Raw genomic sequence first — 113322 nt, forward strand, 5'->3', positions numbered from 1 at the left:
TGTATTGACCTAGTGATTTCCTGCTCAGGTGTTATCGTTGAAAGGAAACACAGATGAGCACCCTGATGGAAGACGACATCAAGCGTTGGACGGCCAAAAGAAAGACGGCCCTGGTCCTGGACATCATTCAAGGCAAGACCACGGTCTCAGAGGCCAGCCGGGCCTATGACCTCAACCCTTCTGAGGTTGAACAGTGGGTCGATGAAGGCAAGCGCGGCATGGAGAACGCGCTGCGCAGCAAGCCCCTGGAAATCAAAGAGCAGTACGAACGCCAGCTCAGTGATTTGCAGCAGGCCTATGGCGAGGCCATGTTGGAGCTGCGTGCTAGAAAAAAGCTGGCCTCCCTGCTGGGCAACGAGGACGAGAAATGATCCTCAGCCTTCAGCAGGGATTGGCTGAAGACGGGGTTGCGGTCAGCTTGGTCAAGCTTTGCCAGTGGTTCCAGATTCCACGACGCACGGTGTATTACCGCAGCATCAAGTCGGCCCCAAAGGTCCAGGAACACTTGGTTCAGCCCATCAAGGCCATGATCGAAGAGAACCCGTCCTTTGGTTATCGGACGGTGGCGCATCTGCTTGGCTTCAACAAGAACACCGTGCAGCGCATCTTCCAGATCAAGGGCTGGCAGGTGCGCAAGCGCCCGGTAGGCTTCAGGCCAAGAATCCAGGCGCTGCCGTCGGTGGCCAAGGCCCCAGATCAACGCTGGGCGACTGATCTGTGCCGGGTGTGGACGGGGCGCGATGGGTGGGCCTCACTGGCCCTGGTGATCGACTGCTACAGCCGTGAATTGCTGGGTTGGCACCTGAGCCGCAGCGGCCGATCCAAGACGGCTGAATCGGCGCTGGAGCAAGCCCTGATTGCGCGTTATGGGTGCCTGGGCAAGGTCAAGCATCCATTCCTGTTGAGGTCCGATAACGGCCTGGTTTTTACCAGTCGAAGCTACACGGCCCTGGTCAAAAGCTACGGGCTGCAGCAGGAGTTCATTACCCCCTACAGCCCCGAGCAAAATGGGATGGTCGAGCGTGTGATTCGCACGCTCAAAGACCAATGCGTTCATCGCCACAGGTTCGAAACCCTGCAGCACGCCAGCCGCGTGATTGCAGATTGGATCGGTTGGTACAACCATCGGCGCCCTCACCAGGCGCTGAAAATGAAGACCCCCGCTGAGGCATATGCGTTAGCGGCCTGACCTGTGCAGAAAGTGCTGGGTCAATACAAATCGTTCTGGCGTGACCACACCCTCTTAACCAAGGAGGATGGTCCTCGACCCCACATTCCAAGGAGTTCTCCATGTTTGAATCAAAAAATGTGCCTGCCTGGGAACGCGCTGTTAGCAGCTTCATGGGTTTGACAGCCCTGGGCTCTGCCGCCATGAGCTGGGGTTCGCCCCTGGCCATGAGGGCCGGCATCATGGGCGCCCTGCTGTCCATGACCGGCCTGGTCGGCTTCTGCCTAATGTGCGCCATGGTCGGCCGCAAACTCCACAAGGGCCGCTGAACTTGGAAGCCGCCGCTGAGCGTTCGAACCTCATCGTGGCCGCTTGGACAGGTGACCCGGCCGCCATTACGCGGCTGCTGGCGGTCTGCCAGGCCGACGCACGCCGATACGCCCGGCGCCACTGCCAGGCCTGCGACGTGGACGATGCGGTCCAGGAGTCGCTGCTGGTGATCTCGCGCAAGGTCAAGGGCCTGAAGGCGGCAGCCGCCTTCTCTTCCTGGCTCTTCACCGTCATCCGGCGCGAGTGCCGCAAGCTGGAGCGGATGATGTTCCGCATCGAGAGCTTGATGAGGAGGAGTTTGGTTGCGCAATTGACGCGCTCTAACGCTCTCCATATTAGGGGTAGCTCTGCACCAAAGCATCAATAGGCTCTGCTGTGCCCATCTCAAAACCACCAGCAGGAACCTGAACAAATTCGATCCCAATTTGATCAATGATCGATGTCGGCGTTTCCACCTGGGCAAAGCCAACAACAGGCAGCACATTGAGTAATGTAGATAATCCTAGAATGTGTCATTGAATTTTTCATGCACATCCTTAGAAATTAAACCACTACCTGCTCAAGTGCTGACAGTCATGCCTTATTTGCTCGGATAGGTCAGGTCAGCACGACGGTTTTGGGACCAGGAGGCTTCATCGTGACCTGCAGCACGGGGCTTCTCTTTGCCCCAGCTCACAGCCTCCAATTGCTCTGCCTTGACGCCGTACACCTGGAGCGCCTTCACGACAGCTTCCGCACGCTTCTGTCCCAAGGCCAAGTTGTATTCCGCACCACCTCGTTCGTCCGTATTGCCTTCCACACGGATCTTCAAGCTTGAATTCTTGGCAAGGTACTTACCGTGCCGTTCTACGACTCCCTGGGCGCCTTTGTTCACACTGTATTCATCAAAGCCGAAGAAGACACTTCGGTCCTTTGAGATGGGACTGTTGGGATCCATGTAGTCCGGGACCACTACTTTAGCAACGGTCGACTGCGCAACAGCGGGTGTCGGCTGGGCCGGTGCTGGGCTGCTTGCAACCGGTGTCGGTGCAACTTCCGCTTTTGGCTTTGGTGAACTGCCGCAAGCAGACAAGAGCAGCGCGACTGCGCCAATGCATGCGAGGTTTTGATAAATCTTCATTGAAATCTAGATAGTTATTTATGGGGTACAGATTTTTAGGCTGCTAGTCCCAGAGAGGGGTAGCCCCTACATACTAGCATTTGCACAAATGCGTAGAACAGCGGCGCATGCCACCAATCCCCGCCACCAAGGGCTATCCCTAGGAATTTTCGGAATGTCTTTGCAAAAAAAGACGGCTTCATCATCTGCATTTGTGCAAATTCAGTTCACAATTGAACGCAAAAGCAACTCGAGATGATGCGAGCACTTTGTAGCCCATCATCCTCTCTCCTGCCCTCAGGCTGCTCACATAGACGTTGCAGTCACGGGCAAAGTGCGTAAAGCTGTGTGGCCATGTTGGGCACGCCAAGAAAAAATGCCCCCGCAGGGGCATTGAAAGACTATCCAGATATGAAGAACCCTGTCTCAAAGGGCAGGCTGAGCTTACATTTGTTTGAATGTAAAATTCAGAGTGTATACCCTGACAGTCTGGTGTTAAACGAGAGATGGTTCAGGCCAATCGTCTCCTTCCAGATCAGGTATCGACAAGATGGCTGACGGTGCTCCGATATGCAGAGTCGAGAAGGCATGAAAGTGCCGCCATGTGCGAAGGCCTGTGCTTCCACGAGACGGTGGTTTTGGCACGATACGGCACCCTGACCCGCAGTCGCAAGACAGTGGGCCAACGGTCCAAGCTCTACAACTGGCATGCCCCCGATGTGGAATGCATCTCCAGACGCTCACACTGCTCAAGTGAAGACAGGCGATCGAGCGCATCATCGGCCACCTCAAGAGCGATCACCGGTGGAACCGCTACCAACTCAATTGGACACAGGGAGACAGTCTTCACGCGGTGCTGTACGCAGCGGGCTACAAACTGCGCTGGCTGCGGAGGATGATCGCCAAGAAGGGTATCACCCCATTTTTTGCCTATTGAAGGCCGTGAAATGCACCCGATTTATTTTGAACCGACTGTGTTGTTTCTTCGATTTACGGCCCAACCCCTTGCATTTCGGTAGCGCTCTGTCTGAGGTATGAATTTTTCAAGGGCGATCAATTGTCTGGCAGTTGTGACTATTCTTCTGGTTGATTAAAAGTAATGATCCGCAAGATCAATTATTTTGATAATCAAAGCGATTTTTGACCTCCATTTGGAAGTGACCAGGCAATCCCCGAAAATCACCGCGACATGCTCTTCCAAACCGAATCAAAAGGCTCGCTCGCAGGAATTATTAATAAATCTAACTGACATTTATCAATTGGATGCATTAATTATAATTTTGCTCATTTGGTGAATACATTTTTTAAAACACCCCTTAGCAGATAATTGGTGATGACAACCGAGCCAAAAGCAATGTATGGCATCTTTATCCCAAGTAGCGGCCCTCTCCGACCTCCTCAATCGTCCGTCCTTCACGAATGTGGTAAATGCGCTTGAATGTCGGAATAATCTTCTCGTCATGCGTGACTACAATCACGGCAGCCTGGGACTGAACCGCCATACGGTTGAGAATGCGTATGACCGCCAATGCCCGCTCGCTGTCGAGCGGCGCAGTCGGCTCATCGGCGAGTATCACGGGTGGCCTATTGGCCAACGCTCTGGCGATCGACACCCGCTGCTGTTCACCTCCCGAAAGCTGAGACGGCTCGGCCTTTGCGCGGTGCACCACGTCCAACTCTTTAAGCAACTCCAACGCCCGTGCACGCGCCTGCGCGTTGGACATGCCAGCCAGCATTGGGAGCAAGGCTACATTGTCAGTCACATCCAAGAAGGGAATGAGATACGGTGCCTGAAAGACAAAGCCAATGTTGTCGCGGCGCAAGCTGCGAAGGTCTTTGGTCACCCAGGCATTGTCGTAGAGCGCTTTGCCACCCAACACCATGCGCCCAGAAGTTGGTTCGATGATAGCGCCCAGGCATTTGAGCAAAGTGCTTTTGCCAGAGCCAGATGGCCCCACTAGACCAACGACTTCGCCGGGTCCGACTACCATGTCCACGCTCTTGAGTGCTTCGACAGCAGTGTCTCCATCGCCATAGACCTTGCGCAATCCCTCGACAACAATGCCTCCGCGCTCGCTTTGCGGCTGATCGAAGCTCTGCATCCTCAACCTCCAATCGCTTCGGCAGGATCAACCTTGATGGCGATGCGAATCGCCAGCGTGCTTGCCAGTGCGCAGATAAACATCACAATCGCAAGCCCGAGTAGCGCATCGCTTTGCAGTAATAGCACGTATTTTGGGAACACTGGCGCCCACAGTGTGGCGGTGAGCTTTCCTACAAAAAAGCCGATAAACCCCAAGCCCATGGCCTGCTGAAGAATCATGGAGGCAATAGTCGCGTTACTAGTGCCAATGAGTTTCAAAACGCCAATCTCACGAAGCTTTCCCATCGTCATGGTGTAGATGATGAAGGCTACGATTGCGGCACTCACAATGGCGAGAATGACTAAAAACATGCCGATCTGCTTAGCCGATGTAGAAATGAGCTTGGCGACCAAGATGTCTTCCATGCCCGCCCGGTCGTAGGCTTCGAGGTGTTTCCAACGCCGTATCGGTTCGGCAACCTGTTCCGGCGAGAACCCTTCGCGCACCTGAACAAGCACCGCGTTGACACTGTGGCTGCTGGTCTGGCTAGCTATAGCCGCCTCTAACAACCCAGGGGCACCTGGACGATTGAAGGCCGAATTGGCAGCGGTGCGCGCACGGTCGTTGATGATAGCGTCGTTGTCTTTCAGAAACTGCGCCTCTTGGGCATCCTTCAAGGGAATAAACACCATGGGGTCACCGCCCGAGGACACCATGCGCTGGGTCAGGCCCACCACGTCGTATTCATGGCGCCGGATGCGGATGCGGTCGCCCAAGGCAAAGCCGGTTTTCACGTCGGCCACCGCTTCATAGTGGCTGCGGGTCATCGGACGACCGGCTACAAGATGCGTCGGACTGCCCGGCTTTCCTGGCTCAATGCCAACTACCATGGCCCTAGCCTCATCATCGCCTCTTTGAACCTGCATGTTCAGATACGTTACGTTGGCTGCAAGCGCGACACCAAGCATGCCCTCAATGCCGTGGACCGCATCGTCCTTGATGCTTGAAGACTCGGCATAGGGCCCTTGGGTATCCTTTTGAACCACCCACAGATCAGCGCCACTGTTGGTCAACAATGCCTCCGCATCGTCCACCATACCGCGATACACACCGGCCATGGACAAGGTAACGCCAATGAGAAGTCCCAAACCCATGCCAGTCAGCACAAACTTCGGCCCAGAGTGCAGTATGTCGCGACCTGCCAAGCTGATCATGGTGTCTCTCCCGAGGCGGCCACAGACTTGACGATGGAGTCCACCACTTGCACGCGCGCCCCAACAGTCAAAGGCTTTTGGCTGTAGACAACAATCTCGTTTGATGCTTTGAGTCCACTCAATACTTGGACTTGGCCATCCAAACTGGCTGCGCCAACCTTGACAGGCGTAAATGCCAGTTCATCGGACTCCATGCGCCATACGCCTGTGAATCCGCCCCGATGCTTAATACTGGCTGCTGGAATGATGAGGGATTTCGGTGTGGCCGGCAGTTGAATGGTCGCCTCCACCATCTCCCCTACTGATAAGCCGATGGGCACGTTATCAAATGACAATTGGACGATGCGCTCTTCGGTCACGCTGTCGCTCAACAGTTCAACGCGGGCCACGGTAGCTGAGTGGGTGAACTGCGGCTGGGAGCGCAACACGACGCTGGCCCTCAAGCCACGCTCGAGGCCTCCTGCTCGACCTTGGTCAACACGCAGCTTCACCCAAAGACTGGCCGGATCGATCACCCGCAGCACAGGTTGCCCGGCCACGACCGTCGAACCAGGCTCCGCATCGCGGGCGGTAACCACCCCATCGGATGGCGCGATCAATCGAACATTGGTTCGTTGCTGCACCAAGGCCGCACGATCCGCCTTCGTGCGAATCAAGTCCTGCTCCGCACCGGCCGCGTTAGCTCGGGCCGCATCGACGGCAGCATCAGCGGACGCCTTGACTTGGGCAAAGCTCTCCAACGCCCCGGAGCTGATGAAGCTCTTGTTCGCAAGGTCCTGATTGCGGCGCATGTTGGCGGTCGCTAATTCTCGCTTAGCGACGGCATCCGCTTGTTGGGCTGCTGCAGCCAATTGCGCGCTTTTGGCCCGTTCGATCGCGGCGTCCAGCGAGGACAACCGCTGATCGATGTCCACCGGGTCCATTTCCGCTACGAGCTGCCCGGCCTTAACTGCGTCACCTACATCGACCCTCACGCTCAACACACGTCCCGCCACGGTCGGGCCAATCATCCAGTTGCGGCGAGCTTCCACGGTGCCGATGCCAAAGAGCTCTGGAGAGAAACTGCCCTCCTTGACCTGCGCCACAGTCACCTTGATGGGAGCAAGCGGGCCAGAGCGCATCATCACGAATAAGAACAAGCCGACAAGTAGAACTGCCAAGGCGCTCAAAAAAAGGCGGCGGTTGAGTGAAGATGAGGATTTCACGGGCAATCCATTCAAATTGTTGTGCGTGAAGACGACCGTCGAATCAACATAGCTTTTTGCGAGCAGATGACATCTATGGGCAGCGAATATGAGCTCTTTGGCATCGCCTGTGATCCAGGTCCCTAATGTTGGGTGCAGCAGGAAGGTTTTTTTACACTCTATTGCCACGCCATCTTCTCGAACGAATGCATATTTCCCATTCGTCAAGACTAGCATTGGCACATGGGGGGTGAGCGGCTACTTGTTCGAGGGGCACGCGTAAATTACGCCCGCACGCTCATGTCGTAATGAATCAAGCAACCCCGGGCGTTGAGAGATCCCAAGCTTTCAATGCTTCAGCGGCATACATCAAAGCAGGACCGCCGCCCATGTATACGCAAACCGAGAGCATCTCTTCCAGCTCTGCACGACTTGCGCCCAAACGTCGCAGAGCTTTGACGTGGAAACCAATACAACCCGAACATCGTTGACTGATGCCAATGGCCAGTGCGATCAACTCTTTGTGTTTGGCACTGATTGAGCCCTCCGCCATTGAGGACTGGGCCAACTGGGCAAATCCCCGCATCGCCTCTGATTGGCTTTTGCGAAAAGGGCCAAGGCATTCGTTGATGTCTTGCATCAAGCCGGCGTGATCAAAAGTGCTCATGGCATATCTCCGAGAGTCAAGTTAGTGTGGTTCGGAAGTCCAGTCATCATTCCGATGAGCCTGGGCGTGCAAAGCGATCCAACAATTCGAATCCATCCGCGCCAGGAGAGAAGCCATCTCGAAGCATCTGCATTTCAACTTCGAGTACCACTTGCTCAATGGCCTCCAACCCCAACGCTGGGAGGCTGCTTGCCATCAAATGACATCGAAGGACCAGTAGTCCACGCAGTTCCTCCAGCTCGCGACGGTGTCGGGTAGCAGCGGCATCGGTCGCAGTTACCCCAAATAGCACTGGGTCGCGATCGAGAACACGTTGTAGTTGTCCAGCTTGGACCAAAGAGATCCCTAGCGCCCTGGACAGACGTGCAATTCGCTCGTTCAGGCCAGCCAACGTCACACCGAAACGCTGCCCTTCATCTGGTAATAAGGGTGAGGACGTCATTAGGTGCTTTCGGCCTTGTCAGGGAAGGCATGGATTGATGGGTAGGCGCTATGCACAGTTCAATTTATATTTTTATAATATATAAAAATACAGATTGATGCCATGCCCCTAGGTCAACCAGCTGAAAATTCCGGTACGCCTGAGACCCAGGCAGAGGACAAGCCATACGTTGGAACTGACCTCTCTCCGCTGCAAGCTCGTGCAGTGCAAGCCAGTGCCCTACTGAAAGCGATGGCGCATCCAGATCGCTTGATCTTGCTGTGTCGCCTGAGTGAGGGAGAGTTCTGTGTTGGAGAGTTGGAGGATGCCTTGGGCATCCGCCAACCCAGCTTGTCGCAACAACTTGGAGTTCTCAGGCAAGAGGGACTGGTGGATGCACGACGCCAAGGCAAACACGTCTACTACAGCCTCAAAAGCGTGGAGGCTGCTGAGGTGATGGCTGTGTTGCACAAACGCCTTTGCAGCGACCTCATTCCCCCGGTACCCGGGTGAAGACACACCGAGCCCTATCAGTCATTCATTGAGCCATCGAGAGGTTCCTGCGTTGTTTGCGGAGCCATCAGAGGCCGAATCCACACCACTCAGAAATCAGCGATGTCAATCATCAAATCAACCGTCTGGCGCCCCAGTGCTGCCTTGATGCGCAAGCTTCGCTTCCCCGCCAAGATGGGTCTGATCTCAGGTGCATTTTTACTGCCTGCGGCTTGGTTGCTGTTTGCTTATGGCAGCACCAAGAATGCTGAGCTTGAGTTTGTTGCTAACGAACGACTGGGGGTTAGCTATAGCCAGGCTCTGGCTCCTGTGGTCAACGCCGCCAGTGTCTGGCGGTACCGGGCCCGCAATGCAGCAGCTGGACAAGGCAACGGTGAGCAGGCACAGGCTCAAATACAGTACCAGGAGGCCCTGCAGAAACTGCGGTCCCTGGACACCGAGCTTGGCGTGCAGTTGGGCAGCACAGCGGCCCTGCGCAAGGTGCTCGATTACAGCCAAGCCGCGGAGCGGGCGAACAGCACGCCAGATGCCGTCTTTGAAGCCATGAACAAGCTCTCCGGGGCGCTCAGTGACTTGCAGGATCAGGTCACTGATGGATCTGGGCTGGCACTAGATTCTGATTTGGCGACCTTTTATCTGATGAGTGCCACGCTGATGCAGCCCGCGGGCTTGTTGCGCGATACGGTCGAGTTGCGCGGCCTGGGTCGGGCCGCCCTGGCCAGTGGCCAGCTCAAACCCGAGGCGGCCGCCAGGCTGCATGCGCTGCTGGGTGTGCTGGCCCACGAGCGTCAGCTGCTCTCCGACAACCTCGACAAGGTGCGTGCTGCGGCGCCGTCAGTCGCAGGCCGCCTGAAGACCGATGCGGCGGCTGCATTGCAGCGCCTGGAAAGCGCCGCGCGCAGCAGCTTCCCGCCAGGCCAGGTCGATGTGACGGGTGACGCCGAGGCCTTCCGGGTGGTGGCCACCGAGGCCCTGCAGGCCCAGTCCGATCAGGTGCGACAGAACCTCGCGGTGCTCGACGACATGTTGGCGCAGCGCCAGGCGGCCTTGCGCCTGCACGTGGGCATGACAGCGGTGATCACCCTGTTGAGCCTGCTGGTGGCCCTGTACTTTTTCATGGGTTTCTACCGTTCGATGAGCGGCGGTTTCAAGCTGTTGCGCAAGTTCCTGCTCAGCATCTCGATGGGCGATTTGCGAACCACGGTCGACACCAAGGGGCGCGACGAGGTCGCTGACCTGATGCGCGAGCTGGGGAACATGCAGACCGCACTGACCGATACCGTGCGCCAGGTGCAGCAGGCCAGTGACCAGGTGGTGCAGGCCAGCACCGAGATCGCGCAAGGCACAGCCGACCTGTCGGCCCGCACCGAGCAGGCGGCGGCCGCTCTTGAGCAATCGTCGGCAGCGCTGGAGCAGACCACCTCGACCATCCAGATGACGGCAGAGTCGGTGCACCGGGCCTCCGAGATCGCCCAGGAGAACGCCAGCACCGCCGAGCACGGTGGACGCGTCATGGGCTCGGTGGTGCAGACCATGGAGCGCATCCAAGCCTCGTCGCAGAAAATCAGCGACATCATCGGTGTGATCGATGGCATTGCCTTCCAGACCAACATCCTGGCTCTGAATGCCGCCGTCGAGGCGGCCCGGGCTGGCGAGCAGGGCCGAGGTTTTGCCGTCGTGGCGGGCGAGGTGCGCAGCCTGGCCCAGCGCAGCGCGGTGGCGGCCAAAGAGATCAAGAGCCTGATCGCCGGCAGCACCGAAGAGGTCAGCTCAGGCTCGGACGTGGTGCGCCAGGCCGGCCAGACCATGCAGGAGATCGTGGCCAGCGCCGAAAACGTCAAGTCGCTGCTCGACGAGGTGGCCAATGGCGCGCGCGAGCAAAGCCTGGGCGTGAACCAGATCGGCGCTGCCGTGCAGGAGCTGGACCGCAACACCCAGGCCAACGCCGCCCTGGTGGAGGAAGCCGCGGCTGCTGCAGGTTCCCAACGCCTAGCTACCGTCAATATGGCCGCAGCCGTCGATGAATTTCGGCTACCGGGTGAGCACACCTCGGTCATTGTCGATGGAGTCGATATCGACGCGGTCATCGAAGCTCATCGTCGATGGAAAGTCACGCTGCGTCAGGCCATTGAAGACCGCAGCCAGGTCGATACCTCCACCCTGTCGCGAGACGACTGCTGTTCACTTGGCAGGTGGATCTATGGCGATGGTCAACGCTTGGCCCAGCGACCCACATTCAACACACTCGTCGCTAAGCATGCTCAGTTTCACCGGGTTGCAGGCCAAGTCGGCGACTTGATCAACCAACGACGCATGCGCCAAGCAGAGGATGCCCTGGCGCCAGGCACACCGTTCTCGAATGCAACAGCAGACGTCGCCAAGACGTTATCTACGGCGAAGCGATTGGGATTTTGAGTGCGAGTCGGCTGTCAAATACACCTCTGTACGATCTGCACATCTCGTGTGGAAGGATCAATGACTACTGTGCAGCCAGTTTCAAGATCGTTAGCTCAACGCCTTGAGCAACTGTAGGAGACAGTGATGCGAAAATTCATTGAGCAAGTGCTCTTTGCAGGTACTCTAGGTGCTATCGCCATGATGCCGTTCGGGCTCGCTTTTCGTGCTGTCGGACTTCGCATTGGGCATTACGGTCCCAAATTTGCAGAGCTGTACCTAGCGGCACCTGGACCATGGGCTAACTTCGCACAGCATATTGTTCTTGGCTGGGTGTCTGCGGCACCACTTGCCCTGGTACACCTCCACCGCAGATCACTTTCCACCACGACATTGTTGGGTGCTATCTACGGAGCGCTTTACTATGTGACGGTGAACTCATTGGCCTTGCCGGTCTTTTTCGGAGACCCACTTCCTTGGACCCTGGGTGTGGCCGTGGTGCTGCCGAGCCTTTGCATTCATGTTGTTTTTGGAATGGCCGTAGCGCTCACGGTGAGAAGTGTCCAGCGTAAGCAACGCCGCCGCGAACGGCATGCGAACTTTCAATAGTTCCATACCTCCAAGTTCCGTCCAGCTCCGTTTACTTACCAGGATGGCAATCGTTCCAAAATGGAACACCCGCAGCGTCGAAATGTCACATGAGGAAGACCGAATTCATGCGGGCTTCCGTCCAGTGAAAAGGCTTTTAGAAATTGCCCATGTTCATCCGACGCAGCATGACATCTGGGGTCCTCTCGATGTCCCCAGCAAGCATCACGTCAGCGCCCCCGGGGGGGGGCGAACATGGAAATTTCTAGAGCAAATCTTGCTGCTAACCGCTTTGTGAGGTGGCCTTTCAAACCCTACCGCATGCCAGCACTGCAGAGGTCATCCATACGACGAACCTCACCCGGGACGCGAACATCTTTGGGTCAACCCAATGCTCGCTTCGACCATGCAAACCACAAGTGTCGCCGCGATAATTATGCGAATGGGCTGTCAAGTCTTGCTTTGAACAGGCCCGACTGGCAGTTCCCTTGATCGGGCTACTTCAGAACGCAGCTGAAGTACTGCCTCTTGATAAAGCTGGGCGACAGGTCCCTGACCAGCAGCCTTGCGCTTAGCAAATTCCAACGCGAGTTCGGCGCAACCAAACTCACGCATCAAAATGCAAGCCGTCGAATCGAGTGCGAGGTCTGTCAAGGCCAGCTTCTGTGTTTGTGCCATGGAATCACCAGATGAGAACCTGGAACTGTATGTGTCGGCCCTAGCAAACTTGACGGTGAATCAGGGCTGGCCAGAATGTAACGTATCTCGCTCAGAACCCTATCAGCAAAAACCAGCCCTTTATGGTGAGAGTTTTGTTGGGCATGAGGCGCTCCTCCGTCGACAAGCCTGCCTGAGTTGGGGCGTCGGGTAGAGCGCCACAAACTCAAGCAGCTTGAACGCTGTCACTGTTGGTTTCGATCGAGTCTTTCGATGCCCAAGGCCTTCAGCATGTACTTTTCGTAGACGGGTTCAGAACTACCGTTCTTCATTTTGTACATGAAATACTTCTCGAAGGCGATCTTGGCCAAGTGCACCCATTTGCCCTTCTTGAACCAGTTGACGTTGCGCGGCGGTATTTGCGGCAATGCAACGAAAGCGGCCCCAGTGTCCCCCATGTCGGCTAAACAAATAGCGTTCCAGCTTCCCTTTGTATTCGCAGCCTGGCCCGAAAGGTCGGCGGCAATGTTGTGCACAATGGCCGTGACCATGGTCTCGATCATGTAACCGGTCTTTGGTGCTCCTGTAGGCACCGGGGTGACCTCGACCGGAGGGATGGCCACGCATACGCCCGCCGAGAAGATGTTGCGGTACTTTTTGCTGCGTTGGTACTCGTCGATCAATACAAAGCCACGCGGGTTGCACAGCCCCTCTACGGCCGCCACGGCATCAACGCCCTTGAAGGCCGGCAGCATCATGCTGAACGCAAACGGCAGTTCATGCTCTTTCTTGATCTGACCGGCCTCGTCCAGCTCGGTGACGAACATGCGGCCGGCCTCGACCCGGGTGACCTTGGCGTTGGTGATCCACTTGATGTCGTTGTTGCGCAGTTCGCTTTCGAGCATCGACTTGGAGTCACCCACGCCGCCCAGCCCCATGTGCCCGATGTAGGGCTCACTAGTGACATAGGTCATGGGCACCTTGTGGCGCTGGCGCCGCTTGCGCAGGTCGCGATTCAGGATGAATGCGAATTCATAGGCTGGCCCGAAACACGAGGCCCCTGGCATAGCTCCAACCACCACCGGTCCCGGTGCTTCCAGAAACCGCTGGTAGTCGGCCCAGGTTTGCTCAGCGTGGTCGATGCTGCAGATGGAGCGGGTATGGCCCTCCGGGCCGGAGCCGGGTACCTCGTCGAAGGAGAGCTTCGGCCCCGTGGTGATGATCAGGTAGTCATAGGCCAGACTGGATCCATCGGCCAGGGTCAGGCTGTTGCCCTCGGCATCGATGCGGGTGACCCGCTGGGCTACGAAGTCGATGCCCTTCTTTTCGAGGTGAGGGCGAATGGAAAAGGTGATGGCTTCACGCTCACGCCAACCCACGGCTACCCAGGGGTTGGAGGGTACGAACTGAAAATAGTCCAGCGCGTTGACCACCGTGATGCGGTGATCGGATGAAAGTTTTTCACGCAGCTCATAGGCAGCGGGCATGCCGCCTGTACCTGCGCCAAGAATCACGATATGGGCCATGGTTTGTCTCCTGCTAGGGTTTGCACATGTTTGTGCGATTGATGGGACCCAGCTCTGCGGTGGCTATCCCTTATTTTCAATTAACTGCTCAAATACCTATTTACTCAATTATTCAAATTTATGATTCGAAAATGGCACCCGCAGGTGCCTTCAGTCCAGGGGTCAGCCGAAGGCCGGCGCAGCGGGTTTGTTGACCGGCTTGCCGGCCGCAGCCCAGGCATCAAAGCCACCCGCAATCGACTTGACATGGACATAGCCCATGTCCAGCAGCGAGGCGGCGGCCAGTGCAGCACGGCCACTGGTTTTGCAATACAGCACGATCTGCAGGTCGCGGCGTTGCAACGATGGGTCGGCAGCCAGCTTGAACTCCAGCATGCCGCGCGAAAAATGCACGGCACCCGGAATGTGGCCGGCGGCAAATTCGTCTGCCTCACGCACGTCTATCAACACATCAGCGTCACGCAAGGCCTGATCGGCCGCGTCGATGTTGACTTCGGTGATACGGGCCTTGGCGGCCTGAACAAGATCCAAGGGGGTTTTCATAGGAAGCTCCGTTGAGAAAAGCAGGCAGGGTTCACTTGAGGCGCCGACCGTCGGCATCCAGCACTTCCACCGTGATCGGAATGGCAGCCCGAACGCTTTGCGTGACGGTGCAGAAGGATTCGAACTGGTCCAGCACCCGATCGAGGTGCTGCAGCTGTGACTGAGGGACGCCGAGCTGCAACGTGGCCTGCATGCGCAACACGCGCAGGTGGCCATCGGGTGAGCGGCCGATCTCGGCTTGCACACGGCATTGAATGGGCTCAGGCGCCTGCTTGAACTTGCGCAAGGCAAACAGCAGTGAATCGCTCAGGCAGTTGCCGACGGCCGCCGCCAGCAACTGCGCCGGCGTGGGGCCGGCGCCCTGCCCCAGGGGCGGAGGTTCGTCGCCCAGCAGCGACGGTAGGGCAGGCCCGAAATGGATCTGGAACTGGTAATCGCTTTGCTGCCGCAGTTCGACGGTGGTCAAGGTGTTTTCAGACATGGACGCGTCCCATAAGTTGATGCAGGGTCTAACCGCGCACGATTTGCCGTTGGAGCCGAAATGCCACAGTGCTTGCGCTTCGGCCATTGATCAGATGTTGATAGCCTTGCGCTTGCAACCATTGTTGAGCACTTGCTGAGCGCATACCTGATTGGCAGTAAAGCACCAGGGGACGCGCCTTGTCAGGCAATCGATCAGGAGCTGCCTCAGCGAGCTCTGGCAGCGGTAGATTTAAAGCTCCTTCAACATGTGCAGATCTAAATTCAGTTGGACTACGCACATCAACCACAAGCGCGTCTTCTGGCCAGAGATCTGTCGAAGCTTGATCACTCAATCCAAGAATTTTTGATAACCAACTCATGCCACTACTCTCCCATTTGTTGAAGATCGGGACCTTGAACCAGCTTTGCATTGATGCGTGCCAAACTTGATTCATCAAGACGTCCAAGCAAGGCGTCAAGACGCAAACTGTTTTGAAGCACTTCGACCCGGCCTTGAATCAGGAGCAACGCGGCTGCTGTTCGATCGTTTTCAGCATTCAACAGGTCCAGGGTCGTGCGGTCACCCACGCTGCGGCCGAGACGAGTTGCATCAAGGCGGGAATTGGCTGCGCTCAACGCCGCAGCCAAGGCTTGGAGCCTTTCTTGAGCTTTATCAAGCGCCAACCAAACTGACCTGATTTGTTGCCCCACCTGTAAGCGGCCCTGTTCCAGGGCAGCACGAGCCTGATCCACAGCCAATAAGGCCTCTCGCTGACGAGCATTTCGGCCGCCGGTGTCGATTGGCATCCTGAACTGCAGGCCGATCATCTGCTGGCGACTATCGTTGCTCGCGGGCCCAAAGTCACCGCTCCCGGTCAAGTGTTGCCGGGTAGCTTGAGCGACGAGGTCAAGAGAGGCTGAAGCACCAGCGCCCAGACCTCGCACTTCTGCCTCGGCAACGGCAACTCGTGTCTGCAAAAGTTCTAGGGCAGGGTAATTTCTCAATGCAAGCACGCGCACCTCTTCCTCGTTACCAGGCAACGGCGAGAGCACGTCGGCAGCTGGCTGGGCAAGTGGTAAAGACAATGAAGGAAGTCCGGACGCCTCCTGCAGCGCCGACATCGCCAATTGCAGTGCGTTGTCCGCATCAATCACCTGAGCCTTCAGGGCTTTCGCACGTGCCTGCGCCTCATGGATATCGGTCACAGGTGCGTCGCCCAACTTGAAGCGATCTTCTGCCTCGGTTAGCGAACGCATGACTGCATGCTGCTGCCGTCGCAACAAGTTGAGGCGTTGAGCACATAGCACAACGTCAAAATAGCGCTGGCTGGTGTTGAGTATCAAGGCTTGCCGTGTGATTTGTGATTGCCACTCTGCAGCGCCTGCGCCTTGCAGTAGTTGATCGCTCCGTGCGCTGAGCTCACCGCTGATCAGCGGTTGGCGCAAGCCAAGCCCCCAGCTGGTGGTGTTGCCGTTGCTAACTGAAGTGGCGAAGGAAACTCCGTTAGATTGTCCGAATCCGGGGGCAGCAAAAGAGGCTCCATTCACGGCGGAACTAGCGTTCATGCGGCCAGCACTACCCAATACCTCAAGACCTGGGCGCCACAACGCTTTTGCTTGGATTCGACGTGCATCCGCAGTGGCCTTCTGAGCCTGGGCCATTGCCGCCTCGGGATCGTTCTGGCTGGCGGCGCGCCAGACCTCCAGCAGATCGGCAGCCGGTGTGGACAGCGAGGCCATCAGCGCCACCGCTGCCAGCAGGGTCTTGGCAGTTCTCATGGCTCAGCAGCCGCCCGGCACACCCAGCTTGCGCAGGATGCTTTCCATCAGGCACCAGTGGGTGATGGCGCTTTGCAGCAGGTTGAGGCCCACAAAGGCGGTGAAGGCCAGCCACCAGGGGCTGAGGAACAAGGGGCTGCCAGGCACCCCCAGGGCCAATGACAACAGGATGAAGGTGCCGGCAACCAGGCGCACGATTTGCCACGATTTCATGAGAAAGCTCCTTGAGGTTCAGGTTGAAGAGGACGCGGCGAAACGCCGCCGGTAGGCCGCGTAGTACAGCGTGGGGATGAGGACCAGCGTCAGCAGGGTAGAGACACCGATGCCGAAGATCAGCGAGATGGCCAGGCCGTTGAAGATGGGGTCGTCGAGGATGAAAAACGCGCCCAGCATCGCGGCCAGCCCGGTCAACAAAATGGGCTGGGCTCGGGTGACGGCCGAGTGGACGATGGCCTGCTTGAAGGGCATGCCCTCGTTCACCTGCAGGTGGATGAAGTCGACCAGCAGGATGGAGTTGCGCACGATGATGCCAGCCAGCGCGATCATGCCGATCATGCTGGTGGCGGTGTACTGGGCACCCAGCAGCGCGTGCCCCGGCATCACGCCGATGATGGTGAGTGGGATCGGCGCCATGATGATCAAGGGCGTGAGGTAGGAGCCGAACTGGGCTACCACCAGCAGGTAGATCAGGATCAGGCCCACGCCATAGGCAGCCCCCATGTCGCGGAAAGTTTCGTAGGTGATCTGCCACTCGCCATCCCATTTGAGGGCGTAGTCGCGCTGCGACTCGGCGGGGGCCTGGATGAAGTACTCCTGCAAGGCCCCGCCGCCCGGCGGCACCAGGGCCTGAATGTCACCACGCATCTTGAACAGGCCATACAGCGGGCTGTCGATGCGGCCGGCCATGTCGCCGATGACAAAGTTCACGGGCTGCAAATCCTTGTGATAGACCGGCTGCTCGCGCAGGCTGTCACTGAGGCGGACCAGCTCGCGGATGGCCACAGGGCGGCCCGAGGGGCCGCGCACCTGCAGCTGCAGCAAGGCGTCCAGATCGCCCTGCCGCTCTGGGGGCAGGCGCAGCAACACCGGCGTGGGGTACTTGCTGGCGTCGTGCAGGTAGGTGGCGGCCTCACCGCTGAGGCCCGCGCGCAGGGTGGCCACGATAGCGGCCTGCGGGACGCCTGCGGCGGCGGCCTTTTGACGATCGATCAGCACCAGCTTGCGCGGGGCTGCGGCGATGGAGGAGTCGTCCACATCGACCACCGAATCGGTCTTCTCGAAGATGGCGCGCACCTGCCGGGCCAGGCTGAGCCGGCCTTCGGCCGTGGGGCCGTAGATCTCGGCCACCAGCGGGGCCAGCACCGGTGGACCCGGGGGCACTTCCACCACCTTGACCTTGGCGCCGAATTGCTGGCCGATCTGTTGCAGTGCCGGGCGCAGGCGGGTGGCCATGGCGTGGCTTTGCTCGCTGCGGTGGTGCTTGTCGACCAGGTTGACCTGCAGGTCACCCAGCTCGCTGCTGGCGCGCAGGTCGTACTGGCGCACCAGGCCATTGAAATTGATCGGGGCCGCCGTGCCTGCGTAAGCCTGGTAGTCGGTGACCTCAGGCTGCTGGGCCAGGAAGGCCCCCAGCTCGTGCAACACGGCCGCCGTCTGCTCAACCGGTGTGCCCGCGGGCAGGTCGACCACGACCTGGAACTCGGACTTGTTGTCAAAGGGCAGCATCTTGAGCACCACCAGGCCAGCGACCGGCAAGGCCACCGACAGGGCAATCAGACCGGCCACCGCCAGGCCCAGCAGGCGGCGGTTGCGTGCGCCCCGCTGATCGTCGAGCAAGGGAGTGAAGACGCGATGAAAGCCCTGCTCCAGGCGCGAGGCGAGGCCGGTGGCGGAGCCCTGCGCACTGGCTGCCCCGCTGCTTGAGGCATGGGGCTTCATCCACAGGCGCGACAACCACGGCGTGACGATGAAGGCGATCAGCAGCGACAGCAGCATGCCCATGCTGGCATTGATGGGGATGGGGCTCATGTAGGGGCCCATCAGGCCGCTGACAAAGGCCATGGGCAGCAGCGCGGCGATCACGGTGAAGGTGGCCAGGATGGTGGGGCCGCCCACTTCGTCCACCGCACCGGGGATGAGTTCGGCCAGGGTCTTGCCCGGGTGCAGCAACTGGTGGCGGTGGATGTTCTCGACCACCACGATGGCGTCATCGACCAGAATGCCGATGGAGAAGATGAGCGCGAACAACGACACCCGGTTGAGGGTGAAGCCCCAGGCCCATGAGGCGAACAGCGTGACGGTGAGGGTGAGGATCACGGCGCTGCCGACGATGGCCGCCTCGCGACGGCCCAGCGCGATGAACACCAGAGCGACCACCGAGGCGGTAGCGAAGAGCAGCTTCTGGATGAGCTTTTGGGCCTTGTCGTTGGCGGTGGCGCCGTAGTTGCGGGTTTCAGCCACCTGCACGGCCTCGGGGATGAGGGTGTTGCGCAGCTGGGCCACGCGAGCCATGACGCCGTTGGCCACGTCGATGGCGTTTTCGCCAGGCTTCTTGGTGATGGCGAGCGTGACGGCGGGGTATTCGCTGCCGACCGCCTTGGCGTCAGTGCCCTGCCCTGTGCCCAAGCCGTGCCAGACCAGGCTGGTGGCCGCCGGCGCACCATCGCGCACTTCAGCCACATCGCGCAAGAACACAGGCCGGCCTTCTCGCACCGCCACCACCAGATCGGCCACTTCACGGGCACTGCCCAGATAAGGACCGGCTTCGAGCGCCAGGGCCTGGTTGGCCTGCAACAGATCACCCAAAGGGGCCCCTTGGTTGGCCCCTTGCAGGGCGCGACGCAGGTCGTCCACGGTGACCCCTCGGGCGGCCAGGCGCGCCACGTCCAGTTGCACCTGCACGGCATGCCCCGGGCCCCCCAGGGGGCGTACCTCGCGGGTGCCGGGCACGCGCTTGAGCTCCAGCTCCAGGCTGTGGGCCACGCGCTCCAGATCGTAGGCACCGATGGCGGGGTCAGGGCTGTACAGGGTCAGGCTGACGATGGGCACATCGTCGATGCCTTTGGGCTTGATCAGGGGTTCGAGCACGCCCAGGCCTGGCGGCAGCCAGTCGCTGTGGCTGCGCACGGTGTCGTGCAGGCGCACCAAGGCCTCGGTGCGCGACACGCCCACCTTGAATTGCACGGTGGCCACGACCAAGCCGGGGCGCGACACCGAGGTGACATGCTCGACGCCGGCCATCTGGGCCAGCACCTGCTCGGCCGGCGTGGCCACCATCTGCTCGACATCGGCCACGCTGGCCCCCGGGAAGGGAATCAGCACGTTGGCCATGGTGACGTTGATCTGGGGTTCTTCCTCGCGCGGCGTGACCAACACGGCGAACAGGCCCAGCAACAGGGCCACCAGGGCAAGAAGGGGGGTGATCTGAGCGCTTTGGAACAGCGCCGCGGTGCGGCCCGCCAGACCCAGGCGGGGGGTGTCATGCTGGGGGTGTTTCATGTCAGCGCACCTGAGCCGCTGCCTGGGGATCGAGCGCCACGGATTCGCCCTCGCGCAGGCCTGACAACACTTCCACCTGATCGCCACGGGCTTCGCCCAGGCGCACCTGGCGCAAGTGTGGGCGTCCGTCTGGCGTCATCGCATACACAACCCACAACTCAGCCCGCCGCAAAATCGCAGCACTCGGAACGAAGAGCCTCGGAGTTGCCTCTTTGGGCGTGCGTCCGGGCAACGAGATTCGCGCAAAACTTCCTGGAGCCAACGATGCCTGCATTTCTGGCGGCAAAGCAGCGCGTACGATTCGAGTGTGACTGCCTGCATCAAGCGCCGGAAGCAATTGCCACTTGCTGACTTGGAAATCTGGAAGGCCATCGATCCCAATGGTTAACGATGCATCAGACTTCAACGCCGAACTCACAGACTCAGGAACATTGGAGCTGATCCGCAACGTACTGGGATCGTAGATGGTTAACAAGGGTTTACCGGGCTGAGCCAAATCCCCAAGTGACACGGGAACCTCACTGACGACTCCTGCATAAGGCGCAGACAGAGTGTAGTAAGTGGTCTGAGTCGTCGCTGCGCCGACTTGAGCTGCAAGAGCGCGAACTTGAGCTTGAGCCGTTTCTAGAGCTACTCGAGTGCGTTCAACAGCGGCTTGACTGATGTACTGCTTTTCAAACAACGCTTGTTGCCGCTTGAGGTCCCGATCTGCCAACGCGGCTTGAGCTCGAGCAGCCTCAAGTTGGGCGTGGTTTGACTCGACCCCCGATTGAGCGGTCCTAGCATCCAGACGGATCAGTACCTGACCGGCCTTGACACGATCACCTGCCTTGACGGCCAAGCTCACAATCGCGCCAGGAACTTGGGCAGCCACCATAGTTTGACGGCCAGCTTCAACAACAGCATCCAGTGTTGTGCTTTGCGCATTGCCAACGATGACCTGAACGGGTGCAACACGCAAAGCAGAGGCCGTCACAGCTTCTGCCGCAACCGCTGAAGCTGTGAGTGCGAAGGAGAAGGTTGCGCAGACGAAAAGACGATGTCTCATGAGTTGGAGCCTCTTGTAACGGTCTAGCCTTGCTATTTGCCTTGGCTATTATTTAGCTATTTAGTAAAATAAGCAAATGATACAATACTCCAGCATCAAATGCACAGTTGATGTGCTCAACAGGATCTGAACAAGATGGAACACATGCCGCAAGAGGCGTTAGAAGAGGTTGCTGCCTACTTTCAGGTGTTGTCCGAACCTACTCGCCTACAACTGTTGAATCTGCTGCGGGGAGGAGAGCGCAACGTGGGCGACCTTGCCCAAGCATGTGGTTTCACAGCAGCAAATATCTCTCGACACCTCAGCCACTTGACCAAGCAAGGGTTGGTCAACCGCGAAGCGCGGGGCACCAGCGTCTACTACCGCATCGCTGATGAGTCGGTGTACGAACTTTGCGAGTTCGTGTGCGGAAATATTGCTCGGTCTTATGAACGAGCTCAAAAGCGTCAGCACATCTTTGTGGCTCGGCAATAGGATGAAAAACCTGCTCAGTGCCGTATCAACGAGACCGGTGATGATTGAGACACTGTGACCTTAACCACTGTGCGAAGCAAACACCTATCAGAGACTCAATCGATTGAAGTACCTGCAGGCAACAACGGCGATGTCAAAGCCGCCGAAGATTTCTACTTCTGAACGCTGCTAAAACTGGTATGGAGCCAAACCTGCCAGTGCTACTTTTTAAGCTGTTATTGGATGGGGATTCACATGCGCGTCAATTTGCCGGTCTCGCAGCACGAGTACGTGTTCGATGACGATCAACTGCTGGTGTCCACCACCGATACGCGGGGCGTCATCACCCACTGCAACCCGGCCTTTGTGCTGGTCAGCGGCTTCACCTACGACGAACTGATCGGTCAGCCCCACAACCTGATCCGCCACCCGGACATGCCGTCGGCGGCCTTCAAGGACATGTGGGCCACGATTGGCCGGGGGCGCCCCTGGACAGGGCTGGTGAAAAACCGACGCCAGAACGGTGACCATTACTGGGTGTATGCCAATGTGACCCCGGTGATGTCCAATGGCAAACCCACCGGCTACATGTCGGTGCGTATCAAACCCACCCGCGAGCAGGTACAGGAGGCCGAGCGCCTTTATGAGCAACTGCGCCGCGACGAGGAGCAAGGCCGTGCCACGGTGCTGTTGCGCAGCGGCAAGGTGATCAGCCGAGACTGGGGTTCCCGCCTGCTGCGCCTGACCCGCCTGGACTTGCCCAGCACCCTGGGGCTGTGGTTGTTTTTGATGGCCTGCGGGGTCATGCTGCCCGATCTCACGGAGGTGTCGGCAGGCATGGCAATGGGCATCCGTCTGGCCGTGATGCTGCTGGGCGGCGCTGGGGTGGTGGCCTGGTTCCATGCGCGGGTCAGCCGCAGCCTGGATGAGGCGGTACGCTTTGCGGGCGATCTGTCGGGCTGCAATCTGTCCACTTCGGTGGCGGTCAATTATCCCGAGCCCTTGGGAGGGTTGATGCAGCGCTTGCAGCAGATCCAGGTCAACCTCAAGGCCGTGGTGGGTGATGTGCGCTTTGAGGTTGCGGGCTTCACTCAGGCCGCCAGTGAAATTGCCCAGGGGGCTGACGACTTGTCCGGCCGCACCGAGACCCAGGCCAGCAGCCTGCAGGAGACAGCCGCTTCCATGGAGGAGATTTCCAGCACCGTGCGTCAGACGGCCGACACCTCGGGCAAGGTGTCGCATGAAAGCGAGCAAAGTCTGGCCCTGGCGGAGCGGGGCGGGGTGGCCATGCGTGAGGCTGCCGAGGCCATTGGCACCATCGAGCGTTCATCGACCAAGATGAGCGAGATCATCGGTGTGATCGAAGGCATTGCGTTTCAGACCAACATCCTGGCGCTCAACGCAGCGGTCGAGGCCGCCCGTGCGGGTGAGCAGGGGCGGGGCTTTGCCGTGGTGGCCTCTGAGGTGCGGGCCCTGGCCCAGCGCAGTGCCACGGCCGCCAAGGAGATCCGGGAACTGATCGGGAACTCGGCCCAGCAAGTGGGGGACGGGGCCCGCCAGGTGCAGGGCGTGGGCCACACCATCGACGAGGTGGTGGCCTCGGTGTCGCGGGTCAGTACCCTGGTGGGGCAGATCAGTGCGGCGGCCCGCGAGCAGTCGACCGGCCTGTCCCAGATCAACGAGGCCGTGACCCAACTCGATGTGACCACGCAGCAGAATGCCGCCTTGGTGGAAGAGTCTGCGGCGGCGGCCCAGACCCTGAGCCAGAGTGCGCGCTCTTTGCAGCGCTCGGTCAGCGTGTTCCGGCTCAACTGAGGCTGGCCGGCCCTGCCGCCGGCTTCATTGGCGTGCCGTGCGGGTGTTGGCTGGCAAAGCCTGGGGGTGGCTGGTGCGGAATGGGTTGATGTCCAGGCCCCCGCGCCGCGTGTAGCGGGCGTACACCGACAGCTTGATCGGTTGCAGGTGTGTATTGAATCTGATTCCTGGGGTTGCACCTAGATGCCTGCGGGGCCCGATTGCAGTGTGCGTCCAGTTGACCCAACTTGACCAGCCGCGCGCAACTCATTTGGACTGCAGGTGTGCTCCGATGGAGGCCATTCACTCAACGAAGTTAAGGCAGGCCAGCCGCTGCAGCACGTCGCGCAGGTAGGCCCAGGGATCGCGCCCATTGAGTCGTGCTGACAGCACCAAGCACGTCACCATTGCGTTCACTGCTTCATACCCAAGAGTCGACGCTGGAAATCTAGGGAAAAGATGTACGGCTCTGCACCTCAACCGCAGAGGGACTGGCTTTTCTGACTCCGGTGGCAGAGAAGCCAGTGGTCTTGGGATTTCCGAGAGCAAGCTCGCTGGAATCCAGTGTGGATGCAGCCTTCTAAACGTTCCCAATTGCACCAAAAACACTGGGGCACTGATGAGGTCATCCGGTCTTGAAAGCCTGTCGAACAAGCTAGGCCCCGGCCTGCGGGTGACTCATTCCAGAGACGCAAGGCGCACTGGTGGTAGGCCGCTGCAGGAAACCTCCTGCGGCGCGCTCGGTTGACGTGCGAGCCAAATGCCCCCGCAATCCCGTATCCAGTGACCGTTATCTTTTGCAATCTTTCTCGTGAGGGCTTTGTTACAAACGCGCCCGGCTGCTGGACAGCGTCGATGACGTCCAAGCCCTAAGCGGGTGCGAAAGCTGCACCCTTTGACACGATTGAAAGACAACGATGAATCGTAGCCTTCATCCGGGCTGCCGCCTGGCTCCCGGTTGCCAACATTTGGGCAGGAGGCCGCAACTTCCGTCCCGTGGCCATGTTGGTGCTACTCGCGGGCCTGGCCCTCGGTGTACAGGCTGCGCCCTATGCCTATCTCACCACCTCGGGGGCGAACGTGTCCGCCTTTGACTTGGCAACCAACACGGTGGAGCGGACGTTGACTTTGCCAGGATCTGCCGGCACAGGCGTGGCTGTCAACCGGCAGGGCACTCGGGTGTACCTGGCCGGAGTTCCGAGCCGTGGCATCCAGATCCCCTCGTTGCATGTGATCGACGCCACCACCAACACGGTTCTGCCCTCGATTGCATTGAATGGCCCCTCGGGCGCCCAGTGGAGTGGCGTCGCAGTCAACCCTGCTGGCGATCGTATCTACGTGGCCCAACCGACAGGTCGCTACATCGCCGTTGTGGACCCTGGCACCAGCCAGGTTCTGACGACAATTGCCGTCTCAGGCAGTCCTGCCAACCTGGCGCTTAACGCTTCAGGAACACGCCTGTACGTGGCCAATGCGAGCAGCGGCGCTGGGGACAGCGTACTGGTCCTAGACACTCAGACTTACGCCACGATCGCGACAGTGCCGGTCACTTCAGGCCCGTCGGATCTAAGCTTCAACCCCCAAGGCACTCGCCTGTACGTGACCCATCCTCAGTTCAACACGGTCTCAGTGGTTGATACCACCACCAACACCCTTGTGACCTCCCTGTCCATGGGCTTTTCTCCGACAGCGCTGGTGGTGAGCCGTGACGGAAGCAAGGTTTACGTGAGCGATTACACCTATGCCAGTGCCTCAGTCGCGGTCATCGACGCAACCACCAACACCGTGGTGCGCAGCATCCCGGTGGGCCGCCGTTCCACTGGGATTGGTATCTCGCCGGATGGCCGGCGGGTGCTGGTGAGCAACTTCATTTCAGGGAATGTGTCTTTGATTGACACGGCCAGTCGCCTGGCCGGTCAGCAGGGGACGGTTACCCGCGAGAACCTGGCCGTGATGATCAGTCGTGTGCGTCGCAAGATCGCTCTGAAATTGGGGGCGGACGACGTGATCAAGGCCAGCCGCGGCTATGGCTACAGGCTCAGTCGGTCAGTGGTGGTCATCTCACATTAAGAGTCTCTGCGCTATCAGCTCGGAGGAGTCTGCGTCAACGGATTCCGACCAACGAGTTGGAGCATCCGCGCACCGTTGATGAGGACTTGGGGCGTCGCACGGTCATTCGCTGTCTTTCTTGATGGTGCGGGTATGCACCGAGCGGACCTTTGGCAAGTAGTGATGGATGGCAGCCTCAACAGCCTGCGCCTGAGACTTGGTCACCTCAAGCACCATGCGGATACCCAGTTCATCAAGCACCTTGAGAACACGCCCGAACTGCACGGTTTCTTTGCCTTTTTCCAGATCGCGCAGGAACACATGGCTCACGTCCGGAACATCGTCCTGACGGATGCCGTCGACCCCTCGCATCGCACGAATGGAAACACCAACGCTTTCAACTGACTCTACCGCTAATCGCAACGCTTATTTCGATTTTATCGATGCCGGATGCGATGCACGAGGCAGTCGAAGCGTACGATTAGTTTTCAGCACATCTGGGAGGCTTTAGGGTTGAAACGAATCAAACACTTCGATTTCCGCCCTTCCAGAAGCCTTGAAATGCAAGCCAATCGCCGGCGCGCGCTCTCTAGACTTGGCTCCAAAACGAGGTCTTGCGCCCATGTTGCTGGCGAAGGGTAGCCTCGAATTCAGCGTGCGAAGGCACCAAGCGCTGGGCCTCGGCAGCCTTCAATGCCAACTCACGCAGTCGCTTCAAGTACCTCGCCCCGTGTCCATAAGCCTTGTTGTATCCCCGCTCCAAGATCGCGGTCAGCAACGCCCTATAGACCAAAGACTCAGGAACCGCCCTGCCATGCTGGCTAAATGCCCGCGCAATCGACAACATCCTGTCGTAGTCCTGGCCATCCAAAGCCGTTGCGCGCTGAATGACCATGGTCTCCGCAGCGTCGACTTCATCCAAAGCCAGAAGGACTGCTGCCCCTGCGGCCACCGCTTTTGCTTGCTGAGCGATCTCAGAGGCAAGACTCCGCGCCTGCTGTTTGTCTTCATCTGAAACGTGCTTGAGCCAATTTTTCAACTCGAAGACATTCGGATTGGCTTCGAACAGACCCTGTCGGAGTGGAATGCTGTCTTCCAGACGGCCGAGATTTTCCAGGGCATCGGCCTTCATTGCCTTTCGCGTCGACTCCATGTGGCCCCAGTCGCCTTCAAGCCACTTCAATGCCCCCTGTGGATTGCCCACATCCAGAAAGGCCTGTGCGAAGGACTGCAACTGCAGCGCATTGGGATCCGGACTGTAAGCGAGCACAGCGCGGATTTTTATCTCGGGGTCACGGAGTGCTTCTGACAACAGCGATAACGCTGCGGAAAGCTTGAACACCTGAGTGGCCTTGGGACTTCCGGCTTTGAGATGGCAGGCAACCTGCCCCATTGAATTTTCGAACTTGGCTGCAAGGACGCGTAAACCCTGCTCATCCAAAACAAGGTCTGCCTGCCGGAGCAACTCCTCCCGACCTCCGTATTGGTCCGCCAGGAACAACTTGGCCATCCGTGTTGCTAGCTGGTCCGAATCCAGTCCACTTTGGGCAGCGGCTTTCAACCAATGGCGGCAAGCAGATCGCATCGCCATGCCAATATCCCCGCCGGAATCGTCAGCATGCTCAAACCAATGCTGATCCAGTTCAATGAACCGCCCAAACAGATCCATGGCGACTGCCGAGTCTCTTGGCTGCACCTCAGCCGCGACTTCGTCCAACCACGTTGCTAATTTTTGCCCGTAGGCCGAGACCTCGGCATACCCGTGGTATGTGGAGGAGCGCCGCCAAGCGTTCAGGGTCTTTAAGAACTCAGCGCTCAACGCGCCAAGGTTGCTACTCATCTGAATGGAATTGCCCCCATATGACTGGACACGGTCTATTCGCAATTAAGCGCCTGGCCGTTTGACTGGCTCAGGCACTGGCGATGTTGCCTCAATTCACGCGGTGAGCGCATTTTCAGGCCCGAATGGGGATGCACCTCATTGAAGTGCTCGAACGCCGCTGGCAACTGGGCCAGAACCCGTGTGGCATCGCTAAGGTCCATTCTGCTCACGTAATCGCGCCGGAAGGTCTTCACGAAACTCTCTGCCATGCCGTTGCTTTGTGGGCTGCATACCGGCGTGTTGACGGGCTTCAAACCCAGTGAACGAGCAATTCGACGCGTGTCTTGGGAGATGTAGGCTCCACCGTTGTCCGTTAAAAACTCCAACTGATGATCCTCGGGAATGGCCTCCACTGCGCCAAAGCGCTTTTCCACAGCTTCGATAAGCATCTCTTGAACTGGCACCCCCAGCAGCCCCCTGCCTGACCAGGCGCGCCATGGAATTGCACCCGTATGACCGGACACGGTCTATTCGCAATTGAGCGCCTGGCCGTTTGACCTCTACTGACTCCGTATGCCTATTCGTATTCACAGTCCTACTCCTATCTTCAAAGATAAGCGATGGACCGTGTCCTGTCATTCAGGGGGCCGTTTCAGAAATTTGGTCCTAATGTCGCACGACGAGCATGGATAGAATTTGACCATCTCGTTCACAACACCGGGTACCACCATGGCAATAGCATCGCAAACCTTGTCTCAGCTGCAGGCTGCTGGCTCAGCAGTAAACACTGCAGCTCTTGCTTTGCAACAGGAGCTGCAGGCTCATTCCCAAGCGCTCATGGATCAGATGGCACTACAGCCCTTTGGCCCTGAGGCAGACGGGGCATACCAGCAGATGAAGCAGGTAGCACGTCTAGTGCACGAGATGAATTCCCTGGAGCAGCAACTCAAAGCGATCTATCTAGACGCGGCACAAAGAAGCCAACCAGATATTCCGGTGATGCCCGCCCTGCCCTCTGCGAGTCGCCAACGGCGTCTTGCCCGCAAGACGGATATCGCAACATATGAACCCGTTGAAGATGCGAAAGTTGTGGAAGTCAAGACCGCGAAATCCGAAGGGCGCCAAAAGAATTTGAAGCCCGCCGATGCGCCAAAGGCTCAGAAATCCAAATTAAGCAACACCGATCGACTGCATGCTGCATTCAAGAAACTGCTGGGCAAGAAAGCCAAGGCCGTCGGACACGCTGAGCTGAGTGGTCTCAGCGGTTTGCCTCGGGGCTCCATCGGTGCCTCAATCAAAAAGCTGATAGAAGCACAAAAGCTCGCCGTTGATGCGGATGGCGTTTACCGGTTGATTTGAGCCTCACTGTTCCGGTAGTTTTCCTGAGGCGACCTTGGCATTGTGCACTCGGGCTTTCAGCGCTCACGATAAATGTGATCATGTCCCGCATCTCTTGCCGGAGATCGTGATGGATCTGACAATTCCGCTAGACAATGGATCTCATCTCCTTGACTGATTTCCATTGAACAATGGCCTTCTCACCTGTTCCAGCCAATGAGTTAACTCGCCTCAAGGGGCTGCGCGAGTTGATGCTGCTCGACACGCCAGCGGAGCCTCTTTTCGACACCTTGGCACAAAAGGCAGCAGAGGTCTGCCAAGCCCCCATAGCGCTGGTCAGCCTGATTGATGTGGATCGCCAATGGTTCAAGGCCAACGTGGGATTGACGGGCGTCCAAGAGACGGCGCGCAATGTCGCCTTTTGCGCCCACGCGATCATGAGCGATCAAATGTTTGTCGTACCCGACGCGTTGAATGATCGACGTTTCGCAGAGAACCCTCTGGTGACGGGACAACCAAACATTCGTTTTTATGCGGGCTGCCCACTGGCACTGCCTGACGGATCCAAGGTCGGAACCTTGTGCGTGATTGACCAGGTGGCTCGGCAATTGACCACCGAGCAAGAAGCCACCCTGCAATTCCTGTCGAGCTTGGTGACGCAGGCACTGACGATGCGCAAGGAGATGCTCAGCAAGGCGTTGCAGGTGCGCACACAGTACGAGCGTGCCCTGGAGGAGAACGAGGAACGTTTTCGTTCACTTGTCGAAACCCAAACAGACTTGGTGTCGCTGGCGACCAAAGACGGGACGCTTCACTATGTCAATCCAGCCTACGCCAAGCACTTCGGGCTGACGCCTGCCGAGATGATCGGCCGCAACCTCTTTGAATTTGTCTCTGAGAACGATATCCCAATCGTTTCCGCCCAGATCAGACGTGTCTTTGAGACGAGAGAGAGCCAGCACGGCGAAAACAGGATGTGGGGTGCTGATGGCTCCGAGAAATGGGTGGCATGGAGCAACCACTTTCAACAGGACCTGGGCGGACAAGCATTGCTGCATTCCGTAGGGCGAGACGTCACAGGCATGCGGCAAGCTCAGCAGGCGCTGAAGACCAGTGAGCGCTTGCTGGAGCGGACGGCCAGCGTTGCCAAAGTGGGTGGCTGGGAATTGGACATTCAGACCAACGCTGTCACCTGGACTTTGGAGACGAAAAAGATCCATGAAGTGGGCGCAGACTACGAGCCCGCACTGGACACCGCAATCGCCTTCTACCCAGAAAGCATCCGGCCCCTGCTGGAAGGGACCATTCAAGAAGCCATGACAAACGGTATTCCGTGGGACTTGGAGTTGCCGCTGACCACTGCGAAAGGGCGAGCCATCTGGGTACGGGCTTGCGGGGAAGTGCAATATGGGGAGCCTGGCCAAGCAGTCCGCCTGTTTGGTACGGTGCAAGACATCACCGAGCGCAAGACGCTGGAATCCGAGTTTCAATCCATCTCAAGGGAGTACCGAGATCTTTACGATCACGCCCCTTGCGGGTACCACTCGCTTGACGCAAGTGGTCGGTTCATACGCATCAATCAAGTGGCCTTGTCTTGGCTGGGATGCAGGCCAGAGGAGGTGATCGGCAAACTTAGGGTGACCGATTTCTTTGACGATGCGGGCAAAGCCCGTTTTGCAGAGAACTTCCCGACCTTGCTCAGCAAGGGACAGATCGGCCCAGTCGAGTTCAACCTCTACGGCCGACAGGGTGAAAAGCGTCGAATCAGCGTCATTGCCACCTGTGTCAAAGATGCCGACGGAGAATTTTTGATGAGCAGAACCGTCATGTATGACGTGACGGAAGTTTCCAACATCAGGAAGCAGTTGCACAAACTCAATCGTGAGCAAGAGGCCATGCTCGACAACGACATGTTGGGCATTGCCAAATTAAAGGACCGTCGCATCATCTGGCGAAATCGTGCGCTGGAACGCCTCTTTGGCTATGAGCCAGGTGAATTGCTTGGACAGCCCACTGCCATGCTCTACGCCAGTCCTGAAAGCTACGAGGCCTTCGGGCAAGAGGCATACCCGCTCCTGGCATCGGGTCAGAGCTTTCGCAGGCAATGGGAGATGCGCCGCGGCAATGGCGACCCCATTTGGATGGACGTCAGCGGTGTGGCGTTGGAGGAGTCCGACGGCGAAACGCTATGGTTGCTTCAAGACATCAGCGAAATGAAGCAGTACCAGACCCAGGTTGAACACATCGCGTTTCACGACAACCTGACCAAGCTACCCAATCGACTGCTGCTGTCGGATCGCATGCGGCAAGCCTTCGCGCTCAATGACCGCATGAATACGATGGCGGCCGTCTGTTATCTGGACCTCAATGGCTTCAAGCCAGTGAACGATCAATACGGACACGAGGTCGGAGACCAGTTGTTGCAGGAGGTTGCACAACGGTTGCTTCAGGTCGTTCGTGCCACAGACACGGTAGCTAGATTGGGAGGCGATGAATTCGTGTTGTTGCTCACGGCAATTCAAAATCCGGATGAAGTGCAGGAGGTTCTTCACAGGGCCAAGACCAGCATAGAGCAGCCTTGGGCAATGGCCAACGGCAACATCATCAGAGTCTCTGCAAGCTTTGGGACAGCATTTCACCCGAGGGACGGCAGGCTGCCCGCACAACTTCTCAAAATAGCAGACGATGCGATGTATGAGGCCAAGCGCAGTGGCAAAAATGATGGGGACCGAGGGACCTGGTCACCCGCTATATGAACTGTTCGATTTTTATGCGCCACTCACCAATGATGCTGGCATTCAAGCTAGACGTCGTTGGGCAACCTGAACTGTGCCACCCGCGCAGCCAAATGCCGTGCTTGCTCACGCATAGCGTCTGACGCAGCCGAAGTCTGTTCAACCAGCGCAGCGTTTTGCTGGGTCATGCGGTCCAATTCCTGGATGGCGGAGCCGACCTGGCTCAGGCCTTGGCTTTGCTCTCGTGCCCCGGTGGCGATCTGGTCCAGCAGTTCATTAACTCGGCGCGTAGATTGAACGATGTCTTCGATCGAAGCGCCCGCACGCTGCACCACGTCTGATCCTTGCGCAACTTCGTCCTGGCTGGATTGGATCAATGTTTTGATCTCCTTCGCTGCCTGAGCACTGCGTTGAGCAAGCACACGCACCTCCGAGGCCACAACAGCAAAGCCACGCCCTTGTTCACCCGCACGTGCTGCTTCGACGGCCGCATTGAGGGCCAAGATGTTGGTCTGGAAGGCAATGCCGTCGATGGTTCCAATGATCTCCGCGATCTTGTTGGAGGAGCCGCTGATGCGTCCCATGGTGCTCACCATTTCGGACATCACCTGTCCGCCTTCTTGGGCTGCCTCAGCGTTATGCCGAGCCACACGGGCCGCCTCTTCAGAGTGCCCTGCGGTCTGAGCGACCGTAGCCGCAATCTGCTCCATGGCAGAGGCCGACTGCTCCAGGTTGGCGGCGGCTTGCTCAGTGCGAGCCGACAGATCGAGAGAGCCTGTGGCGACCTCAGTGCTCGAATGCACGATTTGATCGCTCGAATGACGGACCTCTGTGACCATCTCACGCAAAGACTTCTGCATCTTGCTCAACTCCAACATCAGCTGTGCGGCTTCATCGCGCCCCCATGGTGAGGGCGAGGTGGTCAGATCCCCATCAGTCATGGCATTGAGGTGGCGTCGGGTCTCTTTTAGGCCACCATTCATGACCTTGTAAAAACTCAAGAAGAGATAGCCCGCGATCAGGATAGAAAGCACCAGGATGCTGATATCAACCTCGATGAGACGAACCCACTCATCTCGCAAATCGTCGACGTAGATCCCTGAGCCCACCACCCAGCCCCAAGGAGTGAACGCCTGCACATAGCTGACCTTATCAACAGGCTTATCTTTTCCGGGCTTGGGCCACTGATAGTCAACAAAGCCCGCGCCCTTGTTCTTCGCTGTTGCTGCAAAGGCCGTGAACATGGCAAAACCGTTGGGGTCTTTCATTCCAGCCCCATCCTGGCCATTGAGCTCCGGTTTGACGGGGTGCATCACGATCCGTGCATCGAAATCGTTGATCCAGAAGTACTCCTTGCCGTCATATCGCAAACTGGCGATCTGCTTCCTGGCAAATGCCTGCGCAGCTTCGCGACTCATGCGCCCCGCCTGCTCTTCAGCACCAATGGACTGCAGAACGCCGATGGCAATCTCCACGTGCTGTCGCGTTGCTGCCTTGCGCGCTTCAACCGCATTGGTGTTCTGGGTGTGGAGTTGCCAAAGAAGCAAGCTGACCAGAGGGATCAGAAAGGCTAAGGAAATGATGCTAGCTTTGGCCGCAAAGCCCAGTTGCCGAAACAGTCGCACACCCGGCGCCCACAAACCGTGGTGGGCAAAGAAGCCGTTGGAAGTCTGACGCATGACTGGATCAACTACCGAGTTTGGAGGCAATGACGTTGTCAAGGCGTGACCTCGTTGCTGGCTCGGGCGGTGGCTCATCATTCAGTAACCTTTACAAATCCTTACAGATCACAACTGTAATCTGAGATCATTGATTGGCGAAGCTTGCCATGCGTAAGTGGCGCGCTGATAACACACCTCGCCATTGCGGTACAGATCTTGAGATCTTTATGACAGCACCTTGTACGCCAACTGTATGAACTCGTCTAGAGCCATAGAGAATCGGGATTGAAGATCAAAAATTGATGCACCCTCGTCTCCGACGAAGGTGCATCTGAAGTGCCCCTGGATCCCCGAATGCGATGAGCGATTCCCAAGTGATGACCCATGAAGCTGAAGCGGCTGGATTGCCTCAGCCAAGCCTAGTCACGCGCGTTTTTGCCCCGGTCCTGATCGATGAAGAACCGCAGGAATCCAATTCGACGGACAGGCCCAAGCGCCGCCGGGGTCGACCACCAGGATCTGCTACCCGGGTTGTGCACGCACACGTGACGGCCGATGAGTTTGCCGTGTTGCGTGCTGTGGCCCAAGGGGTGGACATTGCTGCCGCGGCTCGTCAGTACCTACTCTGGCCAGGCCGGGTGCCTGAACGCCCCGCCTTGCTCAAAATCTACAGCGACTTGTTGCGTCGCGTGGAGGCCGGGGCTCAGGCATTGCCAGAGAACAAGCTCGCCCGGCGCATGGTGCGAGAACTTCTCAACCATCAAACCGTGGTGCTCGACGACATCACTTCTTCCGACCAGAGCGCTGATGCTGCTCATGCGGTTGCAGCGACCGCAGCGTCCACACCCAGCCCTACGTCGAGTCAGACCGCGTCAAACATGGCGGCGTCAACAGCCGCTGCGCAATCTCCTGGCGCCACCAGAAAACTCAACCTTCCCACATTGGAGGAGTTCGCAGCCCAGTTCGACGAGGACATGTACAGCGAAGCGGAATTGCTGGAGTTGTACGAGGAGGAGTACCTCAAAACTCAAATCGAGCTTGTCGCGCCACCAACCGCATCTGCGCAGAACGCACAAGCCGACTCCCTGACCATTTGCAAGAGTCCAGCTCAGGCCCCCTTCTCCCCTACCCGGACTGCATCAACCTCAGCGCTTGACGCTGTCTCAACAGCCGACCAGCCAATCGAGTCTCCCGGTGCTTTGGCGACGAAGTCACTTGCAGCTCGAATCGAGATTCAAATCAAGGCAATCAACTGGCTCGATGAACGCTTGGGAAGTCGCCCCGCCAGAGAGCACCATGTTGATCAGTGGGTTCGGCTCAATGAAACGCAGCGCCAAGCCTTGCGTAAGGCCGGCGTCATCAGCCTCGGTGACCTGGTGGACTGGATGTCTCTTCAGGGGGAGCGCTGGGTCGACAAAGTACCAGGGTATGGATTGGCCCGAGGACGAAATCTCTTGCAGTGGCTCAAGCGCTGGGAGATTGAACCTCGGCAGGGCCTGAAACCAATACAGGCCAAAGAGAATGCGCCGCCCCGCTCGTCCGCACGATCATTGGTCAATGTCGCCAACACTGGGGCTGTGCTGGCACCGCTCATGTCCATGGATTGGCCTCTGGCTCTCAACGGCTCCAACGGAAAATTCCGCAGCCCCACCGAGAACAGCTTGGCGGCTCATAACGATCAAGAGGCGGTCCAGGCCTGGTTTCGTCTGATCAGGGAGAAGTCCGCGCATACCCAGACCGCCTACCGCCGCGCGATCGAACGGCTGATTCTGTGGGCGGTGCATGAACGAGGCCTTGCGCTCTCCTCCTTGAACGAACTGGATATGCAGGACTTCAAGGATTTCTTGTGCAACCCACCTGCGCATTGGCTTCAAGATCCCACGGCTGATCGAGAGCGCAAAGCCAACACCTGGAGACCTCTGAAAGGCCCCCTCAGTGGCGCGAGCTTGAGCGTGACTTTTGCAGCAGTGAGCGCCATGTACAGCCACTGGATGGAGTCGCGATACACCACGCTGAACCCAGCTCGCAAGCTCATTGGAAAGCGAACCGACGAATTGTCGATGGACGTGAAGCGCTCTTTCACCGACCAAGACCTGGACGTCATTGCGCGCACGTTTGAGAAGCTACCTGACAACCCAGCCAAACGGCGTCTGCGGGCGATCTTGCTACTTCTGGAGTTGGGAGGCCTGAGACGCGAAGAGGCCTGCAATGCCACCTGGGGTGACGTTCAGCGGGTGCGGATCGACGGGAATCTCACGGACAACATGTGCATCGAGGTGATCGGCAAGGGCAACCGCCAACGTTTCGTGCCACTTCACGAGTCTGTTCTGGACGCACTGCGAGATCACCTGCAGGATCGCAAAGAGCTGATGGCCAATGGCAAGAAACTTCAGAAATTCAAGGCCGTCACCGACAAGAAGCAGCCGCTGCTCGGCGTGCTCGATGACAAGTGGATCCTGGTTCACGACAAGAGGCTAGACGACCGGTCGCCAATCGAGGACAGCGATTGGGATGAGTTCGATCATCGATCTCCCCAATACACCGTGAACAAAACTGGAGGCCTGTCCGTTCAGTCGGTCTATCAGATCCTGAAGGGATTCTTCAAACAATGCTCAGACACCGCCCAAGAGAGCGTGACCGATAACATGGCGACGTTCAAGCGGGCGTCAACGCACTGGCTCCGTCACACCTTCGCGCATCATCTGCTCAAAGAGACCGAACGAGATCTGGCTCTGGTGCAGGCTGTGCTGGGGCACAAGTCCATCTCAACGACGGCCATCTACGTGAAGGCGGATTTGGAAGCCAGGGTGAAGGGTGTCAAAAAGCTCCGCGGCAGCGTCTAGCAACGCCTCCATGAGAGTTCACCCCTGATGGAGCATGCGCCGAACCCTAAATCCGAAGCGAGCTCAGGACGATTGCCAAGAATGGACCATGCACGTTGCATCCGAACATGCGAGGCCTGGCTAGCAGCGAACGAATCAGCCTTGTTGTGACCGATCGACGCGTCTCATAACGCTCGTTGGATGTTCACCCGGAAAAACTCAATCGTCCCATCCTCCACCGCGGCCTTGATCCAGTCGGGTTTTCTTCCCTTGCCGCTCAGTGATCCATCCCAGGCCAATCCTCGATTGGGATCGTAAAAGGTGGTCGGCCGCTTCAACTTCACGGGTGCCAGGCTGCGGCTGAGAGAACTCAGATTGACCTGCGACGGTGTGAGCTGGAACTGATCTACCAAAGTACGCACGACGCGGATCGCTTCAGCTCTCTGGGTTTTGAACAACTCCTCGCGGCGAGACTGGAGCTGTGAGATCTGCTCGTCGAGAGCACGGATTTCTTTGAACATAGGGAGCCTATTTTAGGCAGGTGGCTCAATTCCCCTTGATAAGGCCGAACTCAGGCACAACAAAACCCTCACCTGAATGATGAGCGCCAGCCCCAACAAAACGCTCACCAAACCCATTGAGAAGCACCAACAAATTTCTCACCAACAGTTGAATGCTGCTCCAATCCTGGCACCGTTTACACAAGTTACTGGGTCAAACGTAACCAGGAACAGCCCCGTATAAGCTATAACCCGGGGCTTGTTCAATATGGAGCTTGCACATGCAAGCTCTCACTCCAACATCATGAACCGCGCAGAACTCGTTGAAATCCTGGCCACCAAGAATGCCTTGACCAAGGCCGCAGCCAATGCCGTCCTCGACACCCTGATCGAGACCATCCAAACGACAGTGAAGAAAGGCGATGCAGTCCAGCTCGTGGGCTTTGGCACTTTCAAATCGGCCAAGCGAGCAGCGCGCAAGGGCAAGAACCCATCGACTGGTGAGGCCATCAAGATCCCGGCCACCACCTTGCCTAAGTTCGTGGCCGGCGCCAAGTTCAAGGCGGTGGTCGATCCCAAGGCCGCGAAGCGCAAAGCTGAGAAGGCCAGCGCCAAGTAATCCGGCAATCCAGTGATCGGTTAGGTGGACCACTCCCCTCCCCTACCTCGCCGCCCCGGGCTCATCGCCTTGGGCGGCTTTCTTTATTCAGGCAAGCTACAGGTCTTGTCAACCCATGGACTCACACCATGACCGCGTTTTCGGAATCGTTTCGTTCAGAGGTTGCTCGCATTGCGCGCAAGGAAGTCAAAGACGACGTGTCCAGCCTGCGCAAAGCGGTGACGGCCTGCCTATCGATCAGAAATCGCTGCGCTCAAGCGGGACAACAAGACTCAGGCGGCGCAACTTCGCAGCATGGCCAAGGCCATCGAAAAGTTACTTTCTGGCTCTGAAGCCAAAGCTCCAAAGCCGCGCCCTCCTGCCGAAACTGCCAAGACAGGGACAGCCACATTCAGCCACGAATCCTTGATCGCCAAACGTGAAGCACTGGGCTTCACTCAAAAGCAGATGGCCGCACTCATCGGCGCCTCCAGCCTGAGCGTCTACAAATGGGAAACCGGCAAGGTCACTCCACGCGCGGCGCAACTGGAGCGCCTGCAGGCGGTGCTCAAGATGGGCGTTCGAGAAGCACGTGCGCAACTGGCAAATGCCAGCGCCGAAGAGCCGGCGTGACCGCCCTGGTTCACCCCATGGTCCTATCTTGCTGGCCAAACAGTGTCTGAGGCATCGGGCCACTCGGTCGCGTAATATAAATATCTCTACGCATCATCACGAACATTCTTCACCGTGATGCGCACCTCAGGATTCAGGTGCTCTCGGAGGTGGTAAAGGCCCTTCACGTTTTTCAGCCCCGCCCAGATGGCCACCTGGCTTGCGGGGACGCAATCGTTGAGCCACATGACCAAGCGCGTGTTGCGCACGATCTGCGGACCGAGCCGTGGAGGCGGCGGCTGCTTGGCCAACTCGGCCGCACGCTTGAGAGACTCCCCCACCACGTAGAACAACATGACCGAGGTCATCTCCCCCATTGCACCGTTCTTGGCGCCCTGGTTGGTGCAGAAAAGCGTCGGTACATCAGGACCGCAGGCCACCAGGTCACGAACAGCTAGCCAAGCCTCGATCGCGCGGACGGCATTGTCGGGGAGCACCATGCGACGGCGTTGGTTTGGCCCGGGTCCATCGAGTTGCAATGCAGCCATGCGCTGTCGGCCAGCAACCTGGTCGAACAGGATCGAGGACACACTCAGTTGCCGCGCCTCCATCGGAGTCAAAGCAAGCTCTGTCAGGCACAGCAACAGTGCATGGTTTCTCACATCCACCGGATCATCGGATTGCGGCTTTTCCAAAACCCGCTGCAGATGGGCCCAGACTGCCGGCGTCATGATGGCGCCCTTGTGGTCCTCTTTGGGAGGTTGGTCCACCTCCTCCAAGGCTTTGGCCGGGTTGCTGGCAATCCAGCCCTGGTGTTTCGCGTAATCGTAGATGCGCTCCAGCAGCCGCCAGTAGCGGCGCCGAGTGATATCGCTGACATTGGCGCCTACTTTTCTTGACGTGGGGCCAGACTGGAGAAACCTCACCACATCGACATTCGTCACCTCGTGCCAAGCGATCGGCTCTTGTTGCGCACCGTTGCCGCCAGTTTTAAGGTAATGAAGCCATGTGCTCCAGAAGTATCGATACGAGGGCTCCCCTTTCAAACCAATGGGATCACGGTCAGAGGCGGAACTGTGCTCAAGCCAGAGATCTATAAGCACCGTATCTCCAGGCAACGGCAACACAGCAGCATGTTCAGTCATGAATCATCCCCGAAAATTTACCTCCAGGGATTGGTAACCAAGGTTAGAGGAGAGCCCCTAGAGGTCTTGTAATATAAATCAATACTTTGCAAACTTGGGTCGATTTCTCACTCCGATCGACTGCATCAATAGCACCCGCATGATCCTGAGCCCTGACGCCTGTATGGGTCTACTCCAATCACGCAACTATCAGCAATCGCCGGACAAGAAAAAACCCAGCTCAGGGCTGGGCTGGGCTGGGCTGGGCTGGGCTTTTTGAACTGTCACAAGTAGGAAGAACCGCGAACTCACCCCGCAGGAGACGGATCACGCCAAATGACGAGATCACCTCCGCCGAGGTCGATCATTTGATCAAGAATTGCTCGCGATCCAAGTCCTTAATCCAAGTGGGGGGCTTACCACGGCCAGTCCAGGTAGCACCCGTCGCAGGGTCACGATACTTTGGTGCCACAGTGCCACCCTTGGAGGCGTTGCTGCGAGGACGTTGAGTCTGAAACACGTCGTCAGAGGTCAGACCAAAGTCGGCCACCAACTGACGGACCTGAGCAACTGCAGCCGCAACTTCTACCTTGCGGGCTTCTTGAATTTTGGCTTCCAGAGCATCGCGCTGGGCTATGAGATCCTTGTAACTGAGCATGAAATTTCCTTTAGGGTATAAGTTGCTTACATCAGAATTAAACTGGCATTTACCGAATGCAGCAGCAAGAATTGCTGAATTTGGAGTCTGCACCTACTACTTCCAAGACCAAGCACCGAAAAACCTACGCCTCGCTTCTATTTCACTGACCACGGACGATTATATCGGAAAAATTTGGAACGCAATACAACCAATGTATTCGGCAACACTCTTTTTAACGGTGATCTAGAAAGATTCCGATACAAAGGCCTCATATTTTAAATCGCTCTCCACCAACACAGATCGACAATTTCAAATTGTTAATTTGAGTCTCGAAGGGAATTCGTCGCACAAATTTCAGGCATCTTGTCACATGAAAATTGGTTCATTCGGTGATCAGAAGGGCTTGGGATGTTAGCAGGAAGCAGAACTCAGTGCACGAAGACCTTGCGCAGAATCGCTACGTTCAGTGCGATCAAGGTGCCCAGCGTCCACTTCGTCAGATTCAAATCTTCAATGGGGGTATTGATGCGGCCTTCAATTTTCAACTCGGACACCCCAACTTTCGCAAGGACATTGCGCTCGACGGTTGCCAAGTCCCCAGAAAATGCAACCGACTTACCAAGCAAATCCGCAAGGAGCTTGGATTACTGTTCGGCTTGAATCGCAGGCACACCAACCTTAGCCAATTACTGGACGTAGTCAAGTGTGTCGAATAGGACGGCCAGCATCCCCGCTAGGCTGATCGAGTAGAAGCCGAGAATTTCTACGGCCTCGACGTGATCCAGGCTCAAAAAGGTCGAAGAAACTCCCTTCTCTTTGTGCGGCTTGGCCATCTACTTCAGCCACTTGTTCAGCGCTGGCTCACCGCTGTCGAAACTCTTCCTGTCGTGCTCGTCATTGGGAGGTTGAACTTGCATCGTTCTTTACCTTCTTGTAGCGAGCCTGGGCCAGAAGAAACTTCGCGTTTCGGGGAGGAGGGTTCTCGATCATCTCAAGCAGCCTCAGCGACTCCCGACGAGTCAGGGAGATCGTTGATTCGCTCTCGACGACCTTTTCCGCCTTCTCCAAAGCAGCTTGCACGACGAACTGGTTGAGCGTCACACCAACCAGATCAGCTGCCGTCTGCAGCGTTCCGTGCACATGCGGTGAGACGCGTGTTGAGATCCGCTTTCCTGTATCAACGGTCATGCAGGACTCCTTAGTAGCCAATGTTTTCACGCTTTCAGTATATAGATTCGGCGTCAATTTGACACGACCAGCCTACATAACAACTGAATCCCATTGCCGGTGCGCATCCGTGTCGAAAACAGCATGCGTTGTATTTTCATTCATCGGAACTCCGAAATGACACTCGCCCTGTTTGCTTTGGCACAAAGCCGTACAGCTCAAGGGGTAGTCAATCGGGGAGTGCAATGCCCATCGTTGGGAGGTATGGTTGACTTTTCAGGACAATTTTCAAGCTTAACCCGAATAAGCAGGACCCATCAGATTTTAATATCACTCAAAGCGGAACATGGTTGCTGAATTTTCAACTCCTCACCGGAGGTGAGTGATTAACAGGATCACCCGGCTACTTAAAATTTAACTATCCGAAGTTCTATTATTGGAATGCGATGAAAAGCAGCCTCCCCAAAAAATAACCCCTCGCTTGAGGTCGATGAAAAAGCATCTTTTTGCTTATAACCTCAAAATTTTCGCCTCAGAGTGATTGAAAGTTCAAGGATGTGGATCACACTATTACGCCAATGACCAGCATCGTGAATGGTGCACTCATGCAAAGAGCGACTCACGGCCACACTCCGCACCCTTGGGCATGTGCGACTTAGCATCCTTGCTCAATTCAACAAGCTGTATGGCGGACAGGTCACCATCGTCGCGCTCATAGGCACAAGAGTCATCTTTGACTTTGGCCAGGCGGACCAGAACCAAATTAAGAACATCTGTGACGGTCATACCAAGATCCACCGCTAACACATCCACTGCACACCAAGTCGTCCCAGAGGACATATCCTTCGAGCGAGCGTCCTGGGGAAATTTCTTGGAATTCTTGGGACCCATGTGTTTCTCCATCTTTTACATAAAAATTAATAGACCGACAGTTTGAGAGCGATTTTTTGATCAACGCCCCGGTATCTCCAACCTTGTCCTATTTGCAATAAAGAGCCTGCTCGGCTCCTGAGGCCTGTTGTTACGTAAATTCTTGGGAGAAATGCATTTTCTGCAAAAAATGCGGATGCACCTCGTTGATTCGTTTGAAGGTCGCTAGCACCTCGCGCACGTCACACAGTCCATGCGTGCGACATAGTCGCTCTTGAAGGTAGTAACTCCAGTGTGTTAGTAGACTTTAAGGCCGATGAGCGTGTCAAGGCTCGCGTGTCAGCTGCGATGCAAGTCCCCCCGTTGTCACGGAGGAACTCAACCTCACGACCCGGTGGGACCGGTTCAATCGAGCCGAAGTGCCGCTCCACAGCCTCAATGAGCGTCTCGCACATCGCGCTCTACAAGCAGCCCTTCATCTTCCCATGAACGCAAGGCCATGACCTCGCAGTCGCTGCAATCTTTGGTGAAGGTGAAAAACAAGCGGGAATGAGTTCGGAGCAGACTTGCGCTAATCGGGACCAGCACACCTCCGAGAGTACTTGGCGAAGGGACAAAAACATGACTGCACACCGGTATGACGCCAGTTCAAATGAGGCGTTGCACCTGCAAAAAACCACGCGAAGGTGAACGTTTTGTGCAACCGCGAGGTCAGGCGCCCTTACTCCGCTTTTGAGGCTTATGCAAGTGACTTTGCTTTCGCACTTCGTTGGAAATGGTGATAAAGGGGTGCCAGAACATTGCCCATCCCTTCCGAAGACCCTGAATAAACCGATCAATGATGAGATTTTTCATTACGCTCCCCTCCGCAGTGCCGCAATGGCAACGGCTTTGGTATCGACGTACATCCCCACAAGAAAAATGACCAACGCCATCGACGTAAAACAGACGTGGTCAAGCGAATCAACTCAGCCCAGATGGATAAGCACCTCAATTTCATCGCGCAGTCGGGGCCTGACGACCAAGCGTAGCGCAGCCTGTCAATGACCAGCGCCAATCGCTGTTGGGCCACTGATGCCACAAGAGCGAAAGTAGGTGAGAACATCAGCTCGGAAAAGGCCACTGCATCACCAATGATAGTACCTGCTCGTTCCGGTGGGACTCGGGGTCGAAATGCCAATGCCACTTTTATCAGCAATTGGGCGTCGATCGCAGGCCCCTTTCGATCATGAAGAACATGCAGTCGGAATCGAGCGCGGGATGGGCTTCAAAGGCGGTGAAAGTGTTTCCTGACGCTGTGGGCCCCATCTCACAATTGGCTCCCGACTGTACTTACAGGCGACCGGGCCACCGCTACGCACAAAGTACAGATGCTCGATCCACACAGATGAGTGATGGCTCGACTGCCGCCTTACGGAACATTCTGAACGACTTACTTGGGTTTGGCATGAGCCTTGCCGTTCACAACGGCATTCCATTGGTCAATGGTCCACAGCCATCTCATGACGGTGGATCTCTGTGTCACCTTCCAGGGAGGACATTTGGTAGTCGAGAATCGTGAACTCACCGCGCGCTCAGCGCGCAGTATGCCGACCGGTTCCATAAGCAACCAATGCATTTAGGCATCTAGCGACTTTGGTCACATCCAACACAAGAGCTGGCCGATGCCTTGATCACAGCAGCTTCACCACATTTGTTTCATGAAACCTGACGTGCACGATGCCCTTACAGGGCCAGCAAATTCAATCCTAATGCAACTACACCAAGGGTCTGATCTGAGGTCACTACATTCTGTCTGACTTGATGACGCCATGGGCCCGAAAGAGTTCTCGAAGGTCTTTGGCTTCAAATCCTGATGGTGGTGACCTGAGCCCATAGTCGCCCATGAAGTCGCAGATCGCTCGATGAATCAGGGCTTCCGTTGTGATACCCCATTCAACTGCCCTATCCCGCATGCGATCGGGCATGGTGTCGTCATCTTCGAAGTTGATGACAAGTTGAGGCATAGTGATGTTCCTTTTTGCCGTTGTTACGCTGCGACCAAAGCGCGTTCTCTATCCATGCAGGTTGATCTAGGAACATGCTGTTGATCTGCGAGCTATTGATTTTTCGCGAGGGAGGAGAGGCGCGAAGGTCAGCCCTTTTTTCATCCGATCCATCGTGCCATTGTGATTGGTCGTGCAGCAGCAGATGTACTTCACCGGACATCTGGCTCCCGGAATTCGAATTGCGCCGGAGCCAGTTGAGCCAACATGACGTAGCCCCTTCATCTGGATTGGCCTCCCGGGTTACGAATTCAATTTCATCCCGCCGTCCCCAGTCTAGCGACACCTTTTACTCTCCTCGCAATGCATTAGATGTAGAGAAAAAGGCCACAAATTTTCTGTGAAAGTTCCGGCATCCCTATCAGTTCACAGAAATTTCAACCATTAGGCCCCACGAGCAAGAAAGGCTCACGAGTTGTGCCTTTATGCTTGAAAGTAACTTATGGCGTTTGCCTGATTTGATAGGCGTCCATGCTCTCACCTCTGGCTTCGATCTCCAACACCCATTTGGGCTTGCGTCCTGGCCCGCCAGACCACTCCTCACCCGTTGCTGGGTTTCGGTACTTCATGACGCGATCCTTTCGCGGGGGGCGCCGTGGCAATGTCTCGCCTGTACCCCTGCGGCCCAGTTTCAGATTAGGGTACAGATCCTCAGGTGCTATATCGAATTCCTCGATTGTTTTTTGCATTTCAGCAATTACAGAAGTTAGCTGAGCACGTCGCGCAGCCGCAACTTTTTCGCCCAAGGCATCGTATTGTTTTTTGAGCGTTCGATAGTCGTCCATTGCAATTCCCAACTGATGCTTTTCACATTATAGGCAGTTCAGTTCGCTCGACCTTGTCGAATCATTATTAATATCAAATGGCGCAATTGCGCATTTTTGCAAAATTTAATTACTACATTGATTGCAATTTTGCAACCTTGTGGCTAGGACTGCATTCTGACACCATTTTCAAATCAACATTGCCATGATTACATTCGCAGTCTGTATTGATCTAGCACCGCTCTTGCACGAGCGACCGGAAACATCCAGTTGCTGTTGCGGAGCCCATTGCTTGGCAGAAAAACTGTTTTTATTTACAGCAATGGATGTACTGGGATAGACGCTTGCGAAGGGCCTCATTGTCCGACAGCTCCAGGCAAAGACGAGAACGTCTGTCTTGCATGCTGAAGATCACCGTGCTCCAACACCTGACATTGACACGATAGGTTTGAGTCATGGCGACCTATTCCCGCCCCATGTGTTGACTGCCGATCCAGGCCCACACTTTGCTGCCCAGGCCTTGGACACCCAGCACACCGGTGTCTGCTGCACCAAAGCGAAAACTGCCACTCACCGCTCATCACTTCAGAATTTCTGCGAATGCGATCAAAAAAGCATACTCATTGCCCCAAACCTGCAAGAGACCACTTCTTAGAATTGATCGGTCATTTCCGCTGACTGTAAGCACCCGCATCCTCCTAAAACGCGATAGCGACTGAAGACTTCATCTACATGCATATCGAGCCATCAGCACCCAGCGCCACCAATCCTCATTGGTAGGCTTTTTTGGATTTTTTGCGCTTTTGCCTACCAAGACTCTTTACATGAAGGTCGGATCTACGTACCATTCTTGGAATTCATTCCATCTACCGTCACATGCGCTCAACCTACGCTCGTACCGATGCTCTGCTCTACCGTATTCGTGCAGCAGGCTCACTGCTAGGCGTAACGGACAACACTTTGCGGACCTATGCTGACGGTGCCGGCATCGAAGTCAAACGTGCAAGTGACATCACGCCAGGCGCACCTTCGATTCGAGTTTTTGAACCGGAGACACTGTTCAAGCTTGCAGCCTGGAGACGATCACAGGGCTACATCAAATCTCCGAATCCCGGGTCAGGGCCTGTCGTCATCGCTGTTGACGTAGTTAAGGGGGGCACAGGTAAAACGACGACCGCAGTTGAGCTTGCCTTGCATTTGCAACTGATGGGTCTGAAGACGCTCTTGATCGACCTCGATAGCCAGGCCAATGCTACGCAAATGCTTGGCTACGAGCCTGACCTCACAATTGACGAGGCCGATGGCTACGAAGTTACTCCAGACGCCATTGTTGTAGATACCTTCATGACGCTGATGACCGCCTTCATTCAGCAAGGTGGCCACAACACGGAATTCCGGCTCACTTCCCCGCTGGTTAGCGCAGAAAACGTTATCAAAAAACCTTACGGCGAAAGCGGGCCCCATCTCATTCCAGCCGACACAAATTTGGGCGATCTAGAAAGCGCCATCGCCAATGGCAAAGGCTCACGTGAACTGTACGTTCGCGAATACATCGCAGCAGCGACTGCTGGAAAAATTCCAGGGTTTGACGCAAAGAGCTACGACGTCATTATTTTCGATTGCCCACCAACTGTGTCCTTCATCAGCTCGACGGCCATTGCAGCGTCTGATTTCATTGTTGCCCCCATCCGTTTGGATGCCTTTGCAGTCAAGGGACTTACGCGGCTAATGGGCGAAATCAAGACGATCGCTCACTATTACAAAGTCCAGCCCGAGCTTGTCATACTGCCAACTCACTACGCACCACAGATCGCACGAATTGGCCGTATGCAAACACAACTGGCCCAATTCCGCGACCTTCTGACTCCGGGCGTCATTTCGGCTAGTGAAGAGTTTCCAAAATCTCTGGATCAGTACATCCCCCTTTCCTTGCAAAAGCCCACGAGCAACCCGACACGCGAGTATCGGATGTTCGCGGAGCACATGTTCGCGAAGATCCTCGCCTTTACGAACTCCAAGGCACGCAAATGAAACTACGCAAGCTTGATCCCAACGCAGGGGCAGTGCCGCCGCGACAAAGTTCTTCTGGTCGGTTGACTGTTCCTCTCCCTCTTCCCCCCTTCTCCAATAGACCGCCAGAAGTGGAGCAGACCGAATCGAATTCGCCAATCGGGACCGAAGCGACGAGCAATGCGCTCGAATCTTCTGGATCGCTTGACAGAACTCTTTCCATCGCAGTTGATCTGATCGATCCGCACCCAATCCCCCCGCGAACGATCTATTCGGACGAGACGATACTGGAACGTGCCGAGTCCCTTAGAACTGAAGGGCAACTCAACCCGATCCACGTCATGCCCAACCCGAAGGCTCCAGGGCGGTACATCATCATCGATGGATGGACACGTGTTCAGGCATGCGTTCGACATAGTGCCTTACCCGAACTTAGGGCAGAAGTTCATACAGACTTGAACTTGGATGAGGCAGCATGGTTTGGCTGGCAATCCAACGAAGGCCGCGAACAACATTGCGATTACGACCGGGCGGTATTCTTTGAAAGTCTCATCCGCGAAGGCATGTCGCAGGCGGAGATTTCTCGCCGCTCTGGCTACAACAAAACTGCGATCACCATGTATCGCGGCTTCGCTAAATTGCCTGGAGAAGTGATCGACTACATTGTTGAGAACCCACGAAAGTTTGGACACAGAGCCGCCTATGAACTTTCTCGAATTTTTGACGCCACCCAAAGCGTTCGCAAAACCCTAGCCATTGCGCTCAAATTCGTCACCGAAGACAAGTCAGTCGGCTGGGTAATGACCCAGGCCCAGGCCTTCGTCACACCGAACAAGCCAAAGCAGCCGCCACCAAACAAGAAGGTCATTCGATATGCAAACGGGTCTTACAAGCAGACAGCAGATGTGTTCTCACTGAACATCAAGGTGGCCCCCGAGAAGCGTGACGCCTTCGCTCAGGCACTCGAAAAGCTTCTTGACGATGTTGCAATTCAAGAGACTGCAACAGATTCAAATGAAACCGCCGCAACAGAGCCGACGAGCATAGACCCGTGACCGCCAAGGCAAACAGCCTCATCAAACCGATGCCCCAAAGCCCCCAGGCTATTGGGGCATCGGCACATTTGGGCCACTACTTTTATATTTTTGAACACGATGACCACAAAACAACCAACCCCAACCCAACCCAACGTCGACCACAAAACCCCGTAGCAAGCATAGATCAGAGCAAAAGCAATCAACTTCACCCTAGCGAGCTCAATCCCGCCCACATTGGCTCGATTACCCCCAGCCCCATAAAAGCAGACATCAAGAGGCTTCACAGCACAAGGCAAAGAACCCCCTGGACTATCGAGATTTCGTTTGCACATGCAAACCCGAAAGCATTACAAAACACCCGCCCAACAACCCCAAGCACAACAAACACCTCGAGCGGTACCAATGGCGCTTGCACATGCAAACAAGCGAGCAATACCACTAAGACCTCTCACTCACCAACATCAACAAGCAGGCGCGCCTCAATGTTTGCACATGCAAACCCCGCCAACCGATCAAACATCCCCTCCAACGCCAGTCGCCACGCTCACCAACGAGTCTTCATATACAAACCTCTCATCCCATGCACGCTTGGCGACAACATGCACACCAAACGCCTCACTACGGATTGGGGGTTTGCACATGCAAACACTGCAACAGCAAACCCGTCACCCGACGAACACACAAGAACCACAAGACCAGGACTCGGAGGCACCGAGCCTTGCGCACCCAAACACCAAGACTCCCCCAATCAATCAAACATCCATCCCACTCAAGACCCACCGAGCAACGACATAAACAACGAAATCACAACACCGAACTTTGGGTTTACGCATGCAAGCACTCGGATGCGCCTCCAACCTCTTAACAGAAACGGAACGGTGACAGATGCACCACCCCGCCTCACTACGACCACAGAATTTGCCCGCACAAAGACTCGCCCCACAAGACTCCCCGCCACACCTAGCGCCCGCACGCACAAACACTATGCATGGCAACAACTTGGCGACCATTTCAACCAAGACACTCATACCAAAGATTCAAGCCCTCACAACACACCAAGGAGAGAAATGCACACCCAACTCACTGCAACGCACTGGGAGTTTGCACATGCAAACATTAAACCGGCAATCCAACCTATCAGCGAACAGACAAGAACCACAAGGCCAGAGCCAAGACATCTCAAACCTTCCGCACTGAAGCACAAAAGCCCCGATAACCAACCAAACCAGCTCCTTACTCACACCCCTTCGAGATGTGGAACGCATAGCGAAATCACCGAACTGAACCCGAGATTTGCACATGCAAACACTGGGATGCACCACGAGTTTGTCAACGAAAACAAAAAGGCGCCGACCGCGCTACTCTGCTTTACGGCGACCACGGTGTTTGCATGTGCAAACACCCGCCCGGCAATGCTTACTGTCTTGCAAGGTGTTTGCACATGCAAACACCTTGCAAGACAGCGGCTTGTTGGCCTATTGAATCCACTCTTTGATGTCGAGGTTTCAAAATTTTGCAACCACGTCTACCAAGAAGGTAGGTGGCGCAGCGAGTTAGCAACGCAGGTTCCTCAAGGTGGCTGCAGAGATTCACAGCCTCGCCAGCGTGTCTTTTTCAGTGGCGAAACGATTGATCTTCCTAGGACTACTCGTAGATCCTCTTACGGAGACGGCTCATTGAATCCAATCCAACCAATGAAAGCAATCGATATGAGTTAACAAGCTTGGAAAACAAAAAAGCCCCCAGGTCGCCAAACCTGGGGGCTCTTCAGGATTCTTGAGGAATCCACTCAAAACGACCTAACCGGCGCCAACCGGAAAAACCGCTAGACAACAAGCGAATATTAGGTTTTTGAGTGGTTTTCGTCAAGGCTTTCGTGTCTTTTTCGGAGACTGCGATGGGTTCGCTCACGCCTAAATATTTCCCTGCGCCCATAACGCGCGCCGTGTTTCGCCTGCATGACTCAGATTCGTTCAAAGACCTCCCGGACGGGTTTATTCGGATCGTCATCAGCATCATCAAGAAGATTGACCTTTCTTCGCCACGCAAGTCGATTTTTGCGAATCGAACCACCATTGCGGAAGAATCAGGAAAATCCGTAGAGACGGTCCAAAGAGCCATCAAGTGGCTTGAGGACAAGGGTTTCTTTGAACGCCAGCAAATTGCCAACCCTGGCCAGCGTGGCAGTCGTTCGCCCCTTACGCCTACCGACCTGTTCCTTGAGGCGGTGGAGTTGCATCCGGAAGGCCTCCGTTTTTCGCCTGGGCAGCACCATGCGAACAATGCTGGCGCATCCAGCTCGGCCCGAGCATCAATCAGCCCAGAGGGAACACCTGCAGCTGGCACCCCCTCCCAAGGCCGTTTTGTCCGACATGAAGGCATGACCATCCCAGCCGACCTAGTATGGCTCTGCAGGGAGCATGCATTGCGCCCATCGGCCGTCCTTCAACTCATGGGGCTTGCCTCCAAAGCCGGCAAGCGCCTGTCTACCGTGATCGAGGCAACAAAGCAGTACCTGTTAGCCCTCCATGGACGAGAGCTGTATGCCTACATCAAAGCTCTTCTGTCCAAAGATCGGGATTTTGGTCAGGTCTTGAAAGAAAAGTCGGAAGAGCAGGAAAGCTCTCAAAACAGCGAGTTCTTGAGAGAAAAGGCTCAAATTTTGGAAGGCCGCACTTTTTCCAATGCAGATGGCACCACCAGGTACGCCATTGAAGATGGGCTGCTGGTGGTCCTCAAAGACGGCCGACGCGCTGTGGCCCAACTGACAGAGAAGTTCCTCGACTCGATTCATTGCGGGCGAGTACGGGAGCGGTGGATAACTCGTGCGCAGGCCTCATAACACCTGTCAAAGATGACGCCTCTGTATCCATAGATTTAACAATCTTTCAGAAAACAGTCGTAACCGACTTTTTGTTATCCACAAGCTTGGAAAAATTCATCCCGGAACGTCTTTGCTGTAATTTTTTTGTAATTCACTACATTACAAGCCATTACTACATCCATTACAGGTGGGCACACACTATGTCCAAGCGAGACAGCGTTTTGCAGCGGCTGATGAAATGGCCAAACGTGGCGAGAAGCCAACCGTTGAGAAGATCAGAATGGAACCCGGGGGTAGTTACACGACGTTGACGCCATGCTGCGCGAGTGGAGCGAGCTTCAAGCAGCGAAGAAGCTTCAGACTGCACCACCACCGGAAGATCTTCACCAGGTCATCACGAATGCGCTGAACGATGTCTGGATCCGGACCTGAGCCAGTGCGGACGCACGACTGAATCTTGAGCGGGAGAGCATGACCAAGATGACAGAGCAGGCCAGAAAAAAATCTGAGGAACTGCAGTCGCTCGCTGATCGCCTTGAAGAGACGGTGGAGCGCCAGCAAGGAGTTGTCGAGGACCAAGAGGCTTCGATGACCGACCTGAAGTCCAGCCTGCTGGTAGCCCAGCAAAAGCTAAGCGAGGTAGAGGCTGCACTTACCCGGGCATTGATGTCCGAAGAATCCCTCAAGGAAGCAAACGCCGTATTGAGAACAGAGAACGAGCGCTCAAGCACTCTGCTACAGAAGATGCCGCCAGGCGCGATCCACTAATCGAGCAGGTGGGTGTTCTGAAAGGCCAGGTCGAGGTGTTGACGGCTCAAACGAGCGACTGATGAAAGCAATTCATGGCCGCAAGTCCTGACACATCCCCGAATGAGGCTTGTCACTGGGAGGCGACTAGCGGTACACAAGTCGGTCACTAACTGAGATCGGCCATCCCTGTAATACTTGATATCACTAGCAATACACTGGAATGCCTCTAGAGAGCGACACGTGTTATTTAGGCGTTTGCTGGCATGGATGGAATGCGCCAATCAGGGCACTTTGAGAAATACAATTCATAATTGCGTAAATTCCATAATTATTTTCAATCGAATAACAATTAATTTTTAAGAAATTATGTGGCATGATAATTGCAATTCAAGATACGCATCTTGGAGAAGCAAATAGCCCATTACAAAGTCCCTCCTGAGCAATTGAAGGAGGAACCTGGGTTCAATGAGCGGGACTATTCTGACCCGAGGGTGATCCAGAAGATCGGGGACCTTTCCAATGCCTACGCATCAGGGGCATTCGTGCCGCCGCTGGTCATTCGAATCGATGCCCTGACAGGCGATCTGATCATCGTTGAGGGGCATCAACGCCGACGTGGCGCACTGTTGGCCATCTCGCGTGGCGCAACTCTTCCTTATCTGGTGTGCGTACCCTTCCGGGGCAATGATCGCGACCGGGTGATGGTTCAACTGAGCAGCCAGGATGGTCTGAAGCTCACTGCAGTTGGGGTCGCGCGCAATTACTTGAAGCTGATTCGCATGGGGATGACGGAAGAAGAGATTGCAGCTGAACGCAACAAATCCCCAGTTCATATCCGCGACATGCTGGTGCTGGCCGAGGCGAGCAGTGACGTGCAAAGGATGGTCAACGACGACTCGGTGGGGGCTACGCTGGCCATTGAGGTCATTCGCCAGTATGGAGAGGGTGCCGGGGAGTACCTTCGCGCCAAGCTGGATGAAGCCCAGAAGGCTGGCAAATCCAAAATCACGCCTTCGGCCGTGCGTGAGTGGTTTCCGCCTCGCAAGATCATTGGCGGGATCTACAGCTCGGTGAACAGCGTAGTGAGCACCTTCGATGCGAAGAAGCGCCGCGAACTGGCAGAGCTTGAGAAGCTGGATCCTCGCCAACTCAAAGGCCGCAAGATCGAGGTCGATGCCAGTGTGATTCTGGATCTGTACCGGTCCTGGGCGAGCGCTGATGAAGCACGGCGTTCCAAGGAAGAGGCTGCGACGGTCGCTAAGCAGCGCAAGTCGCAACAATCTATTCCTGGTACCGACGACTGAACAGCTGCGCCAGCTTCAAGGCGCCAGCTTCCTCAACTGCCAAACTCCCAAACGCAGGCCTGGAAATCCAGCCTGCGTTTTTGCTTTCAGGATCGGTTTGATGTGGACTCAGCGAGTCCCACGGCAATCAGGGTACCTGGTGCACCCCCAGAACTCTTGGCCAGCATTTGGACCCTTGCGCGCAGTACGCTTGGCCATGGCGCTCTGGCACAGCGGACACCTAGGGGTGAGCTGGGGTGTCGAACGGTGAAAGGTCTTGCTGAGGCCTGGCTCAGCGTGGTGCTCCTCAGATGGTGGCGTGGAATGCTCCCCAGCAGTTGCTGGATCGGACTGCTCCATCATCTTCAAGAGCTTGGGGCCATCGATCAGGTCAACGTTGCGACCGCGCGCGAAATCCAGTGCGGCCGAGGTGTATGACCCCGATGTCACGACAACGCATCCTGTGGCCCCGTGAGCGGCCATCACACCGAAGATCTGACGCACGACATCGACGCCCACACTGGTTGCCTTCCAGTGCTTGCATTGCACGAAAACCTTCTCCCCATCGCGGCGCAGCACCAGGTCAATGCCTCCATCGGGTCCCTCGCCGCCCAGCTCCTGCACGGCGAAGCCTTTTCGGCGGTAGGCCTCGCCCACGAGCAGCTCGAAGTCCTGCCAGCTGATCGCAGCGAGCCGATCCCGAGTCCGGGTATTGATCAGCAGTTGCTTGCGATGTGCACGTGCCATGTAGGAAATGCCGCCCGCAGCCAGGAAGAGCACGGCGACAGCGTATTGGCCACCCTGAACGAGTGCCCCTAGAAGGAGTTCCTGCAGGCCAGGATGGGGCGATGCCACCTGGGATTGAGCCATGTGTCGCAGCCATCCAAAGCCAACGATCGCGGCTGCGATGGAGAGCCACCAGGGAAGAAGGGCGATGAGGTCAAAGACGCCAAAGACGCCAATGAGAACGCGCCAGCGAGACGGTTTGGATCTACGAGACATAGGTGGGCAGAGGATGACAAGAAGGGGGCAGGGGAGGGGCTGGCGCCTGCGGGGGCGGGGCGGTGCACTTCGAGGATGCTCGGCAAGCTTGAGGTGGGCCTGAGCACATCACCAGCAGCTGTGAATGGATCGAGCTGGCTGGTGCCCGCCTGAACCCTGGCAGGGCGGTGACTGCGGGAGACGCAGAGGCAGATGACGGCCCACCTGGGTGGGGGGCGCCAGCTCACTCACTTTTGAGGTTTTGATTCGTCGGGGCCTTGTCCAGCTGCATGCTGGCCCAGAGCACCCGCTTGTTGCGGTCATCCTGCTGCGATCCCAGCCAAATAGCGTACTGGGGGAGGTTGAAGCGCACCACATAGACGCTCTTGGGGAATTCGACCAGCAGGGTGGAGCAAATGGATTGGTCAGGCCGCCACAGTTGAGGGTTGTGGTCCGCACAGGAGATCCAGTCATCCAGCGAGTCATACCAGGGCATGTGAAGGACGAGATCTGGGTTGTCTCTGAGCAGCTTGCGAGCCTTCTCAAGCATCTCGTTTCGCCAGTCAAGGACATAGCAGAACGCCTGCGCGACGGCCTCTGGCATCTCCTGTGCACCGGACTCCCATTTCAGCCACTGGCTTTCATTGGTCACTCCGATCAAGGAGGCGGCTTCGCGCGTGCCGAAGAACAGCGATTTGCGCAGCGCTTTGAGTTCAATGCCAGGGATCATTTTGAATCCTCCAGTGGTTAGCCCCTATTTCTTTGAATGGCTGCGTTTTCGATTGCCATTCAAAGCAATTCAGGAAGGTGTAAGAACGAAAATTTGGGGCATCAGAAGCGTTCAACACCTCCTCAATTGCACGGCCAATTCACGTGATTCCGAAACCGCAAATTCCAGGCTCAATCTTTGAGCTTGGGTGGCTCAAGCCGACTGCCCGCAGAGCACATCAGCGCAAGGTCGTTGCACGGGGCTGGTCGATTCGATACCGGCCTGCCCCATGCCTTGCGTCTTACTGCGCAGCTGAACTGACCGTGCGGGCCCGGGTCTTCTCGTCCCAGGTGGGGAGCTTGGTCAAATCCAAGAAGAGGAACTCGCCATTTTTCAGGATGAAGACACGGTACTTGTGGCCCACCTCGAACTTGCGAGGCTTGATCGGGCCGATGGCCTTGGTTTGCACTTCTTTACCGTTGTCGTCCAGATGCAGAACGTATGTCTCATCGCCGGGCGAGGAGGCGAGGAAAGATGCGACGTTCATGGCCGCGCCGACCCCCTTCAGTACACCGCCACTGTTGGCAACCAGGCCGGTGCCGACCGCATCGGTGGTGGTGATCTTGGCGTTGGGATCAATGGTGTCTGCCTTGACCAACGTGCCCTCCCAGTGTTCAACAACAAATGGGGAGCCGACATAGACCTGAGAGGCTTCTTCATCGCTCATGTAACGGCGACTGGCGCAGCCAGAAACCAAGGTGGCAGTGGCGATGACGGCGGCAATAAAGATTCGCATGATTTCTCCTGTTGATTTTGCAATTGTATGGCAATTGCATTGTGAATTGCAATTATTTGATTCATAATTGCAATTAATTCAATTCGCCTGTATTTCTGTAATTGCAGTGGAGCCGACAACTTATGAAAACGAAAACAGCTTCATCCATCGCCCCAGCGGCAGGGGCGCTCGCGCTGGTCCTGTCTGTGTTCATGGGGGCGAGCGGTGCTGGCGCGGCCCAGCCCTGGACCATTGAGGGCAAGGTCGTCTATGTCGATGACGGCGATACCCTGATCCTCCTGCAGGCGGACAAGTCCAAGGCGTCGATCCGGCTCAGCGACATCGATGCGCCTGAGGTGTCTCACGGCCAGGGCAGGCCTGGACAGCCCTTCAGCGATCAGTCTCGCAAGTCCCTCACTGAGATGGCGCGTGGCGCCCTGGCGAGCGCAACGTGCTACGAGCGAGATCGCTATGACCGTCTGGTGTGCACGGTGTTCGTCAATGGTCAGGATCTGAACGCCGAGCAGGTGCGCCGAGGCATGGCCTGGGCCAACCACGCCAACGCTCGGTACGTGCGCAACCCCCAGACCTATGTCTACGAGAAGCAGGCCAAGTCTCAGGCCGTGGGTCTCTGGGCAGGCCTGGGCCAGGGGCAAGCACCTATCGCGCCTTGGGAGTGGCGCCAGCAGTGCTGGAAATCAAAGGCCTGCGACGGCGCCCAAACGCAATGAACCATTCAACCACCCTTCACTACCCTAAATCCATCATGGCAGACGCACCCCAAGCACCGTCCCTCGATCAATCCACGCTCCATGCCCCGCCGTTCGACCGAGAAGCGGTCCAGGCCGAGATGGAGGATCGCTGGCCGCATCTGTTCGGCCCAGGCTTGCACGTTCCCCTGAAAGTTGGGATCACCGCGGATCTCCATAAGGAGGCCTGCGCCAATGGTTCTCAGCTCTCCAAACGCAAGATCCGGTTGTTTCTGGAGGGCTACTGCCAGCACCCCGACTACCTGGCCAAGCTGATTGAAGGCGGACGCCGGTTCGACATCAATGGCTTGCCAGCCGCCGAGGAGGTCAAGGGGCGTCACGTCAAGAACGCCACCCGCAGGCTCGCGCTCAAGGAAAAGCGCACAAAAGCCGGGGATGCCGCCACCCCTTTGCAACAACCGACCTCTGGGGAGTGACGCGCGATGGCAACTGACATTGAACGGCACAAGGCACGGGTTGTCTCCGTAGCCGACGACGGCAGCGTGGAAGTGACGCTCGTTGAAAACGGCCTGCAGCTCAGCTGCTTTGTGGACCGGATGATGAAGCGCTGGGGGGTCAGCCTTTCCCCTCAGGACTTGGTGAGCGTGGAGTACCCCGAGGGTGAGCCCTCCCGGGCCCGCATCATGTTCCGCCATTTGCAGCAGTGAGGCGACCCATGAAAACTGCTTGGCCATTGCTGCTCTGTGCGACTGGTCTGACAGCCCTGGGTTATGCCTGGTTGGCTGGGGTGGTTCCTGCCCTGGCGGTCAAGGCCGTCATCTGCGCCAGCATGCTCTCCTTTTGTGCGCACTTCATCGCACGCCAGCGCTCTGCAGCGGGTCGCTCGCGTGTGAGCCGGTGGTACTTGCTGGCGCTGGATTCGGGGGGCGGGTGGCCAGGCGCGTGCTTGGAGCGCTTCCTGCGCATTGCTGGCGCTGGAGAGCACAGCGATGCCCTCCACGATTCATTGCAATTGGCGATCGCTGTGTCGGCCAATGTGCTGGTGGCATTGCTGCTGTGGCAGGTGCCGCGCCTGATCGCGGCTTGAGAGTAGGGGTCAGACCATGGACAAGATCTCCGACACGGGCGACTTCATTCCGGGGGCCCAAAAGCACCTCCGCGCACGGGGTGGTTCGTCTTCGCGTGCGGGTGCCGGCAATGCCAACTCGGCAGAGTCCAGGCTGTCGCAACTCTGGCCCGAGCCCGATTGGTCGCAGCTGGCCCGTGAAAATCGATTTTCACCGGCCACGCTGGGCGCCATGGCCACCGCTTACTGGAGCCTGAGCACGAACCCACACCAGCAAGAGTTCTATGGGGTCAAGTCCCAGGACTGGCCCGCCCTGTACGAGCAGGGCGTCGCAATCGCCCGCCAGGTTGTAGAGGGCGCGCACCGGACTGAACGGCTACCAGAGATGTGGGATCGCGCCATGGGCCTGCTTGGTGCTGACAAGAGATCTTCAATGTCCCAGGTCTTGCCCATCGCCGCTATCGGACGATTTGGTGGGCGCAAGTTGTATCCACCCTTTCGCGCCAGCCCGAAGATGGCGTGGCTGAAGGACTCCATGGTCGAACTGGGCTGGCCTGACAACGGCGCCGTGATGAAGTCCGGTATCGGCGTCATTGCGAGCAAGCGCTCCTCAAAGCCCGATGACCTCGACTGGATGGTGATCTGCACCCAGCCCCGCCCGGAGGTGGTCGGTGGCCACGAGAAGCTAACCCGTGCGGAGGCGTTGATCAGGGCGCAGGAGGCCATTGCGGCCTTCATGGAGCAAGATGCCAACGCCAAGGAAACGCGTCGCAAGGTCACCCGTCGAGCTGCTGTGGATCTGGGTGGGCGCATTGGGCCCGACTACCTGCAGGGGCGAGACATCTCCCCAGAAGAGCTGATCAACACATTCCGGCTGCGGGGTGTTCAGTTCGGTGAGTCGCTGTCCGAGCCGGAAAAGCAGCGCTGGCTCAATGAGGCGTTTGGCGCCCTGCATGACCTGGCGAGGGTTCTTGGCTTCAAGCCGTCATGGATCGGGCTTGGTGGCGGGGATGAGCCCCGGCTGGCGCTGGCCATCGGCGCTAGGGGCAAGAGCAACCACGCTGCGCACTTCGAACCCACCCTGCGGGTGATCAACCTGACACGGGAAAGTGGGGCCGGGTCGCTGGCGCATGAATGGGCTCATGCCTACGACTGCCACCTTGCGTGCCGCACCTTCGCCGATTCCTTCAAATGGGGCGCGGGCGCCACGGCGTTTTTCTCGGAGGTCGAATTCCTGGCCGAGGTGGGCCTGACCTCTCGAAAGGATGCGCTGACGGCAGCGATCGCGCTGTGCCATGCGCTCTTTTCTATGGAGCAGAACACCTATCGGGATCAGGCCGTTGCCATTGAGCGCTTGAAGGGGGCGCGAAAGCGCTACTGGACCAAGGGCGTTGAGCTTTGGGCGCGCAGCTTCGAATCCTATGTCGAGGACCGCCTATGGCAGGCCGGGGAAATCAGCCCCTGGCTTGTGCATGGGACGCTGCCCAGCGCTCAAGCGGAGCCGTCCCTCTCGCCCTATCCCCTGGGCGCCCAGCGTGACCAGTTCAACGAACTGTGGACTCACATGATTGCGCAACTTTGCAACCCCTCTGCCTGAATGCCACCAAGAAGGAGCTAAGACCATGAACACCTCTCACATTCAAGAACACGATGCGCCCCAGGTGGAGCGTGGGCAGATCTGGCGCCATCGCGTCACGCACAAGCGGTACCGGGTCCTGGCGGCGCGCGACGGCTCGGCCCTCTTGATGGCCTTGGACTTGGCAGGGGGGCCCAGCCAATGGCGTCCGGTGCGCTCGATGCTGGCGCCCAAGGGTGACTGGGCGCTGATGCCGGGGCCTCATGCGGCCCTGCGCCAGCACTTGGCCCGCTCAGACATCGCTCGGCCCAGCATCGTGCGCACCAGCAACGTTTTCTACCTTCAGCCTCGCAAGGCACGGGCTGAGGCCGTCGAACGGGCCCAACGGACAGAAAGTACAGAACTCCCCGAACGGCTCGCATGCTCATTCGAGGTCTTGGCTTCGACTGCCCCGGGTGCTGCTGACAGATTCCTTGATTGACTGACCTTGGAGAACCGCTTGAACTCACCGGATCGCGCCCTGCACATGGATCTCCAAACCCTCCAGCACGAGGAGGACCACGATTCCCGGATCCAGCAAATCGCTCGCTTCCAATCCCTGCAGGCGGGCCAATACTGGCGAGCCCAAGAGGCCGTGCCCCACGAGGGCATCGAGGCTCAGGCCGTGCTCTTGATCGAGTCGATTCGCTATGTTGACGATGCCGCACACACGATCGTTTTGCGGTCCCACCCGAGTTGCTACGGGCGCTCCCGCAGCGTCAAGTGGGTGGATGAAGAGGGGGCCCAGAAAAGCACCTGGCACAACTTCAAAGAGCACCGGTTTTTGCTCAACGACTTCCTGTCGCGGTTCTCCTTTGAGCCTGATGCGGATGCCGTGCGTGCGACTGAGATCCAGCAGATCCAGGCCAACATCGCTCGCCTGCAGAGCGAGTTGATCGAAACCCAGGCTGATCCTCAGGCGCTCAGGTTGCTTGTCCAAAAGGAGATTCACGCCGAAGCCGGTGAAGGCCATGAGGGTGAAGGCCAGGAGGGTGCTGGGGAGCCCCAGGATCGCACATTGCCAGTGATCGGGGCCGATTCGATGGATGCTCGATGAGCAGCTCGTACGAAACGTCGGTTCACGCAGCAGCTGCGCGGGAGTACCGAGAGGCGCTCACGCTGAAGGAGTTTGGGCCGGAGGCCCGACTCGTGAATGCCTGAGATCTGCCCGATTCACCACAGCCCACTGAGGGGGTGGAGCGGTGGTATGTGGTTCAATATAAATCCGTTTGCGAAAGCAAAATCTAGAAGCCTCAGTAAGGTTGCAGCTGGGAAATGCATATTCCACGGCTGAGGTTTTTTTTGGATATCTGTGGATATTTGACTGTGAGATGACTATGCAATTTCCGGGCGCACTTTCTTCGCTTGCTGAACAAGCAATCTTGACTGCTCGAAACGATCAATCAATCGTAAGCAGCGCAAAAGATGGTGAAGTCAGTCATGTGGCTAAGGTGGTTTTGCATCTTCCTGATGCCCTCGTCAATCTTTGGAAGCCCCATTTGAGTAGTGGAATTTTGACCGTTCAAGGTTTGTTCTGCCACAAAACGCCAAAAGCTGAGCATATTTCAGCCTTCACAAATAAGAATGAAAAACCGGAGTTTGGTGATTTGTTGTTGATAACTAACCTGCAAATCGGAGGCGCAAGTGATCGTCGTGCAATGTTATTGCAGGCGAAAATGGGAAATCAGAATGGTAGCCCCGGTGATTTTGATCTTGACTCGGGTGGGGATGCGGTTCAAAGGGCAATGTATGCGCATTGGCCAACTGTCGGTTTGACCGGGCTGGGCAAACTCCCACTGCCAACATTCAACCTCGCGCCAAATCAGCCCGGGACTTGCATGGCTTCTCGATATGCTTGCATCGACCCATCACCATCTATTGGTAGGTCCGGTTGGTGGATTGAAGATGCACAACCTAAACAAGTGCCGCCGTACTCCGGAAGTTTTCAGGCGAGCATACCCCTTAGTGTGTATCTAACAGGCTGAAGAAATACCTCCCACGCATCCAGCCCAGCAGCCCAACCCCCGGTAAGCTCAGCGCAGCCTCCCACATCACTTGACCCTGACCCCCATGCGCGGCGCCGACACCTTCACCGAGAGCCTGTTTTCTGTCCGCAAGCTCGACGACTTCGTGCCAGCCTCGCACCCCCTGCGCCCCATCCGCAAGATGGTCAACACCGCCTTGGCCAAGATGGATGCCTTGTTCTCACGCATGTACGAAGCAGACATCAAGGGAGGGCGCCCCAGCATCGCCCCCGAGAAGCTGCTGCGCGCCATGCTGCTGCAAGTGCTGTACAGCGTGCGCTCGGAACGCCAGTTGATGGAGCAGGTGCAGTACAACCTCTTGTTTCGCTGGTTCATCGGCCTGTCCATGGACGACGAGGTCTGGGTACCCAGCGTATTCACCAAGAACCGCGAGCGGCTGATCGAGCACGACGCGGTGATCGAATTCTTCAACGAAGTGCTCAAGATCGCCGACAAAAAGCACTGGCTCTCGGGCGAGCACTTCAGCGTGGACGGCACGCTCATCCAGGCCTGGGCGGGTCACAAGAGCTTTATGCGCAAAGGCGACGATGACGCGGGTGGTGATGGCAATGGTGACGGCGCCGATGATGGCCCTGATGCAGATGCCAAAGCCCACAGCGATGGCGGCAACTTCAAGGGCCAGCGGCGCAGCAACGACACCCATGAATCCACCACGGACGGCGATGCCCGGCTGTACTGCAAAGGCAAAACCGCCAGCGAGCTGCGCTACATGGGACACACCCTGAGCGACAACCGCCACGGCCTGGTGGCCAATGCCGTGGTCACGCTGGCCGATGGCTACGCAGAGCGCGAAGCGGCCAAGGCCATGGTCAATGACGCCCGACAGGCGCAGGCCGATCCCACGCGAACCATCACGCTGGGGGCGGACAAAGGCTATGACGCACGGGAATTCATTGAGGCCTGCCAGGCCATGAACGTCATCCCCCACGTGGCCCAGAACAAGTCAGGCAGAAGCTCAGCCGTGCCCGAAGCCGTAGCGCAAAGTGAAGGCTACGCGGTATCGCAACGAAAGAGAAAGCTCATCGAGCAAGGCTTTGGCTGGGCCAAGACGGTGGGCGGCATGAGGCAGGTGATGGTGCGAGGAATCAAACGCGTGGACCAGATGTTCGTGCTGACGATGGCGGGCTACAACCTGGTGCGCATGCGCACGCTGGAGCAAATGGGACAGGTGCGTCTGCAGGGGGCGCATTGAGAGCAAATGGGGACAAAAGCGGCCTCTGAAGTGCAATGAAACGCCCAATTGGGCACGCTAATCCCGGAATGTGAAAAAAGCGCGCCAGCCTGCGACTGTGGGGCAGGTCGGGATTGGAGTCTGGGGAGTATTTCTTCAGCCTGCTAATCAAAATGTTATCTGGTGGAGTTGGCGCCTCTTTGAATTCTGAACCAGAGTGGAGAAAAGCGGTTGCTCATCTGCTTGATGTTGCTAGTCTAAGAGATGCTGCATCAAAAAGGCCGCCTGACGTATTGGCTGCTTCGGGGGTGAGTAAGATGCCGCATACGTCAAAGGCAATGAATTTCATTGCTAATGAAAGAGGGTTTTCCTATTCCGGCCTGTATGAAGATGACGTTTCGCGATTATTTCATTTGGGGATGCGTTCGCGGTTTTTCAGCGGAATTTATGATTTTATCTTTCATAAGCTATTTGATGATTATTTTCATCATCATGGGCCTGGGGTTCGGATCGAGGTTGAAGAGGATGATCCTGGTTTTGGCGTTCTATTCGTTAGTGTTATTAATCCGGAATGGCGCGACGAACTGTTATAATGTTTTTTAGTCTTGTGATTTCATTTGTCTGATTGTTGCGGTCTGCTTTAATGTTGGGTTGGAATTGCTCATGAGGTATGTTATTTATCTGACGGTCCTAGCTTTGGCATCCATCTTTGTTTGGAATGCTTTTGTGGAGCCCAGCCAAGCGGTGAAGGACGTAAACCTGGCTTGCTTGGAGAAAACAAAGAATTCAGTCGGGGACAAACAGGCAGAGGCACAGGCCGACAAGGCATGTCGAAGTGCAAATGAGGCCCGAAGCAAATTTCCATGAAATGGCAATTCTGAATTCTGATTCGAAACAGGAAGGTCACTGATGCCCATCACCAAGCGCCCTTGTTCCAACTGCCCGTTTCGCTCTGATGGTGCCGGCGTCGAGTTGCGCGAGGGCCGACTCTTGAACATCGTCACAGAACTTCTGTCAGATGACACTCAGACATTCGTGTGTCACAAGACATTGGATTCGGAACGCATGACCTGTGCTGGCGCCGTGGGCGTCATGAGCAAGGCAGGGCGCCTGCCGGTGATCGCTCGGCTGGGCCTGGTGTATGGCGTCATAACCCAGAACGACATTGAGGCTTCCGCAGCCATGGTGTTTGACCCCCAGGCATTGGGGATTGGATTGGAGAGCCTTGATGAGTCAAAGGAGGCCCGCCATGGATCAGCATCCTGAACAAGTTCAAGTGAGCCAGGACGGACAAACGGTGTGGGTCCACAGCGCCGATGGAAGCACCGTGGGGCGCTTTTCAAGGCGGTTCGGCCTAGACGTGCATCGGACCGTGACGGAGCAGCTGCAGGGCGCATCCCAATGCTTGCACTGCACCCATGAGCCACCCACCCACGCTGACTGGGTGCTCTTCTGTCGCCTCATGCGTGAGCATTTCGGAATTCAGGTGGACGTGGGCTTGCTGACCATGGCGCCAGCTTGACCCTCGCACGGCTTGTAATGGGAGAACAGAGATGGTGAGTGCAGCCCTACAGCACAAGATCGCCCAGCAAAGGGCTGCAGCCCCTTTGGAGTTGCCCAAGGCGCGCCTGTGTGCTCGCGTGGTGCTGGCCACCCTGGCAGAGGATCCTGGGTCCTCGGGCGGAGCGGATCTGGTTGTAGCCCTGGCCGCGTTGAAAGCGGGTCTCGGCCAAAGGTGGTCTGCGGTGACCGCGATTCAGTACATGTCCGGGCGCCAGGCGGAATTCGCCGCTGAATGCGGTTTGCCGCAGGAGCGTGCGGGGCTTCTTTGGGCTCATCTCGTGGCCAAGGCCTTGGCTGATGGCGCGCAGCCCCTTGGGGGTCTCACCAGCGCTCACGTGAACGCCTTGCAGGAACAGGCGCAGATGCTGGCGCAGGGGCTGTTTTCAGAGGAGAAGGCGCAATGAGTTGTGTGTACGAGGAAATGGCTGACCTCATGGTCGCCTCGATGTCCGGGGCTGCTACCGGGATGAGCCGCAACGAGTTTGTCGCATTGTTCAAGACCCGGTTTCCTGACGAGGCTGACTTCCGGGCTTTCTTGGCCCAGATGCGCGCTCACACCGCACAGCTCCTCGGTGCAATGGCTACGGCTGGCGCCGCAAACGACCAGGGCCAGGCGCCAGCTTGTTCCCCGGCCAACCGTTCGCAGTGATGGCCGATCGCCGTAGACATACCTTCGCCCCCACCGCTTGAAAGTCCACCCTTGAGCAGCTCCGAACTCGACCCGAAAATTCTGGCCAAGATCAAAAAGTGCTTGGCCCTGGCCACCTCTGACAACCCCAACGAGGCCGCCACCGCCATGCGTCAGGCCCACGCGCTCATGAGCAAGCACGGGTTGACTGCAGAGGCGATCACGCAGGCAGACATTGGCGAGGCCCAGACGGCCAGCCGAACGATGGCGCGCAACAAGCCCTCCAAGTGGGAAGCGGCGCTGGCTGGATTGGTCGCAAACGCCTTCGGCTGCAGGATGCTGATCGCGAGCATGGTGCCCAAGGAGGATGCCGAGCTGCCCAAGCGCAGCCAGGGCGTTTTCAATGTCGGCAAGTACATCTTTGTCGGCCTCAAGAACCAGGTCGAAATCGCCGCGTACACGGCACAAGTCCTGACCCGCAAGTGCCAGAAGGCACGGGCCGCTTGGATCAAGGAAAAGTGCTCGGGCCTCCAGAAAAAGCCTGGGGGACGCAAGCAGGCCACCGCCCTCGGCGATGAGTTCGCCATGGGATGGGTTTGGCAGATCTCTCAGCTGGTTCAGGACTTTGCCCACCAGCCTGAGATCGAGCGTGCGATTGACCGATACATCGAAGCAAAGAGTGCCGGTGAGGCTGACGAGTCCACCGTGCGTTCCTCAAAGGCGCGCAAAAGCAGAGCCCTGTCGAGCGCGCTGTTTGCCGGGATCAAGGCAGCTCAGGGGGAGCAACTGCACCGCCCAGTGCATGCCCCGGTGTCCCAGGCCTTGTTGGAGTTCTTACCGTTGAGCAATGAAGTTGAATCCGCAGCGGCAGCGCATGCGCGCCTGGTCGAGCAGCGATGGGATGGGCTTGAGAGTCGTGTCAGCTCGAAGCTGGCGCAGATAGCGGGCCTGGATCGAGGGCGCGAAGCTCAGCTGCTTGGCCAAGCCGCCAACGCCAAGACGGCCACCCAGCGCGTGCATTGGCTGCGCAAGGGTGCGCAGGCCATCACAGATGCCGTCGCCCCGTTGGCGGCCTGCCGTAAGGGCTGTAGCCACTGCTGCAGCATCTCCGTGGTCATTTCGCGGGCCGAGGCTTCGGTGATCGCCAAGGAAACCGGCCGAAAGCTCAATGCAGCAGCTGGCTTTGCGATGGATTTCGAGGGGGATGAGATCGACCGCGCCCGCGAGGAGATGACCCAGAAATACCGAGGCGAGCCGTGCGTGTTCCTGGAGTCAGGGCAGTGCCAGATCTATGAGCATCGCCCTTTGGCCTGTCGCCTCTTGTTGAACCTGGATGAAGACGATTTGCTGTGCCACCTGGTGCCCAACGAAGAGGCGCCGCGTGTGCCTTACCTCAACACCCGGGCGCATGAGGTGAGGGCGTTGCTTGCCTTTGGAAACCAGCAATATGACGACATCAGGGCTTGGTTTTCAGAATGATTGGCTTCGATAAGAAGCAGTTGGTTAATGATATTAGGGAGCATGCTCTATGCTGGAAGTTATTGAGGGGAATGTTAAATCGTACAAGGCGATTAAACGAAATCATGTGCAATTTGAGCTTCGTAATGTCAATAGGATTATTGAGTTATCGATCTCAGAGCCTTGGGTTATAAACAGAGGTGATGATGTTGCCGTAGTTGGCGAGTTGGATGATGAAACCGGCAAGTTTATTGGCTATGCTTATAGAAACCGGACCAAGAATGTTTTTGGTCGGGCCAATGGTTCGATTGTCATTGGTTATCTTTTTGTGATTGCATCTTTGTTATTCTTTTGGGCAATATTCCCATTATTCTTGCACCTCCGTATTGGATTGGCCTTGATCTCCACTTCGAAGAAATTCGATGAGGCAGCTGGGATGATTTGATAATAACGTCCGCACCCTTGAGATGGTGATTTTTGGCTCACGCCTTACAAGGCTGCGCGGGCAGCTAAGACTACTGAATATGATCTCTGCCTGCTGCGGAAAATACTGAGTCTATTTGAAAATCAACTGCAGCGACCTGGTGTGATACCGATCAGATTGAGCGTGCCATTCACGTTGCGGGGATGCATGACGACTGTCGCGCAGATCGCGGCACCCGTCTTGCCCCGCAAGTCATACAACTGGCCGCGCGAGGCCTGACTGTCAAGACTGATGTTCACGTAGACCCGTTCGCGCTCGGTTTCACAGTAGCCGTCGTACCGCAGTTGATCGCAGAGGCCATCGGTTCCCAGGTCCAGGGCATTGATCATGGTGGAGACCCGATAGGGTTTGAACGGCTCCATGCCAACGGCAGTCATTCTTTTCAGCTCCCCAAGGCTGACGACCGTGCCACTTGTTGACCGGGGAGATTCTTCCTTCGGTGGAGACCCTATTACCTGCTGTTCTGGCTGGGGCTCAATGTTGTTTGCGGCATATGCCTCATTGCACGAAGGATAGAGAGTGGCACTCGCTTGAGATCCATCCTTGTACTTTGCTGCGACAAGCAAGGTACCGTCGCTGTTTGTTTTCGTGACGGCCTGTCCTTGCGTGCTTTTCTCCAGCATGCGCGATACCTCGGCGACTGAGATGGCCTTGCAGTTTCCGCGCTCTGTCATGGCGAACCATTCAGCTTGTTGGCTGGCGCTCGACTTGTCGTCAGCACAGCGCATCCAATGCTGGTCAGCGCCAATGGCGTCTTTAGGCCCCCAGCACCAGCCACGTGCCGCAACCTCATTGAACTTCGCGTCGCGCTTGTCGCAGGCCTCAGTGGTTTTGGCGGAGTCACCAGAGCCGCCCCTGCACTGGTCGTTCAGCTTGTCCACCTCGGCAAGCAGCGTTTCAATGGGCACTTGTTCTGCCTTAGCCCTGTCGTCGGTAGTTGAACGATCCGTGCAAGCGACCAGCAGGACGGCCAAACTCAGAACTGCGAGTTTCAATTTGTGCTCTCCCTTAATGCCTTCATTTTTGAAATTTAGTATAGGGTAGGCCCAATTTCGATCGGGTCTTGTGGCGGGTTTGCGTCGGATGGACTGGCGGATCTGATCGGAATGTCCAACTTCACGGTCAAGGCGATTTCGGCCTGACTTCTGACCAGTTACCCACTTTGGGAGCACTGAACCCCATCGAACCCAGTTTCGTGAGGGTGGCCACGATGTTCGGCACTGAGTACGCCTGCAGATCCTCATCGGGATGACCGCACGAGGGTGGTAGCGCCTCATCCCATCCGTCGAACACCGGCCACGGCGCCAGCTTCTGGGAGCCGTCAAAGTGCTGGACACGAACCCAGTGCTGGCCTTGAGGGTCCGTCAAAACCGCCACAGAGGTGTTTCTGGGGTGCTGCCATGCCCAAGGGCGATTGGAGGCCGCCAGGGGCCTTTCTGCGGGCTGGCTGGGCTGCTCTCTGCTCTGGGATAGCTTCTCCATGCGCTCAAGGAAAGTCATTTTGGGCTGGCCCTGATGCTGGGCAGCTGCGCGAGCGCGCAGCGCCTGCAGCTTGGCAGCGGCTTCGGCCCTTGCCCGCTCCGCCTCGACCTTGAAGCGCTCGATCAGCTCGGCGGTGTTGTCGATCAGCAGCTGGCGCTCTTCGTCGGAGAGGGGGCGCCCAGATCCAGAGGCGCCAGCATGCAGCGGCTGGCCCAGAGCCTTTGCAGATCCGTATCGCTTCGCAAAGCAGCTCGATCCCAGCGCCAGCAATTGACCTCCTTCGTCCACCACGTGAATGGCAGCGTAAACACTGTGCTGGCATCCAGGCTGCTGACAGAGCACCCGGTTGGTTTGCGGAACGGCCACGATGGCCAGCAACCTGGCGTGCACGGGAGCCGACGTAGTTGGGTTCGGAATTTGATCTGTCATCAGAGGTGATTGTGTGGTGATGGATCCGCTCTTGTCACGCTGTGGGCGCTGAAAACCACCAGGGTATGGGTTTCGAAAAAGTCGTACCTATTGGCCGCGCACGAAACCCACTGGCCGCCCCTTCCTCGGCCCAGGCCTGAGCGCTTAGACTTCCCCCATATTGAGGGAGAGGGTGGATGGGAAAATGGAAGGCGATTATCGGGAGCGTCCTGGTGCTTTGCGCGTATGCGGGCCCAGCCATGGCGCAGGCCCGCGCCACACCGTTCTATGGGGATGCCGGAGAGCCTGCACAGCAACCCATTCTGGAGGTCATCAAGGGCACGCAACTGGCTGAGCGAATGGCTGCGGTGGTCAACACCTCGCTCACCTTGCGATCGGACCTGCACGTCGGCTTTCGGTCCTGCAAGGTGGCCAATGCTTTCTTCAACCCTCAGGCGCGCGAGATCACGATCTGCCTGGAGTTCATCCAGCTGGTGGCCAAGACTGCAGCCGAGGACAACTACTACCTCATGAAGCTGCCACGCGAGGAGTTTTCGCGCTACGTCGATGGTGCCGTGTGGAGCGTCTTTCTCCACGAGCTGGGCCACGCCGTCATTGCGATCAACCAGGTGCCCGTGACGGGACGTGAAGAGGATGTGGCCGACCAGTTCGCAGTGTGGTTTGCCGTTCGCTTCGTGACAGACGCTCAGAAGAGGGTGGTCGAACCCGGTGTGTGGTTCTGGAACCGGCTGGCGCAGACCCGAGATCCCAGTACCTTCAGCACGGAGGAGCGCAAACGCTTCATGGCCAACGAGCACAGCCTGGACGAGCAGCGTGTCTACAACCAGGCCTGCTGGGCATATGGCACCGGCACCGAGGCGGGGTATCGCGTTGCCCAACGCGCAGGCCTGCCCCGGGAGCGCATGCAGCGATGCGATCAGGAGTGGAGCAAGCTCAACACAGCCATGACGGCCAACTTTCGGCCGCAGTTCCGAGTGCTCCCTCTCAGTGGGCGATGGTGACAGCATCGAAAAGCATTGAGCTGGCGCTGGGATGAGGCACCTAGCATTGATGCCCCGTCACTGTTTCAGCGCCCCTTACCTGCTGGTGGGTGATTGCCACGGCCACCACCCGAGGGGTGCCCAGGAACTTGGCTGGGACCATTCGGCACGGGGCCACGGGATGCGTTCAGTTCGAAATTAGTCATGTCATTTCCATTGAAGTTAATTTGAAATCGTCCCGGGGGACAGGCGATATCCTCCCCGGCCAGGTGACCCCTTTGGTACCGCAACATGGAAAACTTAGCGCGCCAGCATCACTCGCAAACGACATCCTCCGCCGTGCAACAGTCAGGCTCGTTCATATCGCCCTTTGAGCCGGTTGCTGTTCAGCGAGAACTTGGTACCTATGGCAAGTTTCTGGATCTGACACCGGGCCTTTTCAGTCCACCACATCCCGAGTTCATGGTCAGACTCGTCACAGATGCTGTAAGTCATCAGGCCTATTTGAGAGATGCTTTGGGTGGACAGTTCAAGAACTTTGAAAATCATGTAAGAGGCAAACATAAAGCCAGCGAGGTAACTCTAAAGTCGATTGGGAATATGTCCGGATTGGATGTTGACCTTCTCAGAGGCCTTGGAGGTACCGCTCCTGATGGCCCTTTGCTTGTCAATCTTTTAAATTTATTCCAGGCAATTGAGGCGCTTCCAGCATCCTTGGCAATTGGCATGCACCGCACTGAAATTCGGTGCAGATGTTGTGGTCATAACATCGTAGATGATGTGGCACATTGGTGGTCAAAGAACGGAGCGGGCATACGCCCATCTGAATCTATTTTCGCCGAGCGACTTTTGAAGGCGTTGGTGGCGGTTTCTAGCATGTGTTATTTGCCAATATTCACGTCACTATCGGGTGTGGATCATGTGGCTGAGCTTTTTGAAATTGCAGATCCCAAGCGACACGCAATTGGTAACTGGCTATCGATGATCCAGAAGTCAGCCTCCGCAAAGACTCTTGTTGAATTGCATAAATTCATTTTTCGTGCGGCGTCCCCTTCTGATCCTGTTATTGCCTACAGTAGGCTCAAAAAATGGGCGTCAGGTCAGGATGTGATGCCCTTTGAGGCGGCAGAAAGAGTTGCTAAAGCTGGTCGATCAGGTGACGGATGGCGACTTCAACTGGTCAAGGCCAGATCGGTTGCTGCGATTGTTGATTTTGTCCAAGCTTCACTGCCAGATTCCGGTGATGATCTTCAGAGGCTTGCGCGGCAGATTGTTTTTGATCGAATCAAGAAAATTGACTTGAATTTCAGAACTATTGTCAGACAGCATTACCTCAATAGGAAGTGATGGTGTCTCCCGAATTCCTGGGCATATGCACCTTCCATTCAGAGTAAATTTACGACGTGCATCGGCGCGTTGGCTCGGAATGCGACTCTGAAAATTTAATCTGATGGATCGAAAAAAAGAAAACCCCCGGCCATTGCTGGCGCGGGGGGCATGGGTGTGATCAGGCTTAGACCTGATGCACCGCTTGAAGGTCGATGCCTTCAGGCGGATGAGTTCGCAAGCTCTGGGCAACCTGGGGGCTGCTCAGGGCTGCATGGTGCAGCGCCAGCGAGGCGTGCTTGATGAGCTGCTCGTGCTCGGCCTTGGTGCCCTCGGGGAGAGTACCCAATGCTGCCAGAGCGCGGATCAGCAGCTCCCCGGCCTCGGCGACCTTATCGGTGCAGCTCTTGAGACCGTGCATCTCTGCGTAGCGCAGGATCCACTCCCGCTTTTTGGGAGCGGACTCGGTGTAGAAGCCGCGCCCGTAGTGCAGGCCGACCCACTCCGCGACATCATCGAGGTCGATGGAGTATTGGGCTGCGAGGGCCTTGGTTTGAGAAGTCATTTTTACTCTCCTGAAAATGGAGATGGGTCCACCCCGATGGTGGTTCCCATCGGGTGGATGATGATGTTGAGGTTGGCGATCAGGTCAGGTGATCTTGGTCTTCGGTAACCAATGCATTGATGTCGTCGCCGACGATGCACTAGCCGTCCGAGGCCTGTAGATCCCAGACCACAAACGCGCCAGCATGCCCAGGCCTTACGGCCGGATCACGAGACGCCACCAGGAGGCCTGCCTACGCCAACTGAGGCTGCATTTTCTGCTGGGCCTCAAATGGTGTTGGCAGGCAAACAGCCTGGTGACTTGGCAAGACGAAGGGGGAGTACGCCTGCCGGCGTTCATCCTCGCTCGCATAGGTGCGCACGACGGGCACAAACGTGTCCTCGGCCTTGACGGGGTCGCCGTAGCGCCACCACACGATGTAGGAAAGCCCGTTGAGCGTTCCCCACTCGCCAGGCTTCCAGCCAGAGGAGGCATCGAACTCGACCAGGTTGTCCAGGCGGGAGCCGATCGACACCCCTGTGAGTTCGTCCAAGGTGAAGTCGCCCATGATGTCGAGCGTCTCATCCAGTTCCGGCTCGAACGGGGCATCCAGAACGGTGCAGGCCGACTCAGTGCTCGGGGCATGCGATGCCCAGAGGAAGTAGGTCGAAGAACCGCTTCGGTGCTCGTGAGTGACGGCGTAGGGTTTGAGGCGATCGAGGGCTTCGGCTTGTTGCAGCAAGGCCAGGGCCTCGATGCGCAGTTTCAAAGCCTGGAGGGCGTTGGTGTGGTTCATGGTGAATTCCTTTGGGTAAAAGGAAGGCACCAGCCCCGTGAGGGCAATAGGTGCCCTCCGAGGGTTAAAGAGGATGTATCAGAGCGGTGTGACGGCCACACGCAAACCCATGGCCGCCAGCAGGGCTCGAAGGCTTTTCAGCTCCGGATTGCCAGCGGCGGATAGGGTGCGGTACAGGGATTGCGGATTGAGCTTCGCACGCTCGGCAACGGCCTGGACACCACCGAATGCGGCAGTGACCCGACGAATCGCCAGCATGACCTCAGCCTGATCGCCGTCGGCCAGCACAGAATCAATGTAGACGGCCGCCAACTCGGGGTCGGTGGCCATTTCCTGAATCAGTGCGTCTTCGTGTGAAACAGATGCTTTGTGAGTCATGGTGTGCTCCGAGAGCGGTCTTTCCAGTCTTCCCAGTAGGTAATCGCTTTCGCAATGTCTACCACCTGGGTGTCTTTGCTCCCACCGCATAGCAGCAGGACGATGGTCTGGCCATGGCGTGCGAAATACACGCGGTAACCAGGACCAAGATCGATCTTGAGTTCGCATACACCGCCACGAAGAGGACGGGTAAGGCCAGGATTGCCTTGAGCGAGTCGATCAAGCCTTCTCAAGATGGCAACATGTGCCATCTTGTCAGGTAGCTTTTTGAGCCAGTCCGAGAGCGGGACGCTCCCGTCCACTCGTTGGTAGCGGATCAGTTGCATACATTATTCGCTTTAAAGCGAATCAAGGCAACAGTTCTGGTGTCCCTGCCACTCCGATGCTCACGCATCTTTAGAGCTGAAGTCACCATCGCCCAGCTCGTCTACCAGCAGGCCAATTTCGTCCCAGAGTCGGTCAACGTCGCACGCGGCGTGCAAGCGGTGGATCTCACTGGGCTCCATCTCGCCGCGATCGTGCAGCACCTTGAACAACGCACCGATGACGCACCCGTTTTCAGGATGGTTCTCGATGGGGCTCAAGCAGTTGCCGCAGAGGGCGGGAGAGGTCTTGGCCGCAGGGGCCTGGAGGGTTTGGTTCATTTCCTGTTTTCCTGTTGAAAAGAAGACAGGCACCGGCCCCATGGGGCAACAGGTGCCCGTCATGGGGTGGGTGAAATGGCTGGTCAGCGCATCAAGCGGGTTGCCCAGGAGGGCATCGCATCGAGAGAGACCATGGGTTCGAGATCTCCATCTTTCTCGCTCTTGGTGAGCAGGATCTGATGGGGATTGTCTGGGTCGCTGTTGTCGAAGATCATCGCGACATCTGCCAGTCCAATGACCTCGGGCAAAAACGCATGGACCTTCTCATAGCGCTCACGGACACGGGCCGGGGGCACGTCATGGCCACCTGCGAGAACACGCTGGCCAACACGCTTCACGTTGATCTCTGGGTCGCTTGTGGACACAAACACCAGGTGAATCGCGAAACCGTGCTCGATGGCGGTCTGAAAAAACTTGCGCCAGCGCACCTGATCGGACATGACAGTTTCTGTGACGAAGGACTGATGCTGTTCGATCAGCTGGTAGCGGTAAGCCTCGGCCTCGATCGCGGCCTGCAGTTGCTGGTCCGAGTTGGCCTGCAGCTGACCGGACTTTTGAGCCAACCTCGCCCCGATCGCATCGGCATTCACCACGATGCCCAAGTCGGCTTCATGGGAGAAGTCTTCTACGAGCGTGGTTTTGCCTGACCCGTTAGGGCCTGCAAAGACGGTGAGGGTGGGTTTGTTCTCGATTACTTCACGCTGTTTCGACATTGCGGGCTTTGGCAATGAGGTTCACGGCGCGAGAGTCATCGGGAGTGATGGTCTGCAGGCGACCATTGGTAAGCCCAGTGACGGGAATACCGGCCTGCAAGTTGGCAGCGACTGCTCTTTCCCCGGCTTGCTTTGCGCGAGCGGCAAAACGGCTGAGGGACATACCAAGGATGGTTGGTTTGGAGCTTTGCATGCCAGAAAGGCTACTCCCTTGTCCCTTTCGGGTCAAGGATGAGGGTCTTTGCGAAAAGAATGTCAGCATGAGATGTGTTTCCTTTTGGGGTAACGACAGACCATGCACCCATCGGGCACAAGGCCCGTCAGGGGGTGAAAATAGATCGAAGCAGCCTTGCAAGTCATATCCAGCCTTGCGGCAGAGCATGACTGGTCGAGGCCGGTAGCCACGTTGCACAAATTCAGATTGAACCCGAGGCTTGTTGCTTTCGTTGCTCACTTCGCCTGATGACCGCTTGGATCAAAGGATCAGATGGGAGGAGATGCTGTATGCGGCCCTGGTGGAGGCCACACACAGCGATTCCTGCCTTGGCCAAATCCGCCACGGCGTCCTCCATCGCGTCCCGAGCAAGAGAAGCCATTTGAGAGGTTGATCTACCGAAGAGGACTGGACGTTGATCAGGCATGCGTCATAGCGTACGGCTCCCGACCGAGTGGGTCAAGGCCGTGATGTTCAGCACCTCTCAGCAGACCAAGGCGTGGGCCTTGCCCTCGTGCACAGCGAACTCCGCGATCTTTCGACCCCGGCCGCTGCCCACGATCATCCAGACCTCAGCGCCGGGGCGACCGAGGACCGTGACATTCGGGCACAGGATCCCGGTGTGCACAGCTCTGGACGTGTGGAAGGAGGCCAGACCGACATTGCCCTCCACGGTGACGCTGGTGACCAGGTAGATCTGTGCGTTCAACGTGATTGCAGAGCCCGAGGCCTCGATGAGGCGTTCCAACTGGGTGCTCATGCTGCACTCCCTGCTGGCGCTTCGTACAGCCAGTTCTGGCTGGCGCGAATACCGAGCTTCTCGTGAAGCCCGATCTCGGCCAGCGCTGCGCTGGAGTAGTCCTTGCCCGCCGAGTCAGAGCGCCACTTCACGAGGCCGGTGCCGTCCTGCTGGAGGATGGCGACCGGAATCGCAGTGAGCAGCCCGACTCGGACGGTGGGCACGCCGGCAAGCAACGAGGTTTTCACCTGGTTGCCAGCCAGCCAGCCGTCTTCGAAATCCCGCGCATCGGTGCGTCTGCGCAGATGGGCGGGTCGTTCCATAGAGAAGCCTTGGAACGCAGCGGAGTACCCGCAGCGAAAGGCTTCGTTTTTCGATTTGTAGTCCGCGGAGACTTGGTTCATGTCATCTCCAAGAAGGGAGACGAGCACCTCCCTGGACGGGCGGGGCCCGTCAGGGTTGAAATCAGGCTGGCGCCTGGTGAATTGCTGATTTGCCCGGAGGGCACGGCCAGCTGCCGTTTCAGCCTGGTGGCATTACGCCAACAGAGAGAAAGTCTGCTTTCCGAAACGCTCCTGCAGGAGCACTTGGGAAAGAGACCTGCGCTCCACAGAGGAGGGCAGGTGTCTCAAGGAAGGGGCCAGAAGGCCCGCGAGATCCGATCGGGGGGTGATCAGGTGGTGGACACGTTGTAGTGGACGCCCGAGACGCCATAGGTGCGCTCCATGTCCTCTACACGAGGGGTCACGAAGGCAACACAGCAGTCGCCGAGCCCGTAGCCGGTGTCTTGGTTGAAGAACTGTCGGCCGCGTGTGACTGAGCCGCAGCAAGTGCACAGCAGTCGGCGCACCGGTTTGGCCAGGTCGGGGTGGGGTGTTTCGTTGGGTGACATGTCGATCTCCGAAAAATCGCGAAGTCACGGCCCCTCGCAGGGCTCGTGAGCCCCGCAGGGGTTGATGTGGGGCCGGACTTACTGGAGGTGGAGCTGGTCAGGCTTGACCGGGAACCACCAGCTGTCCTTGTCCAGGTAGACGAAGCGGCCATGGCCTTCGACGCAGGGCGTGAAGCCCGTGACTTTGAGGTCACTGAAGGCCACGCCGAAGTCGTTGGTGAAGGTCACCACATCGCCGAGCTTGAGGTCGCACGGGACTGGTGGTGAAGTGGTCGCATCGAGCGCCAAGGGGTGCTTGGCACCTTGGACGAAGTGCGCTTTACGCGCGGTTGCTATGGGCATGGCATTTCTCCAGAGGGAAGGCGAGCCCGGCCCCAAAGCGGGCACAGGGCCCGTGAGGGTGACGAAAGGGTGAATGGCTGATGCGCTGCAGCCCTGGGCGGGCTGTCGTGTTCAGCTCGATGAAGTCATGCTGGTCTGCTCGCAAGGGATGTAGGCAAGCCCATTCCAATGCTCCAGGTTCGCGACTTGCGGGGTGTGATCGATGCTGCGACCCGCCTGTTTGAGCGCGTCGAGATCATTCAATGCACCGATCATGACAAAGCCGAAAGGCAGTCGATAGCGGTAGCTCTTCAAGCCCTGAGCAGCCAGAGGCCGTGAGGTCATCGGCAGCGTTTGATGGCTGCGCGTCATTCGATTCATGTGGTCTCCGAAAAATTTCGGGGCCACGTACCCAGGGGGCATAGGCCCCGCGTGGGTTGATGAAAACCGGCAGGGCCGGTGAAAGTTGCTGTTTTGACTCCTCAGCTCGGAGTGTGTGTCGAGGGGCATAGCCACCATCTAAAGACGAGGCCATTGTACTGAAAACCGCACTCCGTGCGAGATGTCCAGGACCCCGGCTGTGGAGATCCAGGCCGCAGCAACACCCATCACGCCCAACCCAATCCGAAGACGGGCCCAGGAAGGTCCGGAAGAGCTTGATGCGGGCTACCCCTTGCCGGTGGTGTTGCGGGCGGCCTGAGCGGCCTCATCGTCGGTTCTTGAGTCCTCGAATGGTGGAGGCGAAAGCTATCGGATTGGGGTGCGCGGGAGGCTGGCGCCGAAGTCGCGTGTTGATCGAATACCCGGCCCCGGGATCTCTCAGCCGAAATTGCAGGGGAGGGCGGTGATCGAGGAACGGAGCAAGGCATCCGCATTCATCGCTGGCGCGAAAGGCACACGGGGGCATTGGTGCGCAACGAATCTCGCTCAGAAAACAGCAACACCTTGAACGCAATAGCGGGAATAGGGCGCGCTTCGTGATTTTTCATTTGACCAGGTGCATTGGGATGAGCTGGCGCTTTCGGATTGGAATGTCAGATCCGGATTCAAACACTTAGCGTCCCATGCTGGCGCTTGGATACTTGCACAAGCCGCATGCAAAGCCGTCATTCAGATGGTTTCACCACTGGCTTTTGGTGTTTAACCAGGACCGCCAGGCTCAGCGCGCAGAACGCGCTCCAAAGAAATGCCGCAAACGCTGGCAATGTCAAACGCGCAACAAATTCACCAATACCAGAGTTGAGAAATGCAGTTGCAAGCGAATTGAGGTCATAACAAAGCGGAAATTGAAAAACCTCTGGAGTAGAGCTACTTAACTTACATGACCGTGGCGTCCGGGGCTTCTAACTTTCCAAGGGTCTTTTTTATCTTGAGTGCTTCGCACTTCAGAAAGGGGCGCCCCTCAGGGGTTGAGATCGCGCCCAGAGCGGGCAGGGCGCTTGAAAACGAAAAACCAATGCGCGGTAGACAAATCGGACGCGACAAGGCCTGGGGACGCATCCTCCGCTTTTCAGAAAATTGCTTTTCAGGACGGGTGAAAGTCTTCGAATGTTGTGTCTGTTCGTCAAAGACCCGTGGGAACGTCCAAAACGTCGAAATCCGGGAGAAAAATCCAATTCGAACGGGGAAATTGCTGGCGCGATTCGATGCGGCTCCACCTGGGTCACCGGAATCGCTCAGCCAACCGTGTGCAAAGACCCGAAGAGAGAACGAAAAGCCCTACTTCCGATGACTGCGCTACTTGGAATGCAGTCAACAGTCGAAATTCGAAATCGCAACAGCCGAAGACAGGGACCGATGCCAAAAACACCATGCAGTCAATGCCCAATTGAGGATGCGAGGACCGTATCGACCGAAAACCACACCCGGAGACAATGCAGAACGACCGTCATGGCCGTTCGAGTGCTTGTTGAATGCAGTCAGCAGACCTTGAAGATCAATTTCCGGGGAGATGGGTGAGAAACATCCGAAGAAATCGTGGGAATTTCAAGTATGGATGGCGAAATAGTGCATCGATCGTGGGAAATAAGCCCCCGCCTGGATATCAAGCGGTGTCATATGCTGCCTCCGGCCATGACTTCCCTGTTCATGACGCCTCGACTGGAATTCGAGGTCGATCCGGGGGATAAAATTCCCTACACGCCCTTCGCTATCGGATACCAGCCGTCGTTATGACTATCGCTGAACGACGAAATGATTTGAAATGCAGCGCCGAGGTTAGTAATTCATGAACACCCACACACAATCCGAGCAAAGTCATTCGCTAGATTGTTTGGTTCATCTATTGTTGGCGGAAAGATAAATTCAAGACCTATCGATGAGCAATGCCGGGATGGCATTTGGTGATTCTGATCGTGGATCTATGGGTGCGATGCGTCCGAGCGTCACGAAGTAGCTGTAGCGCAACGAATTCGACAAGGTGTATGACCCGATCCTAGTCGTCTAAGGTCAAAAAGAGGAACGCAAACCTTATTCATATCTGCTGTTCCCATGATCCCTGGCGTCGATGAGTCAATGGTTGGATATCGCGCCAGCGCCTATTGGATGCCGCCATGAGTTAGTCGTTGAGGTTCACCTCAGATCCAATCCTCAGACCATTTCAAATTGCCCGGAAGGCGATCAACCCTCTTCTTCGTAAAGCTTTTCGGCCTCTGCGATCTTTGCCTCAGTGATTTTGCTGAGAGTTTTTGCATGTCGCATTGATGTCACTGCTTTGATAAGGTGATTGAGTTGCCTTCGGATGTACTTCAATTCCGTCTCTGTCAATCTCACCATTGGCCATTCCCATGGTTGTGCATGAGACTTCAATGCTGCTTCACTGTAGGTGAAGTTCTTTGCATCTCTTGCAATTGCCTTTCGAATTCGTGTTCGATTGGTTTTTGGTCCGTACCAATTGATGGCCTGCCACCTGGCCTCCATGCTGTTGCCCTTGATGGTGTAGGTCAACTCAAGCTTGCTCTTGGACTCCGGCCCCGTGCTGCGTGCACCATGAGCATTGACGTGCAGGTAGTACCGATCTGCGACCCGCATGGCCTGGTTGTGCAGCTCTTTGATCGCGACTTCGATCGCTTCGGTTGCCGCGTCAAATGATTCCATAGTACCCCCCGAATCGTCCTTGTTACTGTAGGCGGATGTACCCCCCAAATCCGCCATGTGGATTTCACCGCGATCCGATGTTGTGTGAAGCTGCGAAACGCTAGGCCCGGAGCGGCTAAAAAGTTGTCCGCCTATATTTAGGTGGAACAGGGGGGTACTTCCGCATAATTATAGGCGGACAACTTTTTGAGAGGGTCAAAACGTCCTCTTTTTTGATGGACTTCAGAGGGTAGATCCGCTTTGATTAGGCGGATCTACCCTCTAGCTCTTTGTCCAAAGTGCTCGTGGAGGCGTCTATGAGCGATGCATGCGCCTACCCCGGCCTGGGGATGGGGTGTCCGACCTGGGCCAGACGAGTGAATCCGCCTTGTCGATGAGCTTGCTAGGCCTGAACTAAGCTATCACGTGGGGCCTTGGTCCGGTCGCTCACTGGTGTGTTTCTGATGAGCTACAGCGATGTCACTAGCTGGCGACTGAATTGCATTTATTCATTTAATTGCAATTAAATTGAATTACAATGTGATCTTCAATTATCGCAAAGAGGTTGCAATGAACATTGTTGGTCAAGACATCGGCTACTCGAACATCAAGATTGCGTACGGCACTGCTGAGCAGGGCATGAAAACTGCAATTCGTCCAGCAGGTGCAGCGCCTGCAGATCGATTTGGTGGCCGCTTTGATGGCAAAGCCCAAGATGATTTTTTGCACGTCTTGGTCAACGATCAACCGTTCATTGCGGGTGTTTCAAGTGACCGTGCCGAAATGTGGGAGCGGTCGTTGCATGCGGATTACTCCAGCACCGAATCCTATAAAGCGCTTTTTCACGCAGGCCTGCTGATGACGGGCATGACCGAAATCGATGTTCTCGTCACGGGCCTGCCGGTCTCCCAATTCCAAGATGAAACACGGCGCAAGGCGCTGGAGGCCCAATTCACGGGCAAACACAAAGTGACACCCAAGCGCACGGTGGAAGTCAAGTCCGTCAAGGTGGTTGCACAGCCCATTGGCGGCTTGTTTGACATGCTCAATCAAGATGACGAAGCGGGTGATGATGCCGTTATTGACGAGGAGGCTCGAATTCTCGTTGTTGATCCGGGATTCTTCTCATTGGACTGGGTGCTGATCAGTGATGGCGAATACCATCGCCGATCCAGCAATACCAGTTTGCAGGCGTCCTCGGTGTTGCTGGAGCAGGCAGGAATTTTGATTGCGCAGGAGTACGGTGCTAAACCGACTGTTGAAGCACTCGAAAACGCAGTGCGCGCCGGTAAGACCTCGATTCTGCTGATGGGCCAGCGCGTGGACTTCCAGCCCTATTTGAAGCGCGCCAGCCAGGAACTCTCATCGGTGATTGCGAATTCGATTCAAAAATCACTGCGCAGCGAACAGATGTCGCCTGACATCGTTGTGCTCACGGGCGGCGGTGCAGACTTCTTCCGTGAAACGATTCAAGATGCGTTCCCGCGTTTGAAAGTGATTTCGCCGAATGAGCCCGTGCTTTCTAATGCCCGTGGTTTCTGGTTGATGGGATCGGTCGCGTGACGCTCAAGGTCGTAGTCGAGTTGAATGAGGCGTTCCAGGATCTGCAGGGGCATTTGCAAGAATTGCCCTCTCAGATCCGGTCTGAGCGTCTTCGCACCTTGGCTTTGACCGGGTTGCATATTGAGCAAGGGCGGATGTCTGCCTTTGTTTCACGTGCACCTGGTCCACAACTGGGTGGGATCAAAGAATATGCCCGCGTGGTTGTGATTCTCAATGAGGCCTATCCAGAGCTGCTGGAGGTGTTCACAGGGATTTCCCCGCGATACCGTGCGGCACGGCTTCGCTCATTGGCCTCGATTGGGTTGAATGCTCTGGCAGCTTCTGCAGTGCATGCTGGGGGGATGTTGGGCGTTTCAATGCCAATATCGGCATCCTCTGCGCCTGCCCCGGCGACTGTGCAGGCATCCTTGGATTCCACTATCGAATTCGCCCGCCCAGCTGTGTCCGAAGCCCCGCGTCAGCCTATTTCTGAAGTCGATCCAGTTCCGGTGATTCGGCCTGAGCCATTGCCGGAAACATCCGACAACTCGGGTGGGGCTGCTCCCGTTTTACCCCGAAAGCCCAGTAGTCGGCTTGCAAAAATGGCCAGAAGCCTCGGAAAGTAAAAAAGCCACCCCTGGGTGGCTTTTGCTTTGGGCTGGTGCGTTCAAGGAGGGCCTTCTTCGCACTTGGCCAGGCATTCTTGGACATGGCTCAGATCCGGCGCCAGCGCCCGATACCCCGGTGAAGTGGAAAGCTGGAACGAATCAATGAGAACATCGCGCCCGGACGTGATGTGAACCGGCATTGTGCCCTCTTCAATCATTTCATCCAGCCTGAAAAGCGGAATATCGAGTCGGTATGCGGCTTCTTCGCGAGTGATAAGGTCGTCCATGTTGCCCTCTCAAATTTCAATGGTTTTATATTAATCCCATTCTCTGGAATATTCAATCATTATTTGAATTGCTGTGGAGGAATTTTGAAATTGAGATTGTTTATTCAATTCGGTATTTCTAGATTCTCCTGCCACGGTGATTCTTCAAACGATTGGGAGGACAATGCCGCAACGCCACCCCCTTTCTGACAACGATGACGCATGCCTCTCCTGCGGGTGATCACGAAACGCTGCGCCTCTATTGGGCCTGCAGCATGGCCACAGCGGCTGCGGCCAGCTCGTCGGGCGCGATCGATGAGTTGCTGCAGCGCTGGGGCGAGCCCCACCGGGCCTATCACACGACCCAGCACCTGCAGGAGGCCTTGGATCTGCTCAGCACCTGGTGCACCGGGGGCAGTGGGAGCACCAGGTGCGCCAGCAATTGGCCCTCGGCGCTGGCACTGGCCCTGTTCTTCCATGACGCTATCTACGACCCCCATCGTGCTGACAACGAGGAAGCGAGCGCTCAGCTGGCCAGGTCGATGCTGGGGCCCGTGGGCGTGCCCGAGGAGATGCTCAGTGCGATTGACCGACTCATCGACGTGACACGGCACGCGGCCATGCCGGCGGCGGATGACGAACGCCTGATGGTGGACATCGATCTGGCCATCCTGGGTGCGAGGCCTGAGCGCTACGCGCAGTACCGGGCCCAGGTCCGACATGAGTATCGCCACGTCCCCGAGCAGGACTTCTTGCGGGGTCGTCTGGGGCTGGTGGAGCGCTTCCTGGGGCAGGGCCTGGGGCTATTTCACACGGAGTGCGGGCGGGCTGAATTGGGTGCGCAGGCGCTGCGCAACCTGGCGGCCGAGGCGCAGGATCTGCGCCAGCTGCTTGATCGTTGAGACCATGGCGCGCGATCGAGGACCAGGTGGGGGAGGGCGGATGTCCTATCCCAGCGGTTTCCAGGGATCGACTTCCCGTTCCGGGAAATCTTTGGGGGGTGCCAGGGCCGCCTGGCGTTGAGCCTGTCGTTTGATCTGGCGCCTCGTGCGAGGCACCTCATCTCTGGATTGCCTTGTCTGCATGGCGCAAGACTACCTGCTCTGTTGTGGCACTTCCGCCTTGGGCATGGGGGTCTGTTGTGTCTTTGCGTCAGGCATCTACCGATGCCAGTTTCGTTGAAATTTGGGGACTACCATCGACGTTTACCCGCTTCAGCGACCCATGGATGTCACGCGAACAAGACCCAGTGCCGCAGCCCTTGTCCATCCCCGAGCGCCTCTACTACCGAGATCGGTTGCGCGAGGCGCGCTACGCCGCCCTGGCAGATGCAGAAGGGTTTGTGGGGGGATCTGCTTTGCCCTTGAAGCGCTGGGCCTGCGCGTCTACGGCAAGCAGGAAGCGCTGGGGAAATACCGCGAGAAGATTGAAAAGTTCGCCCGTGATTCGACCGCATTGACGCACCTGGTGCAGGCACTGCCCTCACGCTTCAAGTCGTTTCGCGCGCTCTTCGACATCGTGTTGGCCGCGCGCAATGACGCGATGCACACCGGGGCCTACGCCCGGCACGCGACTGCGGCAGCGATCGAGCTTTGCATTGGTTTGGAAGAAGGCCTGATGGCTGATCCTGGGGGGAATGTCGTGTCGAGAACCGTTGGGGATTTGATGGTCACGTCGCCGATGACTGTCGAGCCGTGGCAAACCGTTGCGCATGTGCGCCAGCTCATGCTCATGCATTCGTTTTCGTTCTTGCCGGTGCGGCTCGGCGACTCCTGGCTCTTGCTTTCCGAGTTGGGCCTGGCCAAGTACCTGAATGGCAGTCAGAGGAAGACCCGACTTTGTGAGTCCATCGAGTGTGCCAGCAGCGCTGACCTGGAGCTGGTCGCAGTAAAGGACGACGCCCTGTTGCAACCTGACATGAGGGTGGCCGACGTGCTGCAGTTGGCTCAGGTGCAGGACGGGCCCATGTTGTGGCTGGTTGTGGAGGATCAGCATCCTGAGCGCCTTTGCGGCGTCTTGACTCCCTTCGAGCTGATGTAAGCCTCTTTTGGCACCAGGTATCTCCTGGGCCAACGCGGGTCACTGAGCGATGGCTACCTGGTTGCGCCCTGCATCCTTCGCCTTGTAGAGCGCGCGATCGGCGCGCAGCAGAACGGCCTCGGGCGTGTTTTCCCCGCCTTGCACCACCGTCAGGCCGATCGAGACTGTGCAGGCTGGCTCACCGCCAACCAGGGGCATTTCCTCCACCATCTTGCGCAGGCGCTCTGCCAGGGTCAGGGCTGCACACATGTCGGTGTCCGGTAGAAGGGCGATGAATTCCTCGCCTCCGTAACGGCCCAGGCTGTCGGTGCGGCGCAGGCCTTGCGTCAAGGCCATTGTGATCCGGATCAGGGTCTGGTCACCCACGTGATGACCAAAGGTGTCGTTGATGCGCTTGAAAAAGTCCAGGTCCAGCAGCATCAAGGCATAGCCCCGGCCCTCATTGAGCCAGTGTTGGTGTTCCTGGTCGATCCGACGCATGATCGCACGGCGGTTGAGCACACCTGTCAGGTCATCATGGGTGGCCAGGTATTCGAACTTCTCTCTCAATCGCTCATTGACCATGAGCTGAGCGCCCACGAGCACCACAAGGATTGAGCAACTGTAGGTGCCGATGTAGACGGCCTGAAGGAGGGAGCCCCCATCGAAGCGCCCAGTTGCGGGGCTGTCGATCCAATAGGTACTCAGGGCACGCGCCAAAAGCACCAACGTTTGCCAGCCCATGGCCGCCAGCATCAACCGCGAAGGCAGGCCACGGCTGTACAGGGCAATCGTGCGGACGTGGGCGGCGCAGATCACAGCCATGCTCAGGCCGAAGATGAGCATGCGCGCTCGGTAGTCAGGCCAAATTACCGCGAATGCAAGCAGGCTCGACAAGCACAGAGCCATCAGGACGAGCCATGGCCGCCACCTCCAAGGCCTGCCCAGAAAAAGCCTGGTGCCAGCTAGCAAAGCCAGCGTTGCTCCCATCAGGAAGCCGTTGCCCACGGTCACCGTTGAGAGTTCGCCCTGCAGCCCGTAGACGAGGGTGGAGACAAGGGCCAGCAGCGGAGCGATTCCCCAGAACCGCAGGCCCGGGATCGGCACGGGGGCGTTGTTGCGCAGCCCCAGCAGGACGGTGCCCATCACAACGCATTGAAGGGCGGCCAAAAGAACGAAGCTGCGCAGGTCAAATGATGTCATCTGGCAGGGGCGCAGGAGCAATTAGAGGTTGATGGCATGTTCGTGAGGAGCGTTCCGACCGGAGTCGCATGATTCTGGCTGCATTCAGGAGGCTAGATTTCTGTGCGGAGGGCTGGGCGTGCACGGAGGGCGGTGGGTGGATTCTTGGTCGATTCCCTGTTGGAGGCCAAGTGCGACGGCGATTCGGTATGACTGGCCTCTGACTCAGACCCAATTGCACCTTGGCTCTGGCATCATCTTCCACATCCTGATGTTCCCTGCAGGGAAGTTCACCCACCTCATCAGCGACGAGGAGGTGGGCAAGCTGTTTCGACACCTCGACAAGGCCAAGGCCGAATCCCTGGAACACGCCGTCATTCCCTTGGCGATCCGACGGCAGTTCGAGTTTGCGGGCCGTCGCTCCGAGAGCGTGCTGCTAGAGTGGGATTGGGTGGACTTGAAGCACTGACGCGTTGTCTGGTCCCACAGTAAGACCGGTTGCATGTCCAAGCCCATGAGCGAAGAGGCCTATTGGCTGCTATCAACTGCTCAACAGCAGTAGGGCTCGTCCTACGTGCTGCGTTCGTTCCACAATCCGATGAAGCACCTGACGGCGGGGGAGTACGACGGCGGCTGGTGCCGTACCCTCAAGGCTGCTGGTGTGTGCACGTTGGCACGCATGGCATCAGCCACCGTTCCGCTACGGGCATCGCCAACTCGGGCATTCCGGTGAAAGTGGGCATGATGCTCCCTGCCCACAAGACAGTGGCGATGCTCATGCGATACGTCCACACAGAGGATGCGCCAGTACGCGCTGCGGCCGAGCTGGTGGATAACCGGCGCAAAAACGTGGTGGTCGGACAATTGACGGCGTAGAGCCATCACAAGTAGCCCTTACATCTAGCAAGCGCCTTACAAGTGAAAACCCCGGCTCTAGGCCGGGGTGGAAGTTTTAGGTCTTACGTGAAGGGTCTTAGGCTTGCGCCCATTGGAGCCCGTCACCAACCTTAAGCGTATTGTAGGATCACCCGGAAGGCTTGTCAACGCGGAGGAACTGTGCTGGAGCAGGCCGAACACAGATTTCATATCGTAAAAATGCCAAAAACGCTTCAGTACCGCCCGACCCTCATAGATGAGCTGATCACCAACGAGCGAATCACCAGCTACCAGAACGTCTTCCAGCCGACCAACGACATTGAGCTGATGGGGGTATACCTATGGAACGCCCATGTCAGCGGCGCCATCTACCCGATCATAGGTGCGGCCGAGATTACCCTGCGCAATGCCATCGATCGCGCGCTGCGAGCGCATCTAGGTAACTTCTGGTGGTCTGGCACACGGCTTCGCTACCGGACGTTCGTCCGGGGCGCCCCACCTCCGTGGCCTGTGGACGCCGTCCGAAAGAACTTTGCAAAGGCGACCACGAAGTTCATCTCCGAGCAGCGGCATCGGTACGGCGTCACTGGCCACATCACGCCGCACCATCATGGCGTGGTGGCGAAGACCGAATTCTCAACCTGGGAGTTCATGCTCGATCACGAGTTCATGGGCAATGGCCTGATCTGGCCCAGCCGCCTGGGGACTGTTTTCGCGGGCACTTGGCCAAGCACCCAGGCGAGCCATGTGCTTACGCACGCAAGTGACCTGGTATCGACCATCCGCGACTTCCGCAACCGGCTTTTCCATCACGAACCCGCATGGAAGCGGTTTGGGGTGCTCACCGAAGCCGATGCCCTCCAGCACCTGCAAGAGAAGATCAACAAGATCGAAAACCTCGTGGCCCTGATACATCCCGAGAACCTGAAGCTCCTGGACCGCAACGGTCTGCTCAACACGGCGCGTCGGGCCTGCACGTCGCACGAGATTCGTCGCTTCCAGCATCTGACAACGACTCACAAGGTCAACTCGCTGAACAAGCTTCGCGATCTGGTTGAGCGCTGCGGCGCTGACAACAGCGTGTTGGCCGCCAAGCTGTATCTTGGGCGGCCACGCGTCTTCCTGATCAGCCCCCGCAGCTAGCCTGATTGCTGTTTCAAGCTTCGTCACTTCTCATTATGGAGCCGGCGCAGAATGGTTCGGCCGGTGACGAGACCGAGGTGCAAACGGAATGTGCTGTGGTCATCGTTCGAGAGGCCGGGATGCGATCCATCCGTGTGGAGCATCTTGAACAGGCCATTGACGTAGCTCTTTCCGTCCGGAGCCCACTCGTTTCGGTTCTTCGAGAGGAAGCCTCGGTCGGCCAGCATCGCACGGCGATTCTCGGAAGTCGGCAGCAGTCCGGCCTTCTGGGGATCGATACGCAAGGCAATGTCATCGAACAGCCCTTCCAGAAAACTGCGTATCTGACTGTTCGCGGCCGCCCAATCACCTCGGGTGTGTGCGGCAATGGCTTGGTCGAGATGTCCCAGCGGAACCTCGAAGCCGAAGTGCTTCAGCAGTTGATGAACCTCGTCATCGGTAGCCGGCAAATCGATCTCTTCCGGCAACGCAGCACGCAGCAGCGGAACCCTCGTGGACTCGTCCCAGGACACCACGTATCCATCGAGCGCCAATCCACGCAGCAATGGCCCTTGCTCTGGCTTGGCGTTTTCCAGCACCGCCACGTCAACAGCCGTTCGCACAACGGCTTCGGCCAAGGTCATCTGTCCACTCACCGTGTTGATGACATGGGCAGCACGCTGCGCAACCGCTCTGCCCAGCAGCGCGCTTTTTGCCGTGACGCTCTTCGACGAGCCAAGCTCGATCTCGTGCTCCAGACCCAGCCGGACGATGATCTGATCAATCTTGGCTTGGGTCGATACGGCGCCGAGAAACTCGACGGCGGCAATCAGCGTCGGTCGCGTGAACGGATACGCCTTCAAGGTGCGCCACCTTCCGTTGCCGCCTTAGCTGAGACCGCCTCGCTGTGATCTACAAGATTGAAGAACGACGCGCGGTGCTCTGCAGAGACATTTGGCAACAATGCTTCGACTGGTGAGAGCGTGAACGTGGCGGCTTTCCCAACCCAAGCAAACTTCGACGCGCGAATTCCCGCCCAGAATAGCGCCAGATTCTTGTCGCCCGTGCACAGCATCATCTGTTGGTCCGGAAACAAGGCGAACAGGCACATCAGAATTTCCAATGAGCGCAGATCCGCGAGCGCGTTGTAGGCATCCTCAGCCGAGTAGTCGGCCGAGGGCTTCAGCAGCCGCTTGGCCGGGCTGTATCCCATGGGAACCGAGATTGAGCTGAGTGCTGCGAGAACGACCAGCGAGTTCTTTGGAATGCCGTAGTCCTGTGCTGTCGAGAGTATCTCGCTCCACAACTGCGCTTTCTTGCTCACGCTGGTCGGCGGCACCAGCCTCGGCGCCAATCGCATGAGAAAGGTCTGCTTTCTTTCCATGCTGGCCAGGGTGTCTTGAACTATGCCGACAATTCCCTGCAGTCCACCAATGTCGCCCGGCACCAATTCGGCCTTAGGCAGTGCCAACCGCAATGCTGCGATGACCTCTTCGAGTTGCTGCTTGACTTGATCGGACGTCGGGTTCCGTCGGACGTTGCCCTCCAGCGCGTAGAGCAATGGATTGATGCGAATGCCGTCGCCCTCGAAGAAGTCGAGAAAGTCCTTGTCTTCCTCGTTTTTCTTAATGCCATCTCGAAACCGACCCTTCAGTTCGGTGATCGTGCAACGGTCAGGAAGAACGATCATGTCCTGCCGGACCGCCAAACCCGACGGCAGCCAGCCTCCTTTGACCAGGCCGATGGTCTTGGAAGTGTAGGTACTCTCAATGGTTGCGTTGCCAGCGGCGACCCCTTCCAGCTTGATCTCCGAAATATTGCTCTCGATGACTTTGGCGTGCGTCCAGTTCAGGGGGATCACGAGCTTGTTGTTGAGCTTCGTGTTGATCAGGTCTGAGTACCTCAGCGGGGTGAACTCAATACCGGTGAACGCCGCACGACGACCCGTCGGCGAGCCCGAGTCGTCCAACTCCTCATAGGCGAGTACCCTCTCACCTTTGACCCGTGCGGGTTTCAAGATTTGCAACAACTGCGCAGGTGTGAGCGAAAAGCCGTGGTTCTTCGTCAGACGGCGGGATAGGCGTTCAGCAGAGCTGTCATTGAGTTGACCAGCAGCCACCCGGACTGGGAATGCGTTGACCTCGGGCCAGTTGCGAAGGCCCGGAAGCGCAGCGATTAGATCGAGTGCCTGACCGTGCTTGACGTGAAGTTGGTGTTGTCCGAGGTGCGCGCGCAGGCGCTCCGCGAACACCTTGAGCATCGGGGTGTCCATATCGATTTCCGTCGGGCGAAATTCCGGTGCACGCTTTGCGGGCCGCCCAAGGAATCAATCTTGGTTGGGTGAGGCGCAGGAACTCCGTCTTCGTCGTACCCCGAAAGGGTGTATGCGGCAGGTAGCGGCTACTAAAAAACGATTCTACAGCGCCCGCAGCGGGAGCGATAATCCACCGAAGGTTTCGGGCAGAAGCCTGCCACCCGTCATAGCAAAGCTGTTGACAGCACTGCCGACACTCCCTCTCTTCCCGCATGTCATGTTCGGGTTCGAGAAGCGGCAGACGGGTGACGTTTCGTCATGGACTCAGGAGCACTTTCATGTCGAGTGAAGCCATTCGTCCGACCACCATGGACGGCATCAAACGTCTTGCCAATTCGATCAAGGTCGAGCGAGGGATCAAACATGTACCCGCGCTGGAGGTCGCCGCCCAATTGGCCGGCTTCTCCAGAACCTTAAGCACGCACAAAACGTGCTCAAAGGCGGTGGCAATCGCCCGAATGCCCGTCCAGGTCACCGCCTTTACCTCACTGTGTATTGGCGTGACAAGGAGTCGGACACGCGCGGTCGCGAAACGCTGAGCATCCGGCTCGGTACCTTGTGGAGCGACTTGATCACGGCGGCGCAGTTGGACCACCACCGCGCGCTGACCTATTTCCAGCCGGAAGGCCCAGATCATTTGGCGCGTCGCGACATGATGCAGTCGCAGTCCCAGGCACGCAGGGTGATCTGCGCCGCCGCGCGCACGCTCCAGTTCATGGACACGACCAAGCTGCGGCCATCCAAGAGCCACAGCCGCGCATTTCCCGACGGCCGGTCCAGCAACGCCGTGCCTGGCCGGGACCACTACAGCATTTGGTATGACCGCGAATCCAAGCGCTACCTCTTCGCTGACGAGCCCTACGAACGGGCCGCCGAGGCCAAGACTGCCGAGCGTGCAGCCTGGTCTGCGCGCCACGGGTTCGAGATCGCCAAGCCGTCGTGGCCTGGTATGTACAACCACCGACGGTGGCTCGCGGCTCTACCTCATCGCAGATGCGGTGAAGGGTGTTCCGTTGACGCCCATCGTAGAGGCTCTGGACCGTCTGCCGGCACCGATCGTCGAAGCTGTTTGGGATGGCGAATCAGCGCCGTCCACGCCGATTTTTATTAGCCCAGGCACCATTGCCCGCAATTTGGCCGCCGCCAAGCAACCAGCGACGGAGACCCGCAAGTTAACGCGGGGGCCGCGCAGCATGGCAGGCTATGTACAGATTTTTGTCGGCCCGCAGCGCCGCCCCAAAGGCCGGATGCCGATTGAGGTGCACACACAGGTGGGCAAGCTGCTCAAGTCGGTGCTGACGGCCGCGTACACTCGCAAAGGTGACTACAACCGCGTCAACGGCATTCGCAGCGAACTCGATGAGTGGACTCAGCGTGAGTACAACTATGACGAGCTACCCAACGAATGGTTCTTCGAACTCTACTATCACGAGTCCGGATCGTCGTTCGCGCGCAGCCTTTCGCCCGACGTGCGTGCTGTTCACGTTGGTAGTCTGGAGCAGGTCAAGCAAATCTTATCTCAGCACTATCCGGACAGCCCGCCACTGCGGGCACTGACGAAGAAGCTGGATGCGGCCATCGGTTCGATGCAAACCTGGGCGAGTTGACATCGCTATCAGAGCACCTGGGCTGTTGATTTCCATGTAATCCGAATCTACGGGGGGTTTCGAGTAGGCCTTGTACGCCCAACAAACCGAGCGTGATGGTAGTCTGATCTGTCACTCCGAAAGGGGGGCGCAATACGTCCGCATCCGTTACACCGAGCGGCTGGCGGAGGCAGGAATTGAACCATCTGTGGGCAGCAAGGGCGAAAGTTACGACAACGCCCTGGCTGAGACCATCAACGGCCTGTACAAGGCTGAGTTGATTCATCGCCCAGCACCCTGGAAAACCAGGGAGGCCGTCGAGTTCGCCACGCTCGAATGAGTGTCTTAGTTTCACCACCATCGCCTGTTTGACCCCATCGGGTACATCCTGGCTGCCGACGCTGAGGCAAACTACTATCGGCAATTCGCCAGTCAGAGCACCTCCGAGGTGGACTTCCCCAAACCAAGCAGCCTCCTCGACACTCGAGGCGTTACAGTGGGGGAAGATGCGAATGATTATTGTGGAAGGATGAATGGTGGCGTTTTTTCTGCTGTGGTCGGCTCTTTTGATCGTACTTTTTATGTTGATGGCCGCACCTCTTCCAGAACGACTAAGAGCCTTCGGGTTGGTTGCGGCAGTGATGACGGTCTGGTTACTTTGGGCACTCTACGGCGTCGAGTTCATCGCCGACTTGAAATGGCCGCAGAAAGACAATCTCGTCCAAACTGCGATCGATCCATCAAAAGTAACTGGCGCTAGCGGTGTGCCCTCGGACCCTCCCACGGCCCGCTTAGGCCAGGTAGGTGACCTCTTTGGCGGGATAAATGCACTCTTCGCTGCATTGGCATTCGCTGGTGTTGGCATCGCAGCCTTTCAGCAGTGGAAAAGCACACGTATCGCATTCAAGCAGTCGATAGAAGCGACATTCTTTAGCACATTGGAGCTTCATCACCGGATCGCTGATGGCCTGCGTTTCGACCGCGTGGGCATCTTTCCTGATGAACAAAATGATATAAATCACTTGTGTCGCCTCGCCGGGAGTTCTCTCCAGCCGCCTGCACCCCCTGTCTCAGGCCGTCAGGTCTTTCCAGAAATTATCCGAGCAATTTCTTATAAAAGCCATGGCCATGGCCATGATGTCGACCGATATCAGAAGTTAATCGAAAACTATTGGGTTCTGCAAAACGAACACAATTACGTCCTCGGTCACTACTTCAGGAATCTCTACCAAATCCTCAAGCTGATTAATGACGATGAAACGCTCGACGAACCCAGTAGACAGAAATATGCAAGCGTACTTCGAGCCCAGTTGTCCTCCGACGAACTAGCCCTCGTAATGGTGAATTGTGCTGGAAAGACGGTCGACGACGGTGAGTTCAGAGCACTAATCGTCCGCTATCGGCTACTAGAACACATTCCACTAAAAAAAGAAGGCTCTGATTATCTCTACACAGGTCAGAAAGGATACGTGGTACTTGCCAACGATGTGTCAATTCGGCAGTACTTGGTCGGACCCGTTGTCCCACCATCTGCCCGCTTCTATCAAGGTGCCTTCGGAACAAATCCAGTGTTCCAATTCAATACAAACCCACATACCTAAGCAACTAAACCTGCAAAGCTAGGTTGTGAGCGTATCGATGTTCCTGATGAAACGGCTCTTTGAATGACAGCCAGTAGTTTCGGTCTCAGTGGTCGGGCCGCGCAGCTTTTGAAAGGTGTACAGCCCTAAGGCGGGGCACATGCCTAGCCTGGAGGCCTCGGGGGGTGGCGATGCATTTGGGTCTCGGCGATACCGAGGTGAGACCGACCATGGTGGATCGACGCGCTGAGCGCGGTCAAGGACTGGGAGGTCGTTCTTGCGCCTGCGGCCTTGCCAGACGTGCTGCCGTTCACCTGCCTTTGCGGCCCCATGGGCTTTCAGTGCCTAAGCCGCCAATCGGATCGACCACCTGGTGGGGAGGCCTGGTCCCCCGTAGTTCAAGACTCACGAGGGCTCGACAGCTGGCCCGCCGAGGGCCAGGAATACAAAACTCAGTGAATAAAGTACAAGACTCGACGCGAATCGACAATCGTGTCGATTCTCTCCGCCTGTTGAACTCTCACCTCATCCAAATCAAAGACTTGGAGGTGACCGATCACCCGGTCTTGTACTGCGTGCTCTCTCAATTTTGTATTTTCCGGAATTGTTCTCGCTGAGTTTTGTATTTTTCAATCCCGATGGCCAGTTGACGCCATGGGTGTGACTGCACTGCTGTGTGCCTGGGGGAACCGCCGAGCAAGCGCCGGCCCTCGATCTGAACTGTTCGATTGGGTGCAGGACTGACGCATAGGTTAGCCTCAACTTGTATCCCGGCTGTCCCGGTGGTCTTGCTCGCTTCCGGTGCCTAGCATATGTGGCCTGGTAGGATGACCGAGATCGCCCTGAGGCGCCATTCAGCCTGACGCTCGAAAGCCGTCATTCAGCCAGGCGGCAACTGACAGGCCAAGGAGTCCAACGGGCTGGGGGTTCCTGCGGCAGCGACTTGTAGATCATCGTGGTACTCACATCCGAGTGCCCCAGCAGCTCCTGTGCCGTGCGAATGTCGGTGCCCGACTGCAACAAGTGCGTCGCGAAGCTGTGGCGCAAGGTGTGCACAGAAACGGGTTTGTAAATGCCCGCCTGTGCCACGGCCTTCTTCAGTGCGCGCTGCAATCGCTACTCATATCGGTGATGGCGCCGCCAAATACCCGTGCGAGGGTCCACCGACGGGGATGAAGCGGGGAACACCCAGAACCAACCCCAGCGCTGCCCCACGCCGCGGTATTTGGTGTCCAGTGCATGCGGAACGTCCACGTCACCGCACTGCGCCTGCCGGTCTTGCTCCCACAGCGCGCGTGCAGCCAGCACCTGTTGGCGCAGCTCCGCTGCCAAGCTGCGCGGGGCAGCATCACATCCCGATCCTTGTCGCCCTTGGCTTGGCGTACCACGATCACCCCACGGTCAAAATCTACGTCCTTGACCCGCAAGCGCAGGCCTTCCATCAGCCGCATACCGGTACCTGTACAACAGGCGGGTCAACAGGGCCATATCGGTCGGCAGCGCCGATAGCAGAGCAGCCGCCTCATCTTCCGTCAAAACCGAAGGAATGCGCTTGGGCGTGCGCGGGCGTTGCACGCCATCGAGCCATTGCAGGTCCATGCCCAACACCTCGCGGTAGAGGAATAGCAGTGCACTCAACGCCTGGTTGTGCGTGGAAGCCGCCACCCGTCACTCGTTAGCCAACATGACTAGAAAACCTTCGATTTCCGGCTGCCCCGTATCTCGTGGATGCCCCAAATCGTGCCATTCACGAACATGCGCGCCCATTGCACGTAGGCCTGCTCGGTGTTCAGGCTATAGTGTTTGTAACGAATTCGCTCACGGACCTGGTCCAGCAACCGTGTGGCGCACAACACAGGAGGGGAGGTGGGTTTCATGCCTAAATTTAGTTTTGTATTTTTATACAGCATACGCACCGTCAAGTTAGGCTATAAGCTCATTTCCGCGTTTTCCGCGCCAATTTAGACCGAAAGCGCTAGATATGGCCTGAGGCTTGGTGCGGTCTACATTACGTTAGCCAATCCAGAAGTTGATATAGTGGAAAGTTCAAAAAAGAGCATCATCACCCCAGTTCCATTGGGTTTGATACCAAACAACAGAAGCTACTGGGCAACGCATTTTTTTAGTATTTTGCAATGTCTAGATCAGCATAAGAATTTAGAGTTTTCCCCGCGTCGCCTAGATTTATATCCAATCTATTCGTTGGCTATATTGCGAGGCTGCTTGCCATTAAATTTCTTTAATCAAATCGAGCGATACATCGAGAATTGGGGGGTTCAATATTTCCTTTCGAATTTTTTCAATCAAAAACTTGGTGGGAATGTTGTTAAAGAGTTGATTTCACGAATTGAGAAAGCCTACAGTGTTAGCTTTGATAAGAGTCTTGATCACTTTTCATTCCATGTGTCAGGCAACGATTCGAATATATCTTCGAATCTGAGAGAACGGTTTTCCGAAGTCTTTCCAAGTTGTTTGAACGGCCAATTTGCTACCGTTGATGACCTGATAGCGCAATCAGACCTTTGCTTGATTCTATCAAATTCACAAAATGTCAAAGTTGGCTTGTTCGGGGAGATTGAGGGAATATATGGCAACAAGCTGCGAACAGAAAGCTATTGGGTCAAGAAGCATGATTTCTGCATATTTGGCATTGGTGTCGTAGATGGAAGTCAAAAGGTTGTCTATTTTCAAGAAGGTTTTTTCAATGGAATATATAGAATCAACCTGTTTTTTGAGAGAACAAATTTTGTTGTCACTGATTACAAGATTGCGCTTGGTGCGATTAAAAGATTGTTTCTTGAGGGGCCTGGTGCAATTTTTTACTCGCAAGATGAGGAATTTGAATTTTTCTTAAATAAGATAAAGATTCACTGGAGCTCAAACATGAATAAACTCATGGATGAATTGAAATTATTCATCTCGCCTGAGGATGTGGTCGGTTTCAATGGGGGGGTTTTGGAAATAGTCACTGACTTGCAATCTGCTCCGAAGGGCTAACAATTCATTCAAGCCGATGCCGCTTCGCGGCGCGGCTTAATTCCGACGTTAGGCCGCCCGTACAAGCCTTTCCCTTACTAACAAACATCAGATTGGAATCGCATGCCCAAAAAGACAAAATATCTTCATAAGTTCTTGAGTCGCGCAGATCACTTTGTTGCCGATATTGAACTCGCTGACGTCCTCGCCATATCTTCCGGCTCTGGCATCTTGTCCGCAAATGGTGGGAATCATTTGTTCGATGCAGTTGATCCCGCCCAGCACCCAACACTAGCCCGCAGAAAGAACAATGACCATAATCGTCGACTTGCAGTGCGGCACCTTAAAGCCAGCCTGTGCTCTGGCTACATAAAGGACTTATATGAGGACTTCAATGATTACATGCAAGAAGTACTCGAATCTGCTGCTCGCAATGGCATCAATCCAAATAGATTGATTGGCAGCCACAAAATCAACATTGAGGCGAACGATCTACTCGCCGCAGGAAACTGGGATAACGTCGTTCATATGGTTGCCAGATCCATTTTCAGAAAGCTAGAAGATGAGCGAAACACAAAATCGCTCATCCAATCTATGGACGCAAAGCTAGGTCTGGGTCTTGATCAAGGAATACTAAATTCCGCGCTACCATATTTTGAACTCCGCCACTTGCTTGTGCATCACGATGGCATCGCAGACGCAGATTTTTGCCAACGCTTCCAGGATTTTGGAGCAACTGCCGGAGAAAAAATATCTGTTGAATTCAACATGGTATCTGCTGCGCGCACGGCAATAGTTGCGCTTGCTGAACAATTTGACTCGCAGGTAGTACAACATAAATTGGTTAAGGAAACTGAACTGCAGTAATTCACGTGTGCAGAAAAAGTGGTGGCGGCCTAACTGGGCGGTCAAGCGGACGCCAACAAGGGCCATGCCTTCGGCATTCTCATGGCCCTTGTAGGTGCCCTGCACACCTGCGGTGCTCCAGCGCCGCTTACCTTGGGCATTGAGCGTCCGCTTCCATTCGCTTCCACCGGCTGCTCCTGGGTGAATTCTGCTCTACGTTGGAGGGCGCTAGTGGGCCCACTGCAGTCGTCCGCCCCGCCAAATTGCGCGCCGTCAACCAGCCATTCACGTCGTTTTCGCCGGCAGCTTCTGTTGCAAGTCGGCGTGCTGCCAATGCGCCACGCGTAGCTTGCCAGACCGCTGGAATACTGTCGTCGTGCCCGTTCATGGGACGCGCCAACTACCCAGCTTGAAAATTCACAAGGCGCTGCCCAAGTGAATCGCTGCGGCATTGAAAATAGATGCGTGTCACGCCAAACGCGAATCGATCATTTCAGGGTTGAAGCCCAGCGCAACGGCCGCCGCAATAAGCAGCCGTTTGGTTCCAAGTCGACCGTCTTCCACATCGGCAACTACCTGCCGGAGCATAGGTACGCTCACGCGGGGCGATTTGAACAAGAATGCGTTGAGCGACAGTTCCTCCCATACCGGACTGAAGCGCCGAGCGACCGCGCGGGCGAGCGTGTGTTGAAGCAGCAGGCCTTCATCAGAGCACACGGTTACCGACGCCAGCAGCAAGTGCAGCCGCAGGGTGCGCGCTGGCGAAGCTGGCTCGCGCAAAAGCACGGTTGCGGCGCCAAAAATCTGCTCGATGGAACTGCCAAGAAAATTCGCCAGAATGTGTCGAGCATCATCCTTTGTCATTGAAAGCGCCACCGACATCTCCTTCAGACTCAACACGGCAGGCGCCTCTTTGCCCCAAACCGCTGCCGCCTGTCTTTGCCAATCGGATAACGCCTTCTCGGGCTCATCACTGCATATCGCACCAGCGGTAAACAAGGCCACCAGGCCCGCGTTCGACAACTTGCTCCCATCGGGCGGCTCGATGTCAGGCTGTGGCTCACGCGAACGCTGCTGATCGGGCAGACACTGCATAGTGTTCATCGCCCGCTCAAAGCAAGCAATCGCCGGGACGACCTCTGCACTTGAGCCCTTGGTGAACTCAAACGCCAGCATCGCCTGCGCACCCAGGAGCCTTGCCAGCGGAATCGGCGACTGCATCGTGGCGTGCAGCAAGTCCCTCATCCTCTCGGGCACATCGCCAAGTTGCGCAGCAAGTAGGCCAGCGCTGGCAACTGTGAGCAACGTCCGGAACTGTTGGTTAGGCGTTGCCGGACCGAACTGCAACCCCGGCTTCGATGCTCTGCCATAAGCCAGCGAACGCTCATCGCCGTTCTTGCCGAAAGCTGCGTCCTCGATGATTTTGCAAGTGGTCGACGTCACGCGAAGCACCGCCTCCCAGCTCTCGTGCCCGTCCTCGCTTGCCTCTTGGGGCACGTCGACCAGCAGGTCCGCAAGCTTGCGCGCAGCCCTTTGACAGTCACCTGCCGTGGAGATCACCCTGCAGGCGTCGACGATCAGCCCGAAGCGCGTGATTGGCAAGGTTCGCAGCGCAGACACGTTGGCACCGGCCAGGAACAGCTCCTCCGCCTTGTCCCATCGTGTCAGGTGGCAAGCGCTGATTGCAGCCCGCCTGTGCGCGAATGCGTCAAGCAGCTCCGGCGCTTGCGGTCGAGCAGCCAGTTCTTCCCACAGACCTAGCGCGGCTGAATGGTCGCCTGTTTGGAACAGCACGTTCACCCGCTGCTCGGCGATGGTCACTGTTTCGCCAAACACCGCAGCAGCAGCGTCCAGCGTCTTCATCGCACCTACCGGGTCATCGACATGCTCACACTGAACAATCGACGTTGCTTTTGCGACTTCGCTTCCGAACCAAGACATCCGATGACGGAGGGCAATATTCTGTGCGCGCCGCAGTAGCGCCAGAGTCGGCTCCCAATCCGTCCTTTCCGTGCATCCCGACGACCATGCGCCATGGACAAAAGCGCCACATGAGTTGACGAGAGGCCAACTCACCACCGAGTCAAACTCCGCTCGAGCATTTTCATCAGCGTCGAACTCGAGCCAATCGAGCACTCCTGAAAAATCAGACAGGTCACGCAGGAACGACGCATGGAGCGACAGATAGAACTGGGAGGTCGTCGCGTTCTCTGGAACGTCTAGGACCATCTCCCGTGGCTCGGCCAGAAACCGCCTGGCCAGACGTTCCGCATACTCGCTCATCTTGCCGCGCTGACGACTCAGCGAATAGATTGCCGCCAGCTTGACTCTGATGGGTACGCGAGGGTTTCGGTTGATGACCAGCCGGGAGCTTCTGGCGACCTCCGCCACCTCCCGCGCTTCGTCGTCCTCAACAAGGTCGACCTCCTCCGTCCATCTAGCAAGCACACGGGCGATCTCCTCCGAGCCCGATTCGCTGGCGACGGTAAACTGCACCTGGCGGAGCATGACGCTGACCATCGGATGCGGCTCGAAGAAGCGCTCACCCTCGTTCAAGGCGACAAAGGGCAGCCAGGTTAACTGCTGATACAGTGCCTTGGCCACCGCCCCCTCATCGATGGTTTCAATGATTCGTACGCACTTCAGAAGCCGCGAACCGTCCTTAGCAATGAACGCGTGGAACAACAGCGACGCAGCGTCAGCAACATCTAGCTGACGTACGCTTGCGATGGCGTCAAACAGCTGTACGTGCGCCAGGCTCTTCCGCTCTTCCGTCCATACCTGCTCGGCGGCCCCCTTCAGAAGCGGCGTGACTGACAGTCGGCCAGGGAGTGACTGCTCAAGCCACTTGCCCTCGAGGGAGTCAATGACATCCCCTCCGGTCACGATGCCACCGAACGCTTGGGCGAGTGCGAGCAACATGTCCCTAGAGAGCGGGTAGGTCGCCTCGCTCGCGGTATAGACGAAGGAGGCGACTTCAGGCGTCACAGTCCCGCGCAGCATACTCCGCGCAGTGCCTCGAGCCGATTTCACGGCAGGAGACGCAGAAACCAGGTCGGCGCTCGTGGGAGACGGCCACCCACCACTTACAAGCTCAGCGACTCGAACCTGAACAAGTTTCGGATGTCCTTGCGTCAGACCACAAATCAGAGCACCCCACACGCCGGATAGGTCCTCTGGACACTCATATGCCCGGCACTGTTCAGCCACCTCGCCTGGCGACATCGTCGGCACGTCGATGACCTCCAAGCCTGCGGCCGAAGCAAGCTGCTCTGACCCGGACGATTCACCTCGAGCGGTGAACAACAGCGAGCGCTTTGAGCCGGCGGCCTGAGCCACCAATCTGGTCAGGGCCGCGCCAAAACTGTCAATCGTCGAGGGGGAAATGTCGATGTTGTCAACGACGACGAGCGAAGGCACACCGGGGTCAACGATGGCCGCAGCCAGCGCCCTGAGCAGGTTGTCCGTTTCGACAGCCGTGCGGTTCGCCAGGGGGAACCACCATGCGTGGGGGCACACAGCGTGGCCTACAAGCTGTGCCATGGTCGTCTTCCCCTTGTGCACGCTTCCGGTCAGGAGAACTGCTGCGTGAGCTTCGATTCGCTCGCGGACGCATCGCACAAGCGTCTCTCGATTGAGCAGCGGCGTGGGCGCTGGCGGCATCTCCAGCTTCATCATGTCCAAAAGCGCCCGGCCAGGGTCGAATTTTCCGGCTTCCAGCGCCAGCATGAACTGTTCGTACTGGACCGCCGGGACAGCTACGTGCGCGGTAGTCGCTGCGTCAATTTGACGCAGCAAGTCTGCTGTGGTGAGTCGCCGACTTGCGGACTCGGGCCTCACGACTACTTCGCTGACGAACGAGTAAAGGCGGTCGCAGACCTTGGGCGAGTACGAGAGACTGACCCCGGCATCGCTCAGTCTGTGAATAACGCGGTCTTCAGCGCTCCGTTGAACCACCTCCAGGCCGGGTTGGCCCAAGAACCAATGCATCGGACGGATGAACTGAGCTTGAACGGCTGCTACGTCAGCCGCTTGAAGGAAGCCCCTCAGCGCGCTGCAATCGGAAAACTTCGGCGCCAGGTACTTCTGGATGCAAACCGCCATCTCGGCACTGTCGCGCGCGAGGTTCCATGCGTCCATACCTGCGATTCCTCCGAACGCAGCGTCCCGCTCGACGACCGATGGGGCAGTCGAGATATAGTGAAACTCGACCGTACGTGCAACTTCCCGACACCGAAGCGTCCAGAAGTTCTCTAGCGCCTTCAATGCGCGCTGGTTGTTGAGGGAAATCCCATCGACTTCACTCTTGACCTGCTGCGCCACCGCCTCCAAGGCTGACGCCCTATCAAGGTCCTCGGCCCCTTCAAGGTAGATAACCTCGTCGGGCGTTTTCAGGCGCAGCCATGCATCAATGGACCACCAGAGCTGATAAACGACACCTCGAATTGACGCGACCGCCTGCCGAGTGGCATCTGCAGGTAGCTCCTGAGGGACTTCCGGCTTGGTTGTAGGGCAGACAACGTCCGCGGGTCTTTGCGTCATCGGTTCAGACGACTCAAGGCTGGGGCTCACATGGTCCATCGGCTGCATCGACCAGCCGGAGGAGGACGTTTCGAACCGCACGCACGACGCCGGCTACGGCTTCCGGCGAATTCCGCAAAGTCGAAGTCAGTTCCAGCTGAACCCCAGCCCTGCTTCGACCTCGATTGCAAATGTTGAACGCGTCCGTGCCGTAGAACTTATGCCCATCAAACTTGCAGTAAATGCCTTCCGCACCAAGCGCAGCGGCAATCTCCTCACCGAGCGCCTTGTCGCGACCGCCGAGCAGTACCGCTTGGTCGACGCCCTTGCAGCCGTGGACTGTCACGACGTGATCGCAACCTGAGATGAGTTCGAGGCACCGTGGTTCATCGAAGCGTTCGCTTCTCAGGTGAAGCGCAGCGTAATTGTCCGCCTCTCGAATTCCCTCAAACGAGTAGAACGAAAATTCGTGCCCGGCAATGGCGGCCGCGACCCTGGACGTTGGAAATTCAATCGCACCGCCGTGAGGTGCGACTACAGCTATCTTCGGATTCAGCCCTGCGGACAGGTTGATTTGATAGTCAACATCTACCTCATACGCGCGAGCCAAGTCCTTGAACGAAAGGAAGGTCTCGGCCAGGACGAGGGCTGGTGTCATTTAGTAAGTTTAGCCCCGTCTACCCAGGTCGCGCTCAGCCAAAGTCGGGTTTCAGCCTTGAAACACCGCGAAGCCGCCGCAAATGAGTGGCAGCTCCTAGCCGATGTCGGTCATCGTAGCAGGCGACGATCTTAGCGATGCGGCACTAGATCACCTGGTGGGGCTCAGGGGTTGGGCCGCGCAACTTTTGAACGGTGAAAAGCTGTAAGGCGGGGCACATGCCTAGCCCGTAGGCCTCGGGGGTAGCGAAGCATTTGGGTCTCAGCGATACCGAGGTGATACCGACCAAGGTGTGGATCGACGCCCTGAGCGCGGTCAAGGCCTGGGAGGTCGTTCTTGCACCTGCGGCCTGGCCAGACTTGCGGCCGTTCACCTGCCTTTGCGGTCTCCCATCGGCTTTCAGATCGGATGCCTCCAAACGGATCGACCACCTGGTGGGGGAGCTTCGAGCCCCCAGGGTTCAAACGCGCGAGGACTCGACAACAGTCCCGCCGAGGGCCAGGAATACAAAACTCAGTGAACAAAGTACAAGACTCGACGCGAACCGACAGACTTTATTTGTTGGGTCGGTTTCAGGGCAAAGGTGCGGTTCTAGCCTGTTACAAACCGCCCTACTCGCCTTCTACATATAATTTTTACTTGGCGATAATTACTGTTATCGATAAGTAAGTGAGATGGTAAAATTCAAAATGGAATTTTTTGGGGGGCAAGGGGGAGCTGCAGCCACCATCCGTAGGTGCCGGGTGGGCTGTCATTTCAATCTAGTCCATCGACCTGCTCATTTCAAGGATCCTGGCCAGCCGCAGGCTTGGCCAAGGGCCATTGGTCGGTGGCGCCCCGCGCAGCCCTCAAGCTCATGCAGGAAAGGCAGAGTCGAACCATGAATCGCCAGGACCCAATGATGCCCACCCCTAATCAGCCTGGGGAATCCGCGGTCGAATCGGAGCACCAGGTGCACGCGCTTGCGCCTGGTGCGGCAAGTGTGACCACCTCGCGGCACCATGCCACGGTGCTGATCGATGATGAGGTCATCGCTCCACCTGCAGCTGAAAAGCCCAAGCGTCGCCGTGGCCGTCCTCCTGGATCCACCACCCGGGTGACTCATGCTCACGTGACGGCCGACGAGTTTGCCGTTCTGCGTGCCGTAGCCCAAGGCGTGGACATCGCCGCAGCAGCTCGTCAGTACCTGCTCTGGCCAGGCCGGGTGCCCGAACGCCCAGCGCTGCTCAAGATCTACAGCGACTTGTTGCGTCGTGTGGAGGCCGGGGCCCAGGCCTTGCCGGAGAACAAGCTCGCCAGGCGCATGGTGCGAGATCTCCTCAATCACCAAACTGTGGTGCTCGACAGCCCAGCGTCCCCATACCCGAGCACTGGCCCCGCCTGTGCGGCTCCAGCAGCTGTGCCCAGCCCGACACCGGGTCATGCCACCGCCACTACGTCTTCCGATCCGGCCACGTTGGCGCAAACAAGACGTGTGAAGCCAACCGGCGCTGACTCGGCAGCAAGTGCGCCGGGGTCCGCAGTCGCCGCCCAATCTCCTGCAGCCACTAGACATTCCAAGCTGCCGACATTGGAGGAGTTCGCCGCCCGGTTTGATGAGGACATGTACAGCGAGGCAGAATTGCTCGAACTGTACGAAGAGGAATACGGCACTCTGCAGGCCGTGAACCCTGCGAGCCCCGTGCGACCGAATGTCTCGCCGACAGCTCTTGTCCAGAAAGCCATGGCCGACGCTCCGCTTGCTCGTCAGAGCCAAGTGCAATCGCCGCTCGCATCTTTCCGGCCCCCATCGAGTGCACCTTCTGGAGAGGGCGCCGAAGCAGACCAGCAGATCGAATCAGCGAATGCCTTGGCTGCGAAGTCCTTGGCGGCGCGAATTGAGATCCAGCTCAAGGCGATCAACTGGCTCGATGAGCGGCTGGGAACCCGGCCCGTCAGGACGCACCACGTCGATCAATGGGTGCGGCTCAATGAAGCTCAGCGCCAGGCCATGCGTGAGGCTGGTGTCATCAAGCTCGGCGACCTGGTGGACTGGATCTCTCTGCAGGGCGAGCGCTGGGTTGAGAAGGTGCCCGGGTACGGGCTTGCCAGGGGGCGCAACCTCCTGCAGTGGCTCAAGCGCTGGGAGATCGAACCTCGGGAGGGGCTGAAGCCGGTACAGGTGGCCGACCCCATGCCGTCCAGCTCCTCTGCTCGATCGCTGGCTACCGTCGCCGGCGTTGGGCTGGTGCCGCTCATGTCCATGGACTGGCCTCTTGCTCTCAACGGAGCCTCGGGGAAATTCCGTAGACCCAATGAAAACAGCCTGGCGGCAAACAACGATCAGGAGGCGGTTCAGGCCTGGTTTCGCCTGCTTCGGGACAAGTCCGCGCACACGCAAACCTCGTACCGACGCGCGATCGAACGTCTGATCCTCTGGGCAGTGCACGAGCGAGGCCTCGCCCTCTCCTCTTTGACTGAACTGGACATGCAGGACTTCAAGGACTTCCTGTGCAGCCCACCTGCTCATTGGGTTCAAGATCCCAAAGCAGATCGTTGGCGAAAGGCCAGCACATGGAGGCCGCTGAAGGGACCGCTCAACGAGATGAGTCTGAATGTGACCTTTGCGGCTGTGAGCGCCATGTACAGCCATTGGATGGAGTCACAGTACACCACGCTGAATCCAGCCCGAAAGCTCATCGGCAGGAGAAGCGACGAATTGACGATGGATGTGAAGCGATCGTTCACGGATCAGGACATGGACGTGATCGCCCGCACGTTTGAAAAACTGCCTGACACCCCGGCCAAGCGGCGCCTGCGGGCGATCTTGTTGCTTCTGGAGCTGGCAGGCCTGCGGCGTGAGGAGGCTTGCAACGCGACATGGGGCGATGTTCAGCGGGTGCGGGTTGATGGGAACCTGACGGACAACATGTGCATCGAGGTGATTGGCAAGGGCAACCGTCAGCGCTTTGTGCCACTTCACGAGGCGGTGTTGGCCGCACTCAAGGTCCACCTGCAGGATCGCAAGGAGCTGATGGCCAAGGGCAAGAAGCTGCAGAAATTCAAGACCATTCCTGACAAAAAGCAGCCGCTTCTCGGAGTGCTCGATGACAAGTGGATCCAGGTACACGACAGGAGACTGGACGACCAGGCTGCGATCGAAGATCAGGTAGTGGAAGAGTTTGAACGCCCTGCTCTTCAGGATACTGTGAACAAGACAGGTGGCCTGTCGGTTCAATTGGTGTATCTGATCCTGAAAGAATTTTTCAAACAATGCTCGAATGAAGCCAAGGAAAGCGTGACCGATGACATGGCCACGTTCAAGCGGGCGTCAACGCACTGGCTGCGCCACACCTTCGCTCATCATTTGCTCAAGGAGACCGACCGAGATCTCGCTCTTGTACAGGCTGTGTTGGGGCACAAATCGATCACAACGACGGCAATTTATGTGAAGGCAGATCTGGAAGCTCGGGTGAAGGGGGTCAAGAAGCTTCGAGGCAGCATCTAAGGAGGTCACGCACACACTGGATACTCTCAGGGGTCTGAGTAGCAATGGAACGGGGAACCGACTTAGCGGGGCGCTCTTGGGGGAGCGGGCGCCTCAATCCATGTCAGCGCGGATCATGGCCAGCAATTCAGGCAATCGCTTGGCCACTGCATTCTGGGCATCACTTTCAATACCTCTGTAGATCTTCAGGACGGACTTGCCCATGGGGGTGAGGGTCGTGCCCCCGCCCGCATTGCCTCCCCGCTGTGTTTCGACCAGAGGTGAGTATTCCGATCAGACCAACCACTGAAACCGATTCAAAACCACCAGTCAGTACGATCCAAACCTGTCACTGATTCCGATCCAAACCCGCCACCGGCTACGATTCAAACTAGGCCACTCATTCCGATTCGTGCCAACCACCAGTGGCAGCAATCGGGTCAGCGAGCAAGAAGGTGGGTCTGCGCTTGTCCCTCGATGAGCACCAGCACTACCTGGCGTGCACTTTGCAAGTAACACAGAACTTGTTGCAATTGTCGGTTTTCACACTGGAGGTGAAATGGTGAATTCAGGGGAATGCAAGTTGAGCGATGACCGACCAGGACTCTGGCAAGTCATCGACGTATTCGTGCGTTACGCAAATTTCACTCTGGGTGGAGGCAGTGCCACCGTTGCTGTTATCCACCGAGAACTCGTGGAAAGGCGGAAGTGGTTGAACCAGAACGACTTCACGTTGTGCTTTGCTCTGGCCAGGCTGACCCCAGGCACCAACCTGCTGGCATTTTGTGCAGGTGTTGGGCTGCTCGTTCGCGGCCTGGCTGGGGCGGTGGCGGCCCTGCTTGCATCGTCAGTCCCTTGCACGATCATCGTTGTAGCAGCCACAGCCCTTTTCAGTCATTGGCAGCACAACCCCTGGGCCCAGGCCGCCTTACACGGCGCCATTGCAGCAGCCGTGGGCATCACGGTCAAAACCTGCTGGACCATCGCACACCCGCACTTCAAGCCACATGCGAGGGTGCGAGTCATCTTGATTGCAGCCGTGGCCTTCGTGCTGCACGCAATTTTCAGTGTCCCTGCCATTGCAGTCCTGCTGCTCGCCTGCGTGGTTGGAGTTCTTTTGCCATCGAAACAGCCATGAACCTCCTCACGCTCTACCTTCTTTTGCTCAAGGGCACCGTGACGGCCTTTGCGGGGCTTGCATCGCTGCCCATGATTTATGAGTCTTTGGTGCTGCAGCACCAAGTGTTGACAGCAACCCAACTCAACGAGGCCGTTGTCATTACCCGTGGCACGCCTGGACCGGTGGGCCTTTATGTCGTGAGTGTTGGGTATTTTGTTGTCGGCATACCAGGGGCCATCGCTGGTTGGCTTGCGATGATCACCCCGGCCTTGTTGATCATTCCACTGCTCAAATTTGCAGGCAGCCATGTCGAGCATCCGCGCGTGAAGTCGGCCATGCAGGCCGTCGTCATTGCCAGTGCAGGTCTTTTGTTGGCTGCTGCGCTGCCTCTGGCACAAGACGCACTGACCGATCCCATCAACATCTTCATTGCGGTCGTCACTGTTGCGTTGTTGCTGACCACCGAGATTGACACGCTTTGGATCATTTTGGGCGCAGCGACGATATCGTTGACATCAGCTGCCTTGCGGGTTTCATGGACTTAAGTCCGCGACACTGGTGAAATTGGGGCGTTCTCAAAGCCCAGTCAAATCAACCCTCGATCAATTGCTCCAGTGCTGCAACGCCCAAGGGCGGCTCGGGAGTCCAGGGGACCATATAGGGCGGATGGGACGCGTGACTTGCGATGCGTTCGAGTTGACGTTGTTCGTTGGACAAACGCACCTGAAGCATGGGGTCCCGCGTCCTGGTCGCCAACAATGACTTGTTGACTACCCAAGCAAACGGCTCAATCTTTGCCCGCCTGAGATCTTCCTGGAGGGCTGCGGCTTGGGAAACGGGTGTGGCCTCGGGCAAGGTCACCAGGATGATCTTGGTGTAGTCCCCGTCCTGTAGCCTCATCAGCGGCGTGACGATGCGCCCACTTCCTCGTCCTTCAAACTCCCTGACCATCTGCCGGTGATAGGCCCCCGTGGCATCCATCAACAGCAGTGAATGCCCGGTGGGGGCAGTGTCCAAGACCACGAATGCGCTTCGCGCCTGCGACACCACATGGGAGAAGGCATGAAACACGGCCACTTCCTCGGTGCAGGGTGAGCGCAGGTCTTCAATCAACAGTTCTTTCTCAGCTGGTGTCATGCCCACCGACTTGGCGGCAACGATCTTGTCCACATACTTTTGCGTTTCTGCCTTCGGGTCGATTCGTCCCACACTCAATCCCGGAACCTCAGCATTGAGCGTGATGGACAGATGGGCGGCCGGATCGGTTGTGCTCAGGTGAACGGACTTACCCGCTTTGACAAGGCCCAGGGCCAGTGCTGCGGCGATCGTGGTTTTGCCCACGCCTCCTTTGCCCATCACCATGATCAGCCCGTGCTCGTCTTTGGCAAGTTCTGTCACCAAGTCGGACAGCCCTTGATACTCCTGCGGGAGCATGGGCGCGGAGGACAGGCTCGGCAAGGGCGTGGGCTCTGGTGACAGCAGGCCGCGCAAGGCATCCAGGCCCACCGAATCAACGGCCCGCAAGGGAACCTGATCGCGAGACAAACTCTGGAGCACTTCAGGCATATCCCGAAGCGCCTGTTGACCCTGGTCTTCAAGAGCTGCCGCAATGGGGTCGCTGCGATCGCTGGCTTTGAAAACGGCATTCACAACCAAGCGCTGATGCCTTAAGCCAAGCGCCACCAGTTCTGCCGAAGTCCTGGCCGCTTCGCCCAATGCTCCCGCATCCGGACGAGCCACAAGCACAATGCTGGTCAGAGACGCATCGTTGAGCGAGGCAAAGGCTTGGTTGAACAACTGTTCCTGCATCTTGAGGCCGGAGTGGGGCCCAAGGCAGGAAGCTCCTCGATCGTTGCCCAGTAAAAAGCCGCTCCAGGCCTTGGGCAGGCTCAGCAAGCGCAAGGTATGCCCGGTGGGCGCGGTGTCAAACACCACGTGATCGTAGGCATCTCCGCCGTGAGACAACAGGCTGGAGAACTCGTCGAAAGTGGCGATCTCTGTCGTGCACGCGCCCGACAACTGCTCCCGCACCGTGGCCACCTCATCGGCACTGGCTTGCGGCCCCATCTGCTCGACCACACGGATGCGGTAATTTTGAGCTGCGGCGTCCGGGTCAATGTTCAACACGGCAAGACCAGGGACTCCTGGCACGGTGACTGGCCGGTTGCTCAGTTCAATATCCAGCATCTCGTCCAGGTTCGACGCGGAATCTGTGCTGACCAGCAGGACCTTCTTTCCCGCATCAGCCAGGGCGATAGCGACAGCTGTGGAAATGGAGGTCTTTCCCACACCTCCCTTGCCAGTGAAGAAGAGGTACTTGCTGGGTGCATCCAGTAGCGTGAAGTGTGAAGACATCAAAATCCCAGTTCAAGGTCGTAGATGACCAGCGCGAGGCTGCAGGCCATTGATAAGCGGTGTGACCGATCGTTCCCCAATACCACCGGAAGCGGTGGTGCTCAGGCTTTGCCCAGCAACTGGGCCGTGTGGTCCAGGCAACGCGCAATGTCGCTCAGGTCGATTTTCTCGCCGGACTTTGCTGTCAGATCGACCTTCACCCCTTCGTCGGTCTGTTGAACGTTGATGGCTTCCAGCTTGTCGTACTGGGTGGACGGACATGTGCAGGTACCCGCTGCGCACTTGCCAAACTCAGACAAAAGTTGCGCCTGTTGTTCCTTCCCGACCGTGGCGTTCACGCTCAGCCCATTGCTCGTTTCTGTCATTGAATATTTCATGGTCATTCAACGCTCCTATGTGGGTCCAGCATAGGTCTGTGCTCATCCTCTTTGCGTGATGTAAGTCAAGGTCGCATGCGCCCTGGACGTTCATTCATGATGCTGGAATTAATTCAACAATCGTTGTATAGTTGATTCATGAAAGAAATTGATGTCGTCCGATCCCTCGCTGCGCTGGCCCAGGAAGTGCGCCTTAGGGTGTTTCGCGCCTTGGTTGTGGCGGGTACGGAAGGCCTGACGCCCGGCGTCTTGTCCGAGCAACTGGCGGTGCCACCCAACTCGCTGTCCTTCCACTTGAAGGAGTTGGTGCACGCCGGGCTGATCAGCCAGGAGCGCCAGGGACGCAATCTGATTTATCGCGCTTCATTCGAGACCATGAATGAGCTGTTGGGCTACCTCACTGAGAACTGCTGTCAGGGCGCTACATGCCTGCCGGCCAACACCACCCACTGTGAATGCTGATTTCACTTTCAAGGAGAGCACCATGAAACGCTTCCATGTTCACGTCCACGTTGACGATCTTGCCAAAAGCATTGGCTTTTATTCCAAGCTGTTCGCCGCTGAGCCTGCCCGGGTTGAAGCCGACTATGCCAAGTGGATGCTGGAAGACCCTCGGGTGAATTTCGCCATTTCCACCCGTGGCAACAAACCCGGCCTGGATCATCTGGGCTTCCAGGTGGACGACGCGGACGAACTGACCGAACTCAAGGGACGCGCCGAATCGGCCGACATGACCTTGCTGGACGAAGGCGCAACGACTTGCTGCTATGCCCGCAGCGAAAAGCACTGGGTCATGGATCCTCAAGGGATTGCATGGGAGCATTTCCACACTCTGGGCAATATCCCCGTGTTCAACGAAAGCGAAAAGCCCGTCGCAGCCGGCGCCTGTTGCGCCCCAGCTGCACCTGCTGCAGCCAAACAAGGCGGCTGCTCAACCCCCGCTGCCTCGAAGGCTGAGCAGGCCACAACTTCATGCTGTGCTCCAGCCACCCAAGCGGCCCATGAGTCCTCGCCAGCGAAAGCCGCTTGCTGCACCCCGAACTCCTCCAAATCAACCTGCTGCTGAACGACGCCATGACTACCGAAACCACCCCCCTGAACGTACTGTTCCTCTGCACCCACAATTCGGCCCGCAGCGTGCTGGCCGAGGCATTGTTGAACTCCATGGGAGAGGGCCGCTTCAAGGCATTCTCGGCAGGCAGCAGCCCGCGTGAGAACCAGAAGCCCAATCCGCTGGGCTTGCAGGTTTTGCAAAAGGCAGGCATCTCTATCGAAGGCCTGCGTAGCAAGAGCTGGGATGAGTTCGCAGCCCCTGATGCACCCCAGATGGACCTGATCATCACCGTTTGCGACAACGCGGCTGGCGAGGTTTGTCCGATCTGGCCTGGCCACCCAGCCACGGCCCATTGGGGCTATGCTGACCCCTCGGAAGGTGATGGATCCGACGCGGAAAAACTCGAAGCCTTCCGCAAGACGATGCACCTGATCAAGCGCCGCCTGGAGCTGCTGATCAACCTGCCCGCTGACAAGCTTGAAAAAGCGCGCTTGCAAAACACGGCGCGTGAACTCTCGAAGGACGGTCAAGCATGAGTGCGCAATGTGAAGCCACCGCCAAAATGGCGGCAGGTGCGCCCATGAGCGTGTTCGAGCGCTACCTGACGGTCTGGGTCTTCCTGTGCATCGTGGCAGGCATCGCGCTGGGCCAGTTCATGCCCGGTGTGTTCCAGGCCATTGGGCGCATGGAAATTGCCCAGGTCAATCTGCCCGTTGGCCTGCTGATCTGGGTGATGATCATCCCGATGCTGGTAAAGGTGGACTTTTCTGCGCTCGGGGAAGTGCGCCAACACGTCAAGGGCATTGGTGTCACCTTGTTCGTGAACTGGTTGGTGAAGCCGTTTTCGATGGCTTTTCTGGGCTGGCTATTCATCCGCCAGTGGTTCGCTCCACTGCTGCCAGCCGATCAACTCGACAGCTACATTGCCGGGTTGATTCTGTTGGCTGCAGCTCCCTGCACGGCCATGGTGTTTGTTTGGAGCCGGCTGACCGGAGGCGACCCCTTGTTCACGCTCTCACAGGTGGCTCTGAACGACAGCATCATGGTGATCGCGTTTGCCCCTCTGGTGGGCTTTCTGCTGGGGCTTTCGGCTATCACCGTGCCTTGGGATACCCTGCTGACCTCAGTGGGGCTCTACATCGTGATCCCGGTGATCTTGGCCCAGTGGCTGCGCAAGACCTTGTTGGCTCGTGGGCAGGAGGCCTTTGATGCAACGATGGCCAAAATTGGCCCCTGGTCTATCACGGCCCTGCTGGCCACCCTGGTGCTGCTGTTCGCGTTCCAGGGCGAGGCCATCCTGAAGCAACCACTGGTGATTGCTCTGCTGGCTGTGCCGATCCTGATCCAGGTGTTCTTCAACTCGGCGCTGGCCTACTGGCTCAACCGCGCCGTGGGCGAGAAGCACAACATCGCCTGCCCATCCGCCTTGATTGGTGCGTCGAACTTCTTCGAGCTGGCCGTGGCGGCCGCCATCAGCCTGTTCGGCTTCAACTCGGGGGCTGCGCTGGCGACCGTGGTGGGCGTGCTGATCGAAGTTCCGGTCATGCTCCTGGTGGTAAGCATCGTCAACAACAGCAAGGGCTGGTACGAGCGTTCGGAGGCCAAATCGGCATGAGCCAAATCACGATTTATCACAATCCCCAGTGCGGCACGTCGCGCAACACTCTGGCCATGATCCGCAATTCCGGGGAAGAGCCCCGAGTGGTTCATTACCTGGAGACCCCCCCAAGCCGCAGTGAGCTGAAGGCCTTGATTGAGGCCATGGCCATCCCTGTTCGGGATGTGCTGCGACAGAAGGGGACACCCTACGATGAACTGAACTTGGGCAATCCGCACTGGACAGACGAGGAACTGATTGACTTCATGATGAAGCATCCGATCCTGATCAATCGGCCCATCGTTGCCACACCGTTGGGCACTCGTCTCTGCCGCCCCTCCGAGGCGGTTCTGGACCTGTTGCCCAACCCGCAACTTGGTGCATTCACCAAAGAGGATGGTGAGAAGGTTGTAGACCAAGCGGGAAACCGGGTGCTGAGTTAAGCGGCTCCTTTTGTTGTGTGGGCGTCAGATGCAAAGCGCAAAAAGAGTCAGTTTGCCCAGCTCCGGGGAGGACGTGCTAAGACGTCCCTCTGGCGACTCGGGCGTTCATGGCAAACCCCAGGATGATGACGGCGGCGACCACAATTTGCGCCCCCAAAGCCTGTGCGGACGGGAAGATGCCCAGGAAGTCGATGCGCGGGGTGTTGATGGCAAGTGCGGCGATCCATCCTGCCTCTTGGAGCGCCGCGACGCCCTTGCCGGTCAGCACGACCGCCAACACAGCGACCAACATGGAACTCCAGGCGAAGAACTTGCCGATAGGAAGGCGAGCGCTGAATTTCAGGAGAGCGAACGCCACTGCGAGCAGTACTACCAGGCCGGCGACCAAACCGCCCAGCACCGCTGTGTGATTACCTTGCTCCCAAAGCGCGGCATAGAACAGGATGGTCTCGAAGACCTCCCGGTACACCGCGATGAAAGAAAGGCTGAACATGAAGAAAGCCGACTTGCGATTGAGCGCCGCTGAAAGCTTCTCGTGGATGTACTGCTGCCATTTGCCTGCTGTGCTCTTCTGATGCATCCACATTCCAACACTCAGAAGCACAACCGCTGCGAAAAGCGACGACAGGCCCTCGGTGACTTCACGGCTTGCGCCGCTCACGTTGACGATGTACGTCGCGATGGCCCAGGTGACCGCGCCAAGTGCCAAAGCACCCACCCAGCCCGCGTGCACGTACCGAAGCATGTCGGGTCTCTCCGCCTTGCGAAGAAACGCGACCATTGCCACTACGACCAAAAGAGCCTCAAGGCCTTCGCGAAGAAGAATCGTGAAGCTTCCCAGAAACGCAGCAGTGGAATCGTCGGCAGCCGTCGACAGCACGCTGTCCGCCTCCTTGAACAAGTCATCAATCCGCAAGGTCTGCGCCTTGATTTCCTGCAACGACGCCTTGCTCGAAAGAAGCGAGCGGAACTGGCTCATGGCGGTTTCAATACGGCCAAGCAATGCCTTGTCGCGCGTGGCAAGCGTCGGCTCAAGCGGCTCGACACCATCCAGGTACGCCGAGAGCGCCAGGTCTGCCGCGCGCTTGAAATCCTTACTGTCGTACGCTTCTTCGCTCTGGGCGAGCCGCTGGCGGGCAATGTCGAACGTCAGGGGACGCATCTGAACAACGGCCTCGGGATGGACATGAAGAAAAGCCATCGCGGCGGCAGCAGGCTCCACCCCAACCTCCTTTGCGAGGTCTCCCTCAGTAGTCCGGGTCAAACCGTCCAGAGTCGTGAGCTGGGCACGTACAGCTGCGTTGTCTTTCCAGACCGCTTCGCCGGCCGTGACCTCTTCTTGCTTGTGAGCGAACTGACCAATGTAGAAGGCCAAGGCCCAGCGGTCCGCCTCGGGAAGAGCAGCAAAGCTCACCATAGGCGTGCCCTCGATACCTTGACTGATAGCTTGGTACAAGGCGAAGACGCTGCGTTCACGAGCGCGAGCTTGGTCGGTGAAGGCCACTGGCCGCGGCTCAAGGCGAACGCCCAGTGGTCCATCTCCATTTCCGCTGGCACCATGGCACGCCGCACATTGGGCTTGGTAGATAGCGGCTGCGGCTGCCACGTTTGGCGGAGCGCTTGGTGAGGACGCGACCGGATAGACGGCGAGAAGGCGATTGCCCAACGATTTGGCGAGCGTTGCCACACGTGCCGGGTCTTCCAGGGCATCGATGGCGGCCGCAAGGACTCCCGCCTCTTTCACCAAAGCAGGTTGTTCCGGATGAGCGTCCAAGGCGGCGAGCTTCGTTTGGCTGGTCTTGACAAACTCGCGCATCTCCGCGAACTCGGAAGCATTGAGGACAGCACCGTCCTTGACCGCTCCGCGGTAGTCCACGGCCAAGTAGTCAAGGATTTGCCAGATGCGACGTACGTCAGATTCGGCGGCGCTTGCGGTCATCGCAAGTAAGAGGAGCGCGGCACATACGGCGGCTCGATGGATGAGTTTCAGGAAGCCGAGCATTTCCAAAACCAATGCAAATGGGAATTATTCTAGTTTCCAATTACGCATCGGAAGCGACTACTGAGTAGGCCGCAGGGCTAATCCCCTCTCTTGGTTGACTCTCTAGCGACTAGAGGGTTTTCAATCTTGAAACGCGCGTTCCAGGGGAGCCTCAGGCATGCACACCTTTGACATGCCGCCTCGAAACGGGCGGATTCTCCCCGGTGGTCTGCCGCAAAGATTCGAGCGCGCCGCACTCCCCGATACACCCGCCGCCGGCGCAAGCGCTTCGGATTTCCTGAATCTGACGCTTGAGCAGGGTGAGTTCGGAAATCCGCGTCTGCACGTGGCGAACATGGTCTTCAAGGAGCGCATTTACCTCGTCACACGGGCGGCCGGGGTCATCCTGCAGATTCAGCAGGATTCGGATTTCAGAATGCGCCATATCGAGCGAGCGGCACCTCAAAATAAAGCGCAACCGCTTTTCGTGAGTCTCGTCGTAGGTTCTATAGTTGTTTGCGCATCGCTTAGGCGACTGCATCAGGCCTTCGCTCTCGTAATAACGAATGGTCTCCACCTGGCAGCCTGCGCGCGCGGCCAACTCTCCAATCTTCATGCGATTTCCTTCTGTTTGACTCTATACCTACTATAGGCTTTCAAATGGAGGCAATCTAGGAGTTCACTATGGGGGTCCCCTCGTTTTCAGTGCAATAACTGGCGGTACGCAAACCCAGCACTGGCGCGGGGGTGGTGTTGGTAGATCGTTGATTCTGTTGGCTTTCCTGTTCACTTCTCAAACGGGTATCGTGGCCTCCCGCTAATGGGGTTCACGATGCAGGACTGGCAAACGACGTTTTTGGGGATGCGTGAGCTGCCCCGCGATATCAGTGACTTCGAGATGAAGGCGTTTTTCACCTTCGATGGTGCAGAGCGCGAGGCAATCAATGCGCGCCGGGGTGACGCCCACAAGCTCGGTCTGGCGCTGCATATCGGGTTTTTGCGCATGAGTGGCCGCCTGCTGT

111 protein-coding genes and 5 pseudogenes are annotated in these 113322 nt (G+C 57.3%); 57 read left to right on the plus strand and 59 right to left on the minus strand.

Annotation, left to right across the window (positions count from 1 at the left end; translation table 11 throughout):
* Positions 1–53 precede the first annotated feature (53 nt).
* The 4 genes from L880_RS0117570 (at position 54) to L880_RS32705 (ending at position 1865) form a co-directional block, all read left to right on the plus strand.
* On the plus strand, positions 54–371 hold the full coding sequence (locus L880_RS0117570) for a DUF1153 domain-containing protein (protein WP_027476790.1): 318 nt from the start codon (positions 54–56) through the stop codon (positions 369–371).
* Positions 368–1189, plus strand: coding sequence for an IS3 family transposase (locus L880_RS0117575; protein WP_027476791.1), 822 nt, complete (start codon positions 368–370; stop codon positions 1187–1189). The genes L880_RS0117570 and L880_RS0117575 overlap by 4 nt, the downstream gene beginning before the upstream one ends.
* A gap of 101 nt (positions 1190–1290) precedes the next feature.
* Positions 1291–1497, plus strand: coding sequence for a YgaP family membrane protein (locus L880_RS0117580; protein WP_027476792.1), 207 nt, complete (start codon positions 1291–1293; stop codon positions 1495–1497).
* A gap of 2 nt (positions 1498–1499) precedes the next feature.
* Positions 1500–1865: an RNA polymerase sigma factor gene (locus L880_RS32705; RefSeq protein WP_084461392.1), complete on the plus strand. Its 366-nt coding sequence runs from the start codon at positions 1500–1502 to the stop codon at positions 1863–1865.
* Positions 1866–2078: 213 nt separating this feature from the next.
* Here the strand turns inward: L880_RS32705 and pal are convergent, their stop codons facing one another.
* From pal to L880_RS35035, 5 genes are all read right to left on the minus strand, one after another.
* Positions 2079–2618 (minus strand): peptidoglycan-associated lipoprotein Pal, encoded by a 540-nt coding sequence (pal, locus tag L880_RS0117590; protein ID WP_043329833.1) that lies wholly within the window; start codon positions 2616–2618, stop codon positions 2079–2081.
* A 1346-nt stretch (positions 2619–3964) separates the two neighbouring features.
* Positions 3965–4699 carry an ABC transporter ATP-binding protein gene (locus tag L880_RS0117595; RefSeq protein ID WP_051443398.1) on the minus strand — a complete coding sequence of 245 codons (735 nt, stop codon included), beginning with the start codon at positions 4697–4699 and terminating at the stop codon, positions 3965–3967.
* A gap of 2 nt (positions 4700–4701) precedes the next feature.
* Positions 4702–5895 (minus strand): ABC transporter permease, encoded by a 1194-nt coding sequence (locus L880_RS0117600; protein ID WP_027476795.1) that lies wholly within the window; start codon positions 5893–5895, stop codon positions 4702–4704.
* Complete coding sequence (locus L880_RS0117605) at positions 5892–7316, minus strand: efflux RND transporter periplasmic adaptor subunit (protein WP_245615214.1); 1425 nt, start codon at positions 7314–7316, stop codon at positions 5892–5894. Before L880_RS0117605 ends, L880_RS0117600 begins: the two co-directional genes overlap by 4 nt.
* Before the next feature lie 76 nt (positions 7317–7392).
* On the minus strand, positions 7393–7746 hold the full coding sequence (locus tag L880_RS35035) for a carboxymuconolactone decarboxylase family protein (RefSeq protein ID WP_084461394.1): 354 nt from the start codon (positions 7744–7746) through the stop codon (positions 7393–7395).
* A gap of 544 nt (positions 7747–8290) precedes the next feature.
* Here L880_RS35035 and L880_RS35040 point away from each other — a divergent pair.
* The 3 genes from L880_RS35040 to L880_RS35685 all read left to right on the plus strand — a co-directional run bounded on the left by L880_RS35040 (position 8291) and on the right by L880_RS35685 (position 11683).
* Positions 8291–8680 carry an ArsR/SmtB family transcription factor gene (locus L880_RS35040; protein WP_084461395.1) on the plus strand — a complete coding sequence of 130 codons (390 nt, stop codon included), beginning with the start codon at positions 8291–8293 and terminating at the stop codon, positions 8678–8680.
* Between the two features lie 639 nt (positions 8681–9319).
* Complete coding sequence (locus tag L880_RS34455; RefSeq protein WP_169737778.1) at positions 9320–11095, plus strand: methyl-accepting chemotaxis protein; 1776 nt, start codon at positions 9320–9322, stop codon at positions 11093–11095.
* Positions 11096–11221: 126 nt separating this feature from the next.
* Positions 11222–11683, plus strand: coding sequence for a hypothetical protein (locus tag L880_RS35685; RefSeq protein WP_157462946.1), 462 nt, complete (start codon positions 11222–11224; stop codon positions 11681–11683).
* Between the two features lie 429 nt (positions 11684–12112).
* Here the strand turns inward: L880_RS35685 and L880_RS35690 are convergent, their stop codons facing one another.
* From L880_RS35690 to L880_RS32715, 9 genes are all read right to left on the minus strand, one after another.
* A complete protein-coding gene (locus L880_RS35690) occupies positions 12113–12340 on the minus strand; it encodes a hypothetical protein (RefSeq protein WP_157462947.1) in 228 nt (75 codons plus the stop codon).
* A gap of 224 nt (positions 12341–12564) precedes the next feature.
* Positions 12565–13845, minus strand: coding sequence for an NAD(P)/FAD-dependent oxidoreductase (locus L880_RS0117620; RefSeq protein ID WP_027476798.1), 1281 nt, complete (start codon positions 13843–13845; stop codon positions 12565–12567).
* Positions 13846–14007: 162 nt separating this feature from the next.
* Positions 14008–14388, minus strand: a complete 381-nt coding sequence (locus L880_RS0117625; protein ID WP_027476799.1) for a rhodanese-like domain-containing protein — start codon at positions 14386–14388, stop codon at positions 14008–14010.
* Between the two features lie 31 nt (positions 14389–14419).
* Positions 14420–14869, minus strand: a complete 450-nt coding sequence (locus tag L880_RS0117630) for an OsmC family protein (RefSeq protein ID WP_027476800.1) — start codon at positions 14867–14869, stop codon at positions 14420–14422.
* A gap of 28 nt (positions 14870–14897) precedes the next feature.
* Positions 14898–15230 (minus strand): rhodanese-like domain-containing protein, encoded by a 333-nt coding sequence (locus L880_RS35045; protein ID WP_084461397.1) that lies wholly within the window; start codon positions 15228–15230, stop codon positions 14898–14900.
* 4 nt (positions 15231–15234) lie between these two features.
* Positions 15235–16629 (minus strand): TolC family protein, encoded by a 1395-nt coding sequence (locus L880_RS0117645; RefSeq protein WP_027476801.1) that lies wholly within the window; start codon positions 16627–16629, stop codon positions 15235–15237.
* Between the two features lie 3 nt (positions 16630–16632).
* A complete protein-coding gene (locus L880_RS0117650) occupies positions 16633–16842 on the minus strand; it encodes a YgaP family membrane protein (protein ID WP_027476802.1) in 210 nt (69 codons plus the stop codon).
* Positions 16843–16860: 18 nt separating this feature from the next.
* Positions 16861–20127: an efflux RND transporter permease subunit gene (locus tag L880_RS0117655; RefSeq protein WP_027476803.1), complete on the minus strand. Its 3267-nt coding sequence runs from the start codon at positions 20125–20127 to the stop codon at positions 16861–16863.
* 1 nt (position 20128) lies between these two features.
* Positions 20129–21175, minus strand: a complete 1047-nt coding sequence (locus tag L880_RS32715) for an efflux RND transporter periplasmic adaptor subunit (RefSeq protein ID WP_043329836.1) — start codon at positions 21173–21175, stop codon at positions 20129–20131.
* A gap of 135 nt (positions 21176–21310) precedes the next feature.
* On the opposite strand from L880_RS32715, the gene L880_RS35050 reads away from it, so the two are divergent.
* Positions 21311–21649 (plus strand): ArsR/SmtB family transcription factor, encoded by a 339-nt coding sequence (locus L880_RS35050; protein WP_084461398.1) that lies wholly within the window; start codon positions 21311–21313, stop codon positions 21647–21649.
* Positions 21650–21883: 234 nt separating this feature from the next.
* The gene (locus L880_RS0117670) at positions 21884–23443 is read left to right on the plus strand and encodes a methyl-accepting chemotaxis protein (RefSeq protein WP_027476804.1); all 1560 of its coding nucleotides are present in this window, start codon (positions 21884–21886) and stop codon (positions 23441–23443) included.
* A 24-nt stretch (positions 23444–23467) separates the two neighbouring features.
* Here L880_RS0117670 and L880_RS35695 read toward each other — a convergent pair.
* Both L880_RS35695 and L880_RS35700 read right to left on the minus strand, forming a co-directional pair.
* Positions 23468–23596: pseudogene (locus L880_RS35695) on the minus strand (NADPH-dependent 7-cyano-7-deazaguanine reductase QueF); the annotation flags it as partial.
* A gap of 129 nt (positions 23597–23725) precedes the next feature.
* Entirely contained in the window at positions 23726–23830 is a 105-nt protein-coding gene (locus L880_RS35700) for a transposase domain-containing protein (protein WP_245615216.1), read from the minus strand.
* A gap of 594 nt (positions 23831–24424) precedes the next feature.
* Between L880_RS35700 and L880_RS0117685 the strand changes: the two genes are divergently transcribed.
* Complete coding sequence (locus L880_RS0117685) at positions 24425–25492, plus strand: beta-propeller fold lactonase family protein (RefSeq protein ID WP_027476805.1); 1068 nt, start codon at positions 24425–24427, stop codon at positions 25490–25492.
* Between the two features lie 102 nt (positions 25493–25594).
* Here L880_RS0117685 and L880_RS32720 read toward each other — a convergent pair whose 3' ends face one another.
* The 3 genes and pseudogenes from L880_RS32720 to L880_RS32725 form a co-directional block, all read right to left on the minus strand.
* Entirely contained in the window at positions 25595–25894 is a 300-nt protein-coding gene (locus tag L880_RS32720; protein ID WP_157462949.1) for a helix-turn-helix domain-containing protein, read from the minus strand.
* Positions 25895–26060: 166 nt separating this feature from the next.
* Positions 26061–27311, minus strand: coding sequence for a DUF6880 family protein (locus tag L880_RS0117695; RefSeq protein WP_027476806.1), 1251 nt, complete (start codon positions 27309–27311; stop codon positions 26061–26063).
* 35 nt (positions 27312–27346) lie between these two features.
* Positions 27347–27790, minus strand: a pseudogene (locus L880_RS32725) (integrase core domain-containing protein); the annotation flags it as partial.
* A 199-nt stretch (positions 27791–27989) separates the two neighbouring features.
* Here L880_RS32725 and L880_RS0117705 point away from each other — a divergent pair.
* Both L880_RS0117705 and L880_RS34460 read left to right on the plus strand, forming a co-directional pair.
* Positions 27990–28652 carry a hypothetical protein gene (locus L880_RS0117705; RefSeq protein WP_245615218.1) on the plus strand — a complete coding sequence of 221 codons (663 nt, stop codon included), beginning with the start codon at positions 27990–27992 and terminating at the stop codon, positions 28650–28652.
* A gap of 170 nt (positions 28653–28822) precedes the next feature.
* Positions 28823–31387, plus strand: a complete 2565-nt coding sequence (locus tag L880_RS34460; protein ID WP_051443401.1) for a PAS domain S-box protein — start codon at positions 28823–28825, stop codon at positions 31385–31387.
* Between the two features lie 47 nt (positions 31388–31434).
* Here L880_RS34460 and L880_RS32735 read toward each other — a convergent pair whose 3' ends face one another.
* A complete protein-coding gene (locus L880_RS32735) occupies positions 31435–33045 on the minus strand; it encodes a methyl-accepting chemotaxis protein (RefSeq protein ID WP_051443402.1) in 1611 nt (536 codons plus the stop codon).
* 341 nt (positions 33046–33386) lie between these two features.
* Here L880_RS32735 and L880_RS0117720 point away from each other — a divergent pair, with 341 nt between their 5' ends.
* Positions 33387–35870 carry a tyrosine-type recombinase/integrase gene (locus tag L880_RS0117720; protein WP_084461401.1) on the plus strand — a complete coding sequence of 828 codons (2484 nt, stop codon included), beginning with the start codon at positions 33387–33389 and terminating at the stop codon, positions 35868–35870.
* A gap of 164 nt (positions 35871–36034) precedes the next feature.
* Here the strand turns inward: L880_RS0117720 and L880_RS0117725 are convergent, their stop codons facing one another.
* Positions 36035–36370, minus strand: coding sequence for an H-NS histone family protein (locus L880_RS0117725; protein ID WP_027476809.1), 336 nt, complete (start codon positions 36368–36370; stop codon positions 36035–36037).
* A 247-nt stretch (positions 36371–36617) separates the two neighbouring features.
* On the opposite strand from L880_RS0117725, the gene L880_RS0117730 reads away from it, so the two are divergent.
* Entirely contained in the window at positions 36618–36968 is a 351-nt protein-coding gene (locus tag L880_RS0117730; protein ID WP_483772905.1) for an HU family DNA-binding protein, read from the plus strand.
* A 294-nt stretch (positions 36969–37262) separates the two neighbouring features.
* Positions 37263–37580, plus strand: a complete 318-nt coding sequence (locus L880_RS32740; protein WP_245615220.1) for a helix-turn-helix domain-containing protein — start codon at positions 37263–37265, stop codon at positions 37578–37580.
* Positions 37581–37666: 86 nt separating this feature from the next.
* Here the strand turns inward: L880_RS32740 and L880_RS0117740 are convergent, their stop codons facing one another.
* From L880_RS0117740 to L880_RS35060, 7 genes and pseudogenes are all read right to left on the minus strand, one after another.
* Complete coding sequence (locus L880_RS0117740; RefSeq protein WP_157462950.1) at positions 37667–38704, minus strand: hypothetical protein; 1038 nt, start codon at positions 38702–38704, stop codon at positions 37667–37669.
* Positions 38705–39047: 343 nt separating this feature from the next.
* Positions 39048–39341, minus strand: a complete 294-nt coding sequence (locus tag L880_RS35055; protein ID WP_084461403.1) for an H-NS histone family protein — start codon at positions 39339–39341, stop codon at positions 39048–39050.
* Between the two features lie 410 nt (positions 39342–39751).
* Entirely contained in the window at positions 39752–39916 is a 165-nt protein-coding gene (locus tag L880_RS0117750; protein ID WP_157462951.1) for a hypothetical protein, read from the minus strand.
* Between the two features lie 301 nt (positions 39917–40217).
* Complete coding sequence (locus tag L880_RS0117760; protein WP_027476813.1) at positions 40218–40511, minus strand: type II toxin-antitoxin system TacA family antitoxin; 294 nt, start codon at positions 40509–40511, stop codon at positions 40218–40220.
* Positions 40512–41093: 582 nt separating this feature from the next.
* Positions 41094–41381, minus strand: a complete 288-nt coding sequence (locus L880_RS0117765) for a hypothetical protein (RefSeq protein WP_157462952.1) — start codon at positions 41379–41381, stop codon at positions 41094–41096.
* Between the two features lie 130 nt (positions 41382–41511).
* Positions 41512–41894 (minus strand): annotated as a pseudogene (locus L880_RS36440) (transposase); the annotation flags it as partial.
* A gap of 1951 nt (positions 41895–43845) precedes the next feature.
* The gene (locus tag L880_RS35060; protein WP_084461405.1) at positions 43846–44190 is read right to left on the minus strand and encodes an H-NS histone family protein; all 345 of its coding nucleotides are present in this window, start codon (positions 44188–44190) and stop codon (positions 43846–43848) included.
* 855 nt (positions 44191–45045) lie between these two features.
* Here L880_RS35060 and L880_RS0117770 point away from each other — a divergent pair.
* The 5 genes from L880_RS0117770 (at position 45046) to L880_RS32750 (ending at position 52094) form a co-directional block, all read left to right on the plus strand.
* Positions 45046–46200: a ParA family protein gene (locus tag L880_RS0117770; protein WP_027476815.1), complete on the plus strand. Its 1155-nt coding sequence runs from the start codon at positions 45046–45048 to the stop codon at positions 46198–46200.
* Positions 46197–47234, plus strand: a complete 1038-nt coding sequence (locus L880_RS35065; RefSeq protein WP_084461407.1) for a ParB/RepB/Spo0J family partition protein — start codon at positions 46197–46199, stop codon at positions 47232–47234. The genes L880_RS0117770 and L880_RS35065 overlap by 4 nt, the downstream gene beginning before the upstream one ends.
* A gap of 1879 nt (positions 47235–49113) precedes the next feature.
* Positions 49114–50058 (plus strand): helix-turn-helix domain-containing protein, encoded by a 945-nt coding sequence (locus L880_RS35705; RefSeq protein ID WP_157462953.1) that lies wholly within the window; start codon positions 49114–49116, stop codon positions 50056–50058.
* Between the two features lie 453 nt (positions 50059–50511).
* On the plus strand, positions 50512–50808 hold the full coding sequence (locus L880_RS0117790; protein ID WP_027476818.1) for a hypothetical protein: 297 nt from the start codon (positions 50512–50514) through the stop codon (positions 50806–50808).
* 383 nt (positions 50809–51191) lie between these two features.
* Positions 51192–52094, plus strand: coding sequence for a hypothetical protein (locus L880_RS32750; RefSeq protein ID WP_157462954.1), 903 nt, complete (start codon positions 51192–51194; stop codon positions 52092–52094).
* Between the two features lie 108 nt (positions 52095–52202).
* Here L880_RS32750 and L880_RS0117800 read toward each other — a convergent pair whose 3' ends face one another.
* From L880_RS0117800 to L880_RS0117810, 3 genes are all read right to left on the minus strand, one after another.
* Positions 52203–52943, minus strand: coding sequence for a restriction endonuclease (locus L880_RS0117800; RefSeq protein WP_084461423.1), 741 nt, complete (start codon positions 52941–52943; stop codon positions 52203–52205).
* A 355-nt stretch (positions 52944–53298) separates the two neighbouring features.
* A complete protein-coding gene (locus L880_RS0117805; RefSeq protein ID WP_027476820.1) occupies positions 53299–53784 on the minus strand; it encodes an Aca2/YdiL-like domain-containing protein in 486 nt (161 codons plus the stop codon).
* A gap of 280 nt (positions 53785–54064) precedes the next feature.
* On the minus strand, positions 54065–54559 hold the full coding sequence (locus L880_RS0117810) for a hypothetical protein (protein WP_157462955.1): 495 nt from the start codon (positions 54557–54559) through the stop codon (positions 54065–54067).
* Between the two features lie 122 nt (positions 54560–54681).
* On the opposite strand from L880_RS0117810, the gene L880_RS32755 reads away from it, so the two are divergent.
* The 14 genes from L880_RS32755 to L880_RS35070 all read left to right on the plus strand — a co-directional run bounded on the left by L880_RS32755 (position 54682) and on the right by L880_RS35070 (position 65239).
* Positions 54682–55269 (plus strand): thermonuclease family protein, encoded by a 588-nt coding sequence (locus L880_RS32755; RefSeq protein WP_051443405.1) that lies wholly within the window; start codon positions 54682–54684, stop codon positions 55267–55269.
* On the plus strand, positions 55266–55724 hold the full coding sequence (locus tag L880_RS0117820) for a ProQ/FINO family protein (protein WP_027476822.1): 459 nt from the start codon (positions 55266–55268) through the stop codon (positions 55722–55724). Before L880_RS32755 ends, L880_RS0117820 begins: the two co-directional genes overlap by 4 nt.
* A gap of 6 nt (positions 55725–55730) precedes the next feature.
* Positions 55731–55955 carry a hypothetical protein gene (locus L880_RS0117825; protein ID WP_027476823.1) on the plus strand — a complete coding sequence of 75 codons (225 nt, stop codon included), beginning with the start codon at positions 55731–55733 and terminating at the stop codon, positions 55953–55955.
* A gap of 239 nt (positions 55956–56194) precedes the next feature.
* Positions 56195–56335, plus strand: coding sequence for a hypothetical protein (locus L880_RS35710; protein WP_157462956.1), 141 nt, complete (start codon positions 56195–56197; stop codon positions 56333–56335).
* 16 nt (positions 56336–56351) lie between these two features.
* Positions 56352–57911 (plus strand): LPD1 domain-containing protein, encoded by a 1560-nt coding sequence (locus L880_RS0117835; protein WP_027476825.1) that lies wholly within the window; start codon positions 56352–56354, stop codon positions 57909–57911.
* 25 nt (positions 57912–57936) lie between these two features.
* Positions 57937–58371 carry a hypothetical protein gene (locus tag L880_RS0117840; protein WP_027476826.1) on the plus strand — a complete coding sequence of 145 codons (435 nt, stop codon included), beginning with the start codon at positions 57937–57939 and terminating at the stop codon, positions 58369–58371.
* Between the two features lie 18 nt (positions 58372–58389).
* Positions 58390–58986 carry a hypothetical protein gene (locus L880_RS32760; RefSeq protein ID WP_157462957.1) on the plus strand — a complete coding sequence of 199 codons (597 nt, stop codon included), beginning with the start codon at positions 58390–58392 and terminating at the stop codon, positions 58984–58986.
* A gap of 274 nt (positions 58987–59260) precedes the next feature.
* Positions 59261–59914 (plus strand): hypothetical protein, encoded by a 654-nt coding sequence (locus L880_RS35715; protein WP_157462958.1) that lies wholly within the window; start codon positions 59261–59263, stop codon positions 59912–59914.
* 85 nt (positions 59915–59999) lie between these two features.
* Positions 60000–61166: an IS5 family transposase gene (locus L880_RS0117855; RefSeq protein WP_027476828.1), complete on the plus strand. Its 1167-nt coding sequence runs from the start codon at positions 60000–60002 to the stop codon at positions 61164–61166.
* 179 nt (positions 61167–61345) lie between these two features.
* Positions 61346–61738, plus strand: coding sequence for a hypothetical protein (locus tag L880_RS35720; RefSeq protein WP_157462959.1), 393 nt, complete (start codon positions 61346–61348; stop codon positions 61736–61738).
* 316 nt (positions 61739–62054) lie between these two features.
* Positions 62055–62411: a DUF6283 family protein gene (locus L880_RS32765; protein WP_043329839.1), complete on the plus strand. Its 357-nt coding sequence runs from the start codon at positions 62055–62057 to the stop codon at positions 62409–62411.
* A gap of 287 nt (positions 62412–62698) precedes the next feature.
* Positions 62699–63112: a hypothetical protein gene (locus L880_RS0117875; RefSeq protein WP_027476831.1), complete on the plus strand. Its 414-nt coding sequence runs from the start codon at positions 62699–62701 to the stop codon at positions 63110–63112.
* Between the two features lie 296 nt (positions 63113–63408).
* Positions 63409–64815 carry a DUF7168 domain-containing protein gene (locus tag L880_RS0117885; RefSeq protein ID WP_027476833.1) on the plus strand — a complete coding sequence of 469 codons (1407 nt, stop codon included), beginning with the start codon at positions 63409–63411 and terminating at the stop codon, positions 64813–64815.
* A 49-nt stretch (positions 64816–64864) separates the two neighbouring features.
* Positions 64865–65239 carry a hypothetical protein gene (locus L880_RS35070; RefSeq protein ID WP_084461409.1) on the plus strand — a complete coding sequence of 125 codons (375 nt, stop codon included), beginning with the start codon at positions 64865–64867 and terminating at the stop codon, positions 65237–65239.
* Between the two features lie 122 nt (positions 65240–65361).
* Here L880_RS35070 and L880_RS0117890 read toward each other — a convergent pair whose 3' ends face one another.
* Positions 65362–66273 carry a hypothetical protein gene (locus tag L880_RS0117890; RefSeq protein ID WP_157462960.1) on the minus strand — a complete coding sequence of 304 codons (912 nt, stop codon included), beginning with the start codon at positions 66271–66273 and terminating at the stop codon, positions 65362–65364.
* A gap of 127 nt (positions 66274–66400) precedes the next feature.
* A complete protein-coding gene (locus L880_RS32770; RefSeq protein WP_169737779.1) occupies positions 66401–67138 on the minus strand; it encodes a hypothetical protein in 738 nt (245 codons plus the stop codon).
* 227 nt (positions 67139–67365) lie between these two features.
* Here L880_RS32770 and L880_RS34465 point away from each other — a divergent pair, with 227 nt between their 5' ends.
* Both L880_RS34465 and L880_RS35725 read left to right on the plus strand, forming a co-directional pair.
* Positions 67366–68190: a DUF4344 domain-containing metallopeptidase gene (locus tag L880_RS34465; RefSeq protein ID WP_084461411.1), complete on the plus strand. Its 825-nt coding sequence runs from the start codon at positions 67366–67368 to the stop codon at positions 68188–68190.
* Positions 68191–68460: 270 nt separating this feature from the next.
* A complete protein-coding gene (locus L880_RS35725) occupies positions 68461–69516 on the plus strand; it encodes a hypothetical protein (protein WP_157462962.1) in 1056 nt (351 codons plus the stop codon).
* Between the two features lie 166 nt (positions 69517–69682).
* Here L880_RS35725 and L880_RS0117915 read toward each other — a convergent pair whose 3' ends face one another.
* The 13 genes from L880_RS0117915 to mobI all read right to left on the minus strand — a co-directional run bounded on the left by L880_RS0117915 (position 69683) and on the right by mobI (position 77832).
* Positions 69683–70060, minus strand: a complete 378-nt coding sequence (locus L880_RS0117915) for a hypothetical protein (protein WP_027476838.1) — start codon at positions 70058–70060, stop codon at positions 69683–69685.
* A 232-nt stretch (positions 70061–70292) separates the two neighbouring features.
* Positions 70293–70835 (minus strand): hypothetical protein, encoded by a 543-nt coding sequence (locus tag L880_RS0117920; RefSeq protein ID WP_027476839.1) that lies wholly within the window; start codon positions 70833–70835, stop codon positions 70293–70295.
* A 78-nt stretch (positions 70836–70913) separates the two neighbouring features.
* The gene (locus L880_RS0117925; RefSeq protein WP_027476840.1) at positions 70914–71213 is read right to left on the minus strand and encodes a helix-turn-helix domain-containing transcriptional regulator; all 300 of its coding nucleotides are present in this window, start codon (positions 71211–71213) and stop codon (positions 70914–70916) included.
* Positions 71210–71539 carry a type II toxin-antitoxin system RelE/ParE family toxin gene (locus L880_RS35075; protein WP_027476841.1) on the minus strand — a complete coding sequence of 110 codons (330 nt, stop codon included), beginning with the start codon at positions 71537–71539 and terminating at the stop codon, positions 71210–71212. The genes L880_RS0117925 and L880_RS35075 overlap by 4 nt, the downstream gene beginning before the upstream one ends.
* Before the next feature lie 60 nt (positions 71540–71599).
* Positions 71600–71857 (minus strand): hypothetical protein, encoded by a 258-nt coding sequence (locus tag L880_RS36060; protein ID WP_027476842.1) that lies wholly within the window; start codon positions 71855–71857, stop codon positions 71600–71602.
* An 83-nt stretch (positions 71858–71940) separates the two neighbouring features.
* Positions 71941–72570: an ATPase gene (locus L880_RS32785; RefSeq protein WP_084461413.1), complete on the minus strand. Its 630-nt coding sequence runs from the start codon at positions 72568–72570 to the stop codon at positions 71941–71943.
* Complete coding sequence (locus L880_RS35735; RefSeq protein WP_157462963.1) at positions 72554–72832, minus strand: hypothetical protein; 279 nt, start codon at positions 72830–72832, stop codon at positions 72554–72556. The genes L880_RS32785 and L880_RS35735 overlap by 17 nt, the downstream gene beginning before the upstream one ends.
* A 436-nt stretch (positions 72833–73268) precedes the next feature.
* On the minus strand, positions 73269–73544 hold the full coding sequence (locus L880_RS0117950; protein WP_027476843.1) for a hypothetical protein: 276 nt from the start codon (positions 73542–73544) through the stop codon (positions 73269–73271).
* Positions 73541–73927, minus strand: a complete 387-nt coding sequence (locus L880_RS0117955) for a hypothetical protein (protein ID WP_157462964.1) — start codon at positions 73925–73927, stop codon at positions 73541–73543. Before L880_RS0117955 ends, L880_RS0117950 begins: the two co-directional genes overlap by 4 nt.
* A 269-nt stretch (positions 73928–74196) precedes the next feature.
* The gene (locus L880_RS0117960; RefSeq protein WP_027476845.1) at positions 74197–74415 is read right to left on the minus strand and encodes a hypothetical protein; all 219 of its coding nucleotides are present in this window, start codon (positions 74413–74415) and stop codon (positions 74197–74199) included.
* A 78-nt stretch (positions 74416–74493) separates the two neighbouring features.
* Complete coding sequence (locus L880_RS0117965) at positions 74494–74757, minus strand: hypothetical protein (protein WP_211245335.1); 264 nt, start codon at positions 74755–74757, stop codon at positions 74494–74496.
* 111 nt (positions 74758–74868) lie between these two features.
* Positions 74869–75117, minus strand: coding sequence for a hypothetical protein (locus L880_RS0117970; RefSeq protein WP_157462965.1), 249 nt, complete (start codon positions 75115–75117; stop codon positions 74869–74871).
* 2238 nt (positions 75118–77355) lie between these two features.
* Complete coding sequence (gene mobI, locus L880_RS34470; RefSeq protein ID WP_157462966.1) at positions 77356–77832, minus strand: conjugative transfer protein MobI(A/C); 477 nt, start codon at positions 77830–77832, stop codon at positions 77356–77358.
* Positions 77833–78339: 507 nt separating this feature from the next.
* On the opposite strand from mobI, the gene L880_RS0117985 reads away from it, so the two are divergent.
* Together L880_RS0117985 and L880_RS35740 are read left to right on the plus strand one after the other, a co-directional pair.
* Positions 78340–79374 carry a ParM/StbA family protein gene (locus L880_RS0117985; protein WP_245615222.1) on the plus strand — a complete coding sequence of 345 codons (1035 nt, stop codon included), beginning with the start codon at positions 78340–78342 and terminating at the stop codon, positions 79372–79374.
* On the plus strand, positions 79371–79979 hold the full coding sequence (locus L880_RS35740; RefSeq protein WP_157462967.1) for a hypothetical protein: 609 nt from the start codon (positions 79371–79373) through the stop codon (positions 79977–79979). Before L880_RS0117985 ends, L880_RS35740 begins: the two co-directional genes overlap by 4 nt.
* Positions 79980–80020: 41 nt before the next feature.
* Here L880_RS35740 and L880_RS0117990 read toward each other — a convergent pair whose 3' ends face one another.
* Positions 80021–80248 carry a hypothetical protein gene (locus tag L880_RS0117990; RefSeq protein WP_027476849.1) on the minus strand — a complete coding sequence of 76 codons (228 nt, stop codon included), beginning with the start codon at positions 80246–80248 and terminating at the stop codon, positions 80021–80023.
* 254 nt (positions 80249–80502) lie between these two features.
* On the opposite strand from L880_RS0117990, the gene L880_RS32795 reads away from it, so the two are divergent.
* A complete protein-coding gene (locus L880_RS32795) occupies positions 80503–81129 on the plus strand; it encodes an HD domain-containing protein (RefSeq protein WP_169737780.1) in 627 nt (208 codons plus the stop codon).
* 322 nt (positions 81130–81451) lie between these two features.
* Entirely contained in the window at positions 81452–82267 is an 816-nt protein-coding gene (locus L880_RS0118000) for a CBS domain-containing protein (RefSeq protein WP_157462968.1), read from the plus strand.
* A gap of 39 nt (positions 82268–82306) precedes the next feature.
* Here L880_RS0118000 and L880_RS0118005 read toward each other — a convergent pair whose 3' ends face one another.
* The gene (locus L880_RS0118005; RefSeq protein WP_051443410.1) at positions 82307–83470 is read right to left on the minus strand and encodes a GGDEF domain-containing protein; all 1164 of its coding nucleotides are present in this window, start codon (positions 83468–83470) and stop codon (positions 82307–82309) included.
* Positions 83471–83690: 220 nt separating this feature from the next.
* On the opposite strand from L880_RS0118005, the pseudogene L880_RS32800 reads away from it, so the two are divergent.
* A pseudogene (locus tag L880_RS32800) lies at positions 83691–84304 on the plus strand (tyrosine-type recombinase/integrase); the annotation flags it as partial.
* A 180-nt stretch (positions 84305–84484) separates the two neighbouring features.
* On the plus strand, positions 84485–85447 hold the full coding sequence (locus tag L880_RS0118020) for a CAAX protease (RefSeq protein WP_245615223.1): 963 nt from the start codon (positions 84485–84487) through the stop codon (positions 85445–85447).
* Positions 85448–85470: 23 nt separating this feature from the next.
* On the opposite strand, the gene L880_RS0118025 is transcribed toward L880_RS0118020, so the two are convergent.
* Together L880_RS0118025 and L880_RS32805 are read right to left on the minus strand one after the other, a co-directional pair.
* Complete coding sequence (locus L880_RS0118025; protein WP_027476855.1) at positions 85471–86289, minus strand: hypothetical protein; 819 nt, start codon at positions 86287–86289, stop codon at positions 85471–85473.
* The gene (locus L880_RS32805) at positions 86286–87698 is read right to left on the minus strand and encodes a hypothetical protein (protein WP_157462969.1); all 1413 of its coding nucleotides are present in this window, start codon (positions 87696–87698) and stop codon (positions 86286–86288) included. Before L880_RS32805 ends, L880_RS0118025 begins: the two co-directional genes overlap by 4 nt.
* A gap of 320 nt (positions 87699–88018) precedes the next feature.
* Here L880_RS32805 and L880_RS35745 point away from each other — a divergent pair, with 320 nt between their 5' ends.
* The 4 genes and pseudogenes from L880_RS35745 (at position 88019) to L880_RS35080 (ending at position 90927) form a co-directional block, all read left to right on the plus strand.
* The gene (locus L880_RS35745; RefSeq protein WP_157462970.1) at positions 88019–88279 is read left to right on the plus strand and encodes a hypothetical protein; all 261 of its coding nucleotides are present in this window, start codon (positions 88019–88021) and stop codon (positions 88277–88279) included.
* Positions 88280–88633: 354 nt separating this feature from the next.
* Positions 88634–89347 carry a DUF5623 domain-containing protein gene (locus tag L880_RS35750; protein WP_157462971.1) on the plus strand — a complete coding sequence of 238 codons (714 nt, stop codon included), beginning with the start codon at positions 88634–88636 and terminating at the stop codon, positions 89345–89347.
* Between the two features lie 67 nt (positions 89348–89414).
* Positions 89415–89765, plus strand: a pseudogene (locus L880_RS32810) (transposase domain-containing protein); the annotation flags it as partial.
* 94 nt (positions 89766–89859) lie between these two features.
* Positions 89860–90927, plus strand: a complete 1068-nt coding sequence (locus tag L880_RS35080) for a putative phage abortive infection protein (protein ID WP_084461415.1) — start codon at positions 89860–89862, stop codon at positions 90925–90927.
* A gap of 855 nt (positions 90928–91782) precedes the next feature.
* Here L880_RS35080 and L880_RS36820 read toward each other — a convergent pair.
* The 3 genes from L880_RS36820 to L880_RS36855 form a co-directional block, all read right to left on the minus strand.
* The gene (locus L880_RS36820) at positions 91783–91995 is read right to left on the minus strand and encodes a tyrosine-type recombinase/integrase (RefSeq protein ID WP_425389196.1); all 213 of its coding nucleotides are present in this window, start codon (positions 91993–91995) and stop codon (positions 91783–91785) included.
* An 8-nt stretch (positions 91996–92003) separates the two neighbouring features.
* Positions 92004–92357 carry a tyrosine-type recombinase/integrase gene (locus L880_RS36825; RefSeq protein ID WP_425389195.1) on the minus strand — a complete coding sequence of 118 codons (354 nt, stop codon included), beginning with the start codon at positions 92355–92357 and terminating at the stop codon, positions 92004–92006.
* A gap of 237 nt (positions 92358–92594) precedes the next feature.
* On the minus strand, positions 92595–92816 hold the full coding sequence (locus tag L880_RS36855) for a phage integrase N-terminal SAM-like domain-containing protein (protein ID WP_483772906.1): 222 nt from the start codon (positions 92814–92816) through the stop codon (positions 92595–92597).
* A gap of 127 nt (positions 92817–92943) precedes the next feature.
* Between L880_RS36855 and L880_RS35755 the strand changes: the two genes are divergently transcribed.
* Both L880_RS35755 and L880_RS35760 read left to right on the plus strand, forming a co-directional pair.
* Complete coding sequence (locus L880_RS35755; protein ID WP_157462972.1) at positions 92944–93903, plus strand: hypothetical protein; 960 nt, start codon at positions 92944–92946, stop codon at positions 93901–93903.
* Positions 93904–94005: 102 nt separating this feature from the next.
* A complete protein-coding gene (locus tag L880_RS35760) occupies positions 94006–94749 on the plus strand; it encodes a hypothetical protein (RefSeq protein ID WP_157462973.1) in 744 nt (247 codons plus the stop codon).
* A 447-nt stretch (positions 94750–95196) separates the two neighbouring features.
* Here L880_RS35760 and L880_RS0118085 read toward each other — a convergent pair whose 3' ends face one another.
* Positions 95197–99270, minus strand: coding sequence for a hypothetical protein (locus tag L880_RS0118085; protein WP_027476862.1), 4074 nt, complete (start codon positions 99268–99270; stop codon positions 95197–95199).
* Between the two features lie 13 nt (positions 99271–99283).
* Positions 99284–99907, minus strand: coding sequence for a poly-gamma-glutamate hydrolase family protein (locus L880_RS0118090; protein WP_051443412.1), 624 nt, complete (start codon positions 99905–99907; stop codon positions 99284–99286).
* Positions 99908–100787: 880 nt separating this feature from the next.
* On the opposite strand from L880_RS0118090, the gene L880_RS0118105 reads away from it, so the two are divergent.
* The 3 genes from L880_RS0118105 (at position 100788) to L880_RS0118125 (ending at position 105038) form a co-directional block, all read left to right on the plus strand.
* Complete coding sequence (locus tag L880_RS0118105) at positions 100788–103394, plus strand: tyrosine-type recombinase/integrase (RefSeq protein ID WP_169737781.1); 2607 nt, start codon at positions 100788–100790, stop codon at positions 103392–103394.
* 538 nt (positions 103395–103932) lie between these two features.
* Positions 103933–104511 (plus strand): chromate transporter, encoded by a 579-nt coding sequence (locus L880_RS32825; RefSeq protein ID WP_051443413.1) that lies wholly within the window; start codon positions 103933–103935, stop codon positions 104509–104511.
* Positions 104508–105038, plus strand: a complete 531-nt coding sequence (locus tag L880_RS0118125) for a chromate transporter (RefSeq protein WP_027476867.1) — start codon at positions 104508–104510, stop codon at positions 105036–105038. The genes L880_RS32825 and L880_RS0118125 overlap by 4 nt, the downstream gene beginning before the upstream one ends.
* 46 nt (positions 105039–105084) lie before the next feature.
* Here the strand turns inward: L880_RS0118125 and arsA are convergent, their stop codons facing one another.
* Both arsA and L880_RS0118135 read right to left on the minus strand, forming a co-directional pair.
* Positions 105085–106848, minus strand: coding sequence for an arsenical pump-driving ATPase (arsA, locus tag L880_RS0118130; protein ID WP_027476868.1), 1764 nt, complete (start codon positions 106846–106848; stop codon positions 105085–105087).
* A 101-nt stretch (positions 106849–106949) separates the two neighbouring features.
* A complete protein-coding gene (locus L880_RS0118135) occupies positions 106950–107231 on the minus strand; it encodes a hypothetical protein (RefSeq protein WP_157462975.1) in 282 nt (93 codons plus the stop codon).
* A 132-nt stretch (positions 107232–107363) separates the two neighbouring features.
* Here L880_RS0118135 and L880_RS0118140 point away from each other — a divergent pair, with 132 nt between their 5' ends.
* From L880_RS0118140 to arsC, 5 genes are read left to right on the plus strand one after another with little or no spacing between them, the layout of a single operon-like run.
* Positions 107364–107687 carry an ArsR/SmtB family transcription factor gene (locus L880_RS0118140; RefSeq protein ID WP_027476870.1) on the plus strand — a complete coding sequence of 108 codons (324 nt, stop codon included), beginning with the start codon at positions 107364–107366 and terminating at the stop codon, positions 107685–107687.
* Between the two features lie 22 nt (positions 107688–107709).
* Entirely contained in the window at positions 107710–108291 is a 582-nt protein-coding gene (locus L880_RS35085) for an ArsI/CadI family heavy metal resistance metalloenzyme (protein WP_084461419.1), read from the plus strand.
* Between the two features lie 8 nt (positions 108292–108299).
* Entirely contained in the window at positions 108300–108815 is a 516-nt protein-coding gene (locus L880_RS0118145; protein ID WP_027476871.1) for an arsenate reductase ArsC, read from the plus strand.
* Positions 108812–109894, plus strand: coding sequence for an ACR3 family arsenite efflux transporter (arsB, locus tag L880_RS0118150; RefSeq protein WP_027476872.1), 1083 nt, complete (start codon positions 108812–108814; stop codon positions 109892–109894). The genes L880_RS0118145 and arsB overlap by 4 nt, the downstream gene beginning before the upstream one ends.
* Positions 109891–110319, plus strand: coding sequence for an arsenate reductase (glutaredoxin) (arsC, locus tag L880_RS0118155; RefSeq protein ID WP_027476873.1), 429 nt, complete (start codon positions 109891–109893; stop codon positions 110317–110319). The genes arsB and arsC overlap by 4 nt, the downstream gene beginning before the upstream one ends.
* 76 nt (positions 110320–110395) lie before the next feature.
* On the opposite strand, the gene L880_RS0118160 is transcribed toward arsC, so the two are convergent.
* Positions 110396–112321 (minus strand): cytochrome c/FTR1 family iron permease, encoded by a 1926-nt coding sequence (locus tag L880_RS0118160; protein ID WP_043329849.1) that lies wholly within the window; start codon positions 112319–112321, stop codon positions 110396–110398.
* A 151-nt stretch (positions 112322–112472) separates the two neighbouring features.
* Positions 112473–112916, minus strand: coding sequence for a Cd(II)/Pb(II)-responsive transcriptional regulator (gene cadR / locus L880_RS0118165; RefSeq protein ID WP_027476875.1), 444 nt, complete (start codon positions 112914–112916; stop codon positions 112473–112475).
* Between the two features lie 216 nt (positions 112917–113132).
* Here cadR and L880_RS0118170 point away from each other — a divergent pair.
* Positions 113133–113322: DUF4158 domain-containing protein (locus tag L880_RS0118170; RefSeq protein ID WP_157462976.1), on the plus strand; the 190-nt coding region annotated here is incomplete at its 3' end.

Origin of the sequence: Curvibacter gracilis ATCC BAA-807, assembly GCF_000518645.1 — a bacterium.
Lineage (GTDB): Bacteria > Pseudomonadota > Gammaproteobacteria > Burkholderiales > Burkholderiaceae_C > Curvibacter > Curvibacter gracilis.

Bases quoted from the DNA above. Each gene is read 5' to 3' on its own strand.
- L880_RS0117920 (WP_027476839.1), bottom strand. From the start codon at position 70,835: ATGAACCACACCAACGCCCTCCAGGCTTTGAAACTGCGCATCGAGGCC.
- mobI (WP_157462966.1), bottom strand. From the start codon at position 77,832: ATGGAATCATTTGACGCGGCAACCGAAGCGATCGAAGTCGCGATCAAA.
- L880_RS0117820 (WP_027476822.1), top strand. From the start codon at position 55,266: ATGAACCATTCAACCACCCTTCACTACCCTAAATCCATCATGGCAGAC.
- L880_RS35065 (WP_084461407.1), top strand. From the start codon at position 46,197: ATGAAACTACGCAAGCTTGATCCCAACGCAGGGGCAGTGCCGCCGCGA.
- L880_RS0117570 (WP_027476790.1), top strand. From the start codon at position 54: ATGAGCACCCTGATGGAAGACGACATCAAGCGTTGGACGGCCAAAAGA.
- L880_RS34455 (WP_169737778.1), top strand. From the start codon at position 9,320: ATGAGTGCCACGCTGATGCAGCCCGCGGGCTTGTTGCGCGATACGGTC.
- L880_RS0118125 (WP_027476867.1), top strand. From the start codon at position 104,508: ATGAACCTCCTCACGCTCTACCTTCTTTTGCTCAAGGGCACCGTGACG.
- L880_RS0117655 (WP_027476803.1), bottom strand. From the start codon at position 20,127: ATGAAACACCCCCAGCATGACACCCCCCGCCTGGGTCTGGCGGGCCGC.
- L880_RS0117950 (WP_027476843.1), bottom strand. From the start codon at position 73,544: ATGAGCACCCAGTTGGAACGCCTCATCGAGGCCTCGGGCTCTGCAATC.
- L880_RS0117765 (WP_157462952.1), bottom strand. From the start codon at position 41,381: ATGGGTCCCAAGAATTCCAAGAAATTTCCCCAGGACGCTCGCTCGAAG.
- L880_RS0117800 (WP_084461423.1), bottom strand. From the start codon at position 52,943: ATGGCTCAATCCCAGGTGGCATCGCCCCATCCTGGCCTGCAGGAACTC.
- L880_RS35745 (WP_157462970.1), top strand. From the start codon at position 88,019: ATGTCGAGTGAAGCCATTCGTCCGACCACCATGGACGGCATCAAACGT.
- L880_RS0117645 (WP_027476801.1), bottom strand. From the start codon at position 16,629: ATGAGAACTGCCAAGACCCTGCTGGCAGCGGTGGCGCTGATGGCCTCG.
- L880_RS32735 (WP_051443402.1), bottom strand. From the start codon at position 33,045: ATGCGTCAGACTTCCAACGGCTTCTTTGCCCACCACGGTTTGTGGGCG.
- L880_RS0117925 (WP_027476840.1), bottom strand. From the start codon at position 71,213: ATGACTCACAAAGCATCTGTTTCACACGAAGACGCACTGATTCAGGAA.
- cadR (WP_027476875.1), bottom strand. From the start codon at position 112,916: ATGAAGATTGGAGAGTTGGCCGCGCGCGCAGGCTGCCAGGTGGAGACC.
- L880_RS34460 (WP_051443401.1), top strand. From the start codon at position 28,823: ATGGCCTTCTCACCTGTTCCAGCCAATGAGTTAACTCGCCTCAAGGGG.
- L880_RS35760 (WP_157462973.1), top strand. From the start codon at position 94,006: ATGCCCAAAAAGACAAAATATCTTCATAAGTTCTTGAGTCGCGCAGAT.
- L880_RS35075 (WP_027476841.1), bottom strand. From the start codon at position 71,539: ATGCAACTGATCCGCTACCAACGAGTGGACGGGAGCGTCCCGCTCTCG.
- arsB (WP_027476872.1), top strand. From the start codon at position 108,812: ATGAGTGCGCAATGTGAAGCCACCGCCAAAATGGCGGCAGGTGCGCCC.
- L880_RS0118140 (WP_027476870.1), top strand. From the start codon at position 107,364: ATGAAAGAAATTGATGTCGTCCGATCCCTCGCTGCGCTGGCCCAGGAA.
- L880_RS35070 (WP_084461409.1), top strand. From the start codon at position 64,865: ATGCTGGAAGTTATTGAGGGGAATGTTAAATCGTACAAGGCGATTAAA.
- L880_RS35080 (WP_084461415.1), top strand. From the start codon at position 89,860: ATGGTGGCGTTTTTTCTGCTGTGGTCGGCTCTTTTGATCGTACTTTTT.
- L880_RS32795 (WP_169737780.1), top strand. From the start codon at position 80,503: ATGGCCACAGCGGCTGCGGCCAGCTCGTCGGGCGCGATCGATGAGTTG.
- L880_RS0117605 (WP_245615214.1), bottom strand. From the start codon at position 7,316: ATGCTAGTCTTGACGAATGGGAAATATGCATTCGTTCGAGAAGATGGC.
- L880_RS0117595 (WP_051443398.1), bottom strand. From the start codon at position 4,699: ATGCAGAGCTTCGATCAGCCGCAAAGCGAGCGCGGAGGCATTGTTGTC.
- pal (WP_043329833.1), bottom strand. From the start codon at position 2,618: ATGAAGATTTATCAAAACCTCGCATGCATTGGCGCAGTCGCGCTGCTC.
- L880_RS0117580 (WP_027476792.1), top strand. From the start codon at position 1,291: ATGTTTGAATCAAAAAATGTGCCTGCCTGGGAACGCGCTGTTAGCAGC.
- L880_RS0117790 (WP_027476818.1), top strand. From the start codon at position 50,512: ATGACCAAGATGACAGAGCAGGCCAGAAAAAAATCTGAGGAACTGCAG.
- arsA (WP_027476868.1), bottom strand. From the start codon at position 106,848: ATGTCTTCACACTTCACGCTACTGGATGCACCCAGCAAGTACCTCTTC.
- L880_RS35055 (WP_084461403.1), bottom strand. From the start codon at position 39,341: ATGCTCAGTTACAAGGATCTCATAGCCCAGCGCGATGCTCTGGAAGCC.
- L880_RS35685 (WP_157462946.1), top strand. From the start codon at position 11,222: ATGCGAAAATTCATTGAGCAAGTGCTCTTTGCAGGTACTCTAGGTGCT.
- L880_RS0118085 (WP_027476862.1), bottom strand. From the start codon at position 99,270: ATGACGCAAAGACCCGCGGACGTTGTCTGCCCTACAACCAAGCCGGAA.
- L880_RS35035 (WP_084461394.1), bottom strand. From the start codon at position 7,746: ATGAGCACTTTTGATCACGCCGGCTTGATGCAAGACATCAACGAATGC.
- L880_RS32740 (WP_245615220.1), top strand. From the start codon at position 37,263: ATGGCCAAGGCCATCGAAAAGTTACTTTCTGGCTCTGAAGCCAAAGCT.
- L880_RS0117630 (WP_027476800.1), bottom strand. From the start codon at position 14,869: ATGTCTGAAAACACCTTGACCACCGTCGAACTGCGGCAGCAAAGCGAT.
- L880_RS0117575 (WP_027476791.1), top strand. From the start codon at position 368: ATGATCCTCAGCCTTCAGCAGGGATTGGCTGAAGACGGGGTTGCGGTC.
- L880_RS0117730 (WP_483772905.1), top strand. From the start codon at position 36,618: ATGGAGCTTGCACATGCAAGCTCTCACTCCAACATCATGAACCGCGCA.
- L880_RS35700 (WP_245615216.1), bottom strand. From the start codon at position 23,830: ATGGTGACGTGCTTGGTGCTGTCAGCACGACTCAATGGGCGCGATCCC.
- L880_RS0117855 (WP_027476828.1), top strand. From the start codon at position 60,000: ATGCGCGGCGCCGACACCTTCACCGAGAGCCTGTTTTCTGTCCGCAAG.
- L880_RS35715 (WP_157462958.1), top strand. From the start codon at position 59,261: ATGACTATGCAATTTCCGGGCGCACTTTCTTCGCTTGCTGAACAAGCA.
- L880_RS35060 (WP_084461405.1), bottom strand. From the start codon at position 44,190: ATGGACGACTATCGAACGCTCAAAAAACAATACGATGCCTTGGGCGAA.
- L880_RS35725 (WP_157462962.1), top strand. From the start codon at position 68,461: ATGGAAAACTTAGCGCGCCAGCATCACTCGCAAACGACATCCTCCGCC.
- L880_RS32715 (WP_043329836.1), bottom strand. From the start codon at position 21,175: ATGAGACATCGTCTTTTCGTCTGCGCAACCTTCTCCTTCGCACTCACA.
- L880_RS0117965 (WP_211245335.1), bottom strand. From the start codon at position 74,757: ATGCCCATAGCAACCGCGCGTAAAGCGCACTTCGTCCAAGGTGCCAAG.
- L880_RS0117770 (WP_027476815.1), top strand. From the start codon at position 45,046: ATGCGCTCAACCTACGCTCGTACCGATGCTCTGCTCTACCGTATTCGT.
- L880_RS0118135 (WP_157462975.1), bottom strand. From the start codon at position 107,231: ATGACCATGAAATATTCAATGACAGAAACGAGCAATGGGCTGAGCGTG.
- L880_RS35690 (WP_157462947.1), bottom strand. From the start codon at position 12,340: ATGGCACAAACACAGAAGCTGGCCTTGACAGACCTCGCACTCGATTCG.
- L880_RS35050 (WP_084461398.1), top strand. From the start codon at position 21,311: ATGGAACACATGCCGCAAGAGGCGTTAGAAGAGGTTGCTGCCTACTTT.
- L880_RS32805 (WP_157462969.1), bottom strand. From the start codon at position 87,698: ATGGACACCCCGATGCTCAAGGTGTTCGCGGAGCGCCTGCGCGCGCAC.
- L880_RS0117875 (WP_027476831.1), top strand. From the start codon at position 62,699: ATGGTGAGTGCAGCCCTACAGCACAAGATCGCCCAGCAAAGGGCTGCA.
- L880_RS0117650 (WP_027476802.1), bottom strand. From the start codon at position 16,842: ATGAAATCGTGGCAAATCGTGCGCCTGGTTGCCGGCACCTTCATCCTG.
- L880_RS0117825 (WP_027476823.1), top strand. From the start codon at position 55,731: ATGGCAACTGACATTGAACGGCACAAGGCACGGGTTGTCTCCGTAGCC.
- L880_RS34465 (WP_084461411.1), top strand. From the start codon at position 67,366: ATGGGAAAATGGAAGGCGATTATCGGGAGCGTCCTGGTGCTTTGCGCG.
- L880_RS0117990 (WP_027476849.1), bottom strand. From the start codon at position 80,248: ATGGACGACCTTATCACTCGCGAAGAAGCCGCATACCGACTCGATATT.
- L880_RS0117960 (WP_027476845.1), bottom strand. From the start codon at position 74,415: ATGTCACCCAACGAAACACCCCACCCCGACCTGGCCAAACCGGTGCGC.
- L880_RS0118160 (WP_043329849.1), bottom strand. From the start codon at position 112,321: ATGCTCGGCTTCCTGAAACTCATCCATCGAGCCGCCGTATGTGCCGCG.
- L880_RS0117915 (WP_027476838.1), bottom strand. From the start codon at position 70,060: ATGACTTCTCAAACCAAGGCCCTCGCAGCCCAATACTCCATCGACCTC.
- L880_RS35735 (WP_157462963.1), bottom strand. From the start codon at position 72,832: ATGCTGACATTCTTTTCGCAAAGACCCTCATCCTTGACCCGAAAGGGA.
- L880_RS0118145 (WP_027476871.1), top strand. From the start codon at position 108,300: ATGACTACCGAAACCACCCCCCTGAACGTACTGTTCCTCTGCACCCAC.
- L880_RS32755 (WP_051443405.1), top strand. From the start codon at position 54,682: ATGAAAACGAAAACAGCTTCATCCATCGCCCCAGCGGCAGGGGCGCTC.
- arsC (WP_027476873.1), top strand. From the start codon at position 109,891: ATGAGCCAAATCACGATTTATCACAATCCCCAGTGCGGCACGTCGCGC.
- L880_RS0117600 (WP_027476795.1), bottom strand. From the start codon at position 5,895: ATGATCAGCTTGGCAGGTCGCGACATACTGCACTCTGGGCCGAAGTTT.
- L880_RS32785 (WP_084461413.1), bottom strand. From the start codon at position 72,570: ATGTCGAAACAGCGTGAAGTAATCGAGAACAAACCCACCCTCACCGTC.
- L880_RS35040 (WP_084461395.1), top strand. From the start codon at position 8,291: ATGCCCCTAGGTCAACCAGCTGAAAATTCCGGTACGCCTGAGACCCAG.
- L880_RS0117740 (WP_157462950.1), bottom strand. From the start codon at position 38,704: ATGACTGAACATGCTGCTGTGTTGCCGTTGCCTGGAGATACGGTGCTT.
- L880_RS0117625 (WP_027476799.1), bottom strand. From the start codon at position 14,388: ATGAAAACCCCCTTGGATCTTGTTCAGGCCGCCAAGGCCCGTATCACC.
- L880_RS0117840 (WP_027476826.1), top strand. From the start codon at position 57,937: ATGAACACCTCTCACATTCAAGAACACGATGCGCCCCAGGTGGAGCGT.
- L880_RS0117670 (WP_027476804.1), top strand. From the start codon at position 21,884: ATGCGCGTCAATTTGCCGGTCTCGCAGCACGAGTACGTGTTCGATGAC.
- L880_RS0117720 (WP_084461401.1), top strand. From the start codon at position 33,387: ATGAGCGATTCCCAAGTGATGACCCATGAAGCTGAAGCGGCTGGATTG.
- L880_RS0118105 (WP_169737781.1), top strand. From the start codon at position 100,788: ATGAATCGCCAGGACCCAATGATGCCCACCCCTAATCAGCCTGGGGAA.
- L880_RS0117810 (WP_157462955.1), bottom strand. From the start codon at position 54,559: ATGCGAATCTTTATTGCCGCCGTCATCGCCACTGCCACCTTGGTTTCT.
- L880_RS36060 (WP_027476842.1), bottom strand. From the start codon at position 71,857: ATGAACCAAACCCTCCAGGCCCCTGCGGCCAAGACCTCTCCCGCCCTC.
- L880_RS0117760 (WP_027476813.1), bottom strand. From the start codon at position 40,511: ATGACCGTTGATACAGGAAAGCGGATCTCAACACGCGTCTCACCGCAT.
- L880_RS35705 (WP_157462953.1), top strand. From the start codon at position 49,114: ATGGGTTCGCTCACGCCTAAATATTTCCCTGCGCCCATAACGCGCGCC.
- L880_RS0118090 (WP_051443412.1), bottom strand. From the start codon at position 99,907: ATGACACCAGCCCTCGTCCTGGCCGAGACCTTCCTTTCGTTCAAGGAC.
- L880_RS0117955 (WP_157462964.1), bottom strand. From the start codon at position 73,927: ATGAACCAAGTCTCCGCGGACTACAAATCGAAAAACGAAGCCTTTCGC.
- L880_RS32825 (WP_051443413.1), top strand. From the start codon at position 103,933: ATGGTGAATTCAGGGGAATGCAAGTTGAGCGATGACCGACCAGGACTC.
- L880_RS36855 (WP_483772906.1), bottom strand. From the start codon at position 92,816: ATGCTGTATAAAAATACAAAACTAAATTTAGGCATGAAACCCACCTCC.
- L880_RS0117835 (WP_027476825.1), top strand. From the start codon at position 56,352: ATGGACAAGATCTCCGACACGGGCGACTTCATTCCGGGGGCCCAAAAG.
- L880_RS0117970 (WP_157462965.1), bottom strand. From the start codon at position 75,117: ATGAATCGAATGACGCGCAGCCATCAAACGCTGCCGATGACCTCACGG.
- L880_RS0117685 (WP_027476805.1), top strand. From the start codon at position 24,425: ATGTTGGTGCTACTCGCGGGCCTGGCCCTCGGTGTACAGGCTGCGCCC.
- L880_RS32765 (WP_043329839.1), top strand. From the start codon at position 62,055: ATGCCCATCACCAAGCGCCCTTGTTCCAACTGCCCGTTTCGCTCTGAT.
- L880_RS35085 (WP_084461419.1), top strand. From the start codon at position 107,710: ATGAAACGCTTCCATGTTCACGTCCACGTTGACGATCTTGCCAAAAGC.
- L880_RS0117695 (WP_027476806.1), bottom strand. From the start codon at position 27,311: ATGAGTAGCAACCTTGGCGCGTTGAGCGCTGAGTTCTTAAAGACCCTG.
- L880_RS0118000 (WP_157462968.1), top strand. From the start codon at position 81,452: ATGGATGTCACGCGAACAAGACCCAGTGCCGCAGCCCTTGTCCATCCC.
- L880_RS0117725 (WP_027476809.1), bottom strand. From the start codon at position 36,370: ATGTTCAAAGAAATCCGTGCTCTCGACGAGCAGATCTCACAGCTCCAG.
- L880_RS35045 (WP_084461397.1), bottom strand. From the start codon at position 15,230: ATGAGTTGGTTATCAAAAATTCTTGGATTGAGTGATCAAGCTTCGACA.
- L880_RS36825 (WP_425389195.1), bottom strand. From the start codon at position 92,357: ATGCGGCTGATGGAAGGCCTGCGCTTGCGGGTCAAGGACGTAGATTTT.
- L880_RS0117805 (WP_027476820.1), bottom strand. From the start codon at position 53,784: ATGATCCCTGGCATTGAACTCAAAGCGCTGCGCAAATCGCTGTTCTTC.
- L880_RS0117620 (WP_027476798.1), bottom strand. From the start codon at position 13,845: ATGGCCCATATCGTGATTCTTGGCGCAGGTACAGGCGGCATGCCCGCT.